Raw genomic sequence first — 115,343 nt, 5'->3', positions numbered from 1 at the left:
CTACGGGCGCGGTCCGATCCAGCTCAGCTGGAACTTCAACTACAAGGCCGCGGGTGACGCGCTCGGCATCGACCTGCTGGACAACCCCGACCTGGTGCAGAACGACGCGGCGGTGTCCTGGAAGACCGGGCTGTGGTACTGGAACACCCAGACCGGCCCCGGGACGATGACCCCGCACAACGCCATGGTGAACGGCGCCGGCTTCGGGGAGACCATCCGCAGCATCAACGGCAGCCTGGAGTGCAACGGCGCGAACCCCGGCCAGGTCCAGGACCGCATCAACAACTACACCAAGTTCGCGCAGATCCTGGGCGTCGAGCCCGGCGGCAACCTCAGCTGCTGAGCGGGCACACGCGTCGGGCCCGTGCGGGTCCCACCGTGTGACCCCGCCGCGAAGGGCCGTGGGAACCGCAAGGGTCCCCGGCCCTTCGCGCGGTGCCCACGCGGACGCCGCCGCCGTACGGGTGTGCACCGCGGCGCCCGCGCAGGGCACGGATGCGGGCGCGAACGGGACGCAGGCGTCGGCGGTGTTGGTCCCCGCACCGGCACCGCCGTCAGGCCGCCGTGAGCGCGCGCCGCGCCGCGGTGAGCGCCTCGGCCGCCTCCGCGGACACCTGCGCGACGATGTCGGTAGCGGAGTCGATGTCGTTGATCAGGTCCAGGGCCTCGCCCGCCCAGACCGGCACGGCCGGGATCTCGCCGCGTGCGACGGCCGTCCGGTACTCCGCCCGTGCGGCGGTGTCACCGGCGAGCTCGCCCTCCCGGTCGCGCCAGCGGTCCAGGAAGGCGTTGCGGAGGGTCCGTGCGGTGTACCGCGCGGGCCACCGGGCGCCGCGCGCGATGTCCAGCACCCGGCTGCGCTCGGTGTCCTCGCTGCCGCCCTCGACCAGCGCCTTGAGGACCTCCGCCGGCACCAATGCCTCCCGGCTGGCCTGGAAGCGGGTGCCCATCAGTGCCCCGGCCGCCCCCAGACACAGCGCGGCGGCCACCCCGCGGCCGTCCGCGATGCCGCCGGCCGCCAGAACCGGTGTCGCCCCGGCCGCGTCGACGACCGCGGGCACGAACGGCAGCACCGACCGGCCGCCACCGTGCCCACCGGCCTCCGTGCCCTGCGCCACGAGCACGTCCGCGCCCGCGTCGAGCGCCTGCTCCGCCTCGGCCAGAGTGGTGACCTGCACGATCAGCGGCACTCCGGCGTCGCGCACGGGCGCGGCGAGCGGCTTCGGATCGCCGAAGGACAGCATCACCGCGGACGGCCGGAAGGCAAGGGCCCGGACGACGGCGTCCACATCGTCGGCCCAGCTGAGGAAGCCCACGCCCCAGGGCCGGGTGGTCTCCGCGGTGACCAGGGAGAGTTCGCGCTCCAGCCAGTCGGGCTCGCTGCCGCCGCCACCCACCATCCCGAGGCCCCCACCGCGGGACACCGCGGTCGCCAGCACGCCGCCCGCGCTGCCGCCCATCGGTGCGGACACCACCGGACACTCGATCCCGAACAACTCCGTCAACGCCGTCTGCCATGCCATGGCCCCATCATCACCCGCGCCGCGCGGACCTGGACTTCAGGGCCCGCCCCCCGCACCACATCGCCGTCTCCCGCTCACACCGCCGCCCCGCGTCGCGGTGCCGGGCGGCGGCGTCCGTACCGGATCCATGGCCGTCGGCGCCCCGCGCCCCGCACACTTGCCCCATGGACGCCGCACAGACCGACGAGTACCTGCGCCGTATCGGAGTGGAGCGCCCCCCGGCCCCCACCGCGCAGGCGCTGCGCACCCTGCACCTCGCCCACCTGCGCAGCGTGCCCTTCGAGAACCTCTCCATCCACCTGGCAGAGCACATCGAACTCACCGAGGACGCGCTGGTCGACAAGGTGGTCGCCCGGCGCCGCGGCGGGTTCTGCTACGAACTCAACGGCGCGTTCGGAGCGCTGCTGGGATCCCTGGGGTTCGAGGTGACGACGCTCCAGGCGCGGGTGCACGGCGAGGGCGGCCGGCTCGGCATTCCCTACGACCACATGGCCCTGCGGGTGGCCACCGCCGGCGGCGGGGAGTGGATCGCGGACGTGGGGTTCGGCACCAACAGCCACCTGCCCCTGGACCTGGGCGCTCTCGGCACCGAGCAGCACGACCCCGGCGGCACCTTCGTGCTCACCCGGACCGGGGAGGGCGACCTCGACGTGTCCCGGGACGGCACACCGCAGTACCTGATGGAGCAGCGCCCCCGCGTGCTGGCCGACTTCACCGCGGGAGCCTGGTACCACCGCACCTCGCCCGACTCGCACTTCACCCGCTCGCTCGTGTGCTCGATGCTCACCCGAGACGGCCGGATCACCCTGAGCGGCAGGCAACTCACCCGCACCGCGGACGGGCAGCGCGGGACGGTCGAGCTGACCTCGGAAGCCGAGGTGCTGGACGCCTACCGGACGCACTTCGGCATCGTCCTCGACCGCGCCCCCGAGATGGCGACGACACTCCGTCAGACGGGCACGGCCGGCTGACGCCTGAGGTCGTCCGAGGCCGGAGGGCCAAGGCCGGAAGGCCGTCCGAGACCGGAGGGTTGAGGCCGGAGGGCTGAAGCCGGAGGCGTCCGACGGGCACACCGCACGACACCGTCGGCGGGGGCGGTAAAGCCCCGGCCGTGGCCGCTCCTTCACCCTCAGGTCAAGGGTGAGGCACCACTCTTTAGGTGCAACATGAACCACTCGTTGGTGGTGTCTTCCCCGGCAGAATGGCCGCACACGCGTGTCCCGCGCAGTACGAGAGATCTGACGGTGTCGGTACCACTCGCCCGATGTGGGTAGCATCCGGCACCACACACGTACACGCGATTCGAGAGAGCGGGGACTCCATGCCGGACAATGCTTCGGACCACACCAACCTCAAAACCCAGTACGCCGCCCAGGTGACCGCGGACCTGGAGAGCAACGCCAGGGAGCAGGAACGTATCGCTTCGGAGATCGGCACCCTGCAGAGCAAACTGGGTGAACTGGAGCGTGATCACGCCCTCCTACTCAGCATGCAGCAGGCACTCGCGACGGACCCCCCGGGGACGGTTCCCGGCACCCTCACGAGTGACACCGCGACCGCGGGCGCCCCCTCCCGGGCCCGCCTGCCCCGGGCCCGCAAGCCCCGTGACGGCGCGGAGGAGAAGGGCCCGAAGGGCGGCCGTGGCACGAAGTCGGCCAAGCAGGGCGCGGGCGGCAGGTCCGGCCGGGGGGCGAAGGCCGCGGCCGACGGCGGCAAGGAGCGCTCGGGCCGCAGGAGCAGGAGGGGGGCGGGCACGCCCACCCTGCGCGAGGTGGTCAGCTCCCTGCTCTCCGGACACGGCCAGCCCCGCTCGGCCGCGGAGGTCACCACCGCCCTCTCCGAGCAGCACCCCGAGCGCGAGGTCAGCCCCACGGTGGTGCGCAACACCCTTGAGGCACTGGTCGCCAAGGGCCAGGCGCACCGCTCGAAGCAGCAGAAGTCGGTGTTCTACTCGTCCGTCGAGCCGGCGGGCGGTACGGCGTCCACGGCCGACGGGGACACGGCGTCCGGCGGGGCCGCGGGCGCCTGAGCCGGCCGGTCCGCCCCGGCGGCGCACCGGGGCGAGCACGGCCGCGTGGCACGGGACCGGCGGTCCGCGGTCACCCGGTGGTGAGCGGGCAGTCGGTCACCAGCCGCTCCGGATCCGCGTGCCGGGGCATGGGCACGGTGTGGCCGGCCGGTGGCCGCCGCCCGTCGTCGAGCCATGACTCCAGCGCCCGGAACGCACTGCGGTGGCAGGGCGTCAGCGGCCTCAACCGGTCGGGGAACGTGTCGAAGAGCCCGTCCACATGGGAGCCCCCGGCGACGCGGTAGTAGCGGAAGAGTCCGTCGCGCCCCGCCTCATGGACCATCCGTGCGTAGGTGTCACCGGTGCGGCTGATCGGCAGCAGCACGTCGTAGGTGCCCTGGAGGCTGATCAGCGGCTTGCCGATACGGCCGGTCAGGGCGGTCTTCGCCACCGCCCGCCGCACCTCGGCGGGGCGTGCCGCGTAGTCGTAGTCGGTGTCGCAGCCCGGTCCGCTGCCGGGTGCGCAGAAGGGGGTGCCGGCCTGCTGTGCGCCGTCGTAGCCGGGGTCCAGCTCCTCGCGGTAGGTGCGCTGGGTCAGGTCCCAGTAGGTCTGGTAGTAGAACGGCCAGAGGAACTCGGATCCCGCGGGGAAGCCTGCGGCGAGCATCGCGCGGTGTGCGCCGGCGGCGTCCGGGCCGCCGGCCGCGTAGCCGGGGTAGGCGCGCAGGGCCGGCGGCAGGAAGGTGAGCAGGTTCGGGCCGCCGGTGCGCCACAGCGTGCCCTCCCAGTCGACGCCGCCGTCGTACAGCTCAGGATGGTTCTCCAGCTGCCAGCGGACCAGGTAGCCGCCGTTCGACAGTCCGGTCACCAGGGTGCGGCGCAGCGGTCGGTGGTAGCGCTCCTGCGTCACCGCGCCGGCGGCCCTGGTGAGTTGGGTGACCCGTGCGTTCCACTCCGCGATCGCGTCGCCCGGGGTGTCCCCGTCGCGGTAGAAGGCGGCGCCGGTGTTGCCCTTGTCGGTGGCGGCGAACGCGTAGCCGCGTGCCAGTACCCAGTCGCCGATGGCCCGGTCGTTCGCGTACTGGGCGCGGGTGCCCGGCGCACCGCTGACGACGAGTCCGCCGTTCCAGTGGTCGGGCAGCCGGATGACGAACTGCGCGTCGTGGTCCCAGCCGTGGTGGGTGTTGGTGGCCGAGGTGTCGGGGAAGTAGCCGTCGATCTGGACGCCGGGAACCGCGTCCGGCACCGGCAGGCCCGCCGGGGTGAGTCCGGCCCAGTCGGCCTCGACGGTGTGGCCCGAGGCGACGGTGCCGCGCGTGGTCAGGTCGTCCAGGCAGGCGCTCTGGGCGCGTTCGGCGGCCGGCACGTGGAGCGGCGCGCCCGCCCCGCAGTGCGCGGCCGGCCCGGGCTGAGCGGGGCCCGCGGGTGCCGGCGACGCCGCGGTGACGGCCAGCAGGGCGACCGCTCCCAGGGTCGCCGCGGCGCCCGGGCGCAGGGCACGGGCGCGGCGCGGGCGGTTCGGGCGGGCGAGGCCGGGGGCCTCGGCTCTCCTCGGTACGGCGTTCATGGGCAACCTCCGGAGCCGGTGGGCGCGGTGGGGCGCGCGGCGTACGCGTGGGGAGGTTACGGGCGCCCTCCGCCGCGGGGGCACGGGTGCGCGGTACACAGCGGCCGCGGCGGAAGTGGTGTCCGGCACCGTAGGCCGGACGTGGGCCGGAGTCAGGCACCCTAGGCCCAATGCCGGTGACTTAGGTTCTGTTCCGCCGAGTGATGGTGACGGTGTCTGGTGCGGGTGGTGTCTGGTGGTGGTGCTCGGCCCGTTTGAGTCGCCAGTTGGACATCTTGCGTTTGATCACTCGGGGGCAGGCCCGGTGGCGGCGTGGGGGCAGCAGGCGTTCGGCGATCTCAGCCAGGGTGCGGGTCAGCGCCCGGGCGAGTCTGCCGGGGGGAAAACGCCGCCTGGGCTGGGACCTGGCGGCGCACGATCCGCAGGGAGCGTGTGAAGGAGAGCCGGTCGGGATCAAGACCGTGGCCGGTGGCGGCCCGGTGTATCAGCTGCCGGATGGCGTGATGCACCAGGAGGAAGCCGTAGATCTCCTGCTCCACGCCCCACGGGTACTTCGAGCGTAGGACGAGCTTCGGGCCGCGCTGGTGGGTTTTGATCTCGTCCAGTGTGGTCTCGATCTCCCACCGCTGGGTGTAAAGCGCGGCCAGGTCCTTCGCCGGTGCCTGTTCAGGGTCGAGCACGGTGGTCAGCAGGCGGTAGACGGTGGCATCGCCGGTGCGGGCAAGGGTGTACTCGATCACCCGGACCACCACCGGGTTGCGGCGGCTCCTGCGGTCCGGCTCGGCATGGATCGTGCTGAGGTAGGAGCCGTCGGCCAGCACCTGCACCACGGGCAGGGCCGCGCTTTTACGCATCCGCCACAGCAGGTCCGCGCCCGTGGCCCGGGCGGCCTGCCACAACTCGAAGCCGTAAAAGCCCCGGTCGGCCAGCAGTAGCATCCCCGCCCGCAGCTCGCCGAACAGTTGCCGGGACAGCACCGGCTCGCTCACCGACAGCGGCCCGATGGCCGCGCCGAACACCGCGTGCGTCCCGCACTCAGCCAGCGCCACTACCCTGGCCTGCGGGAATGCACCCGTCCCCCGCCCCGAACCCGGGCGGCCGAAGAAGCTGTCATTGTCCGCGGTGTCCGCCAGGTCCAGGGTCGTGCCGTCCACCGCCACCAGGCGCCACCGCCGATACCAGGCACCCGCCGTCTGCGGCACCGCCACCGGACAGCACACCCGCGCGAACAGCATCTTCAACGGCTGCACGCCCAGGCGCCGACGCGCCCGCCCGATCGCGGCAGTCGTCGGTACCCGCCAGGACCGCTTCCGGTCCCCCAGCCCCTCGCCCAGCAGCCGCGCGACCTCTTCATACGGCTGCCCGAAGAACAGACACATCGCCAGCACGAAGTACACGACCACGCGGGCCGGCAGCAGCCGATTGCGCTGCTCGCCCCGCCCGGCCTCCGCGATCACCTCATCCACCAGCTCCGGCGGAAACGAACGCGTCAACACCCCGATCGCGATCCGGTCCGACAACCGCTCACCCACAGACGACTTGACCTGCCCCACCCTCGCCACACCACAACCAACGAGCCCAGGACACCTAAGTCACCGGCATTGACCCTAGGCCCGGGATCCTTGGGGTGGACCGGTGCCGTGGAGCGGACGTGCGCGGGCGCCACGGCCTGGGCCGTGGCGCCCGCGGTCTCACGGTGTGCCGGGACGCTGGGGTCCGGCCGGGTGCGGGGACGGTCTACGGATACGACGTCACGTTGGAGGGCACGGTGCTGGTTCCGGAGGTGGCCGATCCCGTGTTGTTGATGACGTGGTTGTACTGGCCCATCCCGCCGAGCGAGATCACCAGGATGTCGTGGAACTTCACGTTCGCCTTGTTCGGCGACTCGAAGCCGTGGTCCTGCACGATCGAGGGGTCGGCGGTGTAGTTGCAGTAACTGCCCATGCCCCAGGCCTCGTGCGTGTTGACGGAGTCGGCCACCTTGTAGGCGGCGAACCCCTTGGTGTTCCCGTTCTGGACCGCGGCCTGGTTGGGGGCGTCGTACGCCTTCTCGTTCTGGAAGAAGATCGTCCTGCCGCGCTCGCCGTTCCACTGCACGTCGTACTTGTTGAAGTGCTCGACGAACAGGCCGGTGGCGAGGACGTCGTCGCCGTTGACCACCAGGCCGTAGTCGGACCGGTTGGTGTCCCAGCCGACGCCGCTGCCGTGGTCGGCGCGCCACAGCCAGGTGTGGTCGATGAGGGTGTCGTCGCTGTTGACCGTCATCGCGGTCGTCACACGACCCTGACCCGCACCGCCCACCCGGGCGAACACGTCCTGCACCGACGTCGGGTTGGCCGAGTGGTCGGCCGACGAGTTCGGCGGACCGACCTCCAGGAGCTGGGACGAGTTGGTGCTGCCCGCGTCCAGCAGGAAGCCGGCCAGCTTGACGCCGTCCACGTCCGCGACCTTCATCGCGGTCACGCCGTTGTCGGGCTTGATCGTGGCGTAGCCGAGGCCGAGCACCACGGTGTTGGCGCGGTTGACGTTGATCGTCTGGTCGACGTGGTAGATGCCCGGCGTGAACAGCAGGTTCAGCCCCTGCGCCAGCGCGGCGTTGATGGTGGCCGCGGAGTCGCCGGGGTGGGCGACGTAGAACTGGTCCAGTGGGATGGAGCTGCCCGCGGGGTTGCCGTTCGCCCAGCTCACGCCCTGTGCGTTGGTGCGCTTGGCGGGCACGAACACCTTGTAGGTGCTGCCGTCCAGGTAGAGGAACGGCTTCTCGCGGGAGATCGGCGTGGTCCCGAGGGTGGTGTACGGCGGGTTGGGGAAGCTCTGCCCCGGAGCGCCCTGCACGCCGGAGAAGACCATGTTCCACACGCCGTTGACCCAGCCCCCGACGGAGCTGTCGCGGGTATACCACTGCTGCTGCGAGTAGGGGCCCACGGAACCGTCGATCTTGCTGTCCGCGATGTAGCCGCCGCTCGCCCAGCCGTAGCCGTTCGGGGCGAGGTTCAGCCCGCCGAGGACGTGCATCCGGCGGAACGGCGCGGCCTGGGCGACCGCCCAGCGGTCCGTGCCGTTCACGGGCCTCAGGGCGAGGTTCTCGGCGCTGCGCCAGAAGTTCTGCGTCGCGTTGCCGTTGAACCAGCCCGCGTCCACCGTCACATCGCCGTTGATCGTGGTCGAGTCCGGGGACAGGCCGAGGCCGGAGACGGAGGTGTAGAAGCCGAGCTGGGCGTTGAGGCCGTTGTAGGTGCCCGGCTTGAACAGGATCTGGTAGCGGCCGTCACCGAACTGGGCCGACTCCTGCTTCTTGAAGATGCTGTCCAGGGTGCCCTGGATGTTGGGCGTCGAGGGGTCGAACACGATGACGTTCGGCCCCAGGTCGCCACCGCCGGCCAGCACGGCCGCCTGTGCGGACCCCGGGGTGAGCGCCGGCACCAGGGCGAGCGCCGCCGCGGTCAGGACCGAGCCGATCATGGCCGCCGACCTGGTGCGGCGGTGGGACGTCCGAGGTGCTCTGCCCGGTCGCGCCGGGCCCTGTGGGGGAGAAAGCATGTCGGAGAACTCCTGGAGTAGTTGAGTGCGGGGTGCCGCCTCGACCCGGAGAGAGCGCTCTCAGTCGGCAGATGGATCCTTGACCCCGGCGGCGTGCCGCGTCAAGAGTCGTGCACACAACAGCAGTTGCCGGGTGACCGGATCGTGGCGCGGGGTCCGCCTCGGGCGGCGACGACCTGGCAACTCGTGCCGCTCGCCGGAAAGGGCGCACCCCCGCCCGGATTCAGGATCTCGCCGAACGGGCGGCGATCGGGGCGCCGTGCGATCACAAGGTGAAGTACCGAGGTGGGCGGCCCGGCGGTGCGGCCGGCGCTCCGCGTGCTCCGGTACCGAGCTGTGCGACAGGCCTTGACACTGTCTTGCTTCATTCTTTAAATCAAGGTCTGGACCACGGACCGAACCCCACTTCCGGTCGGCGCGTCCGCAGGACCACGCTTGCCCGCTTATGTCAAAGACATGACAGATCACTCCGGACCACCCCCCACACCGGAAGGCAGAGTCATGGACTCTCCGCACGTCGGCCGGCGGCTGCTCATCGCCGGCATCTCCACCCTGGTCGCCGCCTCGGCCATCGTCCTTCCCGCCACCGCCGGGGCCAGTACCCCCGCGGACGCCGGGGCCAAGCACACCGCCAAGCCGGCGGCCAAGCTGACCGAGGCCTTCTCCGACTCCTTCGACGGTGCGGCCGGATCCGCCGTCGACACCTCGAAGTGGGTGCAGGAGACCGGCGACAACAACGGCAACAACCACGAGCGCCAGTACTACACGGCCGGCAACGCCAACGCCGCGCTCGACGGGAACGGCCACCTCGTCATCACCGCGAAGAAGGAGAACCCGAGCAACTACCAGTGCTGGTACGGCACCTGCGAGTACACCTCCGCGCGGATGAACACCGCGGGCAAGTACAGCGCCCAGTACGGGCACGTCGAGGCGCGCATGAAGATCCCGCGGGGCCAGGGCATGTGGCCCGCGTTCTGGATGCTCGGCACCGACATCAACTCGGGCAACGGCTGGCCGAACTGCGGCGAGGTCGACATCATGGAGAACATCGGCAAGGAGCCGAACACCGTGCACGGCACGATCCACGGTCCGGGTTACTCCGGTGCGAACGGCATCGGCGCCGGGTACAACCTGCCGGGCGGTGCGGCCTTCGCCGACGACTTCCACACCTTCGCGGTGGACTGGGCGCCCGACTCCATCAAGTGGTCGGTGGACGGCAACGTCTACCAGACGCGCACGCCCGCCGACGTGGGCGGCAACCAGTGGGTGTTCAACAAGCCGTTCTTCCTGATCCTCAACCTCGCCGTGGGCGGAGACTGGCCGGGCGACCCGGACGGCGGCACCACCTTCCCGCAGCAGCTCGTGGTCGACTCGGTGTCGGTCAGCACCAGCTGAGCGGCCGGCGACGGCCGGGGCACGGCCGCGGCAGCGGACCCATCGGCGCACGGCACGGGACGCACCCGTGCCGTGCGCCGGCGCGCGTCCGGAGCGGCCCGGGGCGGCGCGGGACACGGCATGCGATGCGTCAGCCGGCGTCGTGCCCCGCCGGTGGAGGTCCCGGTGGGCGGGGCGGTTCCGGTGCGCCCGGCCCGGGCGCGGGGTGCTCGTGCGGGGGCGGTGGTGGCCCCGGGTGGGCGCCCGGCGGCGGGGGCAGGGTGTGCAGGCCCGGGGCGGCCCGAGGCCACACCAGCAGCACGGCGCACGGGGCGTGGTCGACGACGAACCGCGCGGCGGGTGCCAGGCTGTGCGGCCCGAGGCGCCCGGGATCCCCGTCGCGCCCCACCACCAGCAGGTCGGCGCCCTCGGCCGCGGCCACCACCTCGCGTTCCGGACGTCCGTGCCGTACCAGGCGGGAGCAGGGCCGCCCGAGCCGCCGGGCCGCGGCGTCGAGCAGGTCCCGGGCGGCATCGGCGCCCAGGTCCGCCAGGCGGGCGCCGGGATCGTCCTCGGGGTGGCCCCGGCCGAGCAGGCCCGCGAAGGCGCCGTGCGCGACGGCGGGCACCTCGTCCGCTCTGACGTGCAGCAGCACGACCCGCGTGTCCTCGCGTACGTGGGCTCGCGCCGCGTCCACGCACGCCGGCCAGGTGCCCTCGGCGATCCAGACGACCACGGCCATGTCTTCAGCCTCCGATCACGAGCAGCGCCAGCCACAGTGCCGGCACCGCGACGGCCAGGGCGGCCGGCACGGTCAGCGCGGCCAGCCGGGTGAACTCCGCCAGGTCCACATCATGCTCGTGCCGGTGCGCGATGCGCCGCCAGAGCAGGGTGGCGAGCGAGCCGGCGTAGGTGAGGTTGGGCCCGATGTTCACGCCGAGCAGCATCGCCAGCACGGCTCCCGTGCCGATCGCGGCGGTGAGCGGCAGCAGGACGAGCACCGCCGGCAGGTTGTTGATCACATTGGCGAGCACGGCGGCCAGCACGGCCACCGCGAACAGCTCCGCCAGCCCGGAGCCGTCGGGCACCAGATGTCCCAGGAGGTCCCCCAGGCCGCCGTCCACCACGGCCCGGACCACGAGGCCGAGGGCCACCACGAAGGCCAGGAACGGCAGCGCGGCGGCGTTCAGCAGCTCCTTGGGCCCGACGCGGCGCCGGGCCAGCGCGCGGACGGCGAGCACCGCGGCGCCGGCCGCGGCGGCCCAGGCGGGGGCGGCACCCAGCACGGACGCGAGGACGAACCCGGCCAGCGTGCACCCGACGGTGACGAGCGCGAAGAGGGGCAGCGGCGGTTCGCCTGTCGGACCGCCCGCGGGGCCCGACAGGGCCAGCTCGGTGGCGAAGAAGCGGCGCAGGACGACGTACTCGGCCGCCACCGCCAGCAGCCAGGGCAGCACCATCAGCGCCGCGAACCGGGTGAAACCCACCCCGGCCGCGGAGAACGCCAGCAGGTTCGTCAGGTTGGAGACGGGAAGGAGCAGTGACGCCGTGTTGGCGAGGTGGGTGCAGGCGTAGACGTGCGGCTTGGGGCGGACGCCGAGCCGGGCGGCGGTGGCGAACACCACCGGGGTGAGCAGCACCACCGTGGCGTCCAGGCTGAGCACCGCCGTGATCAGGGACGCCAGCACGAAGACGGCGCCCAGCAGCCGCCGCGCCGCGCCCCGACCGCCGCCGGCCGCCCAGCGCGCCATCAGCGCGCCGCACCAGCGGAAGAGCCCCTCGTCGTCGCAGAGCCTGGCGAGCACGAGGATGGCGGCGAGGAACCCGGCCACGGGTCCCAGGCGTGCCGCCTCGGCGTGGGCCTGGTCGACCGGGAGCGCGCCGGTAGCCAGCACCAGCGCGGCGGCCGGCACCGCGATGGCCGCCTCGGGAAGCCCGAAGGGCCGCAGCACGGCGCCCGCGAGCACGGCGACGAGGAGCGCGGCGGACAGCGCCTCAAGCAGCGGTGTGTGCAACCGGCCGGCCCTCCCGAGGCGGTGATCGACGGCGTCCGCCCATCATCGCGCCCGGCCCGGCCCGGCCCGACGGCGGGCCGGGCCGAGGGACCGTCCGTCACCCGTTCACCGTGTGCCCTCCCCGCTGCCGCCTGCGACGGGCAGGGTGCCGGTGCGGGCCACCTGGCCGTACCAGCGCGCGCTGGACTTCGGGATCCGCTTGCCGGTGGGGTAGTCCACGTACACGGCGCCGAACCGCTTGCTGTAGCCGTAGCCCCACTCGAAGTTGTCCAGCAGCGACCACAGGAAGTAGCCCCGCACGTCCACGCCCGCGTCGATGGCCCGGTGCACCGCGGCGAGGTGGCCGTCCAGGTAGGCGATGCGGTCGGGGTCGTGCACCTCGCCGTCGGGGTTGACGTAGTCGTCGAAGGCGGCGCCGTTCTCGGTGATCATCATCGGCAGGCCGGGGAAGTCGGAGTGCAGCCTGAGCAGCAGGTCGTACAGGCCGGTCGGGTCCACCGCCCAGCCCATGGCGGTGGTCTCGCCCGGCGGCCGGTGGAAGGCGACCCGCTCGCCGCCCGGCCAGGGGCTGAACGCGCTCCTGCCGTGCCCGTCGGAGTGGTGCGTGCCGTCGTCCGTGGCGGCCGACACCAGCGTCGGCGTGTAGTAGTTCACGCCCAGGAAGTCCAGCGGCTGGTGGGCCAGGGCGGTGTCGCCGTCGCGCACGAAGGACCAGTCGGTCAGGTGGGCGGTGTCGGCGAGCAGGTCGGCCGGGTACTCGCCGCCGAGCAGCGGCCCGGTGAAGACCCGGTTGGCCACCGCGTCGATCCTCCGCGCCGCGTCGAGGTCGCCGGCCTGCTCGGTGAGGGCCCGCACATGGTGGATGTTGAGGGTGATGGAGAGCCGCGCCGCCGGCGGCAGGGCGGCCCGCAGCACCTGCACGGCCTTGCCGTGCGCCAGGTTGAGGTGGTGCGCCGCGCGCAGGGCTGCCACCTGGTCGGTGCGGCCGGGTGCGTGCACGCCGGAGCCGTAGCCGAGGAAGGCGCTGCACCAGGGCTCGTTGAGGGTGATCCAGGTCCCCACGCGGTCGCCGAGCGCCTCGGCGGCCAGGCCCGCGTACTCGGCGAACCGGTCCGCGGTGGCGCGCTCGGGCCAGCCGCCGGCGTCCTCCAGCTCCTGCGGCAGGTCCCAGTGGTAGAGCGTGGCGACCGGTTCGATGCCCTTCTCCAGCAGCTCGTCCGCGAGCCGCCGGTAGAAGTCCAGCCCCTTCTGCACGGCCGGGCCGCGCCCGGTGGGCTGGATGCGGGGCCAGGACAGCGAGAAGCGGTAGGCGCCGACGCCGAGGTCGGCCATGATCGCGACGTCCTCGCGCCAGCGGTGGTAGTGGTCGGTGGCGATGTCGCCGGTGTCGCCGTTCTTCACCTTGCCTGGCGTGTGGGAGTAGGTGTCCCAGATGGACGGGGTGCGCCCGTCGACCGCCGCGGCGCCCTCGATCTGGTAGGCGGCGGTCGCCGTGCCCCAGGTGAAACCCTCCGGGAAGGTACGGGCGTCGGTCGTGTCCGGTTCGGGTGCTGGGCGTCGTGTCGCAGTGGCCACGGGTGTCCTTCCGGAAGGGGTCCGTCCATGGGGCGGACGGAGGGTGGATCGGGGTTCGGGCTGGGTGGTTCGGATGCGGCCGCGCCGCGGGACGGGAGCGGGCGGACCCGCGGGGTGTAGGAGTTTCGGGGTGCCGGCGGGGCGGCCGGTGGTGCCGCCCCGTGCGGTCACCCCTTGACGGCGCCCTGCATGATGCCGCCGACGATCTGCCGTCCGAAGACGACGAAGAGAGCGAGCAGCGGCAGCGTGCCGAGCAGTGCTCCCGCCATGATCAGCGAGTCGTCGCGGATGTATCCCTCGCTGAGCTTGGTGAGCGCGACGGGGACGGTCGGGTTCTCCATGTCGAGCGCGATGTACGGCCAGAAGAAGTCATTCCAGGCGTGCACGAAGGTAATCATGAAAAGCACGGCCATTGCGGGACGGGCCACCGGCAGCACGATGCTCCAGAAGATCCGCAGCGAGTGCGCGCCGTCCACCCGGCCGGCCTCCACCAGCTCGTCCGGCAGCGCCTCGGACAGGTACTGCCGCATGAAGAACACGCCCACCGCGCTGACCAGGGTGGGGAAGATGACGGACGGCAGCTGCTGGCTCAGGCCGAGCTGGGTCATCATCATGAACAGCGGGACGACACCGAGCTGGGGCGGCACCAGCATGGTGCCGACGACCAGCATCAGCAGGATGTTGCGCCCCCTGAACCGCAGCTTGGCGAAGGCGAACCCGGCGAGCGTGGCGAAGAGGACGGTGGACAGCGCGATGGTGCCGGCCACGATCAGGCTGTTCGCCATCGCCTTGCCGAGCGCGGCGTCCTGCCACGCCTTGCCGAGGTTCTCCAGCAGGTGCGGCCCCGGCAGGAACGGCGGCGGGGTCTGGGTGACCCGGGTGTTGTCGCTGGAGGCGGCCACCAACGTCCAGTAGAGCGGGAAGAGCGAGACGAGCGCGGCGATGATCAGCAGGGCGTAGGTGAGGGGCCCCGCGTGGTGCTGGCGCCCGGCCCGCGGCCGCGGGAACAGCCGCGGGCGCCCCGCGGACCGCTCCCCCGCGGGCCCGGGCCGAAGGCCGGGCCGGGCCGGAAGGCTGTCGGTGGTCATGGCGGGGCTCCTTCAGGACGAGCGGACGAACAGGCGCCGCAGCAGGCGCTGGGCGGCGAAGAGGATGACGAGCAGCAGGAACATCGCCCAGGCGACGGTGGCGGCCCGGCCCATCTGGTAGTTCTTCCAGCCCTCCTCGTACAGCAGCAGGCCGAGGGTCTGGTACTGGTTGTCGGCACCGCCGGTGATGCCGTTGGGGCCCTGGCCGAAGATCAGCGGCTCGCCGAAGAGCTGGGTGGCGCCGATGGTGGAGAGCACGATGGTGAAGACGATCGTGGAGCGGATGCCCGGGACGGTGACCTTCAGGAACTGCTGCCAGCGGGAGGCGCCGTCGATGGCCGCGGCCTCGTAGCGGTCGAGCGGGATGGCCTGCATGGCGGCCAGGTACAGCAGGGCGTTGTAGCCGGTCCAGCGCCAGATCACGATGCACGAGATCGCCGACTGCGCCGCCCACTTGCTGTTCTCCCAGTCGATGTGGTCCACCCCGACCAGGCTCAGCATCCAGTTGATCATGCCGAAGTCACGCTCGAAGAGCATCGTGAAGACGAGCGCGGCGGCGCCCACGGACGTCGCGTACGGCGTGAGGGCGGCCACCCGGAAGAACGTGGATCCGCGCAGCCGGTAGTTGAGCAGGTGCGCGAGCCCCAGCGCCACCAGAAGCTGCGGGACGGTGGAGATCACCCCGATGGTGAAGGTGTTGACCAGGGCGTTCCAGAACCGGTCGTCGTGCCAGAGCGCCGTGTAGTTGTCGAAGCCCACCCACTCCATCACGTCGAGCGTGGACAGCTCCACGTGGTGCAGGGAGATCCAGCAGGTGTAGATCAGCGGGTAGAAGCTGAAGGCGGCGAAGACGACGAAGAACGGGGCTACGAACGCGTAGGGTGCCGTGCGCAGGTCGAGGCGGTGCAGCAGGGCGCTGCGCCGCCCGCGCCCGCCGCTGCCGGGCGGCGCGCCGGCGCCGGCCGGGGTCGCGGGGATGGAAGTGGCCACCGAGGGTCCTTACGTGAGGTCGCTGTGTGCGTGGATGCCGCGCCGGACAGGACGGGCGGGGCCCCGGTGTCCGCCTGGCGCGCGGTCACCGGGGCCGGGTGCGCGGATGGTCAGCCGACGGCCTTCTGGATGCGCTCGTCGGTGCTGCTCCAGGCCTTGTCGGGGGCGGTGTGCTGCGACTCGACCTGTTCCAGGCCCTGCGTGAAGATGTCCTTGATGGTGCCGTCCTTGCGGCCCAGCACCTGGTGGTCCGGGATCTGCTCGGCGGCCTCGGAGAAGATCCGGCCGATCGGAGCGCCGGAGAAGTACTCGGACGTGGCGTTCTTCACCGCCGGGGACGTAAGCGCCTGCTGGGACGACGGGAAGTTGCCGAGCTTCTTGAAGAGGAACTCCTGCTGTGCGGGGGCCGTCAGCCAGGCGACCAGCTTCTCGGCCTCCTCCTTCACCGGGCTTGCCTCGGTCACGCCCAGGAAGGAGCCGCCCCAGTTGGCGTCCTTGGGGGCCTTGGCGACGTCCCACTTGCCGGAGTTCTTCGGGCCCGCCTTCTCGGTGATGTGCGCGAGCATCCAGGCCGGGCAGACGGTGGTCGCGAAGGTGCTGTTGGCGAGGCCCGGGTCCCAGCCCGGCTGGAACTGCCGGAGCTTGGCCGTCAGCCCCTCGCCGGCGGCCTTCACCGAGAGGTTCCAGGCGTCCTTGATGTCGGGGCTGGTCCGGTAGATCAGGTCGCCCTTGTCGTTGTAGAACTGCTCGGGGTTGCCGTAGATCATGGCGTTGAACAGCGCGCTGGCGCTGTCCACGTAGGAGACCTTCGCGTTCTTGTTGTGGGCCTTGAAGTCCTCGCCGACGCCCACGTACTTCTTCCAGTCGCCGGCCCACAGCCTGCCGACCTCGTCCCGGTCGGTGGGCAGGCCCGCGGCCTTGAAGAGGTCCTTGCGGTAGCAGACGGCGAGCGGGCCGATGTCGGTACCGAGCCCGAGCACCTTGCCGTCCTTGGTGGTGACCTGGCCCTCCTTCCACGGCAGGAAGTGGTCCGTGCCGGGCACCTTGGAGAGGTCGACGAACTTGGCCGACTGGGTCTGAGTGATCTCCCGGGCGCGGCCTATCTCGATGCCCTGGATGTCCTTGAGGCCGCTGCCGGCGGCCAGGTGCGTCTGGAGGGCGGTGTAGTACGTCTGCTCGTCGCCGGCGACATCGGCCTTGATCGTGACGTCGGGGTGTGCCTTCATGTACTGGTCGAGCAGGCCGGTCTCCTTGAACCCCATGACGCCGAAGAGGCCCATGGTGATCACGGTCTTGCCGTTCTCCTTGCCTCCCCCGGTGCCGCCGCTGCTGCCGCCGCACCCGGCGACGAGTCCGAGCGCGGCGGCGGCAGCCACGGTGGCCATGATCCTGTTGCGCAACATCCTGCGGGCCGTGCCCATTGGTCCTCCTAGCGGCGGCGCTGACGCACCGCAGTCCCGGCGGGGCAGCCGGGCTCCCCTGGCTCGAACACTGCGGTGGGAACGTTCCCAACGGCGCGCTGGATGTACGGTGGGAACGTTCCCAAAGGTGCCCGAAGCGTGACTGGCCGACGTTGAACCTGTCAAGGAGACAGGGGTACTTCGTTGCGGTTCGGTGTCGTGGGGGCACCGTGCACAGGGGGCGTTCGCGCCTCGTACTTCTGGCAGAATGCGCTGGTTGCGGGCGTCCGGACCGCGGGCAGGCAAGGAGGGGCCATGGCGGGCAGGCGACGGCCGACGATCAAGACCGTGGCCGCGCGCGCCGGGGTCGGCCGCACCACGGTGTCCCGGGTGATCAATGGCTCGGATCTGGTCAGCGACGCGGCACGCGCGGCCGTGCTGGCGGCGATCGCGGAGCTGAAGTACGTCCCGAACTCGGTGGCACGGGGCCTGGTCACCAGCCGGACGGACGCCATCGCGCTGGTGATCCCGGAGTCGGAGAGCCGGCTGGGCTCCGAGCCCTACTTCTCCGCGGTCATCCGGGGCGTCAGCACCTCTCTCGCCGCGAGCGGGACCCAGCTCCAACTGGTACTCGTCCGCGACCAGAGCGAGCTGGACCGGCTCACCGAGACCGTGGCGGCACGCCGGGTGGACGGCGTCCTGCTGGTGTCCGTCCACGCCAAGGACCCGCTGCCCGGCCTGCTGGAGGAGATGGGGCTGCCCACGGTGCTGGCCGGGCGGCGCTCGCCCGACGAGTCGCTCAGCCATGTGCACTCGGACAACGCCGGGGGCGCGGCGGCGGCCGTGCGGCACCTGATGGACCGCGGGCGCCGGACGATCGCCACGATCGCGGGACCCCAGGACATGGACGTGGGCCGGGCGCGTCTGGGCGGCTGGGTCGAGGCACTGGCCGGGGCAGGGCGCCCGCACGGCGACCCGCTGGTGGCGGTCTCCGACTTCACCGAGGAGGGCGGCGAGCGCGCGATGCGCGGGCTCCTCGGCGAGGCGCCGGACCTGGACGCGGTGTTCGCGGCCTCCGACGTGATGGCGGCCGGTGCCCTGCTGGAGCTGAGGCGCCAGGGCAGGAGGGTCCCGGACGACATCGCGGTGATCGGTTTCGAGGACTCGATCATAGCCCGGCACACCAGTCCCCCGCTGACCAGCGTGCGGCAGCCGGTGGAGGAGATCGGCGAGACCATCGCCCGGGTGCTCCTGGAGGAGATCGCCGACCCCGATGCTCCCAGGCGGCATCTCGTCCTGCCGACGGAGCTGGTCGTGCGCGAGTCGTCCTGAGGGGCGGTCAGGGGCCAGGGGCGTCCGGTGGACGTGAGGTCGTCCGGAACACGGCTGGACAGCCGCACCCGCCTGATCGTTATCCTGCCGAGGAAAGCGTTCAAACGAACATCCGCCGGAGCACGGCGAGAGGGCGGTCAGCATGCGGGACTCGGTCGATGTGCGGCGCCGGCGGATCCTCGCCGCGGTGGACGCGCGTGGCGCGGCCCGGGTCACGGAACTCGCGTCGGAGCTGGGCGTCTCGGTCGTCACGGTGCGCCGCGACGTGGAGGAGCTGGAGCGCGCGGGCAAGCTGACCAGGGGGCACGGAGTGGCCCGCTCGGTGGCGGCGGCCGGCGCGCAGGCGCCACCGGCCCAGGACCCGCCGGGGCACGGAGCCGCGGTCGGGGTGATCGTCCCCGAGCGCCACTCCTACCTCTACGAGGCGCTGCACGGGACGCGTTCGGTCCTGGAGGAGGCCGGCCTGCGGATCGCCCTGCACATCGCCCCGATCGCGGCCGGTGCCGAACGCCCCCTGGTGGAGCGGGCGCTGGCCGGCGGCGCCCGCGGCCTGATCATCGCGCCCCGGTGGCGCAGCGCCGCCGCCGAGGAGGCCGACTACGGCTGGCTGGCCGCCCTGGACGTGCCCACCGTCCTGATGGAGCGCAGGCCGCGCTCCGGCAGCGCCCTGCACGCCCTCGACTCGGTCTGCTCCGACCACTGGTACGGCACCCACCTCGCCGTGGACCACCTGGTGTCCCTCGGCCACCGGCGGATCGTGCTGGCCGCGCGGAACGACAGCCCGACGGCGCGGGCGATCCGCGCGGCGTTCGCCGAGATCGCGGCCACCCGGCCCGAGGTCGAGGACTGGTCGGTGGCGCTCAGCTCGCCCGACGCGGCCCCCTTCGAGCCGGGCGCGGACGGCACCGGTGACGCGGCCGGCCACACCGGACCGCTCGACCTCGCGGCCGTGCTGCGCGAGCGGGGCGCGACGGCCGCGGTGCTGCACGGCGACGTGGACGCCCTGATGCTGGTGCAGCGGCTGATGGAGCGTGGCGTGCGGGTGCCGCGGGACTGCTCGGTGGTGGCCTACGACGACGGCGTGGCGGCGCTGGGCAGCACGCCGCTCACGGCGGTCGCGCCGCCGAAGGCGGAGATCGGGCGGGCCGCGGCCGAGCTGCTGCTGCGGCGCCTCGGGCAGCCGGAGGGCTCCGCGCCGGCGCCGGTGCGCAGGTTGGAGCTGCTGCCGGAGCTGAAGCGGCGCGGCTCGGCGGTGGCCGCCCCGCCAGGGTCCGCTGACTGATCGTTTGACCGCTTTAAGTTCTCCTGATCGATCTATTGACCATGTCTGGTCAAGCGATCAGGATGCCCGTGTCTCACCCCGGAGCCGCGGGAGGCCGCCATGACCAGTCGACTGCCCGCACCGCATGCGGTGCCCGCACCACGCCCACGCCGCGCCCCGGTGGAACGGGCCGCAGCGGACGGAGCCGCCGCACCGCAGGTGCCGGCGCCGCCCGCCCCCGAGCGTCCGGGCAGGAGCCGGCGGTCCGTGCTCACCGCGCTCGGTGCCGCGCCGCTGGCGGGCGCGCTCAGTGCCTGCGGGGGCGGCGGTGGCTCCTCGCGCGGCTCGCGCGGGGTCACCCGCATCACGTTCTGGTCGGCACTGCGCGGCAGCCAGGAGGTGGTGGACGCGTTCAACCGCAGCCACGACAGGCTCCAGATCGACTTCGAGCAGATACCGTCGGGCGCCGCGGGCGGCTACCTCAAGCTCAGCAACGCCGCCCGGGCCGGCAACTCCCCCGACGTGGCCACCATCGAGTACCCCGAGGTGCCCGAGTTCGCCATCGACGGTGTGGCCCGCGACATCACCGACCTGGTGGACGACCGGCTGCGGGCCCGGCTGCTGCCGCAGGCGCTGGGCCTGACGACGTTCGAGAAGCGGATCTACACGGTGCCGGTCGACGTCGAACCGATGGTGATGCACTACCGCAGGGACTACTTCGAGCAGTTCGGCATCCAGGTGCCCCGGACCTGGGACGAGTTCGAGCAGGCCGCACGCACCGTGCGGAAGAAGGCGCCGAATCGGCGCCTCGCGGTCTTCCCCACCGACGGCGGCGAGACGTTCGCGGCCCACGCCTGGCAGGCCGGCGCACAGTGGTACGACCTGAGGGACGGCGCCTGGAACATCTCGCTCGCCGACGAGGCCACCCGCCGGGTCGCCGCCTTCTGGCAGCGGCTGATCGACGAGGACCTGGTCTTCGCCAATCCCGGGACGGGCCGGCAGAACGACGCCCAGATCGGCAAGGGCATGGTGCTCGCGCGGTTCTCCGGAGCGTGGGACGCCGGCGCGCAGATGGGCGCCCGGCCTGCGCAGAAGGGCCAGTGGCGGATCGCGCCGCTGCCCCAGTGGGATCCGGACAGGCCGGTGGTGGGCACGCAGGGCGGCTCCACCTTCTCCGTCACCAAGGACTGCCGGAACCCGGAGGCCGCGATGGAGTTCATCGCCTGGCAGGTCTCCGACCCGGCCGCGCTGCGCGCCCGCCTCTCCAGCGGCGCCAGCAGCCAGTACCCGGCCGTGCCCAGCCTCCTCGGAGTGGACCGGAAGGCCTTCGACCGCTCCTACTACGGCGGCCAGGACATCTACCGGCTCTTCGACGACGAGGCGCACAAGATCCGCGACAGCTGGCGCTGGGGCCCCCGGATGCGGCCCACCATCAGGCTGATGCAGGACGGCTTCGCGCGGATGACCGGCGGTCAGGGATCCGTCATCGCCGCGGTACGCCAGGCGCAGCGCGGAACCATGCCCGACCTCAAGGCGCTCGGGCTCTCCACCACCGAGCACAGCACATGACGTGGCCGCCGGCCGGCCCGGCGGCACGCACCGCAGTGACCACAGCAGTAGAGAGGCAGGTGACACCTCCATGACCACGACCGCCCCCCTGCCCGCCGCGGGCGAGCGCTCCCCCACCGCGGTGCCCGCGAAGCGCGGTGCGGGCCGCACCGCGCGACGCCGCCAGCTCGGCGCCTGCGGAATCCTGATGACACCGTTCTTCGCCCTCCTCGTGACGGTCTTCCTCATCCCCGTCGCGACGGCCGTGTGGCTCAGCTTCTTCGGCGCCGACGAGCCGGGCCTCGGCTTCGGTCCGGAGCGCACCGTCTTCGTGGGCCTGCGCAGCTACGCGGCGGTGCTGACCGACCCCACCTTCCTCAGCGGGCTCGGCATCGTGGTGCTGTACTGCGTCATCTACATCCCCGTGATGGTGCTCTGCGCGCTCGCCCTCGCGCTGCTGCTGGACTCGGGAGTGGTACGGCTGCGATCGTGGGCGCAGCTCGGGCTGTTCCTGCCGCACGCGGTGCCCGGCATCATCGCCGCCATCATCTGGCTGTACCTGTACACGCCGGGCCTCTCCCCGGTGATCGACCTGCTGGGCAACGCCGGGATCACCGTGGACTTCCTCGGCATCCACACGGTCGTGCCGTCCATGGTGAACATCGCCCTGTGGAGCAACGTCGGCTACAACATGGTGGTCTTCTACGCCGCGCTCCAGGCCGTGCCGCACGAGGTGGTGGAGGCCGCGGTGGTCGACGGCGCGGGGCCGGTGCGCACCGCGTTGCAGGTCAAGACGCCGCTGATCAGGGCGTCGATCGTGATGGTGGCGATGTTCACGTTGATCTTCGCCCTGCAGCTGTTCACCGAGCCGATGCTGCTCAGCCAGAACACACCGATGATCAGCTCGCGCTTCTCTCCCAGCATGTACATCTACGACGCCGCGTTCAATCGCAACAACTACGGCCTCGCCGCGGCCGCGTCCGTGGTGCTGCTGGTGTGCACCATCGCGCTGTCGTACGGCGTCACGCGCTGGACCAGCAGGCTCGACGCCAGGAGCGCCCGTGCGGCGCGACGGGAGGTGGCGGCATGAGTGCCCGTGACATCGGGGCGGGCGGCACCGTCGCGCTGCGGCCCCGGCTGCTCGGCCGCTCCACCGTGAACCTGGTGGTGGCGGTGTCGGTGCTGTACACGCTGCTGCCGGTGCTGTGGCTGGTGCTGGCCGCCACCAAGGGCAGGGACGCGCTGTTCGGCAGCGATGTGCTGTCGTTGCACGACTTCGCGTTCTTCACCAACCTGCGGGCGCTGTTCACCCAGGACGGCGGACTGTACGGGCGGTGGTACCTCAACAGCCTGCTCTACGCCGTGCTGGGTGCCGCGCTCGGCGCGCTGATCAGCACGGCCTGCGGCTACGCCTTCGACAAGTACCGCTTCCGGCACAAGGAGAAGCTCTTCGGCCTGGTCCTCGCCGCGGTCATGGTGCCACAGACCGTGCTGGCGCTGCCGCTGTACCTGATGGCGTCGGGCACGGGGCTGGTCAACACCTTCTGGTCCGTCTTCATCCCGGTGCTGTTCAACCCGTTCGGTGTCTACCTGGGGCGTATCTTCAGCCAGGGGTACGTTCCCGACGAGGTGCTGGAGGCGGCACGGGTGGACGGCGCGGGTGAGCTGGCGACATATGCGAAGGTCTCACTGCGGATGCTGGGACCGGGCATCGTCACCGTCTTCCTCTTCCAGCTCACCGGCATCTGGAACAACTTCTTCCTGCCCCTGGTGATGCTCTCCGACCAGCATCTGTATCCGGTGAGCCTCGGCCTGTTCTCCTGGAACAGCCAGGCCACCGTCACACCCGACTACTACCCCGTGGTCATCGCGGGATCGCTGCTCGCGGTGCTCCCGCTGATCCTCGCCTTCGCCCTGCTGCAGCGCTTCTGGCGGTCCGGCCTGACGGCCGGGGCGGTGAAATAGGCCCCGGCCGCACCCCCGCGACCGAAGGCCGTACGCAAAGGAGAAGAATGCCCGGCGCCCCCAGCGATCGTCCTCGTCCGCGCACCGCTCTGGCCATGAAGCCGGACGCGGCTCAGGCCGTGCTCCCACCGGGCACCCTCCAGGCACTCGGTGCGGTGTGCGACCTGATCCCACCGCCCGTGCTGGACGACTTCGGCACCGACCGCGCCCGCCGGGTGCTGGCGGACGTCGACCTCCTGGTCACGGGCTGGGGCTGTCCACCGCTGGACGCGGACGTGCTGGCGGCGGCGCCCCGGCTGCGGGCAGTGGTGCACACCGCCGGCACGGTGCGCGGCCATGTCACCGAGGCGTGCTGGGAGCGCGGCATCGAGGTGTCGTCCGCCGCCGCGGCCAACGCGCTGCCGGTGGCCGAGTACACCGTCGCCATGATCCTGCTCGCCGGGAAGCAGGTCCTGGAGCGTGCCACGGCCTACCGCGCTGCGCGGCGGCGCGAGGAGCCCCTGAACGTGGTGGCCACCCTCGGCAACTACCGGCGCACGGTGGGCATCCTCTCGGCCTCGCTGATCGGCCGGCGCGTCATCGAGCTGCTGCGCCCGTACGACCTGGACGTCCTGCTGCACGACCCGTACGTCACCGACGAGGAGGTGGCCGCGCTCGGGGCCCGGCCGGTGAGCCTGCCCGAGCTGTTCACCGGCAGCGACATCGTCAGCGTGCACACTCCCCTGCTGCCCGCCACCCGCGGCCTGGTCAGCCGTGACCTGCTCACCTCGATGCGCCCGGACGCGGTGCTCGTCAACACCGCACGGGGCGCCGTCGTCGACCAGGACGCCCTGGTGGACGTCCTGCGGGAGCGCAGGATCCGGGCGGTGCTCGACGTCACCGACCCCGAGGTGCCGCCCGCGGACCACCCGCTGTGGGACTGCGACAACGCGCTGATCACCCCGCACCTGGCCGGCTCGCAGGGCAACGAGTGGCAGCGTTTGGCGGACCTCGCGATCGGTGAGGTGAAGCGCTGGGCCGCGGGCGACGGCTTCGCCCATCCCGTGCGACGCGAAAGGCTGGCATTCCTGGCATGAGCTCACCCCTTGAACTCCCCGGCGACGAGCGGGAGCTGAGCCCGTACACCGGCTACACGCGGGTGCACTGGGAGGCCGCGGCCGACAGCCTGCTGCGTGCCGCGTGGCGCTGGGCCACCCCGGGCAGCGCGCTGCTCGACCTGCCCGGCCGGCCGTCCCGCTCGGGGGTGCGCTCGGACGGCCTGGAGGGCTACGCCCGCACGTTCCTCGCCGCCGGCTTCCGGATCGCTGGGGCGGGCGGGAAGGACCCGTTCGGCTGGCTGGAGCGGTACGCGGCGGGGCTCGACGCCGGCACCCGGACGCCGGGCCGTGGCGACGCCGAGTCCTGGCCGCTGATCCTGGACCACAGCGTGCAGGGGCAGCCGATGGTGGAGTCCGCGTCGGTGGCGCTGGGGCTGCGGCTGACCAGGCCCTGGCTGTGGGACCGGCTCGACGCGGCCGTGCAGGACCGCGCCGAGGAGTGGCTGCGCGGCGCGCTGCGGCACACCCCGGCGCCCAACAACTGGTATCTGTTCCCCTTCACCGTGGCGGGCTTCCTTCAGTCCGTGGGCCGAGGCGACGCCCAGACGGCCCGGGCCCGCGAGCGGGCACTGGAGCTGCTGGACTCCTGGTACCTGGGCGAGGGCTGGTACTCGGACGGCGACGGCCGCGCCTTCGACCACTACAACGGCTGGGCGCTGCATCTGTACCCGGTGCTCGACGCCCATCTCGGCGGCGACACGGAACTGTCGGAGCGCTACGGGGCGCGGCTGAGGGCCCACCTGGAGAGCTTCGGGCTGTTCTTCGGCGGCGACGGCGCCCCGCTGCACTTCGGCCGCTCCCTGACGTACCGGTTCGCCACCGGTGCGGCGGTGGCTCTCGGCGCGGTCACCGGCCACACCCCGCTGGCGCCGGGCGCCTCCCGGCGCATCGTCAGCGGGGCGCTCAAGTACTTCCTGGACCGGGGCGCGACCGGCCGCGACGGACTGCTCTCCTTGGGCTGGCACGGTCCGCACGAGGCGACGCTCCAGCCCTACTCGGGCCCGTCCTCGCCGTACTGGGCCTCGAAGGCCTTCGTGTCGCTGCTCGCGCCGACCGACGATCCGCTGTGGACCGCGCCCGAGGAGCGGGCGCCCAGCGAGGGCCCCGACCGGGTGATCGCCCTCTCCGGGCCCGGCCTGCTGGTGCACAGCACCCGCGCGGACGGGATCGTGCGGCTGCACAACCACGGCACGGACCACGTCCGCCCGCACGAGGGCGAGGCCGGCATCGCGGACGACCCGCTGTACGACCGGGCGGCGTACTCGACCCGCTCGGGGCCCACGTCGGCCGTGAACGTCCCCGACAACCACCTCGCCGTCGAGGTCGCCGGGGTGCAGAGCGCGCGCCGCAGGATCCTGCCGCTGGGCGCGGGGCAGGGCGACGGCTGGGGCTGGGCGGCGTCCTCGCACCGGCCCGTCTTCCCCGAGGGCGCGCCGATGGTGCCGGGTCTGCGGGTCACGAGCGTGACGGTGGTGCGCGGCCGGTACGAGCTGCGGGTGCACCGGGTGTCGGGCGCGCCCGACGGGGCCCGGCTGCGGCAGACCGGCTGGGCCACCGGGCCCGACGAGGCGGTGGCCTCCGCACTCCACCCGCTGCACGGCTGGGACACCGCGGACGAGATCCGCGCGCCGCAGGGCACCGCCTTCACCCGGTGGGCGCTGGTGCCGAGGCTCACCGCGGACGACGCGGGCGGAACCGGCGTGTACGCCGCCCTGGCCACGCTGACCGCCGAGGACGAACCGCTGCCGCTGGCCGAGGCGGTGGCGCAGGTGACCGCGACGGCGGACGGCTTCGAGGCGCGCTGGGCTCAGGACGGCGCGCGCACGAGGATCGCGTTCGAGCCGTTGGCGGTGGAGCTGCTGCCCTGATCCGACACCGATCGGCGGGGCGCCGTTCCCGTGCCTGCCCGGGCCGCCGTCGGGCGGCCCGGAGACGTACGGGAACGGCTCGTCGGGACGGCGACGGCGCACGGGCGGCCGTCTGGGCCACCGCGCCGTCCCCGCTGCCGCCCGGGCCCGTGGAGCACGCCGCCGGTGTCCGGTGAGGGCACCTTGCGGCCGGGCGGTGCGCGCGACACTGTGGTGCACCGTCCGGCACCACCGGCTCCCCGCACAGAGGCCGGTGACCCCCCCACGGAACACGAGGTGCCCGCGTATGACCAGAACCAGCCGCCGCCGCTTCCTAGGCGCGCTCACCGCCGGAGCGGCCTTCGCCGCCGTCCCCGCCTCCGCCGCACGCGCGGCCGGCAGCGCCCCGCGCGCCGGACGGGCGCTCTATCTCGGCACGTACGGATCAGCGGTCGGGATCGCCGACTACGACCCGGTGAGCGGCGCGATCACGGCACGCGGCACCGTCGCGGGCGTCGCGAACCCGTCGTTCCTGGCGCTGCACCCGTCCGGGAAGACCCTCTTCACCGTCGACGAGCAGTCCGACGGCGCCGTGACGGCCATCTCGCTCGGCGGCGGCAGCCCCCGGGTGCTCGGCAGCCAGAGCACCGGCGGCGACGGCCCCTGCCACCTGTCGGTGCATCCGGGGGGTGCCTGGCTGTTCAGCGCCAACTACGGTTCGGGCAGCGTCGCCGTCCACCCGATCGCCGCCGACGGCTCGCTCGGGGCGCGCACCGACCTCGTCACCCACAGCAGCCCGCCGCCCGGGCCCCAGGGCGGCCCGCACGCCCACCAGATCCTCACCAGCCCGGACGGCGCGTTCGTCCTCGCCGTCGACCTCGGCACCGACTCCGTGTACACGTACACCCTGGACGAGGACGCGGGCACGCTGACCCAGGTCTCGGTGGCGGCCTTCCCGGCCGGCAGCGGGCCCCGGCACCTCGCGTTCCATCCGAGCGGGCGGTTCGCCTACGTGGCCTGCGAGTTGGGCAACGCCGTCGTGGTCTGCGGCTACGACACGGCGACCGGGGCGCTCACGCCGGGCGAGCCGCAGTCGACGGGCGCGGGCTCCGACTCCAACGCGCCGGCGGAGATCGTCGCGACCTCCAGCGGCTCCTTCGTCTTCCTCTCCAACCGCGGCGAGGACACCATCGCCCGGTACGCCGTCACCTCCGGCGGCGCCGAACTGCAACTCCTCGACACCGTGCCCGTCGGCGGCGCCTTCCCCCGGCACCTCGCGCTCTCCCCCGACGAGGGCCTGCTCTTCGCGTGCAACCAGAACTCCGGCACCGTCACGGCCTTCCACCTCGACGGGGCCACCGGTGAACTCCGGAGCGCCGGCGGGCCCTTCGCCCAGCCGTCGGCCGTGTGCGCGCTGCCGCTGTGAGCCGGATGCGGGGCGGGCGCCACCGGGCGACGGGAGCGCGGCACGCCCCGACAGGCCGCGCGCGCCCTGCGCCCTGCGCGCCGCGCGCCGCGTGGGAAGGCACGCCAGGCGCCGAACAGCGCGCCGGCTAACCGCTGAGGCGCCGGGTGCCGAGGACCGTGAGCACGGCCAGCCGCTCCGCGTCCTCGGTGCCCGGCTCGGCGGTGTAGACCCTGATGCGCAGGTCGCCGCCCGCCACGGTGAGCACGTCGAAGTCCAGCGTGAGCGGGCCGACCTCCGGATGGTCGACGATCACGCGCGCGGCCTCGTGGTGGCCCACCGCGCCGGAGTCCCACAGTTCCACGAACCGCTCGCTGCCCCCGCGGAGTTCCGCGACCAGCCGCCGGATCCCCAGGTCCGCGGGGTAGCGGGCGGCCGCTGCGCGCAGGTCGGCGACGAGCGCGGCCTCGAACACGCGCCGGATCCCGGCACTGTGCCGCACCCGGCCCGGCGGGCCGAGCAGCTTGCGCCAGACCGCGTTGCGCTGGTTGCCGCGCCAGCCGGAGGAGTCGCCCATCAGAGCCTTGTGCGGCTCGTTGGCCAGGAGCAGCGTCCACGACGCGTCGTACACGGCGAGGGGCGTGGTGGTCAGCCGGTCCAGCACCCGCTGCACGCCCGGGGTGATCTGCCTGGGCACCGTGCCGGGGCCGGGCGGCGCGAGGCCGGCGAGGCCGAACAGGTGCGCCCGCTCGGGTCCCGACAGCCGCAGGGCCCGGCACAGGGTCTCGACGACCCGGGCCGAGGGGTGTGAGGCGCGGCCCTGTTCGAGACGGGTGACGTAGTCCACGGAGATCCCGGCCAGCATGGCCAGTTCCTCGCGGCGCAGCCCCGCCGCGCGCCGCTGCCCGCCGGCCGGCAGTCCCACGGCCTGTGGCAGGACACGGTCGCGCCAGCGGCGCACCGCCTTGCCGAACTCCGCCGTCGTCATGCCCACAGTCTGCACCGCCTGCCGGGCGCGTGCCTGGTACCGGCGGTCCCAGGAAGCCCGGTGCACTTCCCGGGCGCCGGGCGCGGCCGGAGTCTGGGGAGATGACGACGACACTCATCACAGGAGCGAACAAGGGACTCGGCTTCGAGACGGCCCGCCGGCTCGTCGCGGCCGGGCACACCGTCTACGTCGGCAGCCGGGACGCCGAGCGGGGCCGGCGGGCCGCCGAGCGGCTGGGCGCACGGACGGTGCGACTCGACGTCACCGACGAGGAGTCGGTCGACGCCGCGGCGAAGACCGTGGAGGCCGCCGGCGGTCTCGACGTGCTGGTCAACAACGCCGGGATCGAGTGGCGGACACCGGACGGCGTCGTGCCCGGTGCCGCGGAGCTGACCGCGGTCACCCTGCGATCGGTGTTCGAGACGAACGTCTTCGGCATGGTGCGCGTCACGCATGCGTTCCTGCCGCTGCTCCAGCGGTCCGCCGCACCCGTCGTGGTCAATGTGAGCAGCGGTCTCGCCTCGCTGAGCCGGGAAGCCACCCCGGGCAGTCCGGGCTACGGCTACCCGGGGGTCGCCTATCCGGCGTCGAAGGCCACCGTCAACATGCTCACCATCCAGTACGCGAAGGCGCTGCCCGGCATGCGCATCAACGCCGTGGAGCCCGGTTTCACCGCCACGGACCTCAACCTGAACACGGGCACCCAGACCGTGCGGGAGGGCGCCGAGATCATCGTCCGGATGGCGCAGGTCGGCCCCGAAGGCCCCACCGGGGGCTACTTCGCCGCCGAGGGGGCGCTGCCGTGGTGAGCCGGTGAGACCACCCGGCCGGTAAGTCCGTTGCCCCGCAGGGGTGTTCGGTGGCCCGCCGGGTCGGTGAGCCCGTTGCACCGCAAGGGAGTTCGGTGCGCCGCGGGGCTCCCCGAAGCGGACGGGAACGGGTCGGCGAGGCGGACGGGAACGGGTCGGCGCATGCGCCCGGTCCGGGCCCGGCGTGGCGGTCGCATGCAGGGCCAACGACCTGGAGAGCGCTCTCCAATCGGGTAGAGTTCGGCCATGAGCAGCAAGCCGCAGGAGGTGGCGTCGGGGCCGCCCACGCTGGAGGACGTGGCGAGGGTGGCCGGGGTGTCCCGCGCCACCGTCTCGCGGGTCGTCAACGGCATCCGCAACGTCGACCCGGCGATCCAGGAGGCGGTGCGCGCGGCCGTCGCCGCCACCGGCTACACGCCCAACCGCGCCGCCCGTTCCCTGGTGACGCGCCGCGCGGAGACCATCGCGCTGGTGGTGTCGGGTGCGGGCGGCGACTCGGTGGAGGAGCAGGCGGCGTTCGCCTCCCGGGTGTTCTCGGACCCCTTCTTCGGCCGCGTGACCAGCGGGGTGATCGGCTACCTGCGGCCGCGCGCGATGCACCCGGTGCTGATGTTCGCGGAGACCCCGGCGGCCCGCGACCAGGTGGTGGCCTTCCTGCGGCAGGGCAGCGCGGACGGCGCGCTGGTGGTCTCGACGCACGCCGACGATCCGCTGCCGCCGATGCTGGCGGAGGCCTCGCTGCCCGCGGTGCTGTTCGCGCGCCCGGCCCGGCCGGTACCGATCAGCTATGTGGACCTGGCCCACCGGGACGGCGCCGGGCTCGCGGCCGAGCACCTGCTGGCCCGCGGCTGCCGGCACATCGCCACCATCACGGGGCCGCTGGACGTGGTCGCGGGGCAGGACCGCCTGGCCGGCTTCCGGGACGCCATGGCGCGGCACGGGCACGGCTACGTGCCGGTCGCCGAGGGCGGGTTCACCCAGGACAGCGGCGAGGAGGCGATGGCGGGGCTCCTCGCGGAACACCCCGAGCTCGACGGCGTGTTCGTGGCGAACGACCTCATGGCGCAGGGTGCCTGCCGGGTGCTGCGCGAGAAGGGCCGGCGGATCCCGGAGGACGTCGCCGTGGTCGGCTTCGACGACAGCAGTGCCGCCGCGGCCTGCGTCCCGCCGCTGACCACGGTGCGCCAGCCGGTGGAGGACATGGCGGCGGAGATGGCCCGGCTCCTCCAGCGGCGCATCGAGGACCGGGACGAGGCTGACGGCGGTGTCGCCTCCGTGATCTTCGAACCGGAGCTGGTGGTCCGCGCGTCGGCGTGAGCTCGGCGGCGGGCGGCGCCGCGCGGGCGACCGTGCGGCGGGTCGGTGCCGGGCCCCGATCGGCCCGGGGGACGAGCTCTCGCCTCACTGCCGCCCCGCTCGGCCGGACCGCCGCACGACTCCCCGTGCCGGGAAGGACCGGCGGCCCGGGCCGATCGGTTCAGCGCGGCACCCGGTTCTCCAGGACGTTCTGCCAGTCCGGCGCGGCCTCCGCCTCGCCGTGCTCGCGGGCCGGCTCCGGCCTGCGTCCGCCGCGGGTGAAGAAGTCGGCGAGCGGGAGCGTCGCGGCGCCCACCGTGACCGCGTCGGGGCCGAGCCTGCCGAGTTCGATGGTGACGCGGGCCGCCGGGTGGCGCAGGGCGTAGCCGTCGGCGTAGGTGCGCACCGCGGGGAGCATGTAGGGGCCGAGCTGGAGGCCCGCCCAGCCGCCGATGAGGACCCGCTCGGGGCTGAAGAGGTTGATCAGGTCGGAGATGCCGGCCCCGAGGTACTCGGCGGTCTCGTCCAGCACGGCTACGGCGACGGGGTCGGGATCGGAGCCGTCCGCCGGCCGGGCCGCGGCGAGCAGCGCGGTCACGCCCGTCTCCTCGTCGGCCCCCTCGGGCAGTTGCCCGCCCGCCTCCTGCCACCGCTGGAGCAGCGCCTCCGAGCCGGCGTATGCCTCCAGGCAGCCGCGGGCGCCGCAGCGGCACCGCCGGCCCCGCACGCTGACCGTGAGGTGGCCCCACTCCCCCGGGGCGCCGCGCGGCCCGCCGTTGATGGTGCCGTCGGTGACGATGCAGGCGCCGACGCCGGAGCCGAACAGCACGATGGCGGCGTCCCGGGCGCCCCGGCCGCCGCCGAACCACATCTCCGCCTGGCCGAGCGCCTTGGCACCGTTGTCGATGTACCAGGCGGTCTCGTCGGGCAGGTCCACCGCGCTGCGCAGCAGCCGCTCCAGCGGCACCGCGCCCCAGCCGATGGTCTGGCCGTGCACCACCGTGCCGCGCGGGTCGGTGCCGTCGACTATGCCGGGCACCCCGACGCCCACGCCGAGCAGCCGGGCCGGGTCGATCTCCGCCTCGGCCGTCAACTCGGCTATGCAGTCCTTGATGTGTTGAACGATCAGGTCGACGTCGTAGCCGTCGGTGGCGAGGGGGCGTTCGGTGCGGGCCAGCTCCTCCAGTGCGACGTCGAACGCCTCGACCCGGACCCGGGTCTCGCCGACGTCCACCCCGATGAGGTGGCCGCTTGAGGGCGCGACCCGCAGCAGGGTGCGCGGGCGGCCGCCGTCGGACTCCACCACCCCGGCCTCCTCCAGGAGGCCGTCCGCGGTGAGTTCGGCGACGACGTTGCTGACAGAACCTGAACTCAGCCCCGTGGCTGGGCCGAGGGCCTGGCGACTCATCGGGCCGTCGAAATACAACCGTTGCAATACCGCTGTGCGGTTGCCGCGTCGCAGGTCACGCACGGTCCGTCTGTTGCGCTCAGCCATGTGGCTCCTTCCCTTCCCGCAAGATACCCCCGCACAACCTCTTGACGCGACCTTCCTTCAGGATTTAACTCACAGCCTAAATTAAGCCCTGACACTCTTTGTTCGGTAAAGGCACCCACTCTCAGGACTCCCCGGAAAGGGGCGTATCCGACATGCGCAGACTTCGAGCCGCCGCTGTCATCGCCACGGTCACCGCTCTGTCCGCCGCCGCGACGGCTTGCGGAGGTGGTACCAGCACGGGCGGGGGCAGCAACGACTCCCCCAAGACGCTCACCTACTGGGCGTCCAACCAGGGGCCGGACGTCCAGGCCGACAAGAAGATACTGACGCCTGAGCTGAAGAAGTTCGAGAAGCAGACCGGCATCAAGGTCAAACTCGAAGTGGTGCCCTGGTCGGACCTGCTGAACCGGATCCTGGCGGCCACCACATCCGGACAGGGCCCGGACGTGCTGAACATAGGAAACACCTGGTCGTCCTCCCTCCAGGCGACCGGGGCGCTGGTGCCGTGGGACTCCGCGCAGTACGCCAAGATCGGCGGCAAGGACCGGTTCACCGCGTCGGCGGTGGGCTCGACGGGCGCCGAGGGCAAGGACCCGGCCGCGGTGCCGCTGTACTCCATGGCCTTCGCCCTCTACTACAACAAGCAGATGTTCAAGGACGCCGGGATCAGCACGCCCCCGGCCACCTGGGACGAACTGGTCGCCGACGGCAAGAAGATCTCCAAGGGCGGCAAGTTCGCGCTCGGCGCCGAGGGGTCGAACCCGGTCGAGAACATCCACCAGACCTTCGTGCTCGGCAAGCAGCACGGCGCGGACTTCTTCGACGCCAAGGGCAACCCGACCTTCACCTCGCCCGGTGCCGTCGCGGCCGTGAAGCAGTACGTGGACTTCATGGCCAAGGACAAGATCATCGCCCCCGGCAACGCCGAGTACTCGCAGAACCAGTCCCTGGAGGACTTCGCCAAGAACAAGACGGCGATGGTGCTCTGGCAGAACGCCTCCACCACCTTCGAGGCACACGGCATGAAGGCCAGCGACTGGGGCGTCGCGCCGGTGCCGGTGGCCTCGGGCAAGCCCGGTTTCGGCAAGCAGGTCAACTCGATGGTGGCGGGTATCAACATCGCCATCTTCAAGAACACCAAGAACCTCAAGGGCGCCACGGACTTCGTGAAGTTCATGACGAGCACCGACGAGCAGAAGGTGCTCTGCAAGGCCTACGCGAACATCCCGCCGGTCAAGGACGCACAGAGCGACCCCGCCTTCTCCACGCCGGAGGCGACGGCACTCAAGAACACCCTGCTGACCAGCGCCGCGCCGCTGCCGCAGGTCCCCAACGAGTCCCAGTACGAGACCGCGGTGGGCACCGCGGTCAAGAGCCTCTTCACGGACGCGGCGTCGGGCCGGCCGGTGACCACGGACTCGGTCAAGGCCGCGCTCACCAAGGCCGAGCAGCAGATGCCGAAGAGCTGAGCCGATGACCGCCACCACCACCAACGCCGCAGACCGGCGGACGCCGCACTCCGGCGGCACGGGGCGGGCGGGCACCGGGCAGGCGGGGCCGAACAGGCCCCGCCTGCCCGGGCGGCTGCGCCGCGTCGGCCTGCCCTACCTGCTGCTGCTGCCCGCGCTCCTCCTCGAACTGCTGGTCCACCTGGTGCCGATGGTCTTCGGCATCCTCATGAGCTTCAAGGAGCTCACGCAGTTCTTCATCCGCGACTGGACCAGCGCGCCCTGGTCGGGCTTCGACAACTACCGCGTGTCGGTCGACTTCGACGCACCGATCGGGCAGGCACTGCTCCACTCGTTCTTCGTCACGATCGGCTTCACCGTGCTCTCCGTCGGCCTGGCCTGGCTGATCGGCACCACGGCGGCCGTCTACATGCAGGAGAACTTCCGCGGCCGGGGCATCCTGCGCGCCGTCTTCCTCACTCCGTACGCGCTGCCCGTCTACGCCGCCGTGATCACCTGGGCCTTCATGTTCCAGCGGGACAACGGCCTGGTGAACCACGTGCTCGGCGACCAGCTCGGGCTGACGGACGGCCACACGTTCTGGCTGATCGGCGACAACAGCTTCGTCGCGCTGCTGACGGTCCACGTCTGGAAGCTCTGGCCGTTCGCCTTCCTGATCATCATGGCGGGCCTCCAGAACATCCCGAGGGAGCTGTACGAGGCCGCCTCCATCGACGGCGCCGGGATATGGCAGCAGATCCGCCGCATCACCCTGCCGTCGCTGCGGTCGGTCAACCAGGTCCTTGTCCTCGTGCTGTTCCTGTGGACGTTCAACGACTTCAACACCCCGTACGTGCTGTTCGGGAAGTCGGCGCCGGAGGCCGCGGACCTCGTCTCCATCCACATCTACCAGGCGTCGTTCGTCACCTGGAACTTCGGCACCGGCTCGGCCATGTCGGTCCTGCTGCTGCTGTTCCTGCTCGTGGTGACGGCCGTCTACCTGGTGCTGACCTCCCGTGGAAGGAAGGCCGCCGATGTCTAGCACCGCCCAGGCCCCCGGGGCCGCGAGGACCGCACCCCGCCGCTCCCCCAGCGCGCCGCCGCCGTCGTTCGTCTGGTCCCGGCGGGTCTTCCTGACGCTGCTCACGATCTTCGTCCTGGTGCCCGTCTACGTGATGCTCAGCAGCTCGCTGAAGCCCCTCCAGGACGTCTCCGGGGCGTTCCGCTGGGTGCCCAGCGGGCTGACCATCCGGCCGTACATCGACATCTGGTCGACCGTGCCGCTGGCGAAGTACTTCGTGAACTCGCTGATCGTGGCGGGTGCGGCGACCGTGTGCTCGGTGATCGTCGCGGTGTTCGCCGCCTACGCGGTCAGCCGCTACCGGTTCCGCGGGAAGCGGGTCTTCACGGTCACCGTGCTGTCCACGCAGATGTTCCCGGGCATCCTCTTCCTGCTGCCGCTGTTCCTGATCTACGTCAACATCGGCAACGCCACCGGGATCGCGCTGTTCGGCTCGCGCGGCGGGCTCATCCTCACCTATCTGACGTTCTCGCTGCCGTTCTCCATCTGGATGCTGATCGGGTACTTCGACTCGGTCCCGCAGTCCCTGGACGAGGCGGCCCTGGTGGACGGCTGCGGGGCGCTCGGCGCGCTCTTCCGGATCATCGTGCCGGCCGCGATCCCGGGCATCGTGGCGGTGGCCGTGTACGCGTTCATGACCGCGTGGGGCGAGGTGCTCTTCGCCTCCGTGATGACCAACGAGACGACCCGCACGCTCGCCGTCGGCCTCCAGGGCTACGCCACCGAGAACAACGTCTACTGGAACCAGGTGATGGCCGCCTCGCTGGTCGTCAGCGTGCCCGTGGTCGCCGGGTTCCTCCTCCTCCAGCGCTACCTGGTCACCGGTCTCACCGCCGGAGCCGTCAAGTGACCGACCCCGAAAGGACCTCCGTGCCCGAGCCCATCGACCTCTCCGCCCTGCCGAAGGACTTCGTCTGGGGGGTTGCCACGTCGGCGTACCAGATCGAGGGAGCCGTGGCCGAGGACGGCCGCTCCCCCTCGATCTGGGACACCTTCTCGCACACCCCCGGCAAGATCGCGGGCGGGGACCACGGCGACGTGGCCTGCGACCACTACCACCGCTGGCCCGAGGACGTGGCGCTGATGCGGGAGCTGGGCGCGGGCGCGTACCGGCTCTCGCTCGCCTGGCCGCGGATCGTGCCGGGCGGCGACGGGCCGGTGAACGAGGCGGGGCTCGGCTTCTACGACCGGCTGGTGGACGCCCTCCTGGAGGCGGGCATCACCCCGAACATCACGCTGTACCACTGGGACCTCCCGCAGATCCTCCAGGACCGCGGCGGCTGGCCGGCCCGGGACACCGCCGAGCACTTCGCCGCCTATGCCTCCGCGGCGGCCGAGCGGCTCGGCGACCGGGTGCACCAGTGGGCGACGCTCAACGAGCCGCTGTGCTCGGCGTGGATCGGCCACCTGGAGGGCCGGATGGCTCCCGGCCTCACCGACGTCAAGGCCGCCGTGCACGCCTCCTACCACCTGCTGCTGGGCCACGGCCTGGCCGCGCAGGCCATCCGCGCGGCGGCCCCGGGCGCCGCGGTGGGCATCGTGAACAACCTCTCCACCGTCGCACCGGCCACCGACTCCGAGGCGGACCGGGCGGCCGCGCTCCGCGCCGACGGGCACACCAACCGCTGGTGGCTCGACCCGGTGCACGGCCGCGGCTTCCCCGCCGACATGCGCGAGGTGTACGGCGTGGACCTGCCCGAGCGCCCCGGGGACCTGGAGACCATCGCGCAGCCGCTGGACTGGCTGGGGCTCAACTACTACTTCCCCGCCGTGGTCGCCGACGACCCCGAGGGTCCCTACCCCTTCGCCCGCCAGGTGCCCCGGCCCGACGTGCGCCGCACCGGCATGGACTGGGAGATCGACGCAGGCGGCATCGAGGCGCTGCTGATGCGGCTCACCGAGGAGTACGGCGCCCGCAGCCTCTACGTCACCGAGAACGGCTCCTCGTTCCCCGACGTGGTGCGCGCGGACGGCTCCGTGCACGACCCCGAGCGCATCGGCTACCTGGAGGAGCACCTGGCGGCCTGCGCCCGCGCGGCCCGCCGCGGCGCCCCGCTGGCCGGCTACTACGCCTGGTCGCTGCTGGACAACTTCGAGTGGGCCTACGGCTACGACAAGCGGTTCGGCCTCGTGCACGTCGACTACGAGACCCAGGAGCGCACCGTGAAGAGCAGCGGCCGGCGCTATGCGGAGATCATCCGCGAGCACCGCGAGGGCACCGCGCAGGCAGCCTGACGCGCCCTCCTCCCCCCGACCCGGGCCCCGTACCGCATGTCCACTGCTGCGGTAGCGGGGCCCGGCCCCATGTTCAGCAGGGGTTGCCGGACGTGATCGGGCCCCCACCGCTTGACATGCTCCCGCGGTCCGGGGAAACTCCCAAACAGCGCTTGGAGAGCGCTCTCCGAGCGGTATCGGCCTCGGGGCGGCCAACGACCCGGGCCCCCCGAGGTCGGGGAGCCGCGCGCTCTTTCCGCCGGCCGCGGCGGGCCCGTGGCGGACGGCGGGCCACCCTTGATGGGCCCTTCCGGAAGACGCCAGGGTGGCCGGCCTGGCCCCCGGCGGAGGCCGCGGGCGCGTCGAGCTCCGCCCCCATCCACCGGCGCGTCCATTGACGCGCATGACCTGGGTGTCTAGCTTGCGGGGAACAGCCGGTCACCCGAGGGAGGGTCCATGGACGGCGGGCACCCCGGCGGAACCGGTTCCGTGGTCGGCCGCGCGCTCTGCGTGCTGGAGGCCTTCACGCCCGCCACGCCCGTGCTGACCCTCACGGACATCTCCCGGCACACGGAACTTCCGCTGACCACGGTGTACCGGCTGGTGAAGGAGCTTACGGCGCACCGCGTGCTGGAGCGCGAGCCCGGCGGCGGCTACCGTATCGGGCTGCACCTGTGGGAGATCGCGGCCCTGGCGCCGCGCGGTCTCGGCCTGCGCGAGGCCGCCCTGCCGTACCTGTCCGACCTGGGCCACGTGACCCGGGAGAACGTCCAGCTCGCGGTGCGCGAGGAACTGTCCGTGCTGTACGTGGAGCGGCTCGCCGGGCGCAGCTCGGTACGGGTGCTGACCCGGGTCGGCGGCCGGTTCGCGCTGACGCCGACAGGGGTCGGCCGGGTGCTGCTGGCCCACGCGCCGCTGGAGGTGCAGGAGCGGGTGCTCGCCCAGCCCATGGCCGCGTACACGGAACACACGATCCGCGACCCGGCCCGCATCCGCAGGATCCTCGCGGAGGTGCGGCACAGCGGGGTCGCCGTCGCCCACCGCCAGGTGACGCCGGACGGCGTCTCCGTGGCGGCGCCCGTGCACGGCCCCGGGGGCGAGGTGGTGGCCGCGGTCTCGGTGGTCGCCCATGCCGAGCGGGCCGAGCCGCGTGCCCTGATCCCGCTGGTGCAGGTGGCGGCACGCGGCATCTCCCGGGCCCTGGGCGCCCCGCTGCCGGCGGCGGCAGGGGCGGACGCGCCGCCGCCGGCGGGTGATGACGAGGGCCGGCCGGGCGAGCACGCCCGCCTCACCGGCTCCTGAGCCGCGGGAGCGCCGGGCCACCGCGGCAACCGTGCCGCCGGGCCCCGCCCCTCGGGCCGGCGTTCAGTGGCCCCGCGCGATCCACTCCTCCAGGTGCGGTGCCTCGGCGCCGATCGTGGTGTTCTCGCCGTGCCCGGTGCGCACCACGGTGTCGGGCGGCAGGTTCAGCAGCCTGCCCCGGATGGAGTCGACGATCGTCGGGAAGTCGCTGAACGACCGGCCGGTGGCACCGGGCCCGCCCGCGAAGAGGGTGTCTCCGGTGAAGACGGTGCCGAGCCCGGGTGCGTGGAGGCTGACCGCTCCGGGGCTGTGGCCCGGGGTGTGCAGCACGCGCAGCACCGCCCCGGCCACGGCCACCTCCTGACCGTCGCCGAGCGTGCCGTCCGGGGGCCGCTCGGGGTGGGTGAGCCGCCAGAGGGGGAGGTCGCCGGGGTGCAGCAGGACGGGCGCGCCGGTGCGGGCGGACAGGGCCGGGGCGGCGTCGACGTGGTCGTCGTGCGCATGGGTGCACAGGATCGCGACGAGCCGCCGGCCGCCCAGCGCGTCCGCGATGGCGTCCGCGTCGTGGGCCGCGTCGATCACCACGGCCTCGGTGTCGTCGCCGACGATCCAGACGTTGTTGTCGACGTCCCAGACGCCGCCGTCCAGCGAGAACGTGCCCGAGGTGACGAGGTGGCCGATGCGCGCCGGCATCAGAAGACCACCACCGAGCGGAGCACGTCGCCCTGGCTCATCCGGCCGAACGCCTTCTCGACGTCCTGGAGCGGGATGGTCTCGCTGACGAACGCGTCCAGGTCGAGGCGGCCCTGCTGGTACAGGTCGATCAGCATGGGGAAGTCGCGGGACGGCAGGCAGTCGCCGTACCACGACGACTTCAGGGAGCCGCCGCGGCTGAAGACGTCGATCAGGGGCAGTTCGAGCTTCATCTCGGGGGTCGGCACCCCGACGAGGACCACCGTCCCGGCGAGGTCGCGCGCGTAGAAGGCCTGCCGGTACGTCTCGGGGCGCCCCACCGCCTCGATCACGACGTCCGCGCCGAACCCGCCGGTCAGCTCCTGGATCGCCGCGACGGGGTCGGTCTCCCGGGAGTCGACGGTGTGGGTGGCGCCAAGCCCCCGCGCCGTGAGGAGCTTACGCTCGTCGACGTCGACCGCGATGATCTTCGCCGCTCCGGCCAGCCGGGAGCCCGCGATGGCGGCGTTGCCCACGCCGCCGCAGCCGATCACCGCGACGGTGTCGCCGCGGCCGACGTTGCCGGTGTTGACGGCGGCGCCGATGCCCGCCATCACCCCGCAGCCCAGCAGGCCCGCGGCTGCCGCCGAGGCCGCCGGGTCGACCTTGGTGCACTGGCCCGCGGCGACCAGCGTCTTCTCGGCGAACGCGCCGATACCGAGAGCCGGGGAGAGCTCCCGCCCGCTCTCGGTGAGAGTCATCTTCTGCGTGGCGTTGTGGGTGTTGAAGCAGTACCAGGGGCGGCCGCGCAGGCAGGCACGGCACTGGCCGCACACGGCACGCCAGTTGAGGATGACGAAGTCGCCCGGGGCCACCTCGGTGACGCCCTCTCCGACGGACTCCACGACGCCGGCGGCCTCGTGCCCCAGCAGGAAGGGGAAGTCGTCGTTGACACCGCCCTCGCGGTAGTGGAGGTCCGTATGGCAGACCCCGCACGCCTGCACCGCGACGACCGCCTCCCCGGGCCCGGGGTCCGGGACCGTGATGGTCTCCACCCGCACCGGCTCGCCCTTGCGCGTCGCGACCACGCCCTGCACCTGCTGTGCCATGTCCGCCAACCTCACTCTCGTCCGAACTTGCGACCACGGGTGTGCACCGCCCCTGAGGCCTACCCTGTGCCGCCGCCTCTCGCGCGCCTCCGCGCGCCCGCGTCCATCCGGCTCGGGCGGGGCGGCCGGACAGCGCCGGCCCCGGCCATGGGTGCACCGTATGCGTTGCCGCCGCGGGACCGGACCACCCGGTCCCGCGTTCCTCCGGCGGGTCAGGGGCCCCGCCGCGTCCCGCCGCCGGCCGGCTCCGGCCCGGTGGCGGGTCAGAGATCCAGGACCAGCCGCTTGGACGCGCACCGCGAGACGCACACGAACATCACGTCGTTGGCGGCCCGTTCCGCGTCCGTCAGCAGCGAGTCACGGTGCTCGACCTCGCCCTGAAGGACACCGGTCTCGCAGGTGCCGCAGGTGCCCTCGCGGCAGGAGGACAGCACGGGCACCCCGGCCTCCTCCAGGACCTCCAGCACGGAGCGGTCGGGCGGCACGGTCAGGGTGGTGCCGCTGCCGGCCAGCTCCACCTCGAAGCTCTCCCCCGTCCCGTCCGGTGCGGGGTCCTCGCGGGGCGTGAAGCGCTCGATGTGCAGGGCCCCCGCGGGCCAGTCGCGGCAGTGCAGTTCCACGGCGCCGAGCAGCGGAGCGGGGCCGCAGCAGTAGACCTCCGTGTCCGCGCGGGGCTCGCCCAGCAGGCCCTGAAGGTCGAGCAGGCCCGTCTCGTCCTGGGGACAGATCTCGACGCGGCCCGGGTGGTCCGCGGCGAGTCGGTCGGCGAAGGCCATGGAGGCGCGGGTGCGGCCGCCGTACACCAACCGCCAGTCGGCGCCGCGGCGGGCGGCCTCGGCGACCATGGGCAGGATCGGCGTGATCCCGATGCCGCCGGCGATGAAGAGGTAGCGCTCGGCGTCGACCAGCGGGAAGTGGTTGCGCGGGCCCCGGATCCGTACCGTGCCGCCCTCGGCCAGGTGATCGTGCACATGGGCGGAGCCGCCGCGGCCGTCCTGCTCGCGGAGGACGGCCACCTGGAGGACCGAGGGGTCGTCCGGGTCGCCGCACAGCGAGTACTGGCGGACGAGGTCCGGCGCGAGCCGGACGTCGATGTGCGCGCCGGGCCGCCAGGCGGGCAGCGGCTCGCCCTCCGGATGGCCGAGGGTCAGCCGGACGACACCGTCGGCCAGGGGCTCCTTGCGCACCAGGGTCAGGTCCAGCTCGACCTCGGTGTGCGGGGACGTCGTGGGAGGCATGGGTGCTCTTTCTCGGATGCGGACGTGACGCCTCTGGCTCGGGGCCCGGGCCGTGCCGGATCGCCCGGCGGCGCCCCGGGCCCGGGTGGAGACCGGTGTCGGGCGCCCGCCCGGCGTCCCGTGAAGGGCGCGGGCGCCGGGCGGGCGGCCGGGCTCAGGTCCGCGCCATGCGTCCCTCTTCGGTGCTCGCGGGCGCGTCCGGGTGGGCGAGCAGCCAGTTCCACAGGTCGACCGGATCCTCGAAGTCCTGCTCGGCACCGCAGTAGCAGACGCCGAGCAGCCGGTCCGTCCCGGGCACCCAGTGGACGCGGAAGACTCCGCCGGGCAGCGCCGAGGGATCGTGGCCGCTCATCGGGCGACCGGCGCCGGGGCAGCGTCACCCGCGGCACCCGCGGCGCCTGCAGCGCCTTCGTCGGACAGCCGCTTGAGGATGCGCCGGGCGGCGAGGCCGCCGGTGTCGATGTTGATGCTGAGCTCCTGGTAGCCGCCCCGCTCGGCGGAGATGGCCTTCTCCAGAGCGTCGAGGGCCACCACGTCCTGGAGGACGACGGTGCGGTTGTTGTCGTGGACGAACTCGGTCACGGAGGCGTCGTCCAGGGCGAAGTCGCGGGCCACCGCCCAGAAGTCGTGCGTGCTGTGCTCGGTCTCGGGCGTGATCGCGTACACGACCTCCATGTGGAAGCCGTCCGGGTCCGTGCCGTCCGGCTCCGGGGGCCGGCTGCCGACCGGGGCGACCCGGCTGTGCAGCAGGTACAGGCAGGGCGCGTGGTACTCGATGTCCTGCCAGCGGGTGATCCGGCCGTCGATACCGGTGGAGTTGGCGTAGAACGGGGGGCACGCCGCGTCGTCCATGCGCCGGCTGACCCGGACCACCCCGGCCGCGTCGTCCACCTCGGTGGTGATCGGCGTCTCGGCGACCTCCGGAGTCCCGATGTACCCGCCGTGCAGGTACGTCTCGTGGGAGAGGTCGAGCAGGTTGTCGACCAGCAGGTCGTAGCGGGCGGCCAGCGGCTCCATGCCGGAGACGGTGGTGTAGCCGGGGTGGTCGAGCCAGGGCGCGCGCGGCACGAGCTTCTCGTCCGCGAGTTCGCGGTCGCCGATCCACACCCACACGAACGAGTCCTGCTCGACGACCGGGTAGGACGTGAGGCGGGCCGTGCGCGGCACCCGCTTCTGCCCGGGCACGCTCACGCAGACGCCGTCGGCGCCGTAGGTGAAGCCGTGGTAGCCGCAGACCACCTGGTCGCCGACGAGTCGGCTGGGCTCCTGGGAGAGCGGGAAGCGGCGGTGCACGCACCGGTCGGACATGGCCGTGACCGCGCCGGACTCGGTGCGCCACAGCAGGATCGGCTCGCCGCACACGGTGCGCGAGAAGAGTTCGCGGCTCACCTCCCGGCCGTAGGCGGCGACGTACCACTGGTTGCGGACGAATGACGTCATCGGTCCTCCTGCAGGGCTGCCGTACGGGAACCGTGTTCAGGGTGCTCCGCCCGGTGGGGCCTGAACAGGCCGGTTTCCGCTGAGCGGAAGCGGGGGGTGTCCGCGTGGTCCCGCGTCTGGCCGGTGGCCCGTCTCCGACGGGAGGGGATCCCCCCGTCGGAGGGGGCTTCGACAAGCGCCACGTCGCCGTGTTCGGGATCGGCGCCATGGGGCCGCTCGGGCAGGACTTCGACGGCTCCGACGGGAGGGGCCTCTTCCAGCGGTGACGGTGCGCGGGTCTCGTCGTGGCCGGTCGCTCCCCTACTGCCGTGAGGGCGCGGGCCCCCATCCCCGCGCCCCCTCTGCTCGGGGCCGTGCCCCGCCGCGCGGGCCGCCGGTCAGAACGGGTACGTCGCCTCCTCGCCCCGCACCGTGATCCAGCGGGTGTCCGTGAACGCCTCGATGTTGGCGGCACCGCCGAACCGTGCACCGGTGCCCGACGCGCCGACACCGCCGAAGGGGACGGGGGCCTCGTCGTTGACGGTCTGGTCGTTGATGTGGACCAGACCCGTGGGGATCCGCTCGGCGAGGTCCAGCGCCTTCATCACGTCCCGGGTGAGGATGCCCAGCGAGAGCCCGTACGTGGTCGCCGCCGCCAGCGCCACCGCCTCCTCCGCCGTGGCGAAGCTGCGCACCGGCGCGACGGGGCCGAAGACCTCCTCGGTGTAGGCCGGTGAGGACTCGTCGACGCCGGTGAGCACGGTCGGCCGGTAGAACAGGTCCTCGAAGGTGCCGCCCGCGGCCAGCCGGGCGCCGCCGGCCACGCTCGCGGTGACCAGGGAGTGGATCTTGTCGCGCTGGCCCGCGTCGATCACCGGACCGAGCGCCACCTCCTCCTTGTTCGGGTCGCCGACGGGCAGGTGTCCGGCCCGCTCGGCCAGGCGCTCGGCGTACTCCTCCGCGACGGCCTCGTGGACGAGGTGCCGGCCGGTGGTCATGCAGACCTGGCCCTGGTGGAAGAAGGAGCCCCACGCGGCGGTGGACACGGCGCGCTCCAGGTCCGCGTCCGGCAGCACGATCATCGCGGAGTTGCCGCCGAGTTCCAGGTGGGCGCGCTTGAGGTGCTCGGCGGCGGCCGCCCCGACCTTGCGCCCGGCAGCGGTGGAACCGGTGAAGGAGATCACCGCGATCTCCGGCGCGGCGACCAGTTCGGCACCCGCCTCGGCACCGCCCGGGACGAGCGTGAGCACCCCCTCGGGCAGGCCCGCCTCCTCGAAGACCCGCATGAGGGCCACCCCGCCGCCGACCGCGGTCCGCGGGTCCGGCTTGAGGACGACCGCGTTGCCGAGCGCGAGAGCCGGCGCCACGGACCGTATCGCGAGCACCAGCGGCACGTTGAACGGCGCGATCACGCCGACGACTCCGGCCGGCACCCGGCGCGCCATGCTCAGCCGGGGCTGCGCGGAGGGCAGCAGCTCCCCCAGCGGCCGGGAGGCGAGCGCGGCCGCCTCGTAGCACTCCTGAGCCGCGGTGTCCGTCTCGAAGGCCGCCTTGCCGGGGATGCTGCCGCCTTCCCTGACCAGCCAGCCCTGGATCTCCTCGGCGTGCTCGGTGAAGAGGTCGCCCGCCCGCCGCAGCACCGCGGCCCGCTCGGTGTACGGGACCCTGGCCCAGGCGCCCTGCCGCCGCGCGGCATGCTCGGCGGCGCGCACCACGTCCGCGCCGTCGGCGATCCCGAAGTGCTCCAGGACCTGGCCGGTGGCCGGCTCCATGACGGGCGCGGTACCGCCGGAGGCGGCCGTCCAGCCGCCGATGTTGATCTTGCCCGACCAGGTGTGCGTATCGAGCAGGGACATCATGGGCTCCTTCGTTCGAGTGGTTCCGCGGTGCGGGGTGCCGGGTGCGGAGCGCGGCGGCGCGGTGCGCGGGGGCGCGGACGCCGCGGGCTCGGGCGCGGCGGGGCGGGGCGGTTCAGGGTTCGAAGGTCGGGTCGGGTTCGACGGCGACGTCCAGCAGCAGCGGGCGGGTACGCGAGGCGAGCGTCGGCACGACGGCGTCGAGCGCGGCGATCAGCTCGTCGTGCCGTGTGATCCGCTCGGCGGGGCAGCCCAGTGCGGTGGCGAGGGCGTGGACGCTGATGCCGTCGAAGGCGGGCCACGGGCCCTTGCCGCCGGCCTTCTCGGCGAGCCGGTCCATGACCGCGTAGCGACCGTTGGACAGGACGACGAAGACGGCACCGACGTCGTAGTGCGCGGCCGTCCACAGCGCCTGCACCTGGTACAGCGAGGAGCCGTCGCCGAGCACGGCCAGCACCGGGCGGCGGGGCGCGGCCATCCGGGCCCCGACCGCCGCGGGCATCGCGAAGCCGAGGCCCCCCATGGCCGCGCTGAGGAATCCGAGCGGCCCCCGCGCGGGCAGCAGCGCGTGCAGGTCCGGCCGGCTGGACGGGGTCTCCTCGATGAGGACGGTGTCGGCGGGCAGCCGCTCGGCGAGCGCGGCCAGCACGTGCGCCGCACGCAGCGGCTCACCGGCCGCCGGCGGCGCGGGACGGGGCCGCCTGGCGGGCCGTGCGCCCTCGCCGTCGCGCCCCGGCACCTGGGCGGCGAGACGGGCGACGAAGTCGGGCAGCGGGGTGAGGACGGCGAGTTCGGCGGGGGCCCGATGGGCCTCCGCGGGGTCGTCGGTGACCAGCACGAGCCGGGTGCCGGGGCGTACCAGCGGCCCCTCGTCGTACGGGTACTGGCGCAGTACCGGTGCCCCGACGACGAGTACCAGGTCGTGGGGGGCGAGCGCCTCGCGCAGGCGGCCGCGGTCCGCGGGCAGGTGCCCGGCGAACAGGCGGTGGTCCTGCGGGAATCCGGCGCGGGCGCCGAACGGCTCCTGCCAGACGGGGCAGCCGAGCCGCTCCGCGAGCGCCACCAGCGCGCTCCAGGTGTCCTGGGTGTCGGCCGCCGCGCCCACCACCAGGGCCGGGGCCCCTGCGCCCGCGAGCAGCGCCGCCGTCTCGGCCACGGACTCGGGCGAGGCCGCGGTCGCCGTGCGGAGCACGGCGGGGGCCGGGACGGGCAGGTCCTCGGCGGGCTCGGCCCAGTCGTTCATGGGGACGATGACCAGCGCGGGGCCGCGCCCGGTCCGGGCGGCGTGCGCGGCGCGCCCGATGGCGCCGGGGACGTCCTGGGCGCGGAGGGGGGTCTCGACCTGTACGGGGTAGTCGCCGGCGAGGGAGTCCAGCCGACCGGTGAGGAAGGGCTCGTGGGCGAGGTGGCGGCGGTCCTGCTGCCCGACGAGCACCACCAGCGGGGCGCGGTTGGCGCGGGCGGTGGCCAGCGCGCCGACGGCGTTGCCGAGGCCCGCGGTGCTGTGCAGTACGGCCAGCGCCGGCGCGTCGCGCAGCAGGGCCCAGCCGGTGGCGGCCCCGACGACGGAGCCCTCGTGCAGCGCGAGGACGAAACGGATGTCCCCGGGGAGGTCGGACAGCAGGGCGATCTCGGTGGAGCCGGGATTGGCGAACAGGGTGGTCAGGCCGTGCCTGCGCAGTTCGTCGAAGGCGGCGTCGCGGACGGTGCGCATCGGGGTGGTTCCTCGTTCCGTGGGAGCTTGGGGCCCGGCGGGAGCGGAGCGCCGGGCCCGGGTGTCACCGGATCAGACCGGGCTTACCGCCCGCCGGCCCCGTACCTGCGCCAGCAGCACGAAGCCCACCACGACCAGCCCGGCGTCGAGCCAGACGGCCGCGGTCCAGCCGCCGGTGGAGTCGCGCAGCGCGCCGCCGACCGCCGGGGCGAGCACCGCGCCGGTCTCGCCGATCAGGTTCTGCATGCCGAAGGCGGAGCCGCGCAGGTCGGGCCGGGCCAGCTCCGCGGTGAGGGCGTGCCCCACGGGCTGGAGGGCGTTGAAGAAGAGGCTGGCGAAGAAGAGCAGCAGGCCCATCACCCACAGGGACGGGTGGTCGGCGGCGCTCAGGTACCAGGCGAAGGCGACGGTGAGGACCGCCTGCACGCCGGTGAAGGTCAGCATCATCTCCTTGCGGCCCCAGCCGCGCCGCAGGCCGTAGTCGGAGAGCCAGCCGCCGGCCGGGAAGCCGATGATGCCGGCGCCCGCGTTGAAGCCGGCCGTCAGCGCCGAGGCGGCGAACGAGGAGTGGGCGGCGCCCGCGACGATGGAGACCGACCAGAAGCTGAAGAACCAGAGGTTCCACAGGATCGCGATGTTGCAGAGGTAGATGATGAACAGGTCCCGGTCCTTGAGCACCGGGCCGACCTCCTCGCCCTTGCGGACCAGCACGAACAGCACCAGTCCGACCGCGAGGGCGACCTCCAGCACGGCGATCCACAGGTCGGACAGGCCCGTGCTGTCCCCGATGAGGTAGACGGCCATGATCAGGGCGAGCGAGACGACCGCGTAGGCGCCCAGGTGGAGGGCGGCCTTGCCGACGGTGGCCGCCTTGAGGTGGGTGCGGAAGAACCAGGTGACCGCGAGGGACACCACCAGGGTGGCGGCACCGAGCACCCAGAACGCCATCCGCCAGGCCTCGATGTCGGACAGCACGGACCTGCCGAAGTCGATGAAGTTCGGGGTGAAGATGGTGGCGATCGTGATGCCGATCGCGAGGCCCGAGATGCACACGCCCATGCCGAAGCTGCGGTCCTTCGGCGGGGTGTTGTCGGTGATCAGGGTGCGGTCGTTGGAGTAGAAGGCGCCCTCGCCCAGACCGGTGGCGACGCGCACCACGATGAAGGCGATGAGGCCGCCGAGGAAGCCGGTGAGGATGGTGGCGAGCCCCGCCCACAGCAGGCTGACGACGACCATGGTGCGGTGCCCGTACCGGTCGCCGAGGTAGCCGCCGGGGAACTGGGTGAGCATGTAGCCGGCGAAGAACAGGCCACCGATCAGGCCGCCCAGGGCGTGCGGATGGTCGGCGTGCGCCATGAAGCCGACGCCGTTGTCGATCATCCAGGTGACGACGGGGCCCGTGACGGAGCGGTCGGCGGCGCTGACGGTCCAGCCGAGCAGGAGCAGCAGCCACAGCACGTGCCAGGGCTTCGGGCGTCCGGTGCGCAGCGGGCCGCCGGCCGCCGCGGGTTGCGCGGTGCCCGGCGCCGGGGCGCCGGGGGCGTCCGCTGCGGGACGGGGAGTCGGGTTGTCACCCGGTACAGGCGTCATCGGGAACTCCTCGCTCGACAGCGGCGGGTCGGGGCCGGGCGGACGCCGTGGCGCACCGCGGGGAAGACCTCCGGCAAGGGCGAGGCACCCAGGGGGACGAAGGGCTCCGGCGCGGCCAAGGTACGAGCGGGATTCACTCTGTGGAACCGGTGAAACTAGAATTTCTGCTATGTCGAATTTTCAGGGACCCGCGCCCCGCCGCACGGGGCCGGGCGGGCGCGCTTCGGGGGCGCGCGGGAACGGCGGGGAGGATGTGTACGGCGCCGCCTCGGTCGCCAACGCCCTGCGGGCCCTCGCCTACCTCGGCGGCCGGGACACCGCGCGGGTCACCGATGTGAGCGACCATCTGGGCGTGGCCCGCTCCACGGCGCACCGGCTGCTGCACACGCTGCGGCTGCACGGCTTCGTGGAGCAGGTGCCGGGCGGCCGCCAGTACCGGCTGGGACCCGTGCTGATGGCGCTCGCAGAGAGCCGGGCCGCGGTGGAGTCGCGCAGCCGGATCGGTACGGCGGAGCTGGTCCGCATCGCACGCCCCTTCCTGGAGCAGCTGCGGGACGAGGCCGGGGAGACCAGCAACCTGCTCCAGCTCGACGGGCCCGACGCGCTGTTCCTGGACGGCGTGGACGGCCCCCATGTGCTGCGGGTCGCACCGCGCACCGGCGACCGGGTCCCCGCGTACGCGACGGCGGGCGGCAAGGCGCAGCTCGCCCAGCTCCCCGTGGAGGCCGTGCGGATGCTCTACCCGGCCGGCCTGGACCAGCTCACCCCGGCCACCGTGGCGGACCTGGCCGAGCTGGAGGCGGACCTCGCACGGGCGCGAAGGCGCGGCTATGCGCTGAACATCGACGAGAGCGTGACCGACGTGCACGGCTTCGGCATGCCGGTGCGCGACGGCCACGGGGTGTGCGTGGCCGCGGTCACCGTCTCCGCGCCGAGCACCCGGGGCGGCCGGGCGCGCGCGGCCGGCCTCGCCCCGCTGCTGCGCCGGGCGGCGGACGGCATCACGTCCCGGCTGTGACGCCGCGCCCCTTGTAGCCGTGCGCCTTGTAGCCGTGCGCCGGTGGGCGGGCTCCGTTCACCGGCGCCTGGCGTCAGGCCCGCCCGGCCGTGGCCTCACCAGCCTGTCACCACTGCTCGTACCGCTCCCCCGCTCTTCGGCCCCGCCGGGCTCTCGCCGGCGGGGCCGCTGCTCGTCCTCCCCCCAACCGCCGGCGCCGCCACCGGACCTGACGGGACGGCACGGCCCGCGCCCGCCAGCCACTTCACTCTGCCGCACCTCTTACGTCACCAAAGAATTAAAGGTTAATTATGAATAATCGTTGACACGTGTCCTCCGAGTCGCCAAAGTCGTCGCAGCGCAGGCCCGGTCGCCGCGGCGAGCCGCCGCGCCGGCGCACTCCATTGACTGCGCATGCCCACCACCGGGAGGCACCCGTGCGTTTGCGCACAGCGGGCTCGGCCCGCACCCGAAGAAGCCGGCAGCTGAGCTGGACCGCGGCCGTCACCGCCGCCCTGGCCATCGCCGCGGGCCCGGCACCGTCCGCCCAGGCGGCCGGTACGGCCCCGGGCGCCGGGACCGGCGACGACCAGGGCGCGCCCGCCTACTACGACAGCGGCCTCGCCCCCACGCCCTACATGGGCTGGAACACCTACTACGGCCTCGGCGCGCCCACCGAGGACCAGGTGAAGGCGGTGGCCGACGAGCTGATCTCCTCGGGGCTGCGCGACTCCGGCTACGACATCGTGTGGCTGGACGGCGGCTGGCAGGCGGACCAGCCCAGGGACGCCGAGGGCAGGCTGGCGGCCAACCCCGAGCGTTTCCCGTCCGGCATCCCCTCCCTGGTCTCCTACCTGCACAAGCGCGGGCTGAGGGTGGGCATCTACACGGACGCCGGCGACTACGACGGCGGCAAGAGCTGCGGGCTCGGCAGCCGCGGCCACTACGACGAGGACGCCAGGCAGTTCGCGGACTGGAAGATCGACGCCATCAAGGTCGACTTCCTGTGCGGGATATCCGAGAAGCTCGACCCGGGCCCCGCCTTCAAGGAGTTCAGCGCCGCCGTGGCGAGGTCCGGGCGGCCGATGCTGCTCAACCTCTGCAACCCCCTGACCGACGACTGGGGCCTGCCGCACACCCCGGCGCAGGACGCGCACAACGCCTTCGTCTACGGCCCCACCAGCGCCGACTCCTGGCGCACCGGCACCGACATGGCCTTCGGCACCCCCACCGCGGGCGAGTGGCCCAACGTGCTGCGGGCCGCGGACGCCAACGCCTGGCACCCGGAGGCGAACGGGCCGGGGCACTACAACGACCCGGACTACCTGCTGCCGATGCGCAAGCTCGCGGACGGCGGCTACGAGCTGACGGAGGAGGAGTCCACCACCCAGCTCGTGATGTGGGCGGAGATGGCCTCCCCCCTGGTGATCGGCTCCGACCCGCGCACCCTGCCGAAGTCCATGCTCGACACCCTGCGCAACCCGGAGATCATCGGTGTCGACCAGGACCCGCTCGACGTGCAGGGCGTCCGGATCGCCACGGACGCCACCGGGGACGTCTACAGCAAGGTGCTGAGCGGCACGGGCAGCCGCGCCGTAGTGCTGCTGAACCGCTCCTCTCAGGCCGCCGACATGACGGTGGACTTCGCGGACACCGCGCTGGCCGGCCCGGTGCGGGTGCGGGACCTGCGGGCCCGTGCCGAACGGGGCGCGCACACCGGCTCGTACACCGTCCGGGTGCCGGCGCACGGCACGGCCTTCCTGAAGCTCACGGGGCGGGACACCGCACCGGGCACCGCGCTCGCCGGGGGCGCCTCGGCCAGCCCCGCGCTGGTGCGGGACGGCTCCGGCCTCACCGCGTTCTGGCGCGGCACGGACGGTGCGCTGTACCAGCAGCGCGGACAGGACGGCGCCTGGTCCGGGTCCGCGACCGCGCTGGGCGGCCCGACCGGCGGGCGGATCCTGGGGCAGCCCACGGCCCTCGCCTCGGCGGACGGCCGGCTCGACGTTTTCGTGCGGGGCACCGACTCCGCGGCCTACCAGCGCACGTACGCGCAGGGGCGGTGGGGGCACTGGCAGCGGCTCGGCGGCGACCTCACCGACGCCCCGAGCGTGGTCGCGGACGGCGACGGCGGCTGGACGCTGTTCGGGCGCGGCCCCGACGGGCTGGTCCGCTCGCGGACCGCGACGTCCGGCTGGACGTCCCTCGGCGCCCCCTCCGACACTCCGTTCTACGGCAGGCCCGCCGCGGCCGTCGACTCCGCGGGCCGGGTGCACCTCGCGGTGCGCACCCCCGACGACGCGGTGTGGACCCGCACCCGCGACGCCTCGGGCACCTGGTCCGACTGGTCGTCGCTGGGCGGCACGGTGGGCGGCAGCCCCACCCTGGTGACCGCCGGGGACGGCGTGCACCTGTACGCGCGCGCCGGCGACTACACCCTGTGGCAGCGCACCCTCGGCGCCGACGGGACGTGGAGCGACTGGTCCAAGCGGAACGAGTTCCCGAGCGCGTCCTTCTCGGGCGCCCTCGGCGGGGCGGCGGCATCCGGCGCAGCCGGGGTCCTCGCGGCGTTCCGCGGCGTGGACGGCCGGATCCACCAGACGAAGCTGTGACGTCTCGCGCTGCAACGGCACCGTGACGTCCTGGAGCGCGGCGCCGTGACGTCCTGGAGCGCGGCGCCGTGACGGCCCGGCCGGCCCTGCCGGTCGACCTGACACGCCATCAGAAAATAAATTACTAATTAATCTTGACGTTGCCCGTCCCCTCCACCACTCTGATCCCGCCGTAGACGAAAGCCCGGCCGTCAGGGGACCGGAGCACCGTCAGGCGGACGCAGAGGAGTTCCCCATGATCACACCCGACCCGTCCCGGCGCCGGTTCCTCGCCGGCATCGGTGCCCTCTCCACGGCCGCGCTGGCATCCGGCTGCGTCACCTCGACGTCGTCGTCCGGCAAGGGCGCGTCGTCCTCAGGGCCGGTCACCCTCCAGTCGAACCTCTCGGCCCCTCAGGCGAAGACCGCGATGGAGAAGCTGGTCGAAGCGTACGGGAAGACCGGCAAGGGCACGGCCTCGCTGAACACCATCGCGGCCGAGACCTTCCGCACCCAGCTGCCGACCTACCTCACCTCGGGCAACCCGCCGGACGTCTACACCTGGTACCCCGGCTCGGTCGCCGACGCCTACGCCTCGAAGAACCTGCTGCTGGACCTGGGCGACGTCTGGCAGGACTCCCCCGACCTGGCCAAGTACTCCGCCGCGCACAAGAAGCTGTGCACCTCCAGGACCGGCAAGAAGGTCTTCGTGCCCACCAGCTACTACTGGTGGGGCATGTTCTACCTGAAGTCGAACTTCGCCAAGTGGGGCGTCGACGAGCCGAAGACCTGGGACGACTTCCTCGACGTGTGCGACAAGCTGAAGTCGAAGGGGGTGGCGCCGATCGGCAACGGCATGGGCGGCGACACCGCCTGGATCGGCTCGGGCTGGTTCGACTACCTGAACATCCGGGTCAACGGCGCCGGCTACCACCGCGACCTGCTCGCCGGCCGGCACCGCTTCGACGACCCCGAGGTGCGCAGGGTCTTCGACCGCTGGAAGGAGGCGCTGCCGTACTTCGACAAGGACGGCACCGCGATCCCCTTCCAGGACGCCACCACCAAGCTCCTCCAGGGCAAGACCGGCATGATGCTGGTGGGCACCTTCTTCGCCGACTCGGCCCCGAAGGGCGCCCTGGACGACATCGACTTCTTCGGCTTCCCCGTCATCGACCCGAAGGTGCCGCTCGCGCAGGAGGCGCCCGTCGACGGATACTTCGCCAGCGCTCACACGCACCGCAAGGACGGCGTGAAGAAGCTGATGACCTACCTCGCGACGGCCGAGGCCCAGGAGATCTACCTGAGGAACTCCTCCGGCACCGCGCTGCCCACCCACCCTGACGCCAAGGACAGCGGCACGGCGCTCGTGAAGAAGGGCCGGGAGCTCGTGGCCGCCGCCGCGGACATCACCCAGTTCTTCAACCGCGACTCCAGCGACGCGATGCAGCCGGCCGCGGACAACGCCCTCACCAAGTTCTTCGCCGAGCCGGCCAAGATCGGCTCGATCCTCACCTCCTGGCAGCGTGACGCCGAGAAGGTCTGGGGGAAGTGACGTGGCCGTGCTCACCGCCGGAGAGGAGCACTCCGGCAGCCGCGCGGCCCCCCGCACCCGTAAGCGCGCGACCCGGGTGCCCCCGGTCGTCATCGCCTTCGTACTGGTCCCGCTGCTCGCCGAGGCGTTCTGGGTGTTCTGGCCGGCGCTCCAGGGGTTCTACCTCTCGCTGACCTCCTGGGACGGCGTCTCGGCGCCGCGCTTCGTGGGCCTCGGCAACTTCCAGGAGATGCTGCACGACGCCACCTTCCGCACCGCGCTGCTCGACACGGTGCTCTGGCTGGTGCTGTTCGGCGGGCTCTCCGCCGTGCTCGGCCTCGGCGCGGCGCTGCTGCTCCAGCAGGAGCGCCGCGGCGTCGGCTTCTACCGCGCCGCCCTCTTCCTGCCGGTGGTCTTCTCCCTGGTGGCCACCGCGCTGGTCTGGCAGGCCCTGTACCAGCCGGACGGCATGATCAACCGGGTACTCGGCGGGGTCGGCCTCGGGGGCCTGGAACACGCCTGGCTCGCCGACCAGGACACCGCCCTGTACGCGGTGATCGTGCCGGCGCTGTGGCGGCAGATCGGCTATGTGATGGTGCTGTACATCGCGGGCCTCAAGGGCATCGACCCGGTGCTCTACGAGGCGGCCAAGGTGGACGGCGCCACCCTCTGGCAGCAGTTCCGCAACGTCACCCTGCCGCAGCTGCGCAGCGTCAACGCGGTCGTCCTCTCGGTGATCATCATCGACTCGCTGCGCTCCTTCGACGTGGTGTGGTCCCTCACCCGCGGCGGCCCCTACCACTCCTCCGAGCTGCTGAGCACCTACATGTACTCCACGGCGTTCCAGTCGCTGAGGCTCGGCTACGGCTCCGCGCTCGCCGTCGTCATCTTCGTGCTCGCGTTCGGGGTCATCGCCTCGTACCTCGTCCGCGCCTTCAAGGAGGCCGACTGATGAACGCCCCGAGCAGGCACAAATGGGCCACCGCGGGCTTCCATCTGGGCGCCGGCGGCCTGTCGCTGCTGTGGCTCCTGCCGATCCTGCTGGTCCTGGTCACCAGCGTGCGGTCCTTCGACGACATCGCCGCGAACGGTCTCGGCGGCCTGCCGCACTCGTTCACGCTGTCGGGCTTCGGCCAGGCGTGGTCGGACGGCGGCCAGCAGCGCGCTCTGATCAACAGCCTGCTGGTCACCGTGCCCTGCGTGCTCGTCACGCTCGCCCTGGCCTCGATGGCCGCCTTCGCGCTCAGCCGCTACGCGATGCCGCTGCGCCGCACCCTGCTGCTGGTGATGCTGGGCGGCAACCTGCTGCCCCCGCAGATCCTGCTGATCCCGGTGAACAAGCTGACCGAGCTGACCGGCCTGTTCGACTCGCTCACCGCGCTGGTGCTGGTCCAGATCGGCTTCGGCCTCGGGTTCTACGTCTTCGTGCTGCACGGCTTCATGCGGGCCATCCCGGCAGAGATACAGCAGGCCGCCGTGATCGACGGCGCCTCACCTGTGCAGGTCTTCTGGCGGATCATCCTGCCCCTCACCCGCCCCGCGCTCGCCGCGCTCTGCGCCCTGTCGTTCACCTGGGTCTTCAACGACCTGCTCTGGGCGATCACGGTGCTCCGCTCGGACGCCAAGATGCCCATCACCGCGGCCCTCATCGGGCTCCAGGGCCAGTACGTGTCCATGTGGAACGTGATCGCCGCGGGCTCCGTGATCGCCGCGGCCCCCACAGTGATCGTCTTCCTGCGCTTCCAACGGCACTTCGTGGCGGGCCTCAACCTGGGAGCCGTGAAGTGAGCACCACCGCAACCGGGACGGGGGCCGGCGCGGCCGGGCGGTCCGGCCGCCGCTGGACCCTGACCACCGACACCACCTCGTACACCGTCGTGGTGCCCGGCCACGGCCGCTGGGCCGAGCTGGCCTCGTGGGGCCCGCGGGGCGTGGAGGACGGGCCCGACCCGCTGGACTGGTCGCGGCGCACCCACTTCCTCACCCCCGCGGACGCGGCCCCCGCCGAGTACATCCCCGCGGGCCTGCGGCCCTTCACCGGCGCCGACCTGGTGGCCGAGCGCCCGGGCGGGGAGCGGGGCGTCTGGTGGGAGTTCGACGGAGCCGAGTTCGAGGCCGCAGGTCAGGGCCGGCCCGGCACGCTGCGCGTCGCGTTCGCCGACACCGTGCTCGGCCTGCGGGCAGAGCTCTGCTACCAGACGGTGCCCGGCACCGACGTGATCCTGCGGTGGACCGAACTCACCTGCACCGGCGAGGAGGAACTGAAGCTCGCCCGGTTCGACTCCGGCGCCGTGAACGTGCCCCTCACCGGCACCGCCCGGCTCACCTGCCTGACCGGGCAGTGGTCGCAGGAGTTCCAGCTCACGCCCGTCGACCTGCCGCGGGGCAGCTTCGAGATCGGCTCCACGCAGGGCGCGCCCGGCCACGCCTACGCGCCCTGGCTCGCCGTGCAGGACACCGCGGACGCCGGCCACGACACGGGCGCCGCCTACGGCCTCGCACTGGCCTGGCCCGGGAACTGGCACATCACGGCCGACGCGGAACCCGGTGGCGCGGTGCGCGTGCGGGCGGGCCGGGTGCCGCACGAGGGCACGGTCCCGCTCACGCCCGGACAGACGCTGAGCACGCCCCGGCTGGCCTGCGCCTTCAGCTCCGAGGGCCTGGGCGGTCTCGCCCGTGTGTGGCACCGCTACGAGCGCACCCTCGCCGGCGACCGGCTGCACCGCACCCGTCCCGTGCTCTACAACTCCTGGGAGGCGACCGGGTTCGACGTCGACGCGGGCAGCCAGCTCGAACTGGCCCGCGCCGCCGCCGAGCTGGGCGCCGAGCTGTTCGTGGTGGACGACGGCTGGTTCACCGGCCGCGACGACGACACCGGAGGCCTCGGGGACTGGCACCCCGAGCCCGCCTCGTTCCCCGGCGGCTTCGGCGCGTTCGTCTCCGAGGTGCGCGCGCTCGGCCTCGGCTTCGGGTTGTGGGTGGAGCCGGAGGCGGTCAGCCCCGCCTCCCGGCTCTACGCGGAGCACCCCGAGTGGGTGTACCGGATCGAGGGCCGCGAGCCGACGCTGGTCCGCAACCAGCTCCTGCTCGACCTCGGCCGCACGGACGTCCAGGAGTTCGTGCTCGGCATGCTGGACCGGCTGCTCGGCACGTACGACATCGACTACCTCAAGTGGGACATGAACCGCCCGCCCACCGAGCGCGGCCGCCCCGGCGCCGGCCCGGCGGACCGCCTCGACCTGGACGCCGGGCACGTCACCGGGTACCTGCGGGTGCTCGACCACCTGCGCGCCGCGCACCCCGGGGTGAGCGTGGAGGGCTGCGCGGGCGGCGGCGGACGGATCGAGCACGCCACCCTCGCCCGCACCGACGTGGTGTGGCCCAGCGACAACACCGCGCCGCTCGACCGGCTCGGGATCCAGTACGGCTTCCTGCACGCGCACGCCCCGCACGTGATGAGCTCCTGGGTCACCGACGCGCCGGGAGTCTTCGACCCGCGGCCCCGCTCCCTCGCGTTCCGGTTCGTCACCGCCATGGCGGGCGTCCTCGGCATCGGCGCCGACATCCGGGCCTGGACCCCGGCGCAGCGCGCCGAGGCCGCCGCGTGGGTGGCCCGCTACAAGGAGGTGCGGGACGTCCTGCACCACGGCGAGGTGCGCCTGCTGGGCTCCCCCGCGGACGCGACCTGCGGGGTGCAGTACGAGGACGCGGGCGGCGGGCACCTCGCGGTCACCGCCTGGAGCACGGGGCGGCTGGACGGCGCGCCGCTGGTGCCCGGCCGCGCCGCGCGGTTGCGCCTGCGCGGGCTCGACCCCGCCGCACGGTACGCGGACCCGGCCACGGGCACCGTCTACAGCGGGGCCCACCTGTGCCACGCGGGCCTGCCGTTCGCATGGACCGCGCGGTACGACGCCGAACTCGTCGTCCTCGTACGGCAGGAGGGCGACGACGGCCACCGGCACACATAACTTCCTAAATAAAATGGCCGGGGCGGGCTGCCGCCCGGCCGCACCGCGTCCGCGTGCGGCGCACCCACCGCACGCCCCCACGGCCGTTCCGCACGCCGGCCCGGCCCCGTCCCCGAGGAGTGGACCCGCCTCATGAACCAACCCCCACAACGGCACGGCGCCCGCTTCAGCGGCCGCGTCGCCGTCGTCACCGGAGCGGCCTCGGGTATCGGCGCCGCCACCGCGCAGCGGCTCGCCGAGGAGGGTGCCGCGGTGGTGCTCGCCGATGTCGCCGCCGACCGCGGCGAGCAGGTCGCCGAGGACATCCGCCGCGCGGGCGGGCAGGCGCTGTTCGTGGTCGCGGACGTCGCGGACGCCGGCCACTGGGAGCGGGTCGTCGCCTCGGCGCACTCCTTCGGCCCCATCGGGGTGCTGGTCAGCAACGCGTTCACGGTGGAGCTGCGGCCGGCGCACGAGATGACGCTGGCCTCCTGGGAGCGGCAGCTCTCCGTGAACCTCACCGGCGCCTTCCTCGGTTTCAAGGCGGTGCTGCCCGACCTCGCCGAGGAGGCCGGCGGGGCGGTGTTCACCTCGTCCGTGCACGCCCACATGGGCCTGCCGGGCCGTCCCGCCTACGCCGCGTCGAAGGGCGCGCTGCTGTCCCTGAGCGGACAGCTCGCCGTAGAGTACGGGCCGCGGGTGCGGGTCAACTCCGTGCTGCCGGGCCCGATCCTGACCAGTGCCTGGGACGGCATCTCCGAGGCGGACCGCTCGCTCAGCGGTGCCGCCACCCCACTGGGCCGGCTCGGGCGTGCCGAGGAGGCGGCAGCCGCGATCGCCTTCCTGGCCTCCCCTGACGCCTCGTACATCACCGGCGCGAGCCTGCTCGTCGACGGCGGCTGGAGCGTCGCCAAGGACTCGTCCTGAAGCGCCCCGTCCCATCAGGAGAGCCGCAGACCTCACCAGGAGAAAGGCAGGAATCGACATGTCGCCTTACGCGCGCCGCGGGGTGCACGGCCAGACCGTGGAGACCCTCGCGCGCCGGGTGCTCAGCGGCGAGTTCCCGGAAGGAGCGACGCTGGACCTGGTGGCGCTCCAGAGCGAGCTGGACGTCAGCCTCACCGCGCTGAGGGAGTCCCTGAAGGTGCTGGCCGCCAAGGGCATGGTGGACGCCCGGCAGAAGCGCGGCACCTTCGTGCGGGCCCGCTCCGACTGGAACCTCCTGGACGCGGACGTGCTGCGCTGGCAGTTCGCCGAGAGCACGGTCTCCGAGCCGAACGGCCCCCTGCTGCACAACCTCGACGAGGTGCGCGGCATCGTCGAGCCCGCCGCGGCCCGGCTGGCGGCCGAGCGGCGCACCGAGGAGGACCTGACGGCCCTGGACGAGGCGCTCGCGGCGATGGGCGAGGAGGAGGGCACCGCGCACCACGCCGTCGAGTCCGACCTCGCCTTCCACCGCGCCCTGCTCGCCGCCACCCACAACGAGCTTCTGGAGCGCATGGAGATGGTGATCGAGTCAGGTCTCGCCCACCGCGACCGCCTGGTGCACAGCACCGGCCGCGCCGACGACCCGGTGCCCAGCCACCGTGCGGTGCTCGAGGCCGTGCGCGCCGGCGACCCGCCGGGCGCCGAGCACGCCATGCGGGCCCTGCTCGCCCAGGCACTGCGCGATGTGGACCGGGTCAGGGACGTGGTCGACACCCCCGACGGCGAGCGCCCGGCCGGTGAGGAGAAGTGAGGGTCACCCGGATCGAGACGTTCCTGGTGCCGCCGCGCTGGCTGTTCTGCCGGGTGGAGACCGACGACGGCGTCGTCGGCTGGGGCGAGCCGGTCGTCGAGGGCCGCGCCGAGGTGGTCCGCGCCGCCGTGGACGTGCTCGCCGACCACCTCGTCGGCACGGACCCGCTGCGCATCCAGGACCACTGGCAGGTGCTCAGCAAGGGCGGCTTCTACCGCGGCGGCCCGGTGCTCTCCAGCGCCGTGGCCGGCCTCGACCAGGCGCTGTGGGACATCGCGGGCAAGGTGTACGGCGCTCCGGTGCACGCCCTGCTGGGCGGCCCGGTGCGGGACACCGTGCGGGTGTACGCGTGGATCGGCGGAGACGAGCCCGGTGAGCTGCGCGAGCAGGCGGCCGAGCAGGTGGCGGCGGGCTTCACGGCCGTGAAGATGAACGCCGCGGGGCGCACCTCGCCGGTGACCACGCCCGCGGAGACCGCGGGGGTCGTCGAGCGGGTCGCCGCGGTGCGCGAGGTGCTCGGGCCGCACCGGGACGTCGCCGTGGACTTCCACGGCCGCTTCACCCCCGCGAGCGCCCGCCGCGTGCTCGCCGAACTGGGACCGCTGCACCCCCTGTTCGCGGAGGAGCCGCTGCTGCCCGACCAGGGCCATCTGCTGCCCGCTCTGGTGGCCGCCAGCCCCGTGCCGATAGCCACGGGTGAACGGCTCTACGGCCGCGGCGAGTTCCTGCCGGCGCTCACCGCGGGCATCGCCGTGGCCCAGCCGGACCTGTCGCACGCGGGCGGCATCTCGGAGGTGCACAGGATCGCCTCGCTGGCCGAGACGTTCGGCGCCCAGCTCGCCCCGCACTGCCCGCTCGGCCCGATCGCGCTCGCCGCCAGCCTCCAGGTCGGCTTCGCCACGCCCAACTTCCTCATCCAGGAGCAGAGCCGCGGCATCCACTACAACAAGGACGCGGACCTGCTGTCGTACGTCGTGGACACCGAGCCGTTCCGCTTCGAGGACGGCCTCGCCCGGCGCGGCACCCTGCCGGGCCTCGGTGTCACCGTCGACGAGGACGCCGTCCGGGCCGCGGACCGCAAGGGCCACGCCTGGCGCAACCCGGTGTGGCGGCACCCCGACGGCTCCTTCGCCGAATGGTGAGCGGCCCCGCGGCAGGCGGCACGGCGAGCACTGCCGCCCATGACCGCGAGCTGCGGATCGTGACCGACCCGACCCACGGCGGCCGGTGGACGTCGCTCACCACGGGCGCTCGCGAGTGGCTCTGGCAGCGCCCGGAGCCGCGCAGGGCGCGGGTCGCCCCAGGGGACGCCTTCGCCGACGCGGGCGGCCTGGAGGAGTGCGTGCCCACGGTCCGCGGCACGCCCGACCACGGCGACGCCTGGTCGCGGCCGTGGACGCGGGAGGGCGACACGGAGAGCGTCGACTGGCCGGGCTTCCGGCTCACCCGCCGGATCCGGGCCGGGGGCGCGACGGCGGTCGTCGACTACCGGCTGCGCGCGGAGCCCGGCCGCCGGTTCGTGTGGGCCGCGCACGCTCTGCTGGAGCTGTCGGAGCAGGCCCGGGTGGCCGCCCCCGCGGGCACGCCGGTCCGGCTCCACCCCGAGGCGGCACCGCTGCTCGATGCGCCCTGGCCCGCCGGCGACCCCTGGGTCACCGGCGCCTGGCCCGCGCCGTGCGGGCTGCCGCTGGACCGCTTCGGGCCCGACGACGGCACCGCGGTCGGGGCGGTGCTGCTGACCGACGCGGCCGAGGTGCACGACGGCCCCGATGTGCTGCGCATGGCTCTGCACGCGCCGGGCCAGCCGACCGCGGTCGCGCTCTGGCGCAACCTGGGCGGCTTCCCGGCCAAGGCGCCGTACCGCAGCTGCGGCGTGGAGCCGATGCTCGGCCGCTGCTTCGCGCTGGACGACGCCGGGGAGGGCGACGCGGCCGTGGTCCCCGCCTCCGGTGAGGTGCGCTGGCGGCTGACGCTGACGGCGCCGGCCCGCACGGCGGCCCCGCGCCCTCCCGGGCGGATCCCCTCCCCCGAATCCGCCACCGCTCCGTCCGGCCCTCCCGGGCCGGCCCCCTCCCGCCCCACCGGCCCCGCCACTCCCCCACCGCACGCGCCAGGAAGGAACCCGAGCCAGTGACCGAGCAGAGCACCCTGGAACCGCTGTGGACCGACCGTCTCGAACTGGGCGAGGGCATCCGCCAGGTGGCCGGCCGGATCGTGCTCACCGACATCCTCGCCGGCCGGCTGCTGGCCGCCCCCGGCGACCCGTCCGGCGCCCTGGAGGTGCTGGCGGAACTGCCGGAGCCGCTGGGCGCGGTGGCGCCCGTCGCCGGCCGGGACGGCCACTGGATCGCCGCGGCCGGCACCGGGGTGGCGCTGCTCGGCCCGGACGGCGGCACTGAGTGGCTGGCACGGCCCGTGGAGGGGGGCGAGGTGCGCCGCCGGATGAACGACGGCACGGCCGACCCGCAGGGGCGGTTCTGGGCGGGCAGCATGGCCTATGACGCGGTGCCGAACGCCGGGGCGCTGTTCCGGGTGGACCACGACGGGTCCGTCCACCGGGTGCTGGAGGGCATCACCGTGCCGAACGGCCCGGCGTTCACCGCGGACGGCACGGCCCTGTACCTCGCGGACAGCGCGCGCGGGGTGATCCGCCGGTACCCCGTCGACCCTGAGTCGGGCGAGCTGGGCGCGCCGGAGGTCTTCGTGACGGTCGGCGAGGGCAGTCCGGACGGCATGGCGGTGGACGCGGACGGGGCGCTGTGGTGCGCGGTCTGGGGCGCGGGGGCGGTGCACCGCTACCTCCCTGACGGTTCGCTGGACCGGGTGCTGGCGGTACCCGCCTCGCAGCCCGCCGGGGTGTGCCTGGGCGGCGACGACGGCCGCTGCCTGTACGTCACCTCGGCCCGCACGGGCCTTGCCTCCCCCGGGCCCCTGGACGGCGCGGTCTTCACCGCCCGGGTCGGCACGCCGGGGCTTGCGGTGGCGGCGTACCAGCCGCGATAACCGCAAACGGAAAGGGACTTCGGAGCACCCCGCGGGCCGGCGCCGCCCGCGGGGCTCCCCGGCCTGTTCCCGGCGGCCCCCATCGCCCCCTCCCCGTCGCCCCCTGACATCAGGTCACATCGCGTACCACGGTGGACACACCGCGTCTTCACCTTCTGAAGGCTCCCCGTTTCCGGAAGGTCAAGAGCCAGTCATTGGTGCGTACCTATTGACGAGACATGTTCAACTCCCGAACCATGTGGCCCAGAACCCGGCCGCACGACCTTCCGGCCGGGCCGCATGTGCGGGTGTGAACGGCGCCTGCCGTCCTCCGGGATCCGGGCGCCGAGCGGCCCGCCCGCGAACCAGGAAGGCATCCCCCCACAATGAGACACCCCACACATCGCAGCACCCCACGACGCCTCGCGGGCAGACGTGGCGTGCTCTGGACGGCGGCACTGACCGCCCTCGGCGCGGCCGCCCTGTACCCCACACTGGCGAACGCGGACCCGACGGCGGGCGAGGCGGTCCAGGTCTACCTGACCACCACCGACGACTCCGGTGGCCGCCATGTCGTCAAGGGCCTGGAAAAGCAGGATCCGGTGGCGTTCGCCGCGGGCCAGGGAAAGATCCAGGTCGACGACTCCAAGCAGTACCAGGCGTTCGAGGGCGGCGGCGCCTCCTTCACGGACACCGCGGCGTGGCTGATGAACAGCAGCGGGGCGCTCAGCCAGTCGGCCCGCGACGAGGCCATGACGAAGCTCTTCGACCCGCAGCAGGGCATCGGCCTCGACTTCATCCGCAATCCCATCGGCGGCTCCGACCTGGCCAGGACCGGGTACACCTTCGACGACATGCCGGCCGGGCAGACCGACGAGAGCCTCTCGCACTTCTCGATCGACCACGACCTGGCCGACGTGCTGCCGCTCACCAAGCAGGCCAGGCAGCTCAACCCGGACACCAAGGTGATGGGCTCGCCGTGGTCGGCGCCCGCCTGGATGAAGGACAACGACAGCCTCGACCAGGGCTGGCTCCAGTCCAAGTACTACGCCGCCTACGCCCAGTACTTCGTCAAGTACCTCCAGGCGTACAAGGCGGGCGGCGTGCCGGTCGACTACGTCTCCGTGCAGAACGAGCCGACCTGTTGCTCCGGCTACCCGTCCATGCAGTGGAACGGCTCGGGGCTCGCGTACTTCACCAAGACGGACCTGCTGCCCGCCCTCCAGCAGGCCGGCCTGTCCACCAAGGTCCTGGCGCTGGACTGGAACTGGAACCGCTACGACGAGTACGCGGCCGAGACGGTGGGCGACGCGGCCGTCAGGGGCAACCCCAACTTCGGCGGCATGGCCTGGCACGGCTACGAGGGCGACGTCGGCGAGCAGTCCACGATCCACGACCGCTACCCGGACATCGGCGTCTTCGACACCGAGCACTCCGGCGGCACCTGGGTCGCCAACCAGCAGCACGACGACATGCACAACCTGATCGACTACACCCGCAACTGGGGCAGCAGCTGGGTGAAGTGGTCGCTGGCGGTGGACCAGAACGGCGGCCCGCACAACGGCGGCTGCGGCACCTGCACCGGGCTGATCACGGTGCACAACGGCGACGACAGGTCCGGGCAGGTGGACTACACCATCGAGTACTACACGATGGGCCACCTCACCAAGTTCGTGAGGCCCGGCGCCCACCGCATCGACTCCACGGCCGACCCCTCCGTGATGAACGTCGCCTGGCAGAACCCGGACGGCAGCAAGGCGCTGATCGCCTACAACGACACCGGCTCCATCCAGACCGCCGACATCGGCTGGAACGGTGAGCACTTCACCTACGACCTGCCGGCCGGCGCCTCGGCCACCTTCACCTGGGGCGGCTCCGCCGCCGGCCACGCTCCGGCCAAGGCCCCCGCGGGCCACGGCGCCGCCGTCGCCCCCGCTGCCGCCCTCTCCCCCCACAACAAGAGGTGAGCACGTTGAGCACTGCACGACACCGCATGTCACGCCGCGGGCGCTGGATCGCCCTGGCCGCGGCCGTGGCCGCCACCGCGACCGGCACCACCGTGGCCGCCTGGGCCGGCACGCCCGGCAGCGCGCCCGCCGTCAAGGCCGCCCCCGCCGCCGTCGCCCCGTACATCTACAACGGCTGGGGCAATCCGCCGGACCCGGCCGAGGTCATGGACGCCACCGGGGTCAGCTGGTTCACCATGGCCTTCGTCCTCGACGCCGGCAACTGCGACCCGCAGTGGGACGGCAGCCGTCCGCTCAAGGGCGGGCAGGACGAGAAGACCGTCGACGCGGTGCGCGCCAAGGGCGGCGACGTGGTGCCGTCCTTCGGCGGAGCGAGCGGCAACAAGCTGGAGCAGTCCTGCTCCGACGCGGACGCCCTGGCCGGCGCCTACCAGAAGGTCATCGACGCCTACGGGCTGAAGGCGATCGACATCGACATCGAGGGCGACGCCTACAACGACCCGAACACGCAAGCGAAGACGATCGACGCGCTGAAGAAGGTGAAGGCCGACAACTCCGGCCTGACCACGTACGTCACCTTCCCCAGCGACCAGAACGGCCCCGACGACAGCATGATCAACAGGGCTGCCGACTCGGACCTGGAGGTGGACGGCTGGACGATCATGCCGTTCGACTTCGGGGGCTCCGGCCAGGACATGGGGCAGCTGACCATCCAGGCCACCGACGGGCTGAAGGACCGGGTCAAGAGCGCCTACGGCTACAGCGACGAGGAGGCCTACGCGCACAGCGGCCTGTCGTCGATGAACGGGATCACGGACGTCCAGGAGAAGGTCACCCCGGACAACTTCCAGACCATCCTGGACTACGCGAAGCAGCACCACCTGGCGCGCCTGTCGTTCTGGTCCGTCAACCGCGACCGGCCGTGCTCCGGCGCCTACCCGAACGACGACACCTGCTCCGGCGTCGACCAGGACGCCTGGCAGTTCACCAAGATCTTCGCCGGGTACACGGGCTGAGAGGGCGCACGATGTTCCTCTCCGTGAAGGGCGACCACAGAAGAGGCCGGAAGCTGGCCCGGCTGGGGGCGGCGTTCGCCGTGCTGGTCGGGGCCGGGGCCGCCGCGCTCACCATGCAGAGCGCGGACGCCGCCGAGGGCGACCCTGACCTCGGCCCGAATGTCGCGATCTTCGATCCGTCGATGTCGAAGGACGAGATCCAGGGCAAGCTCGACAGCGTCTTCAAGCAGCAGGAGACCAACCAGTTCGGCGAGCAGCGGCAGGCCCTGCTCTTCAAGCCGGGCACCTACGACGCCGACGCCAACGTCGGCTTCTACACCCAGGTCGCCGGCCTCGGCCTGTCGCCGGACGACACCACCATCAACGGCGCGGTGCATGCCGAGGCCGACTGGTTCGACGGCAACGCCACGCAGAACTTCTGGCGCGACGCCGAGAACCTGGCCGTCAACCCGCCCGGGGGCGGCGACCGCTGGGCGGTCTCCCAGGCGGCCCCGTACCGCCGCATGCACCTCAAGGGCGACCTCCAGCTCGACGACGGCGGCTGGTCGAGCGGCGGGCTGCTGGCCGACACCAAGGTCGACGGCACCGTGAACTCGGGTTCCCAGCAGCAGTGGCTGTCCAGGAACACCGAGTGGGGCGGCTGGAAGGGCGCCAACTGGAACATGGTCTTCGTCGGGTCCGACAACGCCCCCGCCGGCGACTTCCCCAACCCGCCCTACACCAGGGTCGACAAGACCCCGGTCTCACGCGAGAAGCCGTTCCTCTACGTCGACGACTCGGGCGCGTGGAAGGTGTTCGTGCCCGCGGTGCGCACCGACTCGTCCGGCACGTCCTGGTCGTCGGGCACGCCGAAGGGCACCTCGATCCCGCTGGACGACTTCTACATCGCCAAGCCGGGGGCGAGCGCCGCCGACATGAACGCGGCACTGGACGCGGGCAAGCACCTGCTCTTCACGCCGGGTGTCTACCACCTCGACCAGACGCTGCACGTCACCAAGCCGGACACGGTGGTGCTGGGCCTCGGCCTCGCCACGCTGATCCCGGACGGCGGCGCCACGGCGGTGTCCGTGGACGACGTCGACGGCGTGCAGCTCGCCGGGCTGCTCATCGACGCGGGCACCACCAACTCGGATGAGCTGATGCAGGTCGGCCCGAAGGGCTCGGGTGCGGACCACTCCGGGGATCCGACGGCGCTGCACGACGTGTTCTTCCGGGTCGGCGGCGCGGGGGTCGGCAAGGCGACCACCAGCCTCACGGTGAACAGCTCGAACGTGATCGGCGACCACCTGTGGATCTGGCGCGCCGACCACGGCGACGGCGTGGGCTGGGACTCCAACACGGCCGACCAGGGCCTGGTGGTCAACGGCGCCGACGTCACCATGTACGGCCTGTTCGTCGAGCACTACCAGAAGTACCAGGTGACGTGGAACGGCGAGAGGGGCAGAACGTACTTCTTCCAGAACGAGATGCCGTACGACCCGCCGGACCAGGGCTCCTGGATGAACGGTGACACCAAGGGCTACGCGGCCTACAAGGTCGCCGACTCGGTGCAGCACCACGAGGCCTGGGGCGTGGGCAGCTACTGCTTCTTCAACGTCGACAACTCGGTCTCCGCCGACCGCGCCTTCGAGGCTCCCGACGTGCCGGGGGTGAAGTTCCACGACCTGGTCGCCGTCTCGCTGGGCGGTGGCGCGGGCAGCATCACCCATGTCATCAACGACACCGGCGGTCCCGCCGACAAGTCGAGCACGGTGGCGAACGTGGTCAGCTATCCCTGACCGCCGGGCGCCGTCGGTCGGCCGCACGACACGCTGAGCGCATCCAAGGGGGTGCGGGCCTTCTGCCCGCACCCCCGCGCCGCTGCCGGGGCGCTTTCCCACCGGCCCGCATCCCGACGAATAGCAGGCGGCCCGCACCGCAGAAATTCCACAATGCGGCGCAATCGGAAAGTGGAAGAAAAGCAGCCTGACATGACAGCAGGTCACGGGCGGTTTCCCTGCCGAATTCTCATTTCCCGGGGTCTTGTCAGGCCGGGGCGGGAGACGTATTTTCGCAGCACACCCGGAGGAGTAAGCGGAGCTGCCGCCGCCTGACGTTCCCCCACCTCTTCGGGCCGGTCCCCATGACGCCGCTTCCCGTCTCAGGGAGTTTTCGGCGCATGCCGGCAGAAACAATGGAGGAATTCCCCCATGAGCATGAATCGTCGCACTTTACTGGCATCCGCACTGGGCGCCTCCGCGGGCGTCGCCGGCGCCGTGGCCGCCGGCCAGGCCGGCGCGGCTCCCGCGCCGCGCACCGCATCGCCCGGCGCGAGCCCCGCAGGGGACGTCGTCGGGAAGATCACCGTCGGCTACCAGGGCTGGTTCGCCTGCGGCGGTGACGGCGCCCCGATCAACGGATGGTGGCACTGGAGCAAGGACATGAGCCATGCCCCGTCGCCGTCCAACTCCGGCATCACGTCCTGGCCGGACATCAGCGAGTACCAGAAGGTCTACCCGACCGACTACGGCAACCTGAACGGCGGAGGGCGCGCGGCGCTGTTCTCCTCCTGGGACGACCAGACGGTGGACACCCACTTCCGCTGGATGCAGGAGAACGGCTGCGACACCGCGGCCCTGCAGCGCTTCAACCCGTTCAGCCCCGAGGGGCCCACCCGGGACGCGATGGCGCAGAAGGTGCGCACGGCCGCGGAGAGGCACGGCCGGAAGTTCTACATCATGTACGACGTCACCGGCTGGACCGACATGCAGTCGCAGATCAAGGACGACTGGACGTCGAAGATGAAGGCGCACACCGCCTCCAGCGCGTACGCGAGGCAGAACGGCAAGCCGGTGGTGTGCATCTGGGGCTTCGGGTTCAACGACCCCGGGCGCCCCTTCACGCCGGACCAGTGCCTGGACGTCGTCAACTGGTTCAAGGGCCAGGGCGTCTACCTGATCGGCGGAGTGCCCACGCACTGGCGCGCCGGCACGGACGACTCCCGGCCCGGCTTCTCGGACGTGTACCACGGCTTCCACATGATCTCGCCGTGGATGGTGGGACGGATCTCCGACGTGGGCGGGGCCGACCAGTTCCTGCGGGACCTCAACACCCCGGACAAGGCGGACTGCGACGCGCACGGCATCGACTACCAGCCGTGCGTGATCCCCGGTGACCTCCAGTCTGGGCACCGGGGGCACGGCGACCTGATGTGGCGCCAGTTCTACAACCTGGTGGGCATCAAGGTCGCCGGCTTCTACATCTCGATGTTCGACGAGTACAACGAGAGCAACCAGATCGCCAAGACCGCGGCCACCGCCGCGGACGTGCCGGCGGGCTCCGGGTACCGGGCGCTCGACGAGGACGGTACGGCCTGCTCGTCCGACTACTACCTGCGGCTCACCGCGGATGGCGGCCGGATGCTCAAGGGCCAGATCCCGCGGACGCAGACCCGGCCCACGAAGCCCGTGGTGTAGGCGGCCCCCCGGCCGGTGGTTCCCCCACGGCCACCCGGAGGGGTGACGTGCGCCGTGCTCGGACCGTCGCCAGGTGGCTGGTTGCTCGCGCGGTTCCTCGCGCCCCTTGTAAGGGCGCTTCGTGCCCTGTCAGGGGCGCGGGGTGGGGGTACCTCCCACGCCCTCAAGGCAGTGGGGAAGCGACCAGCCACGACGAAACCGCCACGTCACCACCGGCCGCCAGGGGCACCCCCGGAAGAGGCGCGAAGCGCCGAGAACAGGGGCGCGGGGAACTGCGCGAACGGGGCACCACGCACCGCGTGACCCGCTCAGCCCTGCGCCCGGCCCCTCAGCCGCGGGGTGAACGTCGCATGGAAGATCGTGGACGCCGCACCCACCGCGGCCGCCTCCGCGCTGAGGACGGAGCGCTCCACCTCCACCCGCCGCAGGCGTCGCGCGGTGGGGAACTCGTTGACGGTGCGCCCGATCTCGTCCAGGTAGAAGTCCGCGACGTCCTCGGTGAAGAACGGCCCGCCGAGCACGATCAGGTCGATGTCCAGCAGGTCGACGAGGCCGAGCGCGCCGCGCCCCACCGCGCCCGCCACCTCCCGCAGCGCCGCCACCGCGGCCGGGTCGCCGGCGGCCGCCGCACGGCCCACTGCCCGGTAGGCGGCCGTGCTCCCGAGCGCCGCCTCCGGGGTGTGCAGCCCGCCGCGGGCGGCGAGGTCGCTGACCGAGACCGGCGGATTGCACTCCGGCAGGATCTCGGGCCGACCGTCCGCGCCCACCCGGCCCAGCGTCAGCGCGCACAGCTGCCCGAACTCCCCCGCGTTGGCGCTGACCCCGCGGTACAGGTCGCCGTTGAGGTAGAGCCCGGAGCCGACGCCGGTGCCGAGGTAGAGGTAGGCGAAGTCGCGCGCCCTGCGGTCCCGGCCGATCCACCGCTCCCCCGCGGCCGCCGCCAGGGAGTCCTTCTCGATGATGACCGGGCACGGGAAGTGGTCCTTGAGGAGGTACAGCAGCGGCAGGTCGTCCCAGGCGGAGAGCAGCGGCGGGGCGAGCACCGTGCCCGAGGCGATGTCCACCGGCCCCGGCACCGCCACGCCGATGCCGAGGAAGCCGTCCTCGCGCACCGCGCCGCGGGCCTTCTCCAGGGTCTCCCGGGCGAGGGCGACCGCCTGGTCCACGAACGCGCCGGGTTCGATGCCGGCGCCCACCGGCCGGGTGCATGTGCAGATCAGCGAGCCGTCCAGGTCGATGACGACGGCCGTGAGCACTTCGGGGTCGATGTGCAGGCCGAGCGCGTGGGCGGCGGTGCCGCACAGCCGCATCGGGGTGCGCGGCTTGCCGGAGGTGGCGCGGCGCTGCGCGTCCTCCACGAGGATGCCGCGGTCCAGCAGCGAACGGGCGATCCGGGAGACCGACTGCTGGGTGAGCCCGGTGCGGTGGGCGATCTCGCCGCGGGTGATGCTCCCGGACAGCCGTACGGACTCGATGACCACGCACTCGTTGAACGAGCCCAGGTCGATCTGGTTGACGCCGCTGAACGAGCCCTGGTGCGCCGGGGCCTGGCCCGCGCGGGCCGCGCGCAGGTGCTCGGCGACGTTCTCGCGCAGCCAGCACACCGGCGCGAACGGGCCGGTGGTGCGCGCCGTGCCGTGCCGCTCCAGGGCGCTGAGCAGGTCGAGGTAGACCCGCCGGGAGGACTCGGGGTGGCTGGTGCTGTCGAGGGCGATCATGGCGTGCAGGAAGCCGCGCCAGGTGGAGCGGGCGGGCAGGTCGTGGAAGGTCAGCTTGCCCACCGCGGCGGGCTCGGGTTCGGTGGCGGCGCGTGTGGGCCCCGGCTCCGTATCGGTCGGTGCGGGCCCAGCGGTCCTCGTCCGGCCGCGGGTCCCCCGGTGCGGCCCGCCGTCCGGGTCCTGGGCTGCATCCCACAGAGTCACGGCGTGCAGGGCGATGTCCGGATGGTGCTCGGCGGCCGCGGCGAGGTACCGCGCCAGGGCCTGGTCTCCGACGGCCGCGGCGGCGGTGCCGGGGGCGGCGGCGCGGACCGCGTCCAGGGCGCGGTCGAGGCCGTCGAGCAGGTCCTCGCCGATCACCGAGGCGGCCGGGGCCGGGCCCGATGCGCCAGGCCGGGTTCCGGTGAGCAGCACGGCGCGGTCCTGGTCGACGTAGAGGCCCATCACCCAGATGTCGGCGCCTGGCAGCGGGGGCCTGGTCGGGACGTGCGGCGTGGGGAACTCGTCGGCGGCGAGCCGCCAGCGGCGCCGGATGGCGGCGACCGTGGCGTGCGAGAGGCCCACTTCGCGGGCGATGGCCCGACTGGCGCCGCTGCCGCCGGGTGCGAGAAGGGCGCGGGTGACGACCTCCGCCTCGTCGACGGTGACGGGGCGTCCGGTGCGGGGCCGCTGCCGCAGCCCGGCGAGGCCCGCGCTCTGCCAGCGGTGCCGCCAGGTGCCCACGGTCTGCCGGGACACCCCGAGGCGGCGGGATATCTCGGCGTCCCGCAGCCCCTGCGCGGCGAGCAGGACGACGCGCGCCCGGGTGGTCATGGGCCCGTCCTGCTCCGCCCAGCGGCGCAACCGGGCGTAGGTCTCGGGCGGAAGGCCGCCGGCCTGCTGCGTGTCAGGCACCGTGGCCCTCCGGCGCGTCGCAGGGGACGGGGCCGCGCACCAGACGCAGCGTGAGGATCTGGAAGGGCCGCAGCGTGAGCCGCACCCCGCCGCCCCTGAGCGGGTGCTCGGCGCTCCGCTCCTCCAGCAGGTCCGTCTCGTGCACGGCCGTGGCGGCGCACCCGACGGCGAGCCGTACGGCCGCCCGGCCGCCGCGCGACTCATGGAGGCGCACGACGACGTCACCGCTGCGATCGTCGGCGAGCTTGACCGTGTCGATCACGACGTCCGGGTTGTCGACGGCGACCAGGGGCGGGCCGGGCGGGCCGGCCGGGCCGGGGCGCAGGGGATGGCACAGGACCTGTCCCGCGTCGCGGGCGTCCGCGGTGTCCGCGGCGGGCACCAGGGCGTGCCGGAACCGCTGGGGTCCGCGGTCGGCGTGCGGGTCGGGTCGGCCGGGCGCGCGCAGGAGGGTGGTGCGCAGCACGGTGGTGGTGCCGCCGTCGGCGCGGGTGCGGCGGGCGACGTCGTGGCCGTGCACCGTGTCGGTGGCCAGGGCCACGCCCCAGCCGTGCTCGCCGAGGTGGATCCAGCCGTGCGCGGTCGCCTGGTGCCGCGCCGGGTCCCCGTCGCCGTCCTCGTGGACGGGGTGGGTCACGTGCCCGAACTGGATGCCGGCGCGGCTCTGTTCGGCGTGCACGTCCAGCGGCCAGGCGCACGTGAGGACGGTGTCCCGCTCGCGCCAGTCGACGTCGGTGCCGATGCTCAGGGCGCGGCTGCCGGCGGTGAGCGTGAGGTCCTGCACGACGGTGGACCGTCCGGTGACGCGCGACACCCGCACCGTGGCCAGCAGCGGGCCGTGCGCGTACACGGCGACGCGGGCCGCGCCGTCCAGATCGCGGATCGTGCCGGGGCGGGGGTCCAGGTCGCGGGCTCCGGTGCGGCCGGTGCCCTCGCGGTGGAGCTGGAGGAGGTTGCCCGCGGCGCCGGGGGCGATGGCGTCGCGCCCGGTGGCGAGGTCGACCAGGGAGCGCACCAGGCCGTCCGGGCCGATGTGCACCCGCAGCAGGGCGTTGTCGAGCAGGTGCCCGCCGCCGGCCGCGGGGCGGACGCTGACGGGGGCCGTGCCGCCGAGGGGGATGCCCGCGGGGCCGGCGCCGAGCGCGGGCGCCTCGGCGAGGACGGCGAGGCGCCCGTCGGGCATCAGCTGCGCGGTGCCGGGGACGGGGCCGGCGGGTGCGTCCAGCACGACGACCTCGCGGCGCGGCACCGGGGCGGGGTTGAGCACGGCGGTGCCGTCCGGCTCGCCCGCGGCGCGCCGTACCAGCCGTTCGAGCCTGCGCTGCGCCAGCCGGTGCGCGGCCTCCGCGTCGGCGTGCACCCAGGCGATGCCGGCTCCGGAGAGGACGTCGTCGCTCTGCTGGGCCAGCACCTGCTTCCACAGCGCGTCGAGTTCGTCGTGGGGGTAGCCGATGCCGAGGCGCACCGCCGCGGTGGCGGACCAGAGTTCCGCCTCGTGCAGCAGTGACTCGCTCAGCCGGTTGGCGCGCTTGGTGCGGGCCTGGCTGGTGAAGCCGCCGCAGTGCGGTGCCAGGTCGAGTGCGCCGCGCACGACGGGGCTGTCGGGGTGCTCGTCGCGGGCGGTGCGGAAGAACGCCGCCGGGTGCTGCATCGTCACCTTCGGGGCTCCGTCGAGGTCGGCGAGGCGGCGGGTGCGCTCCAGCAGGGCGCGGTCGGGACCGGCGGCCGGGCGGCCGGCGGGAAGCAGGGCACGGGTGGCGGGGCCGGCGGGGGTGGGAGCGGACGCGCCGGCCCCCGTGAGGGCGGGTGCGCCGTCCTCGGGCGCGCCGGGCGCGAGATGGGTGAGGAGGGCGGTGCCGTCGATGCCCTCCCAGCGGAAGGTGTGGTGCGGCGGGGCGGGCGCGTGGTCCGGGGCCGGACGGCGCGCCAGCAGCCAGGTGGCGCCGGCCAGCCGGGCGAGCTGCGGGAGCGCCGGGGAGGCGCCCATCGCGTCGGGCAGCCAGACGCCGTCGCTGTCGGCGCCCAGCTCGTCGCGGAGGAAGCGGCGGCCGTGCACGAACTGCCGCACCAGCGACTCGCCCCCGGCGAGCTCGGTGTCCGCCGGTACCCACATGCCCCCCACGGGCGCCCAGTTGCCGTCGGCGACCGCCTTGCGGATGCGCTCGAAGACATGCGGCTGGTGCTCCTTCATCCAGGCGTGGTGCTGGGCCCCGGGGACCGCCACGACCAGTTCGGGATACTCCGCGGCGAGGGTCGCCAGGGTGCTGAAGGCCCGCGCGCAGGCGCGTACGGCCTCGTGCGCGGGGCGCAGCCCCATGCCCACGGGCGCCCGGCCGACGACGGCGAGGCTGCCCGCCGAGTCGCCGGCGCGGCGGGCGAGCACCGGGCCGAGCCGTTCGCGTGCGCGGGACGCGGTGCGGGCCGCGGCCGCCGGGTCGACGGCGTCCATGGCGCGCTCCAGGGCGTGGCTCAGCTCCTGCCTCCGGGCGCTGCCGGCGGGCAGGGCCCGCATCAGGTCGGCCAGCGCCGCCATGTCGTGCAGCAGCCGCCACACGCCGTCGTCGCGGACGGCGAGGTCGGCGCTGCGCAACCGGTACAGCGGAGTGTCGCCCGCGGTGGCCGGGTCGCCGTGAAGGAGCCCGGTGCCGCGGTCCGGGTCGATGGGCGGGTCCGCGGCGGCCTCGATCAGCAGGCGCACCTGCTCACCGCCGCGCGCCCTGAGCCGCACGGGAAGCGGGTCCGCCCCCGGGTGCAGGCCGTTGAGGGGTGTGCCGTGCGCGTCGTGGACGAGAGCCGCGGGACCGCCCGCGGCGCCGTCCGTGCCGCCGAGGTCGACGAGGAGGTCGACACGGCGGCCCGCCCAGCGCTCCGGCACCGCGGCGTGGACGCGGAACCAGGTGGTGGACCAGGGGCTGCCCCAGGGGTCGCCCACCGCGAAGGGGGCGTACGAGGCCCGCAGGGCGATGCCGGCGGGGACGGGCTCCCCCGGGATGTGCCAGGCGCTGACGTCCAGGGGCACCCGCTGCGGATACAGCGCGGGCCGTAGTCGTTCGGCAAGGAATGCGGTGATGCGTTCCTCGCCGGAATCTCTCCGGTCGTGCATCGGCGGCCCTCCCTGTCCAGCGGGTCACCGACATGTAAAACCAAGTGTGTTATCAAGTCAACGTCTTGCGCGCCTTCCATCTTCTCGCTGGTGGTCAGGGGCGTCCGATGCATTGTCAGCCGAATTGCAGACCACTTTCTGTCGAGTTCGTCAATTAATTCAAGTGACGTGTTCCGGGCAGCAGAAGGCGGCAGGAAGGCCCTCTTCTTCCTGCCGCCCTATCTGTGCGGTGCCTTTCGCGGGCGGCCAGTCCGGGCCGCGCCGGCTACGGCGTCGCCGCGGCGTTCACCACGGGCGCGGGGCGCTCGCAGGTGCTGTGCACCGCAAGTGCGGCGCCCTGGTGGGCGGAGTCGAGCAGCGTGAGCATCACGTCGAGGACGTGCCCGGCGAGTTCAGCCGAGGCGCGGTGCGGGCGGCCCTCGGCCAGGGCCGCGGCGAGGTCGGCGAGCCCGGTGCCCCGGCCGCCCTCGGGGTAGCCGGCCGACACCGGCAACTCCTGCCAGACGCCCTGCCGGTACAGCTCCACGGGGCCGTCGAAGCGGTTGGGGTCGGGGACCGAGAGGGAGGCCTCCGTGCCGTGCACCTCGATCCTCGGCAGCCGTGCGGCGTGGATGTCGAAGCTCATCACGAGGGTGGACAGCGCCCCGCCCGCGTGCTCGAGGACGCCCGTGACGTGCGTGTCGACCTCGACCGGGAAGACCTCGCCGGCGCGCGGGCCGCTGCCGATCGCCCGCTCCGCACGCGGCCGGGACGCGGCGCCGGTGACGCGGGCGACCGGGCCGAGCAGGTGCACCAGCGCGGAGAGGTAGTAGGGGCCCATGTCGAGCAGCGGGCCGCCGCCTGGCTGGTAGTAGAACTCCGGGTCGGGGTGCCAGGCCTCGTGGCCGGGGGTCGTCATGAACGCGGTGGCGGCGACGGGCGCGCCGATGAGCCCGTCATCGACGGCCTTGCGGGCGGTCTGGGTGCCGGTGCCGAGGACGGTGTCCGGGGCGCAGCCGACCCGCAGGCCGCCGGCGCGGGCGGCGGCCAGCACGGACTCGGCCTCGCCGCGGTTCGCCGTGAGGGGCTTCTCGCCGTAGACGTGCTTGCCGGCCGAGAGCGCGGTGAGCGCGACCGAGGCGTGCGCGGCCGGGATCGTGAGGTTGAGGACGGCGTCCACGTCGTCCCGGCCGGCGAGGTCGACGACGGACGGGGCGACGGCGACCTCCCCGCCGGCCTTCAGGGCGGCCTGCTCGGCGCGGCCGGGGTCGAGGTCCGTGACGGCGGTCAGGCGCACGTTGTCCAGCCGGGCCAGGGTGTCCAGGTAGGCGCCGCTGATCTTCCCCGCGCCCACCATGCCGACGCGCAGCGGCTTCACCGGCTCGCCCACAGCAGTCCCCTCTCGGTCAGTGTCCGCACCTCGGGCACGTCGAAGTCGTCCGGCTTGTGGCCGATCGTGTTGACGAAGACCCGCCCCGCGCCCCAGCTCCTGGCCCACACGGCGGGCATCACGGTCGCGCGCTCGCGCACGTCGTCGGCCTCGAAGGTGCTGGTGGCCAGCACGTCGACGAGCGGGTCGGTGGCCACCCAGTACTGCTCGGTGTGCACCCGGAAGTCGCCGAGGCCGGCGACGACAGGGTGGTCCGAGCGTTCGGGGGCGATGTGCACCTCGTGGTCGAGGAAGCCGGGCGGGTGCATCAGGAACTGCCCGCCGGTCAGCAACTGGTACTGCACGTCGCCGCGGAAAGCGTCGACGATGCCGCCGTGCCAGCCGGCCAGGCCGGTGCCCGCACGGACCGCGGCGGACAGGTTCGCGCTCTGCTCGGCGGTGATGGTGCCCATGGTCCAGCACTGCACGACGAGGTCGGTGGCGGCGAGCAGGTCCGCGTCCTCGTAGGCGGACAGCGAGTCGGAGACGTCGACGGTGAAGCCCTCGTCCTTGAGGAACGGCACGAAGAGGTCGGTGATCGTCACGGGTTGGTGGCCTTCCCAGCCACCGCGCACGACGAGTGCCCGTCGGGTGTCGGTCGTCACGGTCGTTGCACACTCCCATCGGTGTTGCGCAGCAGGGCCCAGCGGTCGTGCCCGAGGGGCTCGGGCACGGGGTGGCGGCGGGCCGCGGTCTCGTCGAAGTCGACGCCGTGGCCCGGGGTCTCGCGGGGGACGAGGGAGCCGCCTTGGGGCACGATCGTGCCGGGGTAGACGTCGTGGGCGGCGAGCTTGAAGGTGGCGGCCTCCTGGACGCCGAAGGCGTGGCTGCTGATGTCGAGGGCCAGGGTCGCGGCCTGGGCGATGGGGCTGACGTCGGCGGGGCCGTGCGGCGCGAGCCGGACGCCGCGCAGCTCGCACACCGCGGCGATCTTGCGGGCCGGGGTGAGGCCGCCGAGCGTCGGGATCCGGATCCGGGCGAAGTCGATGGCGGGGCCGTCCAGCAGGGGCAGGAACTGCGCGGTGTCGTGGAAGAGTTCCCCGACCGCGAGCGGCACGGGCGAGACGGCGTGCAGCCGCGCGAAGTGCCCGGCGTCCTCGGGCGCGAGCAGGTCCTCGACGAAGTACAGGCCGACGTCGGCGACCCGGCGCAGGAACTCCCGCGCCTGCCGGGGGTCGAGGCGCTCGTGCACGTCGTGCAGGAGCTCCACGCCGTCGCCGGCGATCTCGCGCACGCGTGCCAGGACGGCCGGGACGGTACGCAGGTAGCCGGCGGAGTCCCAGGGCACCCGGCGGGCACGGACGGCGGCCGGGTCGACGGCGGCGCCGTGGCTTCCGTAGGTGTCCGCGCCGGGCACGGCGGCCTGGATGCGGACGTGGTCGAAGCCGTGCTCGCGGGCCGCCGCGACCTTGTCGGCGATCTCCTCGGCGTCGGCGCCGTCGACGTGGGTGTAGGCAGCGGCGCCGGTGCGGACCCGGCCGCCGAACAGCGAGTACAGCGGGGCCCCGAGCCGCTTGGCCTTGAGGTCCCACAGGGCGACGTCGACACCGCCGAGGGCGTTGCCCGTGACCGATCCGCCGCGCCAGTAGGCGCTGTTGAGCAGGAGCCGGTGGATGTCCTCGATGTCGTCGGGGTCGCGCCCGGCGAGCATCGGGGCCACGTAGTCGTCGAGGACCGAGCGGACGGCGAGGGTGCGCTGCGGGTCGCTGGCGCAGCCGAGGCCGTAGAGGCCGGGGTCGTTGGTCTCGATGCGGACGATGAGGTGGGGGCAGCCGTGCGGGGCTGTCAGGAAGGTGCGTACGGCCGTGATGCGGATCTTTGCGCCGCGCTCCTCGACCCAGGGGGCCGGGGCGAGGAGGTCGGCTGAGGCATCAGGCTGAGCCATGCGAACTCCCGCATGCAGGTATCAGAATGACGTCCTAGTATCCGAACGCATAGCTCTCGATTTTGTCAACGCACCTACCAAAATACATCGGATGACCTGCGCCCGACAGCGTCCGGGGCACCCCTGGACTCTCCCTCTTCGATGCCCGGTCACGGGCCGTCTCAGTGCTGGCCGATACGCTTGAGCAGGGTGCGCAGGGAGTGCGCCGCCTCGGTGACGGCATCCGCCACCTCCTCCAGGCGCGCGTCGTCCATCCGGCTCTTGGGCGCGGAGCAGCTCAGCGCGTCGCCGCCGGACGAGGTGGGGCCGAGCGGGACGGCCACGCACCGGATGTCCACGGAGTTCTCGCCGTCGTCCAGCGCCCAGCCGCGCAGCCGGGCCTCGGCGAGCTGCTGGAGCAGCTCGTCGGGGTCGGTGACGGTGTCCGGAGTGAGCCGCTCCAGGGGCCAGCTCAGCCGGCGTTGCACCTGAGCGGCGTCGTACTGGCAGAGCACCGCCTTGCCGAGGGCCGTGGCGTGCGCCGGCAGCCTGCGGCCGACCGCCGAGAACATCCGCAGCGCGTGCCGTGACTCGCGCTTGGCCAGGTAGACCACGTCCGTGCCGTCCAGCCTGCCCAGGTGGACGGCCTCGCCGGTCTCCTCGGCCAGCAGGTCGAGCACGGGCCCCGCGAGGCTCGCCACGTCGTCGCCCTCCAGGTAGGCGGTGCCGGTGAGCAGGGCCTTCAGGCCGAGGCTGTAGCGGGTGCCCGAGGGGTCGAGGTCCACCCAGCGCCTGGCCTCCATGGTGCGCAGGATCGCGTGCAGGCTGCTCTTCGGCACGGACATCGCGCTCGCCATCTCGGCGAGCGAGAGGCGGGCGCCGTCCTGCCCCAGCAGTTCGAGCACCTCCAGCACCCGAGCCGCGGACTTGACCTCATCGGCCTTGCGCCCGTGGGCCGCTGCCGCTGTCACCGCATCCACTGATCCTCCGCTCCCCGGACCTGCGCACCCGACGGAACCCCGTACGCACCCCATGCACTGCCGCCCTCAGTAGCAGCGTGCGTCTTGACGCTATATCACGACGAGCCTAAGTTCAGTCACTCCAACGCCATTCGGCCTTCTGAACGATCAATCTCCGAGGTAGGGGCCCATGCGTATACCTGTGTCCAGAAAGGTCCGTTGTGCGGCCGCCGTGCTCGCCGCTGCGCTCTCGATGACGTCGCTCGCGGCGTGCGGGGGTTCGTCCGGCTCGGGCGACTCCAAGACGCTTCAGATGTGGACCTTCAAGCAGTCCCACGTGGCGGCGCTGCGGACCGCGGCGAAGGAGTTCAAGAAGCAGACCGGCATCTCGGTCAGCATCGAGGCCTACACGCCGGACGACGCGTACACCACCAAGGTGCAGAGCGCGGCCAAGACCCACGACCTGCCGGACGTGCTGGAGACGCACTCCGACGGTGAGGACCTCTCGCTGGGGGCGGCGGGCATCGCCGCCGACCTCAAGGGCCAGGTCCCGGCCTCGTGGACCGACCGCTTCCAGAAGGCCGTACGGACCTCGGGCACGGTGAATGACGAGTTCTTCCGCGAGTCGGTGCCGAAGGACTCCAAGCTCCACGGCGTGCAGAAGGGCCAGCGCTTCAGCGTCCCCTTCACCACCGGCACCTTCGGCATCGTCTACGCCAACAAGGCCGTCCTGGCCGCCGCCGGCATCACCAAACCCCCGGCGACCTGGGAGGAGTTCCTCGCCGACGTCAAGAAGACGAAGGCGAAGGACGCCTCCAAGGGCGGCGTCAGCCTGGGCCTGAAGGTGAAGGCGACCGGCCTGACCTGGGTCCTCCAGCCGCTGGCCTTCGCCCAGCTCGGCAAGGAGAAGTACGAGGCGCTGTTCGGTGAGGACCCCGCGCGGAACTTCGCGTCCCCCGACGGCACCAAGGTGCTGGGCATGTACGACCAGCTCACCCCGTACTGGATGCCCGGCACGCAGACGCTCACCATCGACGAGGCCGACCAGGCCTTCGCGCAGGGCAAGTCCGCCTTCGACGTGGGCGGCACGTTCACGCTCGCGTTCCTCCAGCAGAACGGGATGAAGGCCGACGACGTGATGGCGTTCGGGCTGCCCGCGCCCAAGGACGGCGCCATTGCGCACCGGGGCCTCGGGCCCCTGGCGCTGACCGGGCTCACCCTGACGTCCACCAGCACCCAGCCGGACAACGCCAGGAAGTGGATGGAGTTCCTGTCCGGCCAGAAGGTGGCCGCGCAGTTCGCCAAGGAGTCCATCGACCTGCCGGCGACCGAGCTGGGCACCGAGGGAGTGAAGGTGCTCGGACCCACGCTCGGCTCGCTGATCGACAGCTTCCAGGGAGCCCCCGGCGAGACCTACAACCCGAGCCTCAACGACTTCCGGCCGGCGGGCTACGAGCAGGACCCGGTCGGCGAGGTGCTGGCCGACCTCACCCCGCTGAAGAAGTCGACGCCCGCGAAGACCGGGCAGGACATGCGCAAGGTGATCGACTCCTACTGGGCGGCGTCGAAGTGAGCGCCGCTTTCCGGTCCGCCGCCCCGGCCGAGGCCGGGGCCCCGGGCGGCGGCCGTCCGGGGCCGCTGGGCGGGCCCGCGGCGGACGGCGGCCAGGCGTCCTCCGGCAGCTCGGGCGGGCGCTCGGCCCGGCTACGCGAGGCCCTGGCCGGCTACGCGTTCGTCGCCCCGGCCGTGGTGCTGTTCTGCGTGATGGGCCTGTACACGGTGGGCTACGGCTTCACGCTGAGCTTCGCCCAGTGGAACGGCTTCACGCCGCACTGGACCTGGGTCGGGCTCGGCAACTACGCCGACATCCTCTGGCACGACCCGCGTTACGCGCCCCGGGTGCGGCACGCCGCGGTCAACACCCTCTGGGTGATGATCGGCGTGCCGGTGCTGACCGTCGTCGTGTCGTTCCCGCTGGCCGTCCTCCTCAACCAGGCCAAGCGGATGCAGGGCTTCCTCCGCTCGGTCTACTTCCTGCCGTACGTCACCAGCGGCATCGCCGTGTTCTTCGCGTGGACGTACATCCTGCAACCGGACGGCGCGGTCAACACCCTGCTCGGGCAGCTCGGCCTGGGCTCGCTCCAGCAGCCGCAGGGCTGGCTGGGCAACCCGGACACGGCGCTGCCCACCATGATCGTGGTGACGGTCTGGGGCGCGGTGCCGGTGGCGATGCTGCTGTACCTCACCGGGTTGCAGGGCATCGACGGCAGCCTGCTGGAGGCGGCGCAGCTCGACGGCGCCGGCTGGTGGCGCTCGACGGCCTCCGTGGTCTGGCCGCTGGTCCGCCCGATCACGTCCATCGTGGTCCTGCTCAATCTGCGCGAGTCACTCCAGGGCTTCCAGACGTTCCTGGTGATGACGGACGGCGGCCCCGGCGACCACACCAACGTGCTCGGCCTGGAAGCGTACCGCCTGGCGTTCCTGAAGGACCTGGCGCCGACCCTGGGCCTGGCGAGCGCGCTCGGCTGGCTGCTGTTCGCCGCCGCGCTGATCCTGGCACTGATCAATCTGCGAGCCCTGCGGAGCAAGACATGACGACGATCTCCACGGCGCCGGCCGCCCCGTCCGCCCACTCCGCGGACGGCGCCGCGCGGACCCGCCGGCGGCTGGCACGCCTGGTCGTGGGCGTGCTGCTCGCCCTGTACGGGCTCGTCAGCATCTATCCGTTCCTGTGGATGGTGTCGGCGGCGTTCAAGGACCAGTACGAGGTGGTGCGCGGCGGGCACCTGATCCCGCAGCACCCCACCTGGGACACCCTGGTGAGCACCTGGGACCGGCTGCACTTCTTCGACTACTTCCTCAACAGCGTCCAGGTGATGCTGCTGACCGCCGTGCTCACCCTCGTCATCTACGCGGCGGCGGGCTACGCTTTCGCGGTGCTGCGCTTCCCGGGGCGGACCGCGCTGTCCCGGCTGTTCGTCTCGCTGCTGTTCGTACCGGGGATCACGGTGATGCTGCCGATCGTGCTGCTGGAGAACAAGATGGGCATCCTCGGCACCCACATCGGCCTCGTGCTGCCGTTCGTCAACGGCACCGCGCCCCTGTCGGTGCTGCTGATGACGGGCGCGTTCGCCGCCGTCCCCAAGGAGCTGCGGGACTCCGCGCGGGTGGACGGCGCCGGTGAACTGCGCATCTTCACCCGGGTGTACCTGCCGCTGGCCCGCCCGGCGCTCATCACGGTGGCGCTGCTGACGGCCATCCCCACCTGGAACGAGTACCTGCTGACCCGGGTGTCGCTGAACGACCCGTCCACGTACACGCTGCCGCTCGGCCTCCAGACGCTGGCCGCGGAGAGCGTGCCGCACTACAACAACCTGATGGCGGGCGCGCTGATCGTGGTGATCCCGGTGATCCTGCTCTTCGTCAGCCTCCAGCGGTACTTCGTGAGCGGTCTGGTCGGGGCGGTGAAGGGCTGATGCGGATCCTGGTCACCGGCGCCGCGGGCCACATCGGACAGCACGTCCTCACGGAACTGCTGGCCGCCGGGCACACCGTGGTGGCGACCGACCGGGTGCCCCTGGACGACTCCCGCCCGGAGCGGGTGCACGTCGGCGACCTCCAGGACCCGGAGCTCGTGCGCAAGGCGATGGACGGCGCCGAGGCGGTGGTGCACCTCGGCGCCATCCCGCACCCCGACCCGGACGACCCCAGCGCGCTGTTCGCGCACAACTGCCATACCGCACACCGGGTGTTCGAGGAAGCGGGGCGGGCCGGGGTGCGACGGGTCGCGGCCGCGTCCAGCCTGTCGGCACTCGGCCTGGCCTGGTCGCCGGTGCCCGTCTCGCCGCTCTACGTGCCGATCGACGAGGAGCATCCGACGCTGGTGCGGGACTCCTACGGTCTTTCGAAGCTGGTGCTGGAGGAGGTGGCGCGGACCGCTCACCGCCTGTGGGGCATGGACGTGGTGTGCATGCGCTTCCCGTTCACCGGCAGCGGCGAGCGCTTGGAGCGGCAGCTCGCCGCGGTGGCCGCGGACCCGGGCGCCCACCGGCACGACCTGTGGGGGTGGCTGGACACCAGGGACGCCGCGGCCGCCGTGCGCCGGGCCGTGGAGGCGGACGTGCGGGGCTGTCACGTGATCAACGTCGCGGCCCCCGACACCTCGTCACCGCTCACCTCCGCCGAGCTGATGGACACCCATTACCCGGGCGTCCCGGCCTTCCTGCCCCTTGCCGACCACACCTCGCTGTACGACACGAGCGCGTGCGAACGGCTACTGGGCTTCGTGCCCCAGCACAGCTGGCGACGGGCAGCGGGGCCGCGCGCCGCGGGGTGACGTGCTCCGCGGCGGCCGTGCGGCGCGTGCCCGCCCGGTGCCGCACACACCGGGGGTGACAGGTGTCTGGACGGACGTGCCCCGGCGCGCACAAGGTGGGGCATGCTCCTTCGCCAGCTCGAGTACCTCACTGCCCTGGCCCGCGAGCGGCACTTCGCCCGTGCCGCCGCGGCGTGCTTCGTCTCGCAGCCGTCCCTGTCCGCCGGCATCCGCCGTCTGGAGGCCGAGCTCGGCGTGGCCATCGTGCGGCGCGGGCAGCGCTTCGAGGGGTTCACCCCGGAGGGCGAACGGGTGCTGTCCTGGGCGCACCGCATCCTGGCCGAGTGCGACGGAATGCGGCAGGAGCTCTCCGAGCTGCGCGGCGGCCTCACGGGCGTGCTGCGCCTGGGCGCCATCCCCACGGCCCTGACCGTCGCGTCGCTGCTCACCACCCCGTTCTGCGCCCGCCATCCGCACGCCCGGGTGAGCCTGGTCGAGTCGCTGTCGTCGCGTGACATCGTCCGCATGCTCAGCAACTGCGACATCGACGCCGCCATGACGTACATCGACGACGACACGCTGCGGCACGTGCACAGGATCCCGCTCTACGAGGAGCGCTACGTGCTGCTCACGCCGGGGGACGGGCCGCTCGCCGGGGCGGAGCGTGCGCGTTGGGCCGAGGTGGCTGAGGTGCCGCTGTGCCTGCTGGCGCAGCGGATGCGCAACCGCCGGATCATGGACGAGTGCTTCGGCGCCGACGGCGCGACGGCGCGCCCGGCGATCGAGACGGACACGGTGGCGGGGCTCTACGCGCATCTGGCGGGCGGCCGCTGGTCGAGCGTGATCTCGCACGCGTGGCTGCACATGTTCGGAGTGCCGCAGGGCATGCGGGTGGTGCCGCTGACCGGTCCGGTGCAGGGCGCCCGGGTGGGCCTGGTCACCGACGATCGCGGCCCCGAACCCGCACTGACCCGGGCGCTGTTCTCGGTGGCACGGGAGGCCGGGGTGCGCGAGGCGCTGGACGACCTGCTGCACACCCACCTCACGGCGCCCGGCCCGGCCCCGGCCCCCGGTCCGGTCGGCCCCGCCACGCCGCTCCCCGCGCCGGTGGCCGGGGTGTCGGGGGCTTCTGGGGGGCGTTGACGGGGGCGGTTCGGGCGGTTCCTCATGCGGAGTGCGATGGGCTCGGCGGGGGCGGTGCCTTCGCGGGTCCCGGTGGCGGCGGCGGGGTGCTCCGTCCGGACGGGTGCGCCCATGCCCCTCGGCGAGGGCGCGGATCACTCTCGCCGGGTCGTCGCGCGGGCGTACTGGACGCCGTGGTACCCGGCGGTGCCGAGCACTCCGAGCATCAGGGCAGCGCCCAGGGCGAGTTGGGCGGGCCCCCAGGGGATGCCGGAACCGCCGACACCCGCCTCGACGGCGCCTCCGGCCGGGCCGGGGCGGCCCGATCGGTCCGGTGCGGGGACGCCGTCCGGGGCGGTGCCGCGGCCGGCGGAGGGCTTCCGGGCACGGCCCGGATCGCGGGTGGGTGAGGGAGCGCCGCCCGATGGCCGCGCCGAACCGCTCGTGGTGCCCTGGCATGTTCCCGCGGCGCCGGTGCCGACGGCGGGTGCTCCGGCCGGGCGGCGGGTGCTCCCGCCCGGGGCGTCCGGCCGGCCGCCCCGGGCCGGCTCGGCAGCAGGGGTGGGGGTGGGGTCGTAGACGGAGAGGTCGTCCCGTGCGGCACCGCCCCGTGCGGATCCGTCCGCCGGGGTGCCGCCGTCCTGTGCCGTTCCACCGTTCCGTGCGGAGCCGGCGTCCTCCGCGACGCCGCGGCTCGTCCCCTCGTCCTGGAGCGGACCCTCCTCCGGCACGGTGCCGGTGGCCGGAGGGGTCGCGGTGGCCGCGCCGGTCCGGCCGCCGGTGGCCGGCGGGCGGGTGTCCAGAGGGTCCCCGGTGCCCGGTCGCGGGGCGGGCTCGGCGGCTCCGCTCCGAGTCGCCGGCGGGCCGGACACGCCGTCCGGCTTCCCCGCCGCGCCGGATGCCGGTCGCTCAGACCGTGCGGCGGCGGTGCCCGGCAGGGAACGGGCGGACGGTCCGGCGGGCTCCCCTGCCGGGCTCCCCGATCGTTCCGGCCGGCTCACGGCGCCGCTCCGGCTCCGCCCGGCACCGGTGTCCGGGCGAACCGGCGGACCCTGTCCCGTCGGCTGCTGCGCGCTCCTCACGTGCGCCGGCGGCAGCGCCGTTCCGGCCACGGCGGCCGGTGCCAGCCCGATCGCGACGGCCGCGGCGCCCATGGCTGCGGCAGAAACCCGTGCGCTCGTCCGCATGGCCACGCTCCCTGTCCGCCGCCCGGCTGCGCCGCTCCGCCGTCGGGCACCTCCGCCTGAGGGGCCCCGGAAACACCCTGTCGCGAGCAACGCTATGAGCAGCGCACCACCGGCGCCGCCGGAGCGGGTCCGGACGACGTACGCCCCGAATGGGGCAGCGCGCGGGCGCCGCACACGGAGACGGCGCCCACCGTCCGCCGGACGCCGGCGGAGGAACCGCGCCTACGCCGGCGCACCGCCCGCGTGCCCCGGGGTCAGCTGGGCCTGGACCGCGGGACCGTAGCGGTCGGTGATGGCGGAGACGGCGGCGGCACGCAGATGGGTGCCGCTCACGATGCCGTACATCACGCCGAGGCCGAGCAGCATGCCGACGGCCAGCTCGGCGCGCAGGCCGGTGTCGGGTCCCGCCAGCCGGGCGGCGAGGCGTTCGGCGACCTGGGCGCGGAAGTTGGCGCGCAGGACGTCGCCGTGCTCGCGGTGCAGCGGCGCGAACACCACTCGCAGCAGCGGGTCGGCGCCGCGCTCGATCTGGCTGACCAGGACGTGCCGGACCATGTGCGCGCCGAGCCCGTGCAGCGGCGCGTCCAGCAGCGCGGCGGCGTCCGCCTCGAAGGACATCACCTGGGCGAAGAGGGCGTCCTTGCTGCCGAAGTACTTGAGGATCAACGGCGCGCTCACGCCCGCGCGTTCGGCGACCGCCTTCAGGGTGATGTCGGCGTGCGCGTGCCGGGCCAGCAGGTGGCGGGCGGCGCGGACGATGGCGGACCTGGTCGCCCCGGCATCCCGGCGGCCCGGGGCGGGTGCGGGAGCGGGAGCGGGCGGATCCGGCGGTCCCCCGGACGTCACCGCCATCGGCGTCATGCTCCTTCCCGTGCCTTGCCGTCCGTCCCGGCCGGGCCGTCCGTCCTCTCGGAAGTGCCGGAACCCGCGGCCGAGGCGCCCACGAGGGTGCCCCCGCCGTCTGCGGACGAGCCGGCGCGCGTCCCCGGCCTGCCCGGGTCCGCGGGGACCGCGAGTGCCACGGCGCACGCGATCAGGGCGACCGTACCGGCCATCACGAAGGCCAGCAGGTAGCCGTGCAGGGTCGGCACCGGCTGTCCGCCCAGCGGCATGGTGTGGTGCACCAGCACCGCCGCCACGGCCGCGCTGCACACCGCCTGCCCGATGGTGCGCATCAGGACGTTCACGCCGTTGGCCGAGGCGGTCTGATCGCCAGGGACCGCGCGCAGGATGAGGGTCGGCAGCGCCGAGTAGCACAGGGTGGTGCCGGTGGAGACGACCGCGGCACCGAGGATCACGGCCCACAGCGCCCGGCTGTCGGCGATGCGCAGCACGTAGCCCAGGGCGATCACGAGGGCCCCGAGCGCGAGCGTGACCCGGGCGCCGCGGGCCGCGGAGATGCGTGCGGAGACCGGTGAGAAGAGCAGCATGATGATGCCGCTCGGCAGCAGGCACAGGCCGCTGCCGACGATGGACAGGCCGAGCCCGTAGCCCGTGGCGGTGGGAGCCTGCACGAGCTGGGCGGTGACCAGGGAGTTCGCGTAGAAGGCGAAGCCGGCGAGGAGCGCGGCCAGGTGCGGCAGCGCGACGCCCGGGCGGGATGCGAGCCTCAGATCGACCAGGGGCCGCTCGGCGCGGAGCTGCTGGCGCCACCACAGGGCCATGATCAGGACGCAGCCGGCGAAGAGGCCCAGGATGCCTGGGCTGGTCCAGCCCCACTGGCCGCCCTGCGAGACGCCGAGCAGCAGGCAGACGAGCCCGGCGGCGAGCCCCAGTGCGCCCGGCGTGTCGAAGCGGCCCGGCGAGCGCACGGGCGACTCGCGCACCGCCCACCAGGCGAGCGCCAGACCGAGCGCCCCGAGCCCGCTGGTGGCCCAGAACATCACGTGCCAGTTCGCGTACTGCACGATGATCGCGGCGAGCGGCAGCCCGAGGGCCGCGCCGATGCCGACCGTGGAGCTCATCAGCGCCACCGCGGAACCGGTGCGCGCCGGAGGCAGTTCGTCACGCAGGATGCTGATGGAGAGCGGCACGACCGCGGCGGCGGCGCCCTGGAGCCCGCGCGCGGCGATCAGCAGCCGGATGTCGGAGGTCATCGCACACAGCACGGAGCCCACGGTCATCAGCGCCAGCGCGATCAGCAGCACCCGCCGCTTGCCGTACATGTCGCCCGCCCGGCCGAGCACCGGGGTCAGCACCGCGCCGGTGAGCAGTGTCGCCGTGACCATCCAGGACACGCTGCCGGCCGACGCCCCCGTGAGCCGCGGAAGGTCCGGCAGCAGCGGTGCGACGACGGTCTGCATGACGGCCATGAGGATGCCGCCGAAGGCGAGCACCGGAACCGTCATGCGGGCGCGTATGCCCCCTTGGTCGGCCGCGGTCGGATCGGGCTCCATGAACGCTCCAGCACAGGCGTGGGTACCGGCCGGCGCGTGGAGGCGTCGGCCTGCGAGGTGAATCGGAATTCACCAGTGTAGGTGAATTCCGATTCACCTCCTTGCCGTGCCATCCGCTGTCGCCCATAACCCGCCGGTCACCAATCGGCCGCGGCCACGGTCCCACCGTCAGGCGCTCGCACCGCCGGCGATGACCGCGTCGATCCCGAGCAGCTCCTCCCGAGTGAACTTCAGGAAGTTCACCGCGGCGAGGCTGTCCTCCAGCTGGGTGACGCTGCTGGCCCCGATGACCGCGGACGTGACGTTGCGCAGCACCCACGCGAGGGCCATCTGCGCCAGGCTCTGGCCGCGGGCCTCAGCGATCTCCTGGAGCGACCGCAGCCGGCCGACGAGCTCGCCGGTCAGTTTCTCCTCAGTGAGGAAGGGGCTGGCGCCGGCCGCCCGGGAGCCCGCCGGGACGCCGTTGAGGTAGCGGTTGGTGAGCAGTCCCTGTTCCAGCGGCGAGTAGGCGATGGACCCCACGCCGAGCTCGTCCAGCGTCTCGAGCAGCCCGTCCTCGACGCGGCGGTCGAGCATCGAGTACCGCGGCTGGTGGATGAGCAGCGGGGTGCCCAGCTCCGCGAGGATGCGGGCCGCCTCGCGGGTCTGCTGCGGCGAGTGGTTGGACACGCCCACGTACAGCGCCTTGCCCTGCTGCACGGCCGAGTGCAGCGCCCCCATGGTCTCCTCGAGCGGGGTGTCCGGGTCGAAGCGGTGCGAGTAGAACACGTCGACGTACTCCAGGCCCATCCTGTCGAGGCTCTGGTCGAGCGACGCCAGGAGGGACTTGCGGGAGCCGTACTCGCCGTAGGGGCCCGGCCACATCCCATAGCCGGCCTTGGTGGAGATGAACAGCTCGTCGCGGTACTTCCCGAGGTCGCTCAGGAGCACCTGCCCCAGGGCCTCCTCCGCGGCGCCGGGCGGCGGGCCGTAGTTGTTGGCCAGGTCGAGGTGGGTGACCCCGAGGTCGAACGCGCGGCAGAGGATCTCACGCTGGGTCCCCGCGGCGCGGTCGGGGCCGAAGTTGTGCCACAGGCCGAGCGACAGCGCCGGCAGCCGGACGCCGCTGCGGCCGACGCGGCGATAGGGCATGGCTGCATACCGGTCGGGGTGTGCGGTGTACACATGCACTCCTGCTGAGGTGACGGAGGGGACGGACACGGATCCGGGACATCCTTCCGCCGACCCCGGGCATTGGTCCAACAGGAGAATCCGATGGGATTGAGCGGATAGGCTGCTCAATCATGGAACTACGCCACCTTCAGCACTTCGTCGCGGTAGCAGAGGACCAGCATTTCACCCGTGCTGCGGAGCGCTTGATGGTGTCGCAATCGGGCTTGTCCGCATCCATTCGCGCCCTGGAGCGCGAGCTGGGGGCACCCTTGTTCGTGCGCACCACCCGGCATGTGACCCTCACCGAGGCGGGCCGGGCCCTGCTGGGCGAGGCCGAACGAGTGCTCGCCGGGGTCCGCGCCGCGCAGGAGGCGGTGGCCGCGGTGCAGGGGGTGCTGCGCGGCAGGCTCGCGCTCGGCACCGAGCAGTGCATCGCGGGCGTGCGCGTGCCACGGCTGCTGGCGGCATTCCGGGAGCGGCATCCGGAGGTGGACATCCGGCTGCGGCAGGCGGGCTCGGGGCTGCTGGTCGAGGAGGTCGCCGCGGGCCGGCTCGACCTGGCGTTCGCGGTCACCTCCGGTGAGCTGGCGGGTCCGGTGCGGGCGGTGCCGCTGGCCCGGGAGCCGATGGTGCTGCTCTGCCACCCGGAGCACCGCCTGGCCGCCCATACGGACGAGGTGGCCGATCTGGGGAAGCTGGACGAGGAGGCCTTCGTCGACTTCCACCCGGACTGGGGTCCACGCAGGACCACGGACGCCGCCTTCGCCGCGGCCGGGATGCACCGGACGGTGACGCTGGAGGTCAACGACGTGCACGGCCTGCTGGAGCTGGTGCAGGAGGGCCTCGGTATAGCCGTGGTGCCCCGGCACTTCTCCCGCAAGTCACAGGCGTCGGGCCTGGCCGTGGTACCGCTCGGCGTGGCCGCCGGGATCAACTACGCGACCGTCGCCGTCCTCCCCCAGGAGGCCGCCACGAGCCCGGCGGCCCGGGTGCTGATGTCGCTGCTGGACTCCACGACGGACTGACGAGCGGGAACGGCGCGCGGCTAGGGCGCGCGGGAACGCCGCACGGGAACAACCGTCCGACGCCGGCGACGGCGGATGACCGACCGGGCAGGCCAGGCAGCCGGCGCGGTCGCGCGCCCGAGCCACGGGGGCGCCGAACGGCAGCAGCGCGCCCGCTGGGACCCCCATGAGGCGAGACGAGACTCCGAAATCCGACAAAACAGACATATCCTTGACTCTCGTAGAGAGCTCTCCGATGTCAGGGGTCCGTCATGGCGGGTCTTGTTGTAGCGATCATCGTGGCGGTCGTCCTGGTGCTGCTCTGCCTGGCCTCCTGCGCCCGGGTCGTCAAGCAGTACGAGCGCGGGGTGGTCTTCCGGCTCGGACGGCTGCACGGCACCGTGCGCGATCCGGGCCTGACCGTACTCGCCCCGGTCGTGGACCGCATGTACAAGGTGAACATGCAGATCGTCACCCTGCCGGTGCCCGCGCAGGAGGGCATCACCCGGGACAACGTCACCGTGCGCGTGGACGCGGTGGTCTACTTCAGGGTGGTCGACGCGGCCAATGCGCTGGTGCGGGTGGAGGACTACCGTTTCGCGGTCCTCCAGATGGCGCAGACGTCCCTGCGCTCGATCATCGGCAAGAGCGACCTGGACGACCTGCTCTCCAACCGGGAGAAGCTCAACCAGGGCCTGGAGCTGATGATCGACAGCCCGGCCGTCGGCTGGGGCGTCCAGGTGGACCGCGTGGAGATCAAGGACGTCTCCCTGCCGGAGACCATGAAGCGGTCGATGGCGCGCCAGGCCGAGGCGGACCGGGAACGGCGGGCCAGGCTGATCAACGCCGACGCGGAGCTCCAGGCGTCGAAGAAGCTCGCGGACGCGGCCCGGGAGATGTCGAAGCAGCCCGCCGCGCTCCAACTGCGGCTGCTCCAGACCATGGTGGCGGTCGCCGCGGAGAAGAACTCCACGCTGGTGCTGCCGTTCCCCGTGGAGCTGCTGCGGTTCCTCGACCGCGCCCAGCGCGAGTCCGTCGGCCCGCCCGACGACGGCCAGGGCCCGCTTCCGGAGCCGGGCGGTCCCGAGGAGGAAGCCGCTCCGGGCCCCGAGGGCTTCCGCGACCTGGGACCGGACCCGGGCGCGGCCGCCGCTGGGGCGATGGGCGAGACGGGTGGCGTGGAGCCGGTATCCGGCGAAGCGGGTCCGTCGGCAACCGGTGTCCCGGGGACCGGTGCGGCAGCCGGTGCTCCTGGGACCGGTCCGGCGACCGGTGCTCCGGCGGCCAGTGGTCCGGAAACCGATGCTCCGGCGGCCAGTGGTCCGGTAACCGGCGAGTCGGCTCCCGTTCCCGGGAGCGGAACTACGTTCGGTGAGCGGACGGCCGGCGACCCCGGCGGTCCCGGTACCGCCCCCGACGAGCCGGCTGCGGGCGGGCCCGCGGACCGTGCCGGCTCATCGGAACCGGCTTCCCGGTCGGCGCCGCCCGAGCACCCGGCGGGGTGAGCCCCGCTTCCGGTATCGGCGCGGTCGCGAGCCGCCCGCCGTATTCGGGCACCCTCACACGTCTTCCACCTGCACCGATGTGGTAAACCCCACCCCGCGTTGCGGTCCTGAGCACCCGGGGTTCTGGGGGTATGCCCCCAGAAGAAGATTGCGGCAAACCTCGTTACGCCACCACGGCCCTGCTCCGTAGCGTGACTTCCCGTGAGCACGCACCGGCGTGCCGGGGAGTGGTGATGATCGAGGTCAGGAATCTCACGAAGAGTTACGGGTCCACCCTCGCCGTGGACGGGCTGAGCTTCGACGTGCGTCCGGGGCGCGTGACCGGATTCCTCGGTCCGAACGGCTCGGGCAAGTCGACCACCATGCGGATGATCATGGGTCTGGACGCCCCCGACACCGGCGAGGCCCGCATCGGCGGGCGCGCGTACCGCGACCTCGCGTGGCCGCTGAGCGAGGTGGGGGCCCTGCTGGAGGCGCGCACGTTCCATCCGGGCCGCAGCGCCCGCCACCATCTGTCGGCGCTGGCCGCGGGCGGCGGCATACCGCCCGGCAGGGTCGGCGAGGTGCTGCGGACCGTCGGCCTGGGCTCGGTGGCGCACCGGCGAGCGGGGAAGTTCTCGCTCGGCATGGCCCAGCGGCTGGGCATCGCCGCGGCCCTCCTGGGGGACCCGCCGATCCTGCTCTTCGACGAGCCGGTGAACGGCCTCGATCCGGAGGGCGTGCGCTGGATCAGGAACCTGATGACGTCGCTCGCCGCCGAGGGCCGGACGGTCCTGCTCTCCAGCCACCTGATCAGCGAGATGGCGCTGACGGCCGACCACTTGGTGGTCATCGGCCGGGGCCGGCTGCTCGCCGACACCACGGTGCGGGAGCTGACCCGTGGCGGCGGTTCGCTCGAAGACGCCTTCTTCCGGCTGACCGGCGAGAGCGCCGAGTACCACGGCTCGGCCCCCGCTCCGCGCGCGGCGGGCGCGGACCCCGGCCTTCGCGCCGCACGTTCCGTGGACGGCACGTCCACCCGCGACGCGGCCGGGCCCCTGCCGGGTGGTGCTCCCGCCCCTCACCACAGTCCGCCGGCGAGCAGCCGGCACTCGGAGAAGGCCTCGCCCCGCCGGGGCACCGCACAGGACGAGGAGCGGCACTCATGACGTCACCGGCATCCCCCGGTCCCCACCCGTCACCGGCGCCGGGCCACTCCGCCCCGTCCGGTCCCCTGACGGAACCCTCCGCCGCGTCCCGCCCGAAGTCGGCCCATGCGGGTGGCCGGTACGGCCTTCGGCACGTGGCCCGCATGGAGTGGATCAAGCTGCGCACCCTGCGGTCGACGCTCTGGGCGCTGCTGCTCACGGCCGTGGCCATGGTCGGCATCGGCGTGATCACCATGGCCAACACCAGGCCGCCCAGCCCGGACAGGGCCGCCGCCTTCGACCCCACCAACAACGTCATGGCCGGTGTGGCCGTGGGCCAGTTGGTGATCGGTGTCATCGGGGTGCTGCTCGTCACCGGAGAGTACGCGTCGGGATCCATCAGGTCCACGCTCGCGACCGTCCCCCGGCGACCGATGGCGCTGGCGGCGAAGGCCGGTGTGTTCGGGCTGCTGGCGCTGGCCGTCGGCGAGGCCGTCGCCCTCGTCACCTTCTTCGCCGGTCGGGCCGCGCTGCACCCGGCGGTGCCGCACCCGGCGCTGGACCAGCCCGGTGTGCTGCGGGCCGTGCTGCTCTCCGGCGCCTACCTCGCGCTGGTCGGCCTCATGGGCGTGGGCCTCGGCTCGGTCACACGGCAGGCGCCGAGCGCCATCGGCGCCCTCGTGGCCGTCGTCTTCGTGCTCCCGGCGATCCTCTCCGGGCTGACCGGAGTCAGGTTCGCCAAGTACTTCCCCACCATGATCGCGGGGAACTCCCTGGCCGTGGCCAAGCCGATGCCTGACATGCTCTCGCCGTGGACCGGGTTCGGCGTCCTCTGCCTCTATGCGGCCCTGATACTCGTGGCCGGCGGCGCGTTGCTGGTCCGGCGGGATGCCTGAGCGGGCCGTGGACCAGCACACTGTGCCCATGGCGGACAAGCAGGTGCCCATGGCCGACGAGCGCGCCGCACCCCCGGGCGGCCCCCGGGCACCTGAGGCACCGCACGCGGAGACACCCGCAGTCGAGGACGGCAACCCGGCAGGCAGCGGGCACGCCGCCACCCGCCGCGCCGGCGCCGGCGCCGGCGCCGGCCACATGGCTCACCGAGTTCGCGTCGTCCTGACCGCACCCTGGACGGCCCGTGCGTGGGCCGAGCTCGGGTACTGCCTGGCCGGCCTCCCGTTGGCCCTGGCCGGGTTCGTGCTGGTCGTCGTGCTGCTCTGCCTGGGTTCCGGGCTGCTGGTCTCGCTGATCGGCGGCATCCTCGGCGCGCTGTTCCTGGTGCTGGGACTCGGGCTCGGGCGGGTGCTGGGGCGGGCGCACCGGGGGCTCGCCCGGTGGCTGCTGGGGGAGCACATCCCGGCCCCCGCCCCGGTCCCCCGGGCTCATGGGCTCTTCTCGCGGGTCGACACCCGGCTGCGGGACGGCGCCGCCTGGCGCTGCGTGGCCTACGTGCTGGTCAAGCTGCCGGTGTCGGCGTTCGGCTGGTACGCCGTGATGTGGTGGGCGACGGGCCTGATCAACCTGAGCACGCCGCTGCGGTGGAGCCTGCTCGGGCAGTACCCCGCCCACGGCGGCGAGCGCGGGGCTCCGACGCTGACGCCGCTGCCGTTCGGTGGCTCGCCCCGCTTCCACACGTTTTGGGGCACGCTGCTCGCCGCGGCGGTGGGGTTGGCCACGCTGCTGATCGCGCCGTGGCTGGCCCGGGCGGTGGTCCGTGTCGACCGGCGTCTGATGCGGGAACTGCTCGGCCCCGGGGCGCTCGCCGAGCGGGTCAGGGACCTGGAGGAGACACGGGCGCTGGCGGTGGACGACGCGGCGGCGCTGCTGCGCCGCGTGGAGCGCGATCTGCACGACGGCGCCCAGGTCAGGCTGGTCGCGCTGGCGATGAGTCTGGACATGATCAGGGACGGGCTCGGCGCCACGCCGGAGGATCCCGGACAGGAGAGGCTGCGCCGCCTGGTGGAGACCGCCCACCACAACGCCAAGGAGGCCATCGTGGAGCTGCGCGACCTGGCCCGCGGTATCCACCCGCCCGTGCTCGACGACGGCCTGCCGGACGCGCTGGCGACCCTCGCGGCGCGCAGCACGGTGCCGGTGGAGCTGTCGGTGGACATGCCGGTGCGGCCCACGGCCGCCATCGAGACCATCGCCTACTTCTGTGCGGCGGAGCTGCTGACCAACGTCATCAAGCACAGCGGTGCCCGGCGGGCCCGGCTCCTCGCGGTCCAGCGGGACGGCATGCTGCGCCTCGCCGTCACCGACGACGGGCAGGGCGGTGCGTACGTGGGCGCGGGCAGCGGCCTCACCGGCCTCCAGCAGCGGGTACGCCCGGTGGACGGCACCCTGGACGTGGACAGCCCGCCGGGCGGGCCGACGGTGGTCACCGTCGAGCTGCCGTTGCACGCGTGAGAGCATGCGCGCCATGCGTGTGGTGATCGCCGAGGACGCGGCCGTGCTGCGGGAGCTGATGGCCCAGATGCTGGCCGAGCGCGGGCACGAGGTGTGCGCCGCCGTGGGCGACGCGCAGGCGCTGCGCGCGGCGGTCGCCGAGCACCGGCCGGACGTCACCGTCGTGGACATCCGGATGCCGCCCACGCACACCGACGAGGGCCTGCGCGCCGCCATCGGCATCCGCCGGGACCACCCCGGCACGGGTGTGCTGCTGTTCTCCCAGCACGTGGAGACGCGGTACGCGACCAGGCTGCTCGCGCAGGGATCGGCGGGCGTGGGCTACCTGCTCAAGGACCGGGTGGCCGATGTCGCGGAGTTCGTGGACGCGCTGCACCGGGTCGGCGGCGGAGGCACAGCGCTCGATCCGGAGGTGGTGACCCAGCTCGCCGGGGCGAACCGGCACACCGACGAGCTGACCGCGCTCACCCAGCGGGAACGTGAGGTGCTGTCGCTGATGGCCGAGGGCCGCTCCAACAGCTCGATCGCGGCGGCCCTGACGGTGTCGCCGGGCACCGTGGAGAAGCACGTCGCGGCGGTCTTCGGCAAGCTCGGGCTGCCGCCGTCGGAGGATCACAACCGCCGGGTGCTCGCGGTCATCCGCCACCTCCAGTCCTGAGGGGTCCTTGCACTATGCCCGCCCGGGTCGCGCGGCCTGGCACCGCACCTCGCCGCGTTGCCGGAAAGCCCTGGTAGCTCCTCCCCCACTCTCGGCTTCGCTCGAGCGGGGGGACCCCCATCAAGGACTCTCCGGCGCCTTGCGATGCTCCCCCACAGCCTGAAAGACGTGGGTGGGGGTACCTCCCACGCCCGTTCAGGGCAGTGGGGGAGTGCCCCCAGCACCAGACCACGCGCCCTGATCGGACGCTCATAGTGCAAGGACCCCTGAGGCACCCGCGGCCGGCTGGCCGGGGACGCGCGCCCGAGACGGCCGCGCGGTCCCCGGTGAGTCGGACGCGAGCCGGGTGGTCCGCGACCTTGGTCCCGTGGGGTGCGGGTCGCCCCCCGTTCCCCAGGGGTCGGTCGCTGCCATCCGGACCACCGGCCCCTGGGGCCTGGTCGCGCGGCCGCGGGCCCGCTCAGCCCGCCGGCGGGGGCGGCGGTGCCGGGGCTCCGGCCGGCGGCGCCACCTTCGCGTGCCCCACCATGCCGGGCGCCGGTCGAGGCGCGGGCACCGCCGCAGCCCCGGTGGCCCCCGGCGGCAGCAGCGTGTCGCGGCGCGCACCCGGGTCCCAGCCGGTGAGCACCACCCGCTTCTGCACCACGATCGCGGCCGCCAGCACCACGGCACCGATGAGCAGCATCAGCACCAGGCCGCCCGTCCTCCCCGCCTTGGCCGCGTAGCCGACGACCGAGCCGAACCACCCGAAGTCGGCGTCGCCGAACGTGGTGTTCTCCTTGCCGAAGGCGCCGAGCACCTTCAGCAGCAGCGCGGGCAGGAGGGTGATCAGCACGCCGTTGACGAAGGAGCCCACGACGGCCCCTCGGCGGCCTCCGGTCGCATTTCCGTAGACGCCCGCGGCGCCACCGGTGAAGAAGTGCGGCACGAGCCCCGGCAGCACCAGCGCGAGCCCGAAGGCCGGATGGAGGACCCAGCCCAGCAGGCCCAGGCTGACCAGGCCGCCGGCGAAGCTGGCGACGAACCCGATGAGCACGGCGTTCTGGGCGTAGGGGAAGACGATGGGCGCGTCCAGGGCGGGGACCGCACCGGGCACCAGCCGCTCCGCGATGCCCTGGAAGGCCGGCACCAGCTCACCGAGGATGGTGCGCACGCCGAACAGGATCACGGCCACCGAGACGCCGAACTCCAGCCCCTGCATGACGGCCTGCATCACGTAGTTGCCGACGCCGTCGGCGGCCGTCCCCCCGCCGACGGCGAAGGCCTTGAACGCCTTCGTTTCGCCCACCTTGCCCAGGTCGACCAGCGCCATGACCACGTAGAGCACCACCATGGACAGGGCGGTGGCGACCATCGAGTCCCGCAGGAACCGCAACCCCTCGGGGAGCTTCATCTCCTCGGTACTGCGGCTGCGTCCGCCCACCAGCTGCCCGGTGGCCCCCGAGGCGATGTAGCCGGCGCTGCCGAAGTGGCCGATGGCGATGGTGTCGTTGCCGGTCACCCGCCTGGTCCAGGGGTGCGCGAAGGCCGGCATCGCCACCAGCATGATGCCGAGCAGCACGCCCCCGACGACCACCACCAGCCACGACGGCTGGCCGGCGCTCGCCAGCACCATCGTCAGCAGCGTGGCCATGAACAGCATGTGATGGCCCGTCAGGAAGACGTAGCGCAGCGGGGTGAACCGTGCCAGCACCAGGCTGACGGCGAGGCCCAGGATCATCAGCCAGGCGACCCGGGAGCCGTACTGCTGCTGGGCGATGCCGACGATGGCCTCGTTGGTCGGGATGACACCGTGCGCGCCGGTGGCGCCCTGGATCATCTCGCCCAGCGGGCCCAGCGAGCCGGTGACCAGGGTCGCCCCGGCGTTGATCAGCAGGAAGCCGAGGGTGGCCTTGATCGCGCCTCCGGCGACCTGCCCCACGGGCCTGCGCAGCGCGAGCAGACCCGCCGCGGTGATCAGGCCCACCAGGTACGGGGGCTGGCTGAGGATCTCGTCGACGAGGAATTGGGCGGTGGTGACAAGCCAGGCCATGGTGACTGGGCCTCCTCACACATCGTAGGTGTCCCGAAGGACGCGGTCGGCCTCTGCGGTGCTGGTGAAGTCGCTGACGACCTTGACGGGTACGCCGATGTCGCCGAGCGTCCGTGCTATCTCCCCCGAGGTGAGGATCGCCACGGCCTCGGACGCCTTGCCCCGGGCCGAGACGGTGTCGGTCGCCTCCACGGTGACGTACGGCAGCCAGCCCCAGCGGTCGAGGACCTGCTCGACGGTGTTCTTGAGGAACAGGCTGGTGCCCAGGCCGTTGCCGCAGACCGTGAGGATCTTGTGCGGGGCTCCGCCCCCGCCGGTTCCGGTGGGCCGAGGCTCCTCGTTCCCGCCGCTGCGTGCCGCCCGGCCATCCGCCGTGCCGCCCGTCTCCTCGTCCCCTACTGCGGGCGCTGATGCGGCTGTCGCGAGCGAGGCGGCCGCCCCGTCGCCTCCCGGGTCCGTCGCCGCGCCGCCCCGTGCCTCTCCCGGACCGGCCGTCTCCTTGGCGGGCGAGGGGGCCGCCTGTGCTCGGCTCGCGGCGCCGAGTACCGCCAGCAGCGCCTGCGGTGTCGAGACGTCACGCAGTGCCTGGGCGAGCCCGGGATCCGCGAGGAGCCGCGCCAGGGCGGCCATCGCGGCGGTGTGCGCGCCCGCGTCCCGTGCGGCGAGTGCCACCACCAGTTCCACCGGGTCGTTGCTCTCGTGTCCGAACTCGACGGGTTCGGCGAGCCGCAGCCACGACATGCCCGTCTTCAGCACGGCGGGCGAAGGTCTGGCGTGGGCGAAGGCGAAGCCGGGCGCGATGACGACATAGGGCCCGTTCTCCACCACGTTCTGGATCATGTCGGCCGTGTAGGCATCGGCGCAGACGCCCGTCGCCACCATCAGGTCTCCGGCGGCGGTGATCGCCTCTCGCCAGTCGTTCACCCGGCCGTCGAGCCGGATGGCCTCGGCCGCTAGCAGCTCAGTCAGCTCAGCCATGCGGGGGATCTTCGCACGGGTGGGTGGATGCGGCCCAGACGAAGGACTGTGACGGATGGTGCGACGTACCGCACACGGTGCGGGACGGTTGCCCGCCCGGCCGCCGGGCATGATGGTGGGCCGACGGCGGCGGGCGGCGGAGGACCGGAAGAGGTGTACGGGTGAGTGACCTGTTGGGCGTGGCCGTGCTGGGTGCCGGTCACATGGGCGCCGACCATGTGCGGCGCATCGATCGGGCGGTCAGCGGGGCCAGGGTCGCGGCGGTCGCCGACCCTGACACGGCGCGCGCCGAGGCCGCGACGGCCGGCATCGAGGGCGTGACCCTGCACGCCGATCCGCTCGGCGCGCTCGACGCGCCGGGGGTCGACGCGGTGCTGATCGCCTCCCCGGGGCCGGACCACGAGGAGGCACTGCTCGCCGCCTTCGCACGCGGTCTGCCGGTCCTCTGCGAGAAGCCGATGACCCCCGGCTCGGCAGGGGCGCTGCGGGTGATGGAGGCGGAGGCCGGGGCCGGCCGGCGGCTGGCCCAGATCGGCTTCATGCGGCGCTACGACGCCGAGTACCTGCGCCTGAAGGAGTTGCTCGACTCGGGCCGCCTGGGGCGCCCGCTGATGCTGCACTGCACGCACCGCAACGTGTCCTCCCCCGCGGGCTTCACCAGCGCCATGATGATCAACAGCTCGGTCTCCCACGAGGTCGACGCCAGCCGCTGGCTGCTGAACCAGCAGATCACGGCGGTGTCAGTACTGCGGCCGCGGCCTTCGGCAGGGGCCCCCGAGGGCCTGTTCGACCCGCAGTTGGTGCTCTTCGAGACGTCCGGCGGGGCGGTCGTGGACGTGGAGATCTTCGTCAACTGCGGCTTCGGCTACCAGGTTCGCTGCGAGGCCGTCTGCGAGTCGGGCAGCGCCCGCATCGGCGAAGGCCGCACCATGGTGGTGGAGACGGACGGCAGCGCACGCGAGGAAGTGCCGCAGGACTACCTGGTCCGCTTCGTCGACGCCTACGACCGCGAGGTCCAGGCCTGGGTGGACGCGACCCGGCAGGGCCTGGTGACCGGGCCGGGCGCCTGGGACGGCTATGCGTCGGCCGCCGTCGCGGAGGCGGGCGAGCGGGCCCTGGAGACGGGCGGACGGGTCACCGTCGAGCTGGCGGAGCGCCCGCCGCTGTACGCCTGAGACCGCGCCCGCTGCTGTACGGCTGGAACCGCTGAGGCACAGTCCCCGTGCCGGGCGGTGCGTTCGGTGCGCGGGCCGGGGGCCGGTACCTGTCCGGGGGCCGGAGTTCCCGCCGGCAGCGGAGGGGGGACCCGGACCCCCGCAGGACGGGTCCCCCATCGAGCGGCGCGATCCCCGACTCGGACGGCGTGAACCCCGGCCCGGGTGGCTAGGGGCGCCGGAGTCGGCGGGGCGGCCACTGTCCCCCAGGGCCGCCCCGCTACCCCGTCGGGCGCCTCCTCGAAACGTCGGGGCCGTGGGCCCTCCTCGCAGGAGCCCGGAGAGTCCTCTACGGGCTCGGAGTGCTCCCCTCACCGGACCCGAGGATTTCGGCGAGTCCACGGTCCACCTCGCCGGTGACGTCCTCCTCGCCGGGGGGTACCGCCTCCTCGGTGCGCCCCAGGAAGCGGCGCAGCGAGGTTTCGTCGAACTCGACCAGGGCCCTGCCCTGGGGCGCGTCGAACTCGATCACGGTGCGCTCCGGTCCGCCGGGCCAGATGTGCACGTCGCCCCGGCCGGCGGGTGCCGCCAGCCCCCGTTCCAGCAGGTCACGGGAGAAAGTCCAGGTGATGGGTGTCTCGTCGAGGGTCGCCTCGGAGGGGAAGCCGAGGTGGACGGCGAGCGGATCGGCTTCCTCGTACCGCAGAGTCACGGGGACGGAGCGCCGGAGCCGCGAGGCGATCAGGCGGGCGTCTGTGGACTTCTGCACGATGCCGGGCATCTGTACTCTCCCCTTCCGTTTCCAGTGTGTGCCCGTGCGGGTGGGTTTCTCTTTTGACACCCCGGGGAGGGCAGGTGTCACGCCCTGCCGCGGAATTTCCACGTGCCGGTGAAGGCCTGATGGGCGATTCACGCTTCCAGGGAAGGACTCCGGCATATGCCGGCTGCACCGTCTACGGGGATTGTGCCAAATCCCTTACGCTCCGTCGGCGGCTGTGCAAGGGTCGTGTCCGGTCCTTCCCACAACGCTGGCAGTTGTCAGGCGCTGTCCATGGCCGGACACCGACACGCCGAAGGCGCGGAGGAAGGGCGAGCCCGTGCCCGCAGCCCGGGCGGCGCCGTCCCCGCCAGGACGCCACCGCCCGGCGCCGGTGCACCGCGCATGTCCGGCACGCCAGGCGAGCGAGACCCGTGACTCGCTCGGGGCTGCCCGGTTCGCGGGCGGCGCACGGGTTCGCGAGTGAGCCGCAGGAGGCCGCGCCACCGCCGCGGCCCGGCCTCCTGCTGCTCTCCGCGCCCTGCGCCTCTCCGCGCCCCACTTCTCGTACAGGTCCGCCCCACTCCTCATATCAGTCGCACCGCACGTATCAAGCGCGCCGCACGCCGCACGCCCCGCCCCACCGCTCAACGCGGTGGAACGGGGCGCCCCTGATGCCTCCGTCGTATCCGTGCAGGCTCACACCCAGGCATCACCCGAGGGCGCGCCCGCCTTCTGCCTGGTCGCCGACTTGGGCATCGAGGCCTCGATGTCCCTCCGCAGCTCCTCTATGGCGGGCTGACCGGCGTACCGCCCGGTCAGACGGCGCATCTCCCCCAACCGGTCCCAGGTGCGCCGTGAGGAGTTCGACCCCATGGAGTCCAGGGCCAGACGGGCGTACTTCACGCCCTGCTCGAGGTCGTCGCCGATGAAGCAGGCCGACGCCAGCGAGATGTGGTCGAAGATCTGCGAGCGCTGCCGCTCCTCCGTCCGCAGCTCCAGGGCCTGCTTGGCCCGCCGCTGTGCCGTACCCGCCGCCGCCGGCTCGTGCTCGGCGAGGGTACGGTAGGCGAGGGCCTGCATACCGTGCAGGTCCGCCTCGTCGAACATCTGCATCCAGCTGGGCATCGGCTCGCCACCGCGGTCCGCTGCGAAGTGCTCCTCCGCGAGGCCGAGGGTACGGCGCATGGCCTGCCCCTGCCCCATGGACGCCTGCGCCCAGGCCTCGATGGTGTACAGCATGGCCTCGGTACGCGCCAGGGGCCGCTCCCCCGAGCCGGACCTGGCGAGCTTCATCAGGTCCAGCGCCTCGTCCGGCTTGCCCAGGTGCACCATCTGGCGGGCGGCCCTGGACAGCGCCTCGCCGGCGCGCGGCCGGTCGCCGCTCTCCCTGGCCGCGTGGGCGGCGATCACGAAGTACTTCTGGGCCGTGGGTTCCAGGCCGACGTCATGCGACATCCAGCCCGCGAGCACCGCCAGGTTGGCCGCGACACCCCACAGGCGGCGCTGGAGATGGTCGGGGTGCCGGTAGGCGAGCATGCCGCCCACCTCGTTGAGCTGGCCGACCACCGCCTTGCGCTGCAACCCGCCGCCACGGGCCGCGTCCCACGCGCGGAACACCTCGACCGAGTGCTCCAGTGCCTCGATCTCCTGCGAGCCGACCGGAGCCGCCTCGTACCGGTCGGCTCCCGCCTGGTCGGCGTGGAGGGGCACGTCGGGTTCGGGGGGTCGGGGGGCGTCGGCCGCGAGGGCCGGGTCGGTGTTGAGCCAGTCGTGCATGGCGCTGCTGAGTGCGGATCCTGCGGCAAGCGCGGCACCCGCGCCCACCAAGCCGCGTCGGTTGAGCATGAGGTCCATTCCCGTGAATTCGGTGAGGACCGCAGCCGTCCGCTCGGGCGCCCACGGCAGTCCGTCGGGATGCTCCGCACCCCGGTCGTCACGCCGCTTCGAGGCGCGCCCGTGCCGGACCAGACCGAGGTCCTCGATGGTCACGACACGGCCGAGTTGCTCGGTGAACAGCGCCGCAAGCACCTTCGGCACCGGATCGCGCGGGATCTCCCCCATGTCGATCCAACGCCGCACCCGTGAGGTGTCGGTGGCGAGCTGGGGGTGGCCCATGGCGGCCGCCTTCCGGTTCACCAGTCTCGCGAGTTCACCCTTCGACCAGCCGGCCAGGCCGAACAGGTCCGATAGGCGGGTGTTGGGTTGTCCGCTCACGTCAAGCCCCCAGGTTCTCGGCTGAACCGACAGTAGCCCTCTGTCAGTTGCTGGGCGACTATTCGCCAGGGTTCGCCAGGGCCCGCCAGATGGTGTGCCAGTGGCCTGGGGGTGTCAGGTAGGAAAGCACCGCCTCGGCCCGGCGGCGGTCCGCACTCCCCAGGGTGCGGGACGCCACCGGGCCGGGCGGCGCAGGGTTTTCCACAGGCACACGAAGGGATCGCTCTCGCCCATGTACGCAGCATCGTCCTCCGTGTCCTCCCCGGCCCGGCCGCTGCACGCGCTCCCCGGCGCCGCCCGCGCCAGGGAGGCACCCGTGGCGGCCGGCGGCGGCTCCCACCCGGCCTCCCCGCCGTACCCGGTGGTGGTCGACCGCCGGCCGCACCGGGCACCCGGCACCCTCGTCGCGCCGCTCAGCGGCCGGCTGGACCTGTCGGGGCCGCAGGGCGCGCAGCTGCGTACGGCCGTCGCGGCGGTGCACCGGATCTGTCCCGAGTTCAGCCCCGTGCAGCTGCTGCGCCGCAGCGGCCGCTCTGTGCTGCTGGTCGGCACCACCGGCCGAAGTACGGCCGTGGCCAAGTGTTTAGTGGACCACTCCGCCGTATGGAAGGAGCGGTTCCAGCATGAAATAGCTGTCTACCGCTCCTTCGTGCGCAACCGCCCGCCGGTGCGCGTTCCCCGGCTGATCGCCGCCGACCCGGCTGGCGGCGTCCTGGTGGTCGAGCGGATGCCCGGGCGGGCCGCCGCGCTCCAGCGCCACCCCGTGCAGGCGCCGCCCCGTGCCGACGTACGGGCCGCGCTCAGCGCGATCATCCGGCTGGGCCAGTGGCAGCCGCCGGAGGGCGCCTTCGGCCGGCCGCTGGACTACGGCACCCGGATCTCGCGGTACCACGAACTGGGCCTGCTGACCGACCGCGACCTGGGCGACCTGCGGAAGCTGCTGCACGGCATCGCGAAGTCCGCGGGCCGCCAGGGTGTCCTGCAGTTCTGTCACGGCGACGCCCTGATGTCGAACATGCTGCTCTCGCCGGCGGGACCGATCCTGGTCGACTGGGAGCACGCAGGCTGGTACCTGCCCGGCTACGACCTGGCGACCCTGTGGGCGGTGCTCGGCGACGCGCCCATGGCCAGGCGCCAGATCTCCCAGCTCGCCCAGCTCGCGGGCCCCGCCGCGCGGGACGCCTTCCTGGTGAACCTGATGCTGGTGCTGACCCGGGAGATCCGCACCTACGAGACCGCCGTGCAGCGCTCGCTGCGGGAGCCGGCTCCCGGACCCGGCGGCGGCCAGCCCCCGGGCCTGCCGTCCGGTGAGGAGCAGCGGCTCCTGCTGCGCCGCCTCCACGACGACTGCCAGGTCGCGCGTGGTGCGGTACGGGCGGCGGTCGGCACCCGCTGATATCCGCTGATATCAGAGGACCCGCGGCGCGCGAGGGATGGCGTGCCGCGGGCCTGAGTGCTTGACGGGCCGTCGGCGCTCGACAGGCCCGCATGTTCGGCGGACCCGCCACGTCCGACGAGCCCACCGCGCTCGACGAGCCCGCCGTAATTCGCCGTGTCCTGCATGTTCGACGACCCGGCGCAGCACCGGCCTCACGCTCTCACCCGGCCGAGTCCCATTGGTCCACTCCAGTGAAGCCTCGCAGGCGGCGTTCCCGTCAGGCCTGATCGTGCACCGTTCACGCCGCTGACGTGGGAAATCCCGTACAGAAGGGGCGATTGACGGATCGTCGTGCAGCCGATACGACTGACGCACGCCCGGCCCCGGGCGCCGCATCGCACCCAACGTCCCTGGAGGCTGCATTGCGCGCATCCGCCCCCGGCCACACCCCGGCCGCATCCAGACATCTGCTCGGCACGACCGCCCTGCTCGCGTCCGCGGCACTGCTGCTGCCGCTGGTCGGCGCGGCACCGTCCAGCGGCGCCGAGGTACCCGCGGCCACCCGGCTCCAGACCTCGTTCGCCGCCGCGGCAGCCGGATCCCACGTGCCGCAGAGCGTGCTGATGGGCGTGTCGTACATCCAGTCCCGCTGGGACACGCACCACGGCGCGCCGAGCGTGTCGGGCGGGTACGGGCCCATGCACCTGACGGATGCGCGCGCCGCGCTCGCGACGGCAGGTCCGCGGGGCGACGGCGAGGACCCCCGTGGCGACAGCGCCCGGCCGGCACTGCACCCCACGCCAGCCCTGCCCAAGGCCACCGACGTGCCGGCACGGCTGCGCACCCTGACCAGCGCCGCGCGGCTCACCGGCATCCCCGCGGCACGGCTGCGCACCGACCCCGACGCCAACGTCCGCGGCGGCGCCGCCCTGCTGGCCGCGGCGCAGCAGGAGCTGGGCAGGCCGCTGAGCGCCGACCCCGCGGACTGGTACGGGGCGGTCGCCCGGTTCTCCGGCTCCGATGACTCCGCGACCGCCGCGGTCTATGCCGACGACGTGTTCGACGTGATCCGGGACGGCGCCCGGCGCACCACCGATGACGGCCAGCAGGTGAGTCTCGCCGCCGCTCCCGGCCTCGCCCCGGACGGGAACCAGGTGCGGCAGATGGGCCTGCGCCATGCCGCGGCGGGCGACACCCAGTGCCCGGCGACGGTGTCGTGCACGTGGGTGCCGGCGCCCTACGAGGAGTTCGGCGACGACTACGGCAACCACGATCTGGCCGACCGCCCGAAGGACCAGAGCATCGACTCCATCGTCATCCACGACACCGAGGAGTACTGGGACGCCACCCTGAAGCTGGTGCAGGACCCCACCTACCTCGGCTGGCACTACACGGTCCGCTCGACCGACGGGGAGATCGCCCAGCACATCAAGGCCAACGACGTCGGCTGGCACGCCGGTAACTGGTATGTCAACTCCCACTCGATCGGCATCGAGCACGAGGGCTTCCTGACCGACCCGGACGCCTGGTTCACGGAGGAGATGTACCGCTCGTCGGCGCGGCTCGTGGGCTACCTGGCGCGGAAGTACCGCATCCCGCTGGACCGGCAGCACATCCTCGGCCACGACAACGTTCCTGCCACCACCGGCTCCGGCATCCCGGCCATGCACACCGACCCGGGCCCGTACTGGGACTGGGCGCACTACTTCGCCCTGCTCGGCAAGCCCTTCCACCGGAGTGCGGGACCGGCCTCGGGCGTGGTCACCGTGCTGCCCGGCTACACGGGCAACCAGCCCGCGTACACCGGCTGCACGACGGCGGGCCAGCCGTGCGCGGCGCACGGCTCAAGCGAGGTGCGGCTGCGTACCGCTCCGGCCGACGACGCCCCGCTGGTCAAGGACGTCGGGCTGCGACCCGGCGGGCAGGACTCGACGACCGACGTGAACGACGTCGGCGCGCGGGCCTCCACCGGGCAGCAGTACGCGGTGGCGGGCCGGCAGGGCGACTGGACGGCGATCTGGTTCCTCGGCCAGAAGGCCTGGTTCAAGAACCCGGCGAAGCACCCCGCGGCCGTACCGGCCGCCCCGTCCTCGGGACTGCTCATCACTCCGAAGGCCGGCAGGAGCGACGTGCCCGTGTACGGGCGTGCCTACCCCGAGGCCTCGGCGTACCCCTCGGACGTTCCGGTGCAGGCCGTGTCGCCCATGCCGTACACGCTGCCGGCCGGGCAGAAGTACGTGGTCGGCCAGAAGGTGCGGGGCGAGTACTTCTACGCGGTGACGTTCGATCCTGCCGCGCACCGGGTGGTCACCGGCAAGGACACGTACTACGAGATCCAGTTCGGGCACCGCGTCGAGTACGTGCGGGCCGCCGACGTGGACGTGCTGCGGGCCAGGCCCTGATCCCGTCTCACCCGTGGGCCGGGCCCTGACCTGCGTGGCAGGCAGAGGGCCCGGCCGTTCGGCCGCCGGTGCCGTGACGGCGGCAGCCGGCTCCTGCCCCTGAAGCGGTTCCGCTGCGCCCTCGGCGATGGCGCACCCGGTCGCGTTGGTCTTGCCGGCGGGCAGGCTCGGCATGGCGGAGGCGTCGGCGATCCTCAGCCGGGACCCGGGGTAAAACTACACAGACAAACTGCTCAGGTGTGCCTGGACAGGCTTACCTGACGGTCTTAGGGTGACGTCATGGACGAGGTCACCGACGGGGTCTCCACCTCCGCCGTGCGCGCCGCGCGCGATGTGCGCGTGGTGTTCAGCCGGCTGCGGCGCAGGCTGCGCGAGGTCACGGGCACGCGCGATCTCACGCCGAGCCAGACGTCGGTGCTCAGCAGGCTCCGGGACGGGGTCGACTCGGCAAGCGGCCTGGCCGCCGCCGAGGGGGTCCGGCCCCAGTCCATGGCCGCCACCCTCGCCGCACTGGAGCAGCAGGACCTGATCCGCCGCAGCCCCGACCCCGCGGACGGGCGCCGCCAGCTCGTCGCCCTCACCGATTCCGGCCGGGCCTGGGTCGAGGACAGCCGGCAGGCCCGCGTCGAGTGGCTGGCCCACGCGCTGCACCAGGAGTACACGGAGGCCGAGCGGCAGACCGTGATCGATGCGATGGCCCTGCTGGATCGGCTCACCCGCTCGTGAGGGCGGGACTCATACGCCTGGCGAGCTCCCTGCGCCGTTCCCCCTACGCACCACGCGGCCGGTCCGCCGCTGCCACGCGTTCCCGGCGCGTCTGGGGCGGCACCGCCCGGGACGCCTTCGACCGGCGGCTGATCGCCCCGATGATCCTCGGCTCGGTGCTCAACCCGATCAACTCGTCGATGATCGCGGTGGCGCTGGTGCCGATCGGGGCCTCGTTCGGCGCGCCGCCGTCGCGCACCGCATGGCTGGTCTCCAGGCTCTATCTGGCCACGGCCGTCGGGCAGCCGGTCGTGGGCCGGCTGGTGGACACCTACGGGCCCCGCCGCCTCTACCTGATCGGCACCGGGCTCACCGGCGTGGCGGGCCTGCTGGGCACCGTGGCGCCAAACCTGCCCCTGCTGGTCGTCGCCCGGGCGGTGCTCGGCCTCGGCACCTGTGCCGGCTATCCGGCCGCCATGTACCTGATCAGGAGCGAGGCCCGGCGCACCGGACGCGAGAGCCCCGGGGGCGTGCTGACCGCGCTCGCCGTCGCCGGCCAGACCGTGGCCGTGATCGGTCCCACCCTCGGCGGGCTCCTCATCGGCGTGGGCGGCTGGCGCGCCACGTTCCTGGTGAACGTGCCGCTGTCCGTGGCCTGCCTGGTCCTCGGCGGGCTCCGGCTGCCGAGGACGCCCGGGGCAGCGCGCACCGCGGCCGGCGGCCGGCCCGCCGGCGGTATGGACTTCACGGGCATGGTGCTGTTCGCGGCGATGCTCACCGCGCTGCTGCTGTTCCTGATGAATCCCTCGGGCACGCACTGGTACCTGCCGGCGGCGACCGCCGCGGCGGCGGCCGGGCTCGTGGCGTGGGAGCTGCGGGTGCCGCGGCCGTTCATCGACCTGCGGGTACTCGCCGGCAATCCGCCGCTGCTGGCCACCTACGCCCGCACCCTGCTCTCGTACGTCGTGTCGTACTCGTTCCTGTACGGCTACACGCAGTGGCTGGAGGAGGGCAGGGGGCTCTCGGCGTCGGTGGCCGGTCTCGTGCTGCTGCCGATGTTCGCCATCGCGATCGTCGTCTCCACCGCCACCGGACGGCGCCCCGAGGTGAAGGGCAAGCTGGCTGTCGGCGGCGCCGGCCAGGTCGCGGCGTGCGCGTTGCTGCTGCTGGTGGGCTCCGGTAGCGCGGTGTGGCTGCTGGTGCTGGTCTCGGTGGTGGTCGGCGTGCCGCAAGGCCTCAACAACCTCGCCAATCAGAACGCCCTCTTCCACCAGGCGGATCCCGCCCGCATGGGCTCCTCCGCGGGACTCCAGCGCACGTTCACCTATCTGGGCGCCATCGTGGCCTCCGCCGCGAACGGTGCCTTCCTCAGCCACCGGGCCGACACCTCCGAGCTGCACCACCTGGCCCTCTTCGTGCTCTGCGCCGCCGTCGTCTTCCTCGCGGTCACCCTGCTCGACCGCTCCCTGCGCGGGGTCGGCCTGCGCACCGGGGCCGGCCCCGAGGCGCGGCCCGCGTCGGGCGACTCCCCGTCCCGCTCCGGCTCTCGCGAGCCGGGGTCAGAACCTGAACCAGAACCAGTAAAGGATCTTCCGATGGCCCTCTCCACCCTCGACGAGCGCACCGCTCTCGTCCTGATCGATCTCCAGAACGGCATAGTCGGCGCGCCCGTGGCCCCCCACTCGGGCGCCGACGTGGTGGCCCGCTCCGTCGAGCTCGCCGAGGCGTTCCGGGCGCAGGGCGCGCCGGTCGTGCTGGTCCGGGTGACCCACGCGGCGGACGGCTCGGACGCCGCCCCCGGCCGTACGGAGCAGGCGCGCGGCGCCGGAGCTCCCCCGGCGGGCTGGGACGTCATCGTCGACGACTTGGCGGGCCACGACGGCGACCTCAGGGTCACCAAGCGCAACTGGGGCGCCTTCTACGGCACCGACCTGGACCTCCAGCTCCGCCGCCGCGGCGTCACCCAGATCGTGCTCGCCGGCATCGCCACCAGCATCGGGGTGGAGTCCACCGCCCGCGCCGCCCACGAGCACGGCTACCACGTCACCCTGGCGACGGACGCGATGACGGACCTGAACGAGGACGCCCACCAGAACAGCATCGAGCGGATCTTCCCGCGGCTCGGCGAGACGGGGACCACTGCCCAGATCCTCGATCTGCTGGCCAAGACCCGGGCCTGACGGCCCGCCAGACCGCGGCCGCGGATCATCGCGGCGGATCACGGCGGGGGCCCTGCGGCAGGCACGGCCCCCGCTTCCGCGTCATACGCTCCCGGCGACCTGGCCGCGTGCGCGCGAGTCGTGCCCGGGATCCGCACGGCGGCCTGACGGGTTTCACCCCACCCGTGGAGCCGGTTGAGACCGCGCCCCGTGCCCGGCCTCAGCCCTGCTGGAAGAGCTCCGCGGGCAGTGGCTTCAGCAGCGCGTAGAGGTCGTCGGTGATCGGCCGGTCCCATGCGGCGATCGTCACCAGGATGCCGTCACTGCGGTCGAACTGGACGCAGGAGATCCGGCTCTCGGAGAGCTTGATCCGCCGGACCACCAGGAGATTGTCGCCCTGCATCACGGGGACGTCCTCCGAGCCGACGACCGTGACCTCCTCCTCGTTCTCCAGCGCGAGCAGGAGCTGTCCGACCTCGAAGGGGATCTCTGACTCGGAGACGTCGCGGGCGGGCGAACCCTCGGGGAGGTTACCGATGATCATCGCGGGGCCACGGCCTCCGAAGAGGTCGTAGCGCAGGAAGACGCCCTGGCAGCTGCCGTCCGGCGCCGGGAGGAGTCCCGCACCGAGATTGCCCGGCCAGTCGCCCGGGTCCATGGCCAGGACGTCGAAGTCCGGACCCGCGGGTGTGGCGGAGCTGCGGCGGCGGAGGAACGACATGCCGACATGGTACGTGGCCCGGCTCGGCTGTCGACGCGGCTGGTACCGCTTAAGGGGTCCTTGGACTATGCCCGCCCGGGTCGCGTGGTCTGGCACCGCGACCTATCGGACGCTCATAGTGCAAGTGACCCCCAAGCCGACGGCTGACCGGCCCACGGGCGCCCCGCCGCGGACGGTCCGGCGGGCCCATGGCCGAGGGGGCCTTTCACCGGGGCCGTTCGCGCCCCGCGGGCGGAGCGGGCCCGGCCCCTCGGAGCGGTTCGCGCCACGACGGCACGGATTCTCAGCCTCCGCCCGTCGCGCCGGCTCCACCGCCCCCGCGCCCGCCTCCGCTGCCGCCGCCCCCGCCCGCCGCACCGGCCGTCCCGTGGGCAGGCGGGGCGCCCGCCGGGCCCTGCCGCTGGAACGTGCTGTACAGCACCCAGAACGACGGGATCAGGAACAGCGCGCCGACGCCCACCGCGATCAGGCTCGCCGTCAGAACCGTTTCGTGTGACGCGGCGTCCTCCACGGTGGTCCCCGGCACGAGCATGGCCGGATACTGGGCGGTTCCCCAGGCCCACAGGATGGCGGCGACGGCGAGCGCGGCGACGCCACGGGCCAGCAGGTAGCGGCGGGTGGAAAGTAGCCTCAGCCCGGCCAGGCCCGCCACGGCGCTGAGGATCACCAGACCGAGGCCCCGGTGGGTGAGGCCGTGGAAGAGCTGGGGGGCGTCGGCGTGCAGCACCGCGATGCCGGCCAGGGCCACCAGGCCCGTCAGCGTTCCACTCACGATGGCCCGCCGCTCGAAGCCCCTGGCCAGCTCGGGCTCGCCGGCCCGGTCGGCGTCGGCGCACAGGTAGACCGCGGCGAGGTGGGCGCAGGTCAGCACGGCGAGCACCCCGCCCAGTGCCGAAGTGGGGTTGAGCCAGCTGGTGACCACGTCACCGCGCGCGATGCCCGGCGGCACCCGGCCGGAGGCGACCCCGCCGGCCACCGAGCCCAGGAAGTACGGCGTGACCACCGAGGACAGCGCGAAGCAGCCGCCGAACAGCCGCTGCTGCCACAGCTCCGTACTGGCCTTGCGGAAGGCGAACGCCGCGCCGCGCAGGATGATGCCGAGTGCGACGAGCGTGAGCGGCAGGTACAGCGTGGACAGCACGGAGGCGAACACCGGTGAGAAGTCGCACCAGAGCAGCACCAGGACGAAGATCAGCCAGACGTGGTTGGCCTCCCACACGGGGCCGATGCTGTGCTCGATGAGCTTGCGCTGCGGCAGCCCCCGCCGGCTGCGGCCGGCCAGCAGGTCCCACAGCCCCGCGCCGAAGTCGGCGCCGCCGAACAGCGCGTAGCAGGTCAGGCCCACCCAGACGATGGCGAGCATCACATCGGCAAGCACGGCCCCTCCCCCGGAGTCGCGGGTGCCGGCCGCCGGCCGGCCGCGTGCCGGCGGCCCCGGGCGCCCGCGCGGCCCGCCCCGGGACGGTGCCGGCCCGGCCACCTGCTCCCGGCGCCGCTGTCACGTGACGTGGAAGCGTTCGACATCGCTCTCCTGGGGCGCGATCGGAACGGGTGTGGTCCTGACCATCCGCCGCATCACGTACACGGTGGCCACGGTCATCGCGGTGTACACGGCCAGCACCAGCCAGAGCCCGGTCTGCAGTGCGGGGGCGGGGTTGACGGCCTCCCGGACGCGCATCACGCCGTAGACGATCCAGGGCTGGCGGCCGAGTTCGGTGATGGTCCACCCGCACTCCAGCGCGACCACGGACAGGGGCCCGCAGAGCGCTCCGACCAGCAGGAAGAGACGGTGGCCGCGCAGCGCCATCAGCACGCGGCCGGTGCGCCGGGCACGCCACCAGGCCAGCAGCAGCACGGCGCCCATGGCGATGAGCAGGCCATCGATCCCGACCATCACGTCGAAGCAGAGGTGGAGGGCGGTCACGACCGGCCACTGGTCCCGCGGCACCTCGTTCAGCCCCTGGACGACGGTGTCGGGCGAGAAGCCGACCAGGAACGACAGGCCGCTGGGGATCTTGAGCCCGTACTCCAGCCGGGTGTTGTCAGGGGCGGCACCGAGGATGGTGATCGGCACGTGCGAGTCCGTGTGGAACACGCCCTCGATCCCGGCCAGTTTCACGGGCTGGTAGTGGGCGAGGAAGCGGGCCAGCCAGTCGCCGGAGAAGAACTGGGCCACCGAGACCAGGGAGCCGAAGGCGAACGGCAGCAGGAAGCCCACCCGGTGGTAGGTGTCGTTGCGGCCGCGCAGCAGCGCCACGGCGTACACGGACGCCGTCAGGAAGGCCGCCACGTTGAACGCGGCGAGGATCATGTGCACGGTCTGCGGTGGGCTGGAGGGGTTCAGCATGGCGGCCCAGGGGCTGACATGGGCCAGGGTGCCGTCCCGGTGCAGGGTGATGCCGCTCGGCTGGTTCATCCAGGCGTTCGCGCAGACCACGAAGAACGCCGAGAGGGTCCCGGAGATGACGATCGGCACCCCCATCAGCAGGTGCTGCTTCGGCGGCAGCCTGTCCCAGGCGTAGAGGTAGAGGCCGAGGAAGATGGCCTCCAGGAAGAAGGCGAAGCCCTCCAGCGCGAAGGGCAGTCCGAGGACCTGCCCGAACCGCCCCATCAGACCGGGCCAGAGCAGCCCCATCTCGAAGCTCAGGATCGTGCCGGACACCGCGCCCACGGCGAACAGCACGCCCATGCCGCGCGCCCACCGCCGGGCCAGCAGCCGCAGGGAGGAGTCACCCGTGCGGATGCCGTACCACTCCACCGCCAGGGTGAGCAGCGGCAGCCCCACGCCCAGGCAGGCGAGCACGATGTGCCATGCCAGGGAGAAGCCCATCTGGGCACGCGCGGCGGCCAGGTCCGCCTCGGAGAACGCCAGCGTCCAGCCGGTCATGCCGCGCTCCCGCGGCGTGCGGCGCGCGGCGCGCGGGGCGGTTCGCCGGACGGGCGCATGAGGGAACTCCTGACCGCACGCAGAGCAGACATCTCGAACATGTGGCGTGCAGTCAGCAGACGTACCACCCGAGCCCGCGTGCAAAACAGCATGAGCCGGAGCGCACCGCAAGGGGTGGAGCAGCCAACCGGTCACCGAGGCGACGGGGCCCTCGACGCGTTCGCGGCGCCACACCCCGCCGCCGGCTGGGCACGGTCAGGATGCGGCAGCCGGACGGCCGCCTCGGGTCACTCGGCCGTCTCGGCGGCCTCGATGCCCGGCGGCACGACCGCGATGGGACTGACGGCGTGCAGCAGGACGGCGTGGGTGACCGAGCCCAGCATCCGGGCCGGCCTGAGCAGGCGCCGGTGGTGGCGGCCGACCACGACGAGTTCGGCGCCCTGCGAGGCGGCGACGAGATGCCCCGCGGCGTCCCCGTCCGATACCCGCGTCTCGATCGCCAGCTCCGGGTGGGACTGGCGGTAGGGAGCGAGGATCTCGTCGAGCTGGTCGGAGGTGGCCGCCTGCGCGGCCTCCTTGTCCTCGGCGGTGGGCGTGAAGTCCGCGGCGGCCGTCCAGGCGTAGGTCGGCCACGGGTAGAGGGAGAGCACCTCCAGCCGGGCGGCGTGCCGGGCGGCCGCGGCGCAGGCGAAGTCGAGGGTGTTGTCGTCGGGGGCCTCCACCGAGACGCCGACCACCACCCGGGGTCCAGGTGCCGCGGGCTCCGCGCCCGGCACCTCACGGCCGGATCGGGGCACCACCACGACGGGGCAGGCGGCGTCGCGGGCGGCGGCCATGCCGGTGGACCCGAGCAGCAGGCTGGCGAAGCCGCCGCGGCCACGGGAGCCGAGCACCAGGAGCTGCGCGCCGGCGCCCAGCTCGGGCAGCGCCTGCGCCGGGTCGCCCTCAAGGCTCCGGCTCTCCACCTCCGGCAGCCCGTCGCGGCCGGTGAGCGAGGTCAGCACCCGGGCCAGCACCCGGTCCTCCGCGGGCTCCTCGGCCGGCTCCGGGGGTTCGGGCACCAGCGCCTGGAGTTGCGGCCACGCCGCGTACTGCCGGACGTGCACCAGGCGCAGCGGCGCCGTACGCAACTGCGCCTCCGCCAGGGCCCAGTCCAGGGCGCGGAGACTACCCTCCGAGCCGTCGACGGCCACGACAACCGGTGGCGTGCTCATGGATCCTCGTCTCCGGTGCCGGGCCGTGCGCGGCAGCCGGGACCATCTCGTAACACTCGGCCCGGGGTTGTTAGTTCCCGAACGAGCTCTGACCATTTCTGACCATATTAGATCAGGTAAGGTCGAACTCTCCCTCGCGGGCACCGAGGACGAAGGCCCCCCACTCGTCAGGGGTGAAGATCAGGGACGGGCTCTCCGGGCGGCGGCTGTTGCGCATCGCGATGAAGCCCTCGACGAACGCGATCTGGACGTCGCCGAGTCCGCGGCTGCTCGACCGCCACTCCGCGTTGCTGAGGTCCAGGTCGGGCTTGTCCCAGCCCGCGCGCGAGTGCTGCTGGGTGGTGCCTTCGGCCACGTTCGTTGCTCCTTCTGGGTTGTCCGCCGACGTCAGCCTAGCGACCGGCTCCGGCGCCGCACAGGGGCCGTGAAGGGGCTGGGGGCGGGCCCTCAGCGTGCGCGGGGCGCGCCGCTGCGGTGCAGCGCGGCGAGGACGGCGGCCGCCAGGAACCCCGCGGCGCCGATGACCGCCGATAGGTGCAGCCCGGTGACCAGGTGGTCCGCGGAGAGGCTGCCGAACACGGCGACCCCGAGAGCGCTGCCGCTCTGGCGTGCGGTGTTGAAGACCGCGGAGGCGGCCCCGGCTCGGTCCTCGGTGGCCGACTCCATGGCGGCCAGTGTCGCCGCGGGCATGGTGAACGCGGTTCCGAAGCCGAGGGCGGCCATCGGCGCTACCAGCGCCCCGTAGCCGGTGGCGGGCCCCGCGAGCAGCCAGCCCAGCAGGCCGGGCGCGCCCACGACGAGCCCGGCGACCATGGGTGTCCGCGGCCCGGTGCGCGCCGTCACCCGGCCCGCGAGACCGGAGCCGAGCGCCACCACCGACACCGCGGGCAGCAGCGCGCAGCCGGTGCCCACCACGCCGTAGTGGTGCACGCCTTGGAAGTACAGCGGCGCGAGGAAGAGCAGGCCGTAGAAGCCGAGGTTGAGCAGCGCCCCGACGGCCAGCGCCCGTCCGAGGCCGGGGGCGCGCAGCAGTGGCAGCGGCAGCATCGGGTTCGGGGCACGGCCTTCCAGCCGCAGGAACGCCAGGGCCCCCGCGAGGCAGAGCGCCGCGCCACCGAGCACCACCGGATGCGTCCAGCCCAGTTCGCCCGCCTCGACCAGCGCCGCCACCAGAGCGGCAAGGGCCACCGCGAGGGCCCCTTGCGCCGGCAGGTCGAGCCCGCCGCGCCGGCGGCCTGACACCGCCGGAACGCGGCGCAGGGTGAGCAGCGCCCCGACCGCGCCGACCGGCAGGTTGACGAGGAAGACCGCGCGCCAGCCGAGTCCCGCGGCGAGCAGCCCGCCCAGCACAGGGCCGGCTGCCGCGGCCAGGCCGGAGACGGCGCCCCAGATACCGAAGGCGCGGGCCCGCTCCGCCTTCTCGCCGTACATGCCGCGCAGCAGCGCCAGCGACGCGGGCAGCAGCAGAGCGGCCACGCAGCCCTGGACCAGCCGGGCGACGACGAGCAGCGGCGCGGTCCACGCCGCCGCGCAGCCCGCGGAGGCGAGCGTGAAGAGGCCGAGCCCGGCGAGGAACACCCGCCGGGCGCCGAACCGGTCGGCGAGGCCGCCGCTGAACGGCAGCAGGCCCGCGAAGAGCAACGTGTAGCCGTCGGCGACCCACTGAAGCGCCGTCACCGACGCCTTCAGAGTGTCGCCGATCACCGGCAGGACCACGGTGACCGCGGTGACGTCCAGGACGACCATGAAGTGGCCCAGGCAGACGGCCGCGAGGGCCGGCGCCCGGCGGCCACCGCGGCTGCGCATGCGGTCGAGTACGGGAATCGCTGTCATGGCGGCCAGTGTCGGGCCGGAACGCTGCGACGCCGGCCGAAACGTCCTGCACCCGGCCACCGAGGCCGCGGGCCCGCTCACCATGAGCGGGCGAC

At 73.1% G+C, this 115,343-nt stretch carries 89 protein-coding genes and 2 pseudogenes (1 of these 91 cut by a window edge); 51 read left to right on the top strand and 40 right to left on the bottom strand.

Going from position 1 to position 115,343, the window contains the following annotated elements; translation table 11 throughout:
- A protein-coding gene (locus Sm713_RS39030) for a chitinase (protein ID WP_374196145.1) crosses the window boundary here: on the top strand, nt 1–343 show its final stretch. The gene continues 377 nt to the left of window position 1, outside the view; only the last 343 of its 720 coding nucleotides appear in the window; its start codon lies off the left edge, out of view; it ends in the stop codon at nt 341–343.
- Nucleotides 344–554: 211 nt separating this feature from the next.
- Here the strand turns inward: Sm713_RS39030 and Sm713_RS39025 are convergent, their stop codons facing one another.
- A complete protein-coding gene (locus Sm713_RS39025; RefSeq protein ID WP_212914652.1) occupies nt 555–1,523 on the bottom strand; it encodes a nitronate monooxygenase family protein in 969 nt (322 codons plus the stop codon).
- Between the two features lie 164 nt (nt 1,524–1,687).
- Here Sm713_RS39025 and Sm713_RS39020 point away from each other — a divergent pair, with 164 nt between their 5' ends.
- Together Sm713_RS39020 and Sm713_RS39015 are read left to right on the top strand one after the other, a co-directional pair.
- Entirely contained in the window at nt 1,688–2,494 is an 807-nt protein-coding gene (locus Sm713_RS39020; protein ID WP_212914651.1) for an arylamine N-acetyltransferase, read from the top strand.
- Between the two features lie 350 nt (nt 2,495–2,844).
- On the top strand, nt 2,845–3,552 hold the full coding sequence (locus Sm713_RS39015) for a hypothetical protein (protein WP_212914650.1): 708 nt from the start codon (nt 2,845–2,847) through the stop codon (nt 3,550–3,552).
- A 70-nt stretch (nt 3,553–3,622) separates the two neighbouring features.
- On the opposite strand, the gene Sm713_RS39010 is transcribed toward Sm713_RS39015, so the two are convergent.
- The 3 genes from Sm713_RS39010 to Sm713_RS39000 all read right to left on the bottom strand — a co-directional run bounded on the left by Sm713_RS39010 (nt 3,623) and on the right by Sm713_RS39000 (nt 8,560).
- On the bottom strand, nt 3,623–5,098 hold the full coding sequence (locus Sm713_RS39010) for a 3-hydroxybutyrate oligomer hydrolase family protein (RefSeq protein ID WP_212914649.1): 1,476 nt from the start codon (nt 5,096–5,098) through the stop codon (nt 3,623–3,625).
- Between the two features lie 338 nt (nt 5,099–5,436).
- Nucleotides 5,437–6,660, bottom strand: a complete 1,224-nt coding sequence (locus tag Sm713_RS39005; protein ID WP_212908174.1) for an IS4 family transposase — start codon at nt 6,658–6,660, stop codon at nt 5,437–5,439.
- A 175-nt stretch (nt 6,661–6,835) separates the two neighbouring features.
- The gene (locus Sm713_RS39000; RefSeq protein ID WP_212914648.1) at nt 6,836–8,560 is read right to left on the bottom strand and encodes a coagulation factor 5/8 type domain-containing protein; all 1,725 of its coding nucleotides are present in this window, start codon (nt 8,558–8,560) and stop codon (nt 6,836–6,838) included.
- 579 nt (nt 8,561–9,139) lie between these two features.
- On the opposite strand from Sm713_RS39000, the pseudogene Sm713_RS38995 reads away from it, so the two are divergent.
- Nucleotides 9,140–10,030 (top strand): annotated as a pseudogene (locus Sm713_RS38995) (family 16 glycosylhydrolase); the annotation flags it as partial.
- Between the two features lie 133 nt (nt 10,031–10,163).
- Here Sm713_RS38995 and Sm713_RS38990 read toward each other — a convergent pair.
- The 6 genes from Sm713_RS38990 to Sm713_RS38965 all read right to left on the bottom strand — a co-directional run bounded on the left by Sm713_RS38990 (nt 10,164) and on the right by Sm713_RS38965 (nt 17,101).
- On the bottom strand, nt 10,164–10,754 hold the full coding sequence (locus Sm713_RS38990; protein WP_212914646.1) for a universal stress protein: 591 nt from the start codon (nt 10,752–10,754) through the stop codon (nt 10,164–10,166).
- Nucleotides 10,755–10,758: 4 nt separating this feature from the next.
- Nucleotides 10,759–12,027, bottom strand: a complete 1,269-nt coding sequence (locus tag Sm713_RS38985) for an SLC13 family permease (RefSeq protein WP_212914645.1) — start codon at nt 12,025–12,027, stop codon at nt 10,759–10,761.
- Between the two features lie 105 nt (nt 12,028–12,132).
- Nucleotides 12,133–13,602 (bottom strand): GH1 family beta-glucosidase, encoded by a 1,470-nt coding sequence (locus tag Sm713_RS38980; RefSeq protein ID WP_212914644.1) that lies wholly within the window; start codon nt 13,600–13,602, stop codon nt 12,133–12,135.
- Between the two features lie 167 nt (nt 13,603–13,769).
- Nucleotides 13,770–14,690, bottom strand: coding sequence for a carbohydrate ABC transporter permease (locus Sm713_RS38975; RefSeq protein ID WP_212914643.1), 921 nt, complete (start codon nt 14,688–14,690; stop codon nt 13,770–13,772).
- A gap of 12 nt (nt 14,691–14,702) precedes the next feature.
- Nucleotides 14,703–15,680, bottom strand: coding sequence for a carbohydrate ABC transporter permease (locus tag Sm713_RS38970; protein ID WP_212914642.1), 978 nt, complete (start codon nt 15,678–15,680; stop codon nt 14,703–14,705).
- A gap of 110 nt (nt 15,681–15,790) precedes the next feature.
- On the bottom strand, nt 15,791–17,101 hold the full coding sequence (locus tag Sm713_RS38965) for an ABC transporter substrate-binding protein (RefSeq protein WP_212914641.1): 1,311 nt from the start codon (nt 17,099–17,101) through the stop codon (nt 15,791–15,793).
- A gap of 294 nt (nt 17,102–17,395) precedes the next feature.
- On the opposite strand from Sm713_RS38965, the gene Sm713_RS38960 reads away from it, so the two are divergent.
- The 8 genes from Sm713_RS38960 (at nt 17,396) to Sm713_RS38925 (ending at nt 27,556) form a co-directional block, all read left to right on the top strand.
- Nucleotides 17,396–18,412, top strand: a complete 1,017-nt coding sequence (locus tag Sm713_RS38960; RefSeq protein WP_212914640.1) for a LacI family DNA-binding transcriptional regulator — start codon at nt 17,396–17,398, stop codon at nt 18,410–18,412.
- Nucleotides 18,413–18,554: 142 nt separating this feature from the next.
- Nucleotides 18,555–19,694: a substrate-binding domain-containing protein gene (locus Sm713_RS38955; RefSeq protein WP_212914639.1), complete on the top strand. Its 1,140-nt coding sequence runs from the start codon at nt 18,555–18,557 to the stop codon at nt 19,692–19,694.
- Between the two features lie 246 nt (nt 19,695–19,940).
- A complete protein-coding gene (locus Sm713_RS38950) occupies nt 19,941–21,242 on the top strand; it encodes an ABC transporter substrate-binding protein (protein ID WP_249417130.1) in 1,302 nt (433 codons plus the stop codon).
- A gap of 70 nt (nt 21,243–21,312) precedes the next feature.
- The gene (locus Sm713_RS38945; protein WP_212914637.1) at nt 21,313–22,311 is read left to right on the top strand and encodes a carbohydrate ABC transporter permease; all 999 of its coding nucleotides are present in this window, start codon (nt 21,313–21,315) and stop codon (nt 22,309–22,311) included.
- Nucleotides 22,308–23,186 (top strand): carbohydrate ABC transporter permease, encoded by an 879-nt coding sequence (locus Sm713_RS38940; protein WP_212914636.1) that lies wholly within the window; start codon nt 22,308–22,310, stop codon nt 23,184–23,186. The genes Sm713_RS38945 and Sm713_RS38940 overlap by 4 nt, the downstream gene beginning before the upstream one ends.
- 47 nt (nt 23,187–23,233) lie before the next feature.
- Nucleotides 23,234–24,262, top strand: coding sequence for a hydroxyacid dehydrogenase (locus Sm713_RS38935; protein ID WP_212914635.1), 1,029 nt, complete (start codon nt 23,234–23,236; stop codon nt 24,260–24,262).
- A complete protein-coding gene (locus tag Sm713_RS38930; protein ID WP_212914634.1) occupies nt 24,259–26,151 on the top strand; it encodes a DUF2264 domain-containing protein in 1,893 nt (630 codons plus the stop codon). The genes Sm713_RS38935 and Sm713_RS38930 overlap by 4 nt, the downstream gene beginning before the upstream one ends.
- Nucleotides 26,152–26,437: 286 nt before the next feature.
- Complete coding sequence (locus tag Sm713_RS38925; protein ID WP_212914633.1) at nt 26,438–27,556, top strand: lactonase family protein; 1,119 nt, start codon at nt 26,438–26,440, stop codon at nt 27,554–27,556.
- Nucleotides 27,557–27,683: 127 nt separating this feature from the next.
- Here Sm713_RS38925 and Sm713_RS38920 read toward each other — a convergent pair whose 3' ends face one another.
- On the bottom strand, nt 27,684–28,523 hold the full coding sequence (locus Sm713_RS38920; RefSeq protein ID WP_212914632.1) for a helix-turn-helix transcriptional regulator: 840 nt from the start codon (nt 28,521–28,523) through the stop codon (nt 27,684–27,686).
- A gap of 101 nt (nt 28,524–28,624) precedes the next feature.
- On the opposite strand from Sm713_RS38920, the gene Sm713_RS38915 reads away from it, so the two are divergent.
- Together Sm713_RS38915 and Sm713_RS38910 are read left to right on the top strand one after the other, a co-directional pair.
- Nucleotides 28,625–29,332, top strand: a complete 708-nt coding sequence (locus Sm713_RS38915; RefSeq protein ID WP_212914631.1) for an SDR family NAD(P)-dependent oxidoreductase — start codon at nt 28,625–28,627, stop codon at nt 29,330–29,332.
- 246 nt (nt 29,333–29,578) lie between these two features.
- Entirely contained in the window at nt 29,579–30,649 is a 1,071-nt protein-coding gene (locus Sm713_RS38910) for a LacI family DNA-binding transcriptional regulator (protein WP_212914630.1), read from the top strand.
- A 160-nt stretch (nt 30,650–30,809) separates the two neighbouring features.
- Here Sm713_RS38910 and Sm713_RS38905 read toward each other — a convergent pair whose 3' ends face one another.
- Nucleotides 30,810–32,123 carry an ROK family transcriptional regulator gene (locus Sm713_RS38905; protein ID WP_212914629.1) on the bottom strand — a complete coding sequence of 438 codons (1,314 nt, stop codon included), beginning with the start codon at nt 32,121–32,123 and terminating at the stop codon, nt 30,810–30,812.
- 152 nt (nt 32,124–32,275) lie between these two features.
- On the opposite strand from Sm713_RS38905, the gene Sm713_RS38900 reads away from it, so the two are divergent.
- The 5 genes from Sm713_RS38900 to Sm713_RS38880 all read left to right on the top strand — a co-directional run bounded on the left by Sm713_RS38900 (nt 32,276) and on the right by Sm713_RS38880 (nt 38,168).
- Nucleotides 32,276–33,592, top strand: coding sequence for a sugar ABC transporter substrate-binding protein (locus Sm713_RS38900; RefSeq protein ID WP_212914628.1), 1,317 nt, complete (start codon nt 32,276–32,278; stop codon nt 33,590–33,592).
- A 4-nt stretch (nt 33,593–33,596) separates the two neighbouring features.
- Nucleotides 33,597–34,613: a carbohydrate ABC transporter permease gene (locus Sm713_RS38895; protein WP_212914627.1), complete on the top strand. Its 1,017-nt coding sequence runs from the start codon at nt 33,597–33,599 to the stop codon at nt 34,611–34,613.
- A complete protein-coding gene (locus tag Sm713_RS38890; protein ID WP_212914626.1) occupies nt 34,606–35,502 on the top strand; it encodes a carbohydrate ABC transporter permease in 897 nt (298 codons plus the stop codon). The genes Sm713_RS38895 and Sm713_RS38890 overlap by 8 nt, the downstream gene beginning before the upstream one ends.
- Nucleotides 35,499–36,887 (top strand): GH1 family beta-glucosidase, encoded by a 1,389-nt coding sequence (locus Sm713_RS38885; RefSeq protein WP_249416962.1) that lies wholly within the window; start codon nt 35,499–35,501, stop codon nt 36,885–36,887. Before Sm713_RS38890 ends, Sm713_RS38885 begins: the two co-directional genes overlap by 4 nt.
- A gap of 435 nt (nt 36,888–37,322) precedes the next feature.
- Nucleotides 37,323–38,168: an IclR family transcriptional regulator gene (locus tag Sm713_RS38880; protein WP_212914625.1), complete on the top strand. Its 846-nt coding sequence runs from the start codon at nt 37,323–37,325 to the stop codon at nt 38,166–38,168.
- 63 nt (nt 38,169–38,231) lie between these two features.
- Here Sm713_RS38880 and Sm713_RS38875 read toward each other — a convergent pair whose 3' ends face one another.
- The 8 genes from Sm713_RS38875 to Sm713_RS38840 all read right to left on the bottom strand — a co-directional run bounded on the left by Sm713_RS38875 (nt 38,232) and on the right by Sm713_RS38840 (nt 47,766).
- Nucleotides 38,232–38,861: an MBL fold metallo-hydrolase gene (locus tag Sm713_RS38875; protein ID WP_212914624.1), complete on the bottom strand. Its 630-nt coding sequence runs from the start codon at nt 38,859–38,861 to the stop codon at nt 38,232–38,234.
- Complete coding sequence (locus Sm713_RS38870) at nt 38,861–39,949, bottom strand: S-(hydroxymethyl)mycothiol dehydrogenase (protein WP_212914623.1); 1,089 nt, start codon at nt 39,947–39,949, stop codon at nt 38,861–38,863. Before Sm713_RS38870 ends, Sm713_RS38875 begins: the two co-directional genes overlap by 1 nt.
- 263 nt (nt 39,950–40,212) lie before the next feature.
- Complete coding sequence (locus Sm713_RS38865; RefSeq protein WP_212914622.1) at nt 40,213–41,187, bottom strand: PDR/VanB family oxidoreductase; 975 nt, start codon at nt 41,185–41,187, stop codon at nt 40,213–40,215.
- Nucleotides 41,188–41,341: 154 nt separating this feature from the next.
- Nucleotides 41,342–41,539, bottom strand: coding sequence for a hypothetical protein (locus Sm713_RS38860; RefSeq protein ID WP_212914621.1), 198 nt, complete (start codon nt 41,537–41,539; stop codon nt 41,342–41,344).
- Nucleotides 41,536–42,627: an aromatic ring-hydroxylating dioxygenase subunit alpha gene (locus Sm713_RS38855; protein WP_212914620.1), complete on the bottom strand. Its 1,092-nt coding sequence runs from the start codon at nt 42,625–42,627 to the stop codon at nt 41,536–41,538. The genes Sm713_RS38860 and Sm713_RS38855 overlap by 4 nt, the downstream gene beginning before the upstream one ends.
- A gap of 377 nt (nt 42,628–43,004) precedes the next feature.
- Entirely contained in the window at nt 43,005–44,462 is a 1,458-nt protein-coding gene (locus Sm713_RS38850; protein ID WP_212914619.1) for a benzaldehyde dehydrogenase, read from the bottom strand.
- A 115-nt stretch (nt 44,463–44,577) separates the two neighbouring features.
- Nucleotides 44,578–46,176: a thiamine pyrophosphate-dependent enzyme gene (locus Sm713_RS38845; protein ID WP_212914618.1), complete on the bottom strand. Its 1,599-nt coding sequence runs from the start codon at nt 46,174–46,176 to the stop codon at nt 44,578–44,580.
- A 72-nt stretch (nt 46,177–46,248) separates the two neighbouring features.
- Nucleotides 46,249–47,766 (bottom strand): MFS transporter, encoded by a 1,518-nt coding sequence (locus tag Sm713_RS38840; RefSeq protein ID WP_212914617.1) that lies wholly within the window; start codon nt 47,764–47,766, stop codon nt 46,249–46,251.
- A gap of 169 nt (nt 47,767–47,935) precedes the next feature.
- On the opposite strand from Sm713_RS38840, the gene Sm713_RS38835 reads away from it, so the two are divergent.
- The 15 genes from Sm713_RS38835 (at nt 47,936) to Sm713_RS38765 (ending at nt 67,990) form a co-directional block, all read left to right on the top strand.
- Nucleotides 47,936–48,784: an IclR family transcriptional regulator gene (locus tag Sm713_RS38835; RefSeq protein WP_212914616.1), complete on the top strand. Its 849-nt coding sequence runs from the start codon at nt 47,936–47,938 to the stop codon at nt 48,782–48,784.
- Nucleotides 48,785–49,206: 422 nt separating this feature from the next.
- The gene (locus Sm713_RS38830) at nt 49,207–51,375 is read left to right on the top strand and encodes a glycoside hydrolase family 27 protein (protein WP_374196144.1); all 2,169 of its coding nucleotides are present in this window, start codon (nt 49,207–49,209) and stop codon (nt 51,373–51,375) included.
- Between the two features lie 235 nt (nt 51,376–51,610).
- On the top strand, nt 51,611–52,906 hold the full coding sequence (locus tag Sm713_RS38825; protein WP_212914615.1) for an ABC transporter substrate-binding protein: 1,296 nt from the start codon (nt 51,611–51,613) through the stop codon (nt 52,904–52,906).
- 1 nt (nt 52,907) lies between these two features.
- Nucleotides 52,908–53,837 (top strand): carbohydrate ABC transporter permease, encoded by a 930-nt coding sequence (locus tag Sm713_RS38820; RefSeq protein WP_212914614.1) that lies wholly within the window; start codon nt 52,908–52,910, stop codon nt 53,835–53,837.
- Complete coding sequence (locus tag Sm713_RS38815; protein WP_212914613.1) at nt 53,837–54,673, top strand: carbohydrate ABC transporter permease; 837 nt, start codon at nt 53,837–53,839, stop codon at nt 54,671–54,673. The genes Sm713_RS38820 and Sm713_RS38815 overlap by 1 nt, the downstream gene beginning before the upstream one ends.
- Nucleotides 54,670–56,853 carry an alpha-galactosidase gene (locus Sm713_RS38810; RefSeq protein ID WP_212914612.1) on the top strand — a complete coding sequence of 728 codons (2,184 nt, stop codon included), beginning with the start codon at nt 54,670–54,672 and terminating at the stop codon, nt 56,851–56,853. The genes Sm713_RS38815 and Sm713_RS38810 overlap by 4 nt, the downstream gene beginning before the upstream one ends.
- Before the next feature lie 132 nt (nt 56,854–56,985).
- Nucleotides 56,986–57,759, top strand: coding sequence for an SDR family NAD(P)-dependent oxidoreductase (locus tag Sm713_RS38805; RefSeq protein ID WP_212914611.1), 774 nt, complete (start codon nt 56,986–56,988; stop codon nt 57,757–57,759).
- 58 nt (nt 57,760–57,817) lie between these two features.
- Nucleotides 57,818–58,570 (top strand): FadR/GntR family transcriptional regulator, encoded by a 753-nt coding sequence (locus tag Sm713_RS38800; protein ID WP_212914610.1) that lies wholly within the window; start codon nt 57,818–57,820, stop codon nt 58,568–58,570.
- Complete coding sequence (gene dgoD / locus Sm713_RS38795) at nt 58,567–59,712, top strand: galactonate dehydratase (protein WP_212914609.1); 1,146 nt, start codon at nt 58,567–58,569, stop codon at nt 59,710–59,712. The genes Sm713_RS38800 and dgoD overlap by 4 nt, the downstream gene beginning before the upstream one ends.
- The gene (locus tag Sm713_RS38790; RefSeq protein ID WP_249416960.1) at nt 59,706–60,704 is read left to right on the top strand and encodes a hypothetical protein; all 999 of its coding nucleotides are present in this window, start codon (nt 59,706–59,708) and stop codon (nt 60,702–60,704) included. Before dgoD ends, Sm713_RS38790 begins: the two co-directional genes overlap by 7 nt.
- The gene (locus Sm713_RS38785) at nt 60,701–61,573 is read left to right on the top strand and encodes an SMP-30/gluconolactonase/LRE family protein (RefSeq protein ID WP_249416959.1); all 873 of its coding nucleotides are present in this window, start codon (nt 60,701–60,703) and stop codon (nt 61,571–61,573) included. The genes Sm713_RS38790 and Sm713_RS38785 overlap by 4 nt, the downstream gene beginning before the upstream one ends.
- Before the next feature lie 365 nt (nt 61,574–61,938).
- A complete protein-coding gene (locus Sm713_RS38780) occupies nt 61,939–63,519 on the top strand; it encodes a glycoside hydrolase family 30 beta sandwich domain-containing protein (protein WP_212914608.1) in 1,581 nt (526 codons plus the stop codon).
- 5 nt (nt 63,520–63,524) lie between these two features.
- The gene (locus Sm713_RS38775; RefSeq protein WP_308293215.1) at nt 63,525–64,535 is read left to right on the top strand and encodes a chitinase; all 1,011 of its coding nucleotides are present in this window, start codon (nt 63,525–63,527) and stop codon (nt 64,533–64,535) included.
- An 11-nt stretch (nt 64,536–64,546) separates the two neighbouring features.
- Complete coding sequence (locus Sm713_RS38770) at nt 64,547–66,313, top strand: coagulation factor 5/8 type domain-containing protein (RefSeq protein ID WP_212914607.1); 1,767 nt, start codon at nt 64,547–64,549, stop codon at nt 66,311–66,313.
- Nucleotides 66,314–66,724: 411 nt separating this feature from the next.
- Nucleotides 66,725–67,990: a glycoside hydrolase family 71/99-like protein gene (locus Sm713_RS38765; protein WP_212914606.1), complete on the top strand. Its 1,266-nt coding sequence runs from the start codon at nt 66,725–66,727 to the stop codon at nt 67,988–67,990.
- 308 nt (nt 67,991–68,298) lie between these two features.
- On the opposite strand, the gene Sm713_RS38760 is transcribed toward Sm713_RS38765, so the two are convergent.
- The 6 genes from Sm713_RS38760 to Sm713_RS38735 all read right to left on the bottom strand — a co-directional run bounded on the left by Sm713_RS38760 (nt 68,299) and on the right by Sm713_RS38735 (nt 77,948).
- Nucleotides 68,299–70,602 carry an ROK family protein gene (locus tag Sm713_RS38760; protein WP_249416958.1) on the bottom strand — a complete coding sequence of 768 codons (2,304 nt, stop codon included), beginning with the start codon at nt 70,600–70,602 and terminating at the stop codon, nt 68,299–68,301.
- Nucleotides 70,595–73,705, bottom strand: coding sequence for a glycoside hydrolase family 38 C-terminal domain-containing protein (locus Sm713_RS38755; protein ID WP_212914605.1), 3,111 nt, complete (start codon nt 73,703–73,705; stop codon nt 70,595–70,597). The genes Sm713_RS38760 and Sm713_RS38755 overlap by 8 nt, the downstream gene beginning before the upstream one ends.
- Nucleotides 73,706–73,970: 265 nt before the next feature.
- A complete protein-coding gene (locus Sm713_RS38750; RefSeq protein WP_212914604.1) occupies nt 73,971–75,074 on the bottom strand; it encodes a Gfo/Idh/MocA family protein in 1,104 nt (367 codons plus the stop codon).
- Nucleotides 75,059–75,718 (bottom strand): ThuA domain-containing protein, encoded by a 660-nt coding sequence (locus Sm713_RS38745; protein ID WP_212914603.1) that lies wholly within the window; start codon nt 75,716–75,718, stop codon nt 75,059–75,061. The genes Sm713_RS38750 and Sm713_RS38745 overlap by 16 nt, the downstream gene beginning before the upstream one ends.
- Nucleotides 75,715–76,998 carry an enolase C-terminal domain-like protein gene (locus Sm713_RS38740; RefSeq protein WP_212914602.1) on the bottom strand — a complete coding sequence of 428 codons (1,284 nt, stop codon included), beginning with the start codon at nt 76,996–76,998 and terminating at the stop codon, nt 75,715–75,717. The genes Sm713_RS38745 and Sm713_RS38740 overlap by 4 nt, the downstream gene beginning before the upstream one ends.
- 161 nt (nt 76,999–77,159) lie before the next feature.
- Nucleotides 77,160–77,948 carry an IclR family transcriptional regulator gene (locus Sm713_RS38735; RefSeq protein WP_249416957.1) on the bottom strand — a complete coding sequence of 263 codons (789 nt, stop codon included), beginning with the start codon at nt 77,946–77,948 and terminating at the stop codon, nt 77,160–77,162.
- A gap of 178 nt (nt 77,949–78,126) precedes the next feature.
- Here Sm713_RS38735 and Sm713_RS38730 point away from each other — a divergent pair, with 178 nt between their 5' ends.
- From Sm713_RS38730 to Sm713_RS38710, 5 genes are all read left to right on the top strand, one after another.
- Nucleotides 78,127–79,509, top strand: coding sequence for an ABC transporter substrate-binding protein (locus Sm713_RS38730; protein WP_212914600.1), 1,383 nt, complete (start codon nt 78,127–78,129; stop codon nt 79,507–79,509).
- Nucleotides 79,506–80,531 (top strand): carbohydrate ABC transporter permease, encoded by a 1,026-nt coding sequence (locus tag Sm713_RS38725; RefSeq protein WP_249416956.1) that lies wholly within the window; start codon nt 79,506–79,508, stop codon nt 80,529–80,531. The genes Sm713_RS38730 and Sm713_RS38725 overlap by 4 nt, the downstream gene beginning before the upstream one ends.
- Nucleotides 80,528–81,412, top strand: coding sequence for a carbohydrate ABC transporter permease (locus Sm713_RS38720; RefSeq protein ID WP_212914599.1), 885 nt, complete (start codon nt 80,528–80,530; stop codon nt 81,410–81,412). Before Sm713_RS38725 ends, Sm713_RS38720 begins: the two co-directional genes overlap by 4 nt.
- Nucleotides 81,412–82,272, top strand: coding sequence for an NAD(P)-dependent oxidoreductase (locus tag Sm713_RS38715; protein ID WP_212914598.1), 861 nt, complete (start codon nt 81,412–81,414; stop codon nt 82,270–82,272). Before Sm713_RS38720 ends, Sm713_RS38715 begins: the two co-directional genes overlap by 1 nt.
- 102 nt (nt 82,273–82,374) lie before the next feature.
- Nucleotides 82,375–83,394: a LysR family transcriptional regulator gene (locus tag Sm713_RS38710; RefSeq protein ID WP_212914597.1), complete on the top strand. Its 1,020-nt coding sequence runs from the start codon at nt 82,375–82,377 to the stop codon at nt 83,392–83,394.
- A gap of 134 nt (nt 83,395–83,528) precedes the next feature.
- Here Sm713_RS38710 and Sm713_RS38705 read toward each other — a convergent pair whose 3' ends face one another.
- The 4 genes from Sm713_RS38705 to Sm713_RS38690 form a co-directional block, all read right to left on the bottom strand.
- Nucleotides 83,529–84,245 (bottom strand): hypothetical protein, encoded by a 717-nt coding sequence (locus Sm713_RS38705; protein ID WP_212914596.1) that lies wholly within the window; start codon nt 84,243–84,245, stop codon nt 83,529–83,531.
- A gap of 537 nt (nt 84,246–84,782) precedes the next feature.
- Nucleotides 84,783–85,412 (bottom strand): TetR/AcrR family transcriptional regulator, encoded by a 630-nt coding sequence (locus Sm713_RS38700; protein WP_212914595.1) that lies wholly within the window; start codon nt 85,410–85,412, stop codon nt 84,783–84,785.
- A gap of 5 nt (nt 85,413–85,417) precedes the next feature.
- Nucleotides 85,418–86,956, bottom strand: coding sequence for an MFS transporter (locus Sm713_RS38695; protein ID WP_212914594.1), 1,539 nt, complete (start codon nt 86,954–86,956; stop codon nt 85,418–85,420).
- Between the two features lie 168 nt (nt 86,957–87,124).
- Nucleotides 87,125–88,120, bottom strand: a complete 996-nt coding sequence (locus Sm713_RS38690; protein ID WP_283249848.1) for an aldo/keto reductase — start codon at nt 88,118–88,120, stop codon at nt 87,125–87,127.
- A gap of 119 nt (nt 88,121–88,239) precedes the next feature.
- Between Sm713_RS38690 and Sm713_RS38685 the strand changes: the two genes are divergently transcribed.
- From Sm713_RS38685 to Sm713_RS38660, 6 genes are all read left to right on the top strand, one after another.
- Nucleotides 88,240–89,133, top strand: a complete 894-nt coding sequence (locus Sm713_RS38685; RefSeq protein WP_212914593.1) for a LysR family transcriptional regulator — start codon at nt 88,240–88,242, stop codon at nt 89,131–89,133.
- Nucleotides 89,134–89,384: 251 nt separating this feature from the next.
- Complete coding sequence (locus Sm713_RS41105; RefSeq protein WP_249416955.1) at nt 89,385–90,617, top strand: slipin family protein; 1,233 nt, start codon at nt 89,385–89,387, stop codon at nt 90,615–90,617.
- A gap of 233 nt (nt 90,618–90,850) precedes the next feature.
- Nucleotides 90,851–91,765, top strand: a complete 915-nt coding sequence (locus Sm713_RS38675) for an ABC transporter ATP-binding protein (protein WP_249416954.1) — start codon at nt 90,851–90,853, stop codon at nt 91,763–91,765.
- Entirely contained in the window at nt 91,762–92,640 is an 879-nt protein-coding gene (locus Sm713_RS38670) for an ABC transporter permease (RefSeq protein ID WP_212914592.1), read from the top strand. Before Sm713_RS38675 ends, Sm713_RS38670 begins: the two co-directional genes overlap by 4 nt.
- Before the next feature lie 28 nt (nt 92,641–92,668).
- On the top strand, nt 92,669–94,153 hold the full coding sequence (locus Sm713_RS38665; RefSeq protein WP_249416953.1) for a sensor histidine kinase: 1,485 nt from the start codon (nt 92,669–92,671) through the stop codon (nt 94,151–94,153).
- A 13-nt stretch (nt 94,154–94,166) separates the two neighbouring features.
- Entirely contained in the window at nt 94,167–94,811 is a 645-nt protein-coding gene (locus Sm713_RS38660; RefSeq protein ID WP_212914591.1) for a response regulator transcription factor, read from the top strand.
- A 460-nt stretch (nt 94,812–95,271) separates the two neighbouring features.
- Here the strand turns inward: Sm713_RS38660 and Sm713_RS38655 are convergent, their stop codons facing one another.
- Together Sm713_RS38655 and Sm713_RS38650 are read right to left on the bottom strand one after the other, a co-directional pair.
- The gene (locus tag Sm713_RS38655; protein WP_212914590.1) at nt 95,272–96,843 is read right to left on the bottom strand and encodes a PTS ascorbate transporter subunit IIC; all 1,572 of its coding nucleotides are present in this window, start codon (nt 96,841–96,843) and stop codon (nt 95,272–95,274) included.
- Between the two features lie 15 nt (nt 96,844–96,858).
- Nucleotides 96,859–97,821, bottom strand: a complete 963-nt coding sequence (locus Sm713_RS38650; RefSeq protein ID WP_212914589.1) for a PTS sugar transporter subunit IIA — start codon at nt 97,819–97,821, stop codon at nt 96,859–96,861.
- A gap of 161 nt (nt 97,822–97,982) precedes the next feature.
- Here Sm713_RS38650 and Sm713_RS38645 point away from each other — a divergent pair, with 161 nt between their 5' ends.
- Complete coding sequence (locus Sm713_RS38645) at nt 97,983–98,996, top strand: Gfo/Idh/MocA family protein (RefSeq protein ID WP_212914588.1); 1,014 nt, start codon at nt 97,983–97,985, stop codon at nt 98,994–98,996.
- A gap of 328 nt (nt 98,997–99,324) precedes the next feature.
- On the opposite strand, the gene Sm713_RS38640 is transcribed toward Sm713_RS38645, so the two are convergent.
- Complete coding sequence (locus Sm713_RS38640; protein ID WP_212914587.1) at nt 99,325–99,756, bottom strand: SsgA family sporulation/cell division regulator; 432 nt, start codon at nt 99,754–99,756, stop codon at nt 99,325–99,327.
- A 675-nt stretch (nt 99,757–100,431) separates the two neighbouring features.
- Nucleotides 100,432–101,949, bottom strand: a complete 1,518-nt coding sequence (locus Sm713_RS38635) for a hypothetical protein (RefSeq protein WP_212914586.1) — start codon at nt 101,947–101,949, stop codon at nt 100,432–100,434.
- Between the two features lie 232 nt (nt 101,950–102,181).
- On the opposite strand from Sm713_RS38635, the gene Sm713_RS38630 reads away from it, so the two are divergent.
- The 5 genes and pseudogenes from Sm713_RS38630 to Sm713_RS38610 all read left to right on the top strand — a co-directional run bounded on the left by Sm713_RS38630 (nt 102,182) and on the right by Sm713_RS38610 (nt 108,614).
- Nucleotides 102,182–103,345 carry an aminoglycoside phosphotransferase family protein gene (locus tag Sm713_RS38630; RefSeq protein WP_212914585.1) on the top strand — a complete coding sequence of 388 codons (1,164 nt, stop codon included), beginning with the start codon at nt 102,182–102,184 and terminating at the stop codon, nt 103,343–103,345.
- Nucleotides 103,346–103,749: 404 nt separating this feature from the next.
- Nucleotides 103,750–105,729, top strand: coding sequence for an N-acetylmuramoyl-L-alanine amidase (locus Sm713_RS38625; RefSeq protein ID WP_212914584.1), 1,980 nt, complete (start codon nt 103,750–103,752; stop codon nt 105,727–105,729).
- Nucleotides 105,730–106,008: 279 nt separating this feature from the next.
- Nucleotides 106,009–106,455 (top strand): MarR family winged helix-turn-helix transcriptional regulator, encoded by a 447-nt coding sequence (locus tag Sm713_RS38620; RefSeq protein ID WP_212914583.1) that lies wholly within the window; start codon nt 106,009–106,011, stop codon nt 106,453–106,455.
- 128 nt (nt 106,456–106,583) lie between these two features.
- Nucleotides 106,584–107,915, top strand: a pseudogene (locus Sm713_RS38615) (MFS transporter); the annotation flags it as partial.
- A gap of 114 nt (nt 107,916–108,029) precedes the next feature.
- On the top strand, nt 108,030–108,614 hold the full coding sequence (locus Sm713_RS38610) for a hydrolase (RefSeq protein WP_212915123.1): 585 nt from the start codon (nt 108,030–108,032) through the stop codon (nt 108,612–108,614).
- A gap of 199 nt (nt 108,615–108,813) precedes the next feature.
- Here the strand turns inward: Sm713_RS38610 and Sm713_RS38605 are convergent, their stop codons facing one another.
- From Sm713_RS38605 to Sm713_RS38580, 6 genes are all read right to left on the bottom strand, one after another.
- Nucleotides 108,814–109,314, bottom strand: coding sequence for a hypothetical protein (locus tag Sm713_RS38605; protein ID WP_212914582.1), 501 nt, complete (start codon nt 109,312–109,314; stop codon nt 108,814–108,816).
- 283 nt (nt 109,315–109,597) lie between these two features.
- The gene (locus tag Sm713_RS38600) at nt 109,598–110,692 is read right to left on the bottom strand and encodes a cytochrome d ubiquinol oxidase subunit II (protein WP_212914581.1); all 1,095 of its coding nucleotides are present in this window, start codon (nt 110,690–110,692) and stop codon (nt 109,598–109,600) included.
- A gap of 120 nt (nt 110,693–110,812) precedes the next feature.
- Entirely contained in the window at nt 110,813–112,201 is a 1,389-nt protein-coding gene (locus Sm713_RS38595; protein ID WP_212914580.1) for a cytochrome ubiquinol oxidase subunit I, read from the bottom strand.
- Between the two features lie 287 nt (nt 112,202–112,488).
- Entirely contained in the window at nt 112,489–113,415 is a 927-nt protein-coding gene (locus Sm713_RS38590; RefSeq protein WP_212914579.1) for a universal stress protein, read from the bottom strand.
- 112 nt (nt 113,416–113,527) lie between these two features.
- The gene (locus Sm713_RS38585; protein ID WP_212914578.1) at nt 113,528–113,770 is read right to left on the bottom strand and encodes a DUF397 domain-containing protein; all 243 of its coding nucleotides are present in this window, start codon (nt 113,768–113,770) and stop codon (nt 113,528–113,530) included.
- Between the two features lie 92 nt (nt 113,771–113,862).
- Nucleotides 113,863–115,248: an MFS transporter gene (locus Sm713_RS38580; RefSeq protein ID WP_212914577.1), complete on the bottom strand. Its 1,386-nt coding sequence runs from the start codon at nt 115,246–115,248 to the stop codon at nt 113,863–113,865.
- Between the last annotated feature and the right edge of the window lie 95 nt (nt 115,249–115,343).

The sequence above is a fragment of the Streptomyces sp. TS71-3 genome (assembly GCF_018327685.1).
Classification (GTDB): domain Bacteria; phylum Actinomycetota; class Actinomycetes; order Streptomycetales; family Streptomycetaceae; genus Streptomyces.
This window is presented reverse-complemented; position numbering and strand designations above follow the sequence as displayed.

Coding starts and splice junctions, on each gene's coding strand:
- Sm713_RS38840 (WP_212914617.1), bottom strand. CDS start 47,766: ATGACGCCTGTACCGGGTGACAACCCGACTCCCCGTCCCGCAGCGGAC.
- Sm713_RS38850 (WP_212914619.1), bottom strand. CDS start 44,462: ATGTCCCTGCTCGATACGCACACCTGGTCGGGCAAGATCAACATCGGC.
- Sm713_RS38900 (WP_212914628.1), top strand. CDS start 32,276: ATGCGCAGACTTCGAGCCGCCGCTGTCATCGCCACGGTCACCGCTCTG.
- Sm713_RS38605 (WP_212914582.1), bottom strand. CDS start 109,314: ATGTCGTTCCTCCGCCGCCGCAGCTCCGCCACACCCGCGGGTCCGGAC.
- Sm713_RS38975 (WP_212914643.1), bottom strand. CDS start 14,690: ATGACCACCGACAGCCTTCCGGCCCGGCCCGGCCTTCGGCCCGGGCCC.
- Sm713_RS38990 (WP_212914646.1), bottom strand. CDS start 10,754: ATGGCCGTGGTCGTCTGGATCGCCGAGGGCACCTGGCCGGCGTGCGTG.
- Sm713_RS38825 (WP_212914615.1), top strand. CDS start 51,611: ATGATCACACCCGACCCGTCCCGGCGCCGGTTCCTCGCCGGCATCGGT.
- Sm713_RS38815 (WP_212914613.1), top strand. CDS start 53,837: ATGAACGCCCCGAGCAGGCACAAATGGGCCACCGCGGGCTTCCATCTG.
- Sm713_RS38805 (WP_212914611.1), top strand. CDS start 56,986: ATGAACCAACCCCCACAACGGCACGGCGCCCGCTTCAGCGGCCGCGTC.
- Sm713_RS39000 (WP_212914648.1), bottom strand. CDS start 8,560: ATGATCGGCTCGGTCCTGACCGCGGCGGCGCTCGCCCTGGTGCCGGCG.
- Sm713_RS38835 (WP_212914616.1), top strand. CDS start 47,936: ATGTCGAATTTTCAGGGACCCGCGCCCCGCCGCACGGGGCCGGGCGGG.
- Sm713_RS38925 (WP_212914633.1), top strand. CDS start 26,438: ATGACCAGAACCAGCCGCCGCCGCTTCCTAGGCGCGCTCACCGCCGGA.
- Sm713_RS38695 (WP_212914594.1), bottom strand. CDS start 86,956: ATGGAGCCCGATCCGACCGCGGCCGACCAAGGGGGCATACGCGCCCGC.
- Sm713_RS38855 (WP_212914620.1), bottom strand. CDS start 42,627: ATGACGTCATTCGTCCGCAACCAGTGGTACGTCGCCGCCTACGGCCGG.
- Sm713_RS38670 (WP_212914592.1), top strand. CDS start 91,762: ATGACGTCACCGGCATCCCCCGGTCCCCACCCGTCACCGGCGCCGGGC.
- Sm713_RS38955 (WP_212914639.1), top strand. CDS start 18,555: ATGCGGGACTCGGTCGATGTGCGGCGCCGGCGGATCCTCGCCGCGGTG.
- Sm713_RS38610 (WP_212915123.1), top strand. CDS start 108,030: ATGGCCCTCTCCACCCTCGACGAGCGCACCGCTCTCGTCCTGATCGAT.
- Sm713_RS38915 (WP_212914631.1), top strand. CDS start 28,625: ATGACGACGACACTCATCACAGGAGCGAACAAGGGACTCGGCTTCGAG.
- Sm713_RS39015 (WP_212914650.1), top strand. CDS start 2,845: ATGCCGGACAATGCTTCGGACCACACCAACCTCAAAACCCAGTACGCC.
- Sm713_RS38580 (WP_212914577.1), bottom strand. CDS start 115,248: ATGACAGCGATTCCCGTACTCGACCGCATGCGCAGCCGCGGTGGCCGC.
- Sm713_RS39020 (WP_212914651.1), top strand. CDS start 1,688: ATGGACGCCGCACAGACCGACGAGTACCTGCGCCGTATCGGAGTGGAG.
- Sm713_RS38740 (WP_212914602.1), bottom strand. CDS start 76,998: ATGGCTCAGCCTGATGCCTCAGCCGACCTCCTCGCCCCGGCCCCCTGG.
- Sm713_RS38650 (WP_212914589.1), bottom strand. CDS start 97,821: ATGGCTGAGCTGACTGAGCTGCTAGCGGCCGAGGCCATCCGGCTCGAC.
- Sm713_RS38685 (WP_212914593.1), top strand. CDS start 88,240: ATGGAACTACGCCACCTTCAGCACTTCGTCGCGGTAGCAGAGGACCAG.
- Sm713_RS38640 (WP_212914587.1), bottom strand. CDS start 99,756: ATGCCCGGCATCGTGCAGAAGTCCACAGACGCCCGCCTGATCGCCTCG.
- Sm713_RS38870 (WP_212914623.1), bottom strand. CDS start 39,949: ATGGCACAGCAGGTGCAGGGCGTGGTCGCGACGCGCAAGGGCGAGCCG.
- Sm713_RS38700 (WP_212914595.1), bottom strand. CDS start 85,412: ATGGCGGTGACGTCCGGGGGACCGCCGGATCCGCCCGCTCCCGCTCCC.
- Sm713_RS38940 (WP_212914636.1), top strand. CDS start 22,308: ATGAGTGCCCGTGACATCGGGGCGGGCGGCACCGTCGCGCTGCGGCCC.
- Sm713_RS38960 (WP_212914640.1), top strand. CDS start 17,396: ATGGCGGGCAGGCGACGGCCGACGATCAAGACCGTGGCCGCGCGCGCC.
- Sm713_RS38905 (WP_212914629.1), bottom strand. CDS start 32,123: ATGGCTGAGCGCAACAGACGGACCGTGCGTGACCTGCGACGCGGCAAC.
- Sm713_RS38765 (WP_212914606.1), top strand. CDS start 66,725: ATGAGCATGAATCGTCGCACTTTACTGGCATCCGCACTGGGCGCCTCC.
- Sm713_RS39010 (WP_212914649.1), bottom strand. CDS start 5,098: ATGAACGCCGTACCGAGGAGAGCCGAGGCCCCCGGCCTCGCCCGCCCG.
- Sm713_RS38865 (WP_212914622.1), bottom strand. CDS start 41,187: ATGCCTCCCACGACGTCCCCGCACACCGAGGTCGAGCTGGACCTGACC.
- Sm713_RS38790 (WP_249416960.1), top strand. CDS start 59,706: ATGGTGAGCGGCCCCGCGGCAGGCGGCACGGCGAGCACTGCCGCCCAT.
- Sm713_RS38800 (WP_212914610.1), top strand. CDS start 57,818: ATGTCGCCTTACGCGCGCCGCGGGGTGCACGGCCAGACCGTGGAGACC.
- Sm713_RS38880 (WP_212914625.1), top strand. CDS start 37,323: ATGGACGGCGGGCACCCCGGCGGAACCGGTTCCGTGGTCGGCCGCGCG.
- Sm713_RS38890 (WP_212914626.1), top strand. CDS start 34,606: ATGTCTAGCACCGCCCAGGCCCCCGGGGCCGCGAGGACCGCACCCCGC.
- Sm713_RS38660 (WP_212914591.1), top strand. CDS start 94,167: ATGCGTGTGGTGATCGCCGAGGACGCGGCCGTGCTGCGGGAGCTGATG.
- Sm713_RS38665 (WP_249416953.1), top strand. CDS start 92,669: ATGGCGGACAAGCAGGTGCCCATGGCCGACGAGCGCGCCGCACCCCCG.
- Sm713_RS38655 (WP_212914590.1), bottom strand. CDS start 96,843: ATGGCCTGGCTTGTCACCACCGCCCAATTCCTCGTCGACGAGATCCTC.
- Sm713_RS38770 (WP_212914607.1), top strand. CDS start 64,547: ATGTTCCTCTCCGTGAAGGGCGACCACAGAAGAGGCCGGAAGCTGGCC.
- Sm713_RS38920 (WP_212914632.1), bottom strand. CDS start 28,523: ATGACGACGGCGGAGTTCGGCAAGGCGGTGCGCCGCTGGCGCGACCGT.
- Sm713_RS38780 (WP_212914608.1), top strand. CDS start 61,939: ATGAGACACCCCACACATCGCAGCACCCCACGACGCCTCGCGGGCAGA.
- Sm713_RS38720 (WP_212914599.1), top strand. CDS start 80,528: ATGACGACGATCTCCACGGCGCCGGCCGCCCCGTCCGCCCACTCCGCG.
- Sm713_RS38595 (WP_212914580.1), bottom strand. CDS start 112,201: ATGACCGGCTGGACGCTGGCGTTCTCCGAGGCGGACCTGGCCGCCGCG.
- Sm713_RS39025 (WP_212914652.1), bottom strand. CDS start 1,523: ATGGCATGGCAGACGGCGTTGACGGAGTTGTTCGGGATCGAGTGTCCG.
- Sm713_RS38875 (WP_212914624.1), bottom strand. CDS start 38,861: ATGCCGGCGCGCATCGGCCACCTCGTCACCTCGGGCACGTTCTCGCTG.
- Sm713_RS38860 (WP_212914621.1), bottom strand. CDS start 41,539: ATGAGCGGCCACGATCCCTCGGCGCTGCCCGGCGGAGTCTTCCGCGTC.
- Sm713_RS38930 (WP_212914634.1), top strand. CDS start 24,259: ATGAGCTCACCCCTTGAACTCCCCGGCGACGAGCGGGAGCTGAGCCCG.
- Sm713_RS38845 (WP_212914618.1), bottom strand. CDS start 46,176: ATGCGCACCGTCCGCGACGCCGCCTTCGACGAACTGCGCAGGCACGGC.
- Sm713_RS38945 (WP_212914637.1), top strand. CDS start 21,313: ATGACCACGACCGCCCCCCTGCCCGCCGCGGGCGAGCGCTCCCCCACC.
- Sm713_RS38630 (WP_212914585.1), top strand. CDS start 102,182: ATGTACGCAGCATCGTCCTCCGTGTCCTCCCCGGCCCGGCCGCTGCAC.
- Sm713_RS38675 (WP_249416954.1), top strand. CDS start 90,851: ATGATCGAGGTCAGGAATCTCACGAAGAGTTACGGGTCCACCCTCGCC.
- Sm713_RS38710 (WP_212914597.1), top strand. CDS start 82,375: ATGCTCCTTCGCCAGCTCGAGTACCTCACTGCCCTGGCCCGCGAGCGG.
- Sm713_RS38620 (WP_212914583.1), top strand. CDS start 106,009: ATGGACGAGGTCACCGACGGGGTCTCCACCTCCGCCGTGCGCGCCGCG.
- Sm713_RS38715 (WP_212914598.1), top strand. CDS start 81,412: ATGCGGATCCTGGTCACCGGCGCCGCGGGCCACATCGGACAGCACGTC.
- Sm713_RS38590 (WP_212914579.1), bottom strand. CDS start 113,415: ATGAGCACGCCACCGGTTGTCGTGGCCGTCGACGGCTCGGAGGGTAGT.
- Sm713_RS38965 (WP_212914641.1), bottom strand. CDS start 17,101: ATGGGCACGGCCCGCAGGATGTTGCGCAACAGGATCATGGCCACCGTG.
- Sm713_RS38910 (WP_212914630.1), top strand. CDS start 29,579: ATGAGCAGCAAGCCGCAGGAGGTGGCGTCGGGGCCGCCCACGCTGGAG.
- Sm713_RS41105 (WP_249416955.1), top strand. CDS start 89,385: ATGGCGGGTCTTGTTGTAGCGATCATCGTGGCGGTCGTCCTGGTGCTG.
- Sm713_RS38730 (WP_212914600.1), top strand. CDS start 78,127: ATGCGTATACCTGTGTCCAGAAAGGTCCGTTGTGCGGCCGCCGTGCTC.
- Sm713_RS38935 (WP_212914635.1), top strand. CDS start 23,234: ATGCCCGGCGCCCCCAGCGATCGTCCTCGTCCGCGCACCGCTCTGGCC.
- Sm713_RS38895 (WP_212914627.1), top strand. CDS start 33,597: ATGACCGCCACCACCACCAACGCCGCAGACCGGCGGACGCCGCACTCC.
- Sm713_RS38755 (WP_212914605.1), bottom strand. CDS start 73,705: ATGCACGACCGGAGAGATTCCGGCGAGGAACGCATCACCGCATTCCTT.